Annotated in this window: 117 protein-coding genes and 1 pseudogene (2 of these 118 cut by a window edge); 52 read left to right on the forward strand and 66 right to left on the reverse strand. The window is 60.7% G+C overall.

Annotation, left to right across the window (positions count from 1 at the left end; translation table 11 throughout):
* The 3 genes from L6D82_RS14945 to L6D82_RS14955 all read right to left on the reverse strand — a co-directional run.
* Window positions 1-162, reverse strand: the start of a protein-coding gene (locus L6D82_RS14945; RefSeq protein ID WP_007950581.1) for a heavy metal response regulator transcription factor. Its footprint begins 510 nt before the window's first position; 162 of the gene's 672 nt are visible here — the first part of the coding sequence; it begins with the start codon at window positions 160-162; the stop codon falls past the left edge of the window.
* A 12-nt stretch (window positions 163-174) separates the two neighbouring features.
* Window positions 175-432 carry a DUF2790 domain-containing protein gene (locus L6D82_RS14950; protein WP_085610650.1) on the reverse strand — a complete coding sequence of 86 codons (258 nt, stop codon included), beginning with the start codon at window positions 430-432 and terminating at the stop codon, window positions 175-177.
* A 147-nt stretch (window positions 433-579) separates the two neighbouring features.
* Window positions 580-1293 carry a murein L,D-transpeptidase catalytic domain family protein gene (locus tag L6D82_RS14955; RefSeq protein ID WP_102717601.1) on the reverse strand — a complete coding sequence of 238 codons (714 nt, stop codon included), beginning with the start codon at window positions 1291-1293 and terminating at the stop codon, window positions 580-582.
* A gap of 151 nt (window positions 1294-1444) precedes the next feature.
* Here L6D82_RS14955 and L6D82_RS14960 point away from each other — a divergent pair, with 151 nt between their 5' ends.
* Window positions 1445-3058: a L,D-transpeptidase family protein gene (locus L6D82_RS14960; protein ID WP_102687034.1), complete on the forward strand. Its 1614-nt coding sequence runs from the start codon at window positions 1445-1447 to the stop codon at window positions 3056-3058.
* Between the two features lie 3 nt (window positions 3059-3061).
* Here the strand turns inward: L6D82_RS14960 and L6D82_RS14965 are convergent, their stop codons facing one another.
* Window positions 3062-3577 carry an HvfX family Cu-binding RiPP maturation protein gene (locus L6D82_RS14965; RefSeq protein WP_230731469.1) on the reverse strand — a complete coding sequence of 172 codons (516 nt, stop codon included), beginning with the start codon at window positions 3575-3577 and terminating at the stop codon, window positions 3062-3064.
* A 57-nt stretch (window positions 3578-3634) separates the two neighbouring features.
* Entirely contained in the window at window positions 3635-3838 is a 204-nt protein-coding gene (locus L6D82_RS14970) for an HvfA family oxazolone/thioamide-modified RiPP metallophore (protein ID WP_085746122.1), read from the reverse strand.
* A 241-nt stretch (window positions 3839-4079) separates the two neighbouring features.
* On the opposite strand from L6D82_RS14970, the gene glsB reads away from it, so the two are divergent.
* Window positions 4080-4988, forward strand: coding sequence for a glutaminase B (glsB, locus tag L6D82_RS14975; protein ID WP_064379522.1), 909 nt, complete (start codon window positions 4080-4082; stop codon window positions 4986-4988).
* 69 nt (window positions 4989-5057) lie between these two features.
* Window positions 5058-6560, forward strand: coding sequence for an aldehyde dehydrogenase family protein (locus L6D82_RS14980; protein ID WP_236190034.1), 1503 nt, complete (start codon window positions 5058-5060; stop codon window positions 6558-6560).
* A gap of 48 nt (window positions 6561-6608) precedes the next feature.
* Here the strand turns inward: L6D82_RS14980 and L6D82_RS14985 are convergent, their stop codons facing one another.
* The 3 genes from L6D82_RS14985 to cynS all read right to left on the reverse strand — a co-directional run bounded on the left by L6D82_RS14985 (window position 6609) and on the right by cynS (window position 8065).
* The gene (locus L6D82_RS14985) at window positions 6609-7268 is read right to left on the reverse strand and encodes a carbonic anhydrase (RefSeq protein ID WP_007950573.1); all 660 of its coding nucleotides are present in this window, start codon (window positions 7266-7268) and stop codon (window positions 6609-6611) included.
* Between the two features lie 11 nt (window positions 7269-7279).
* A complete protein-coding gene (locus L6D82_RS14990; protein WP_085746126.1) occupies window positions 7280-7516 on the reverse strand; it encodes a DUF2790 domain-containing protein in 237 nt (78 codons plus the stop codon).
* Between the two features lie 84 nt (window positions 7517-7600).
* Window positions 7601-8065 carry a cyanase gene (cynS, locus tag L6D82_RS14995; protein WP_102687038.1) on the reverse strand — a complete coding sequence of 155 codons (465 nt, stop codon included), beginning with the start codon at window positions 8063-8065 and terminating at the stop codon, window positions 7601-7603.
* A gap of 120 nt (window positions 8066-8185) precedes the next feature.
* On the opposite strand from cynS, the gene cynR reads away from it, so the two are divergent.
* Window positions 8186-9064, forward strand: a complete 879-nt coding sequence (cynR, locus tag L6D82_RS15000) for a transcriptional regulator CynR (RefSeq protein ID WP_102717598.1) — start codon at window positions 8186-8188, stop codon at window positions 9062-9064.
* Window positions 9065-9137: 73 nt separating this feature from the next.
* Here cynR and L6D82_RS15005 read toward each other — a convergent pair whose 3' ends face one another.
* Window positions 9138-9467: a hypothetical protein gene (locus L6D82_RS15005; RefSeq protein WP_047293552.1), complete on the reverse strand. Its 330-nt coding sequence runs from the start codon at window positions 9465-9467 to the stop codon at window positions 9138-9140.
* Window positions 9468-9594: 127 nt separating this feature from the next.
* Between L6D82_RS15005 and L6D82_RS15010 the strand changes: the two genes are divergently transcribed.
* Window positions 9595-9966 (forward strand): hypothetical protein, encoded by a 372-nt coding sequence (locus L6D82_RS15010; RefSeq protein ID WP_052026217.1) that lies wholly within the window; start codon window positions 9595-9597, stop codon window positions 9964-9966.
* Between the two features lie 12 nt (window positions 9967-9978).
* Here L6D82_RS15010 and L6D82_RS15015 read toward each other — a convergent pair whose 3' ends face one another.
* Window positions 9979-10482, reverse strand: coding sequence for a GNAT family N-acetyltransferase (locus tag L6D82_RS15015; protein ID WP_085746128.1), 504 nt, complete (start codon window positions 10480-10482; stop codon window positions 9979-9981).
* 47 nt (window positions 10483-10529) lie between these two features.
* The gene (locus L6D82_RS15020; protein ID WP_236190036.1) at window positions 10530-12473 is read right to left on the reverse strand and encodes a DNA topoisomerase III; all 1944 of its coding nucleotides are present in this window, start codon (window positions 12471-12473) and stop codon (window positions 10530-10532) included.
* Between the two features lie 278 nt (window positions 12474-12751).
* On the opposite strand from L6D82_RS15020, the gene L6D82_RS15025 reads away from it, so the two are divergent.
* Entirely contained in the window at window positions 12752-14158 is a 1407-nt protein-coding gene (locus L6D82_RS15025; RefSeq protein ID WP_236190045.1) for a serralysin family metalloprotease, read from the forward strand.
* 94 nt (window positions 14159-14252) lie between these two features.
* Here the strand turns inward: L6D82_RS15025 and L6D82_RS15030 are convergent, their stop codons facing one another.
* A complete protein-coding gene (locus L6D82_RS15030; protein WP_102717595.1) occupies window positions 14253-15467 on the reverse strand; it encodes an MFS transporter in 1215 nt (404 codons plus the stop codon).
* Window positions 15468-15638: 171 nt separating this feature from the next.
* Here L6D82_RS15030 and L6D82_RS15035 point away from each other — a divergent pair, with 171 nt between their 5' ends.
* Complete coding sequence (locus tag L6D82_RS15035; protein WP_102717594.1) at window positions 15639-16007, forward strand: DUF427 domain-containing protein; 369 nt, start codon at window positions 15639-15641, stop codon at window positions 16005-16007.
* Between the two features lie 38 nt (window positions 16008-16045).
* Here L6D82_RS15035 and L6D82_RS15040 read toward each other — a convergent pair whose 3' ends face one another.
* The 5 genes from L6D82_RS15040 to L6D82_RS15060 form a co-directional block, all read right to left on the reverse strand.
* The gene (locus L6D82_RS15040; RefSeq protein WP_158247901.1) at window positions 16046-17119 is read right to left on the reverse strand and encodes an SGNH/GDSL hydrolase family protein; all 1074 of its coding nucleotides are present in this window, start codon (window positions 17117-17119) and stop codon (window positions 16046-16048) included.
* Window positions 17120-17257: 138 nt separating this feature from the next.
* Window positions 17258-17677, reverse strand: a complete 420-nt coding sequence (locus L6D82_RS15045) for a hypothetical protein (RefSeq protein ID WP_236190047.1) — start codon at window positions 17675-17677, stop codon at window positions 17258-17260.
* A 16-nt stretch (window positions 17678-17693) separates the two neighbouring features.
* A complete protein-coding gene (locus tag L6D82_RS15050) occupies window positions 17694-19919 on the reverse strand; it encodes a C1 family peptidase (protein WP_102717591.1) in 2226 nt (741 codons plus the stop codon).
* A 196-nt stretch (window positions 19920-20115) separates the two neighbouring features.
* Complete coding sequence (locus L6D82_RS15055; protein WP_236190049.1) at window positions 20116-21738, reverse strand: MFS transporter; 1623 nt, start codon at window positions 21736-21738, stop codon at window positions 20116-20118.
* Window positions 21739-21819: 81 nt separating this feature from the next.
* A complete protein-coding gene (locus L6D82_RS15060) occupies window positions 21820-23469 on the reverse strand; it encodes a GMC family oxidoreductase (protein ID WP_236190051.1) in 1650 nt (549 codons plus the stop codon).
* A gap of 133 nt (window positions 23470-23602) precedes the next feature.
* Here L6D82_RS15060 and L6D82_RS15065 point away from each other — a divergent pair, with 133 nt between their 5' ends.
* Together L6D82_RS15065 and L6D82_RS15070 are read left to right on the forward strand one after the other, a co-directional pair.
* Entirely contained in the window at window positions 23603-24490 is an 888-nt protein-coding gene (locus L6D82_RS15065; protein WP_236190053.1) for a LysR family transcriptional regulator, read from the forward strand.
* A 97-nt stretch (window positions 24491-24587) separates the two neighbouring features.
* Window positions 24588-25850: an MFS transporter gene (locus L6D82_RS15070; RefSeq protein ID WP_236190055.1), complete on the forward strand. Its 1263-nt coding sequence runs from the start codon at window positions 24588-24590 to the stop codon at window positions 25848-25850.
* 21 nt (window positions 25851-25871) lie between these two features.
* Here the strand turns inward: L6D82_RS15070 and L6D82_RS15075 are convergent, their stop codons facing one another.
* Genes L6D82_RS15075 through L6D82_RS15105 form a run of 7 tightly spaced genes read right to left on the reverse strand, consistent with a single transcriptional unit; the run spans window position 25872 to window position 32166 of the window.
* Complete coding sequence (locus tag L6D82_RS15075; RefSeq protein WP_236190066.1) at window positions 25872-27239, reverse strand: ATP-binding protein; 1368 nt, start codon at window positions 27237-27239, stop codon at window positions 25872-25874.
* On the reverse strand, window positions 27236-27898 hold the full coding sequence (locus L6D82_RS15080) for a response regulator (RefSeq protein WP_085687674.1): 663 nt from the start codon (window positions 27896-27898) through the stop codon (window positions 27236-27238). The genes L6D82_RS15075 and L6D82_RS15080 overlap by 4 nt, the downstream gene beginning before the upstream one ends.
* 11 nt (window positions 27899-27909) lie before the next feature.
* Window positions 27910-28554 carry a tetratricopeptide repeat protein gene (locus tag L6D82_RS15085; protein WP_236190085.1) on the reverse strand — a complete coding sequence of 215 codons (645 nt, stop codon included), beginning with the start codon at window positions 28552-28554 and terminating at the stop codon, window positions 27910-27912.
* On the reverse strand, window positions 28551-29360 hold the full coding sequence (locus tag L6D82_RS15090) for an SDR family oxidoreductase (RefSeq protein ID WP_236190087.1): 810 nt from the start codon (window positions 29358-29360) through the stop codon (window positions 28551-28553). Before L6D82_RS15090 ends, L6D82_RS15085 begins: the two co-directional genes overlap by 4 nt.
* Window positions 29347-30021: an iron-containing redox enzyme family protein gene (locus L6D82_RS15095; RefSeq protein ID WP_039767068.1), complete on the reverse strand. Its 675-nt coding sequence runs from the start codon at window positions 30019-30021 to the stop codon at window positions 29347-29349. Before L6D82_RS15095 ends, L6D82_RS15090 begins: the two co-directional genes overlap by 14 nt.
* A complete protein-coding gene (locus L6D82_RS15100) occupies window positions 30018-31499 on the reverse strand; it encodes an AMP-binding protein (RefSeq protein WP_236190089.1) in 1482 nt (493 codons plus the stop codon). The genes L6D82_RS15095 and L6D82_RS15100 overlap by 4 nt, the downstream gene beginning before the upstream one ends.
* The gene (locus L6D82_RS15105) at window positions 31489-32166 is read right to left on the reverse strand and encodes a thermostable hemolysin (protein WP_102717584.1); all 678 of its coding nucleotides are present in this window, start codon (window positions 32164-32166) and stop codon (window positions 31489-31491) included. The genes L6D82_RS15100 and L6D82_RS15105 overlap by 11 nt, the downstream gene beginning before the upstream one ends.
* A gap of 205 nt (window positions 32167-32371) precedes the next feature.
* Here L6D82_RS15105 and L6D82_RS15110 point away from each other — a divergent pair, with 205 nt between their 5' ends.
* Window positions 32372-32923 carry a cytochrome b gene (locus L6D82_RS15110; protein ID WP_236190097.1) on the forward strand — a complete coding sequence of 184 codons (552 nt, stop codon included), beginning with the start codon at window positions 32372-32374 and terminating at the stop codon, window positions 32921-32923.
* Window positions 32924-32936: 13 nt separating this feature from the next.
* Here L6D82_RS15110 and L6D82_RS15115 read toward each other — a convergent pair whose 3' ends face one another.
* Window positions 32937-33863 (reverse strand): universal stress protein, encoded by a 927-nt coding sequence (locus L6D82_RS15115; protein ID WP_236190107.1) that lies wholly within the window; start codon window positions 33861-33863, stop codon window positions 32937-32939.
* Window positions 33864-34082: 219 nt separating this feature from the next.
* Between L6D82_RS15115 and L6D82_RS15120 the strand changes: the two genes are divergently transcribed.
* Window positions 34083-35156 carry an NAD(P)-dependent alcohol dehydrogenase gene (locus L6D82_RS15120; protein WP_102717581.1) on the forward strand — a complete coding sequence of 358 codons (1074 nt, stop codon included), beginning with the start codon at window positions 34083-34085 and terminating at the stop codon, window positions 35154-35156.
* An 18-nt stretch (window positions 35157-35174) separates the two neighbouring features.
* Here the strand turns inward: L6D82_RS15120 and L6D82_RS15125 are convergent, their stop codons facing one another.
* Window positions 35175-36158: a zinc-dependent alcohol dehydrogenase family protein gene (locus tag L6D82_RS15125; protein WP_085746145.1), complete on the reverse strand. Its 984-nt coding sequence runs from the start codon at window positions 36156-36158 to the stop codon at window positions 35175-35177.
* A gap of 22 nt (window positions 36159-36180) precedes the next feature.
* Window positions 36181-36924, reverse strand: coding sequence for a fumarate/nitrate reduction transcriptional regulator Fnr (fnr, locus tag L6D82_RS15130; protein WP_236190110.1), 744 nt, complete (start codon window positions 36922-36924; stop codon window positions 36181-36183).
* A 346-nt stretch (window positions 36925-37270) separates the two neighbouring features.
* Here fnr and L6D82_RS15135 point away from each other — a divergent pair, with 346 nt between their 5' ends.
* On the forward strand, window positions 37271-38191 hold the full coding sequence (locus tag L6D82_RS15135) for a universal stress protein (RefSeq protein WP_085746147.1): 921 nt from the start codon (window positions 37271-37273) through the stop codon (window positions 38189-38191).
* A gap of 98 nt (window positions 38192-38289) precedes the next feature.
* A complete protein-coding gene (locus tag L6D82_RS15140) occupies window positions 38290-39678 on the forward strand; it encodes an MBL fold metallo-hydrolase RNA specificity domain-containing protein (RefSeq protein WP_236190112.1) in 1389 nt (462 codons plus the stop codon).
* 42 nt (window positions 39679-39720) lie between these two features.
* Here the strand turns inward: L6D82_RS15140 and L6D82_RS15145 are convergent, their stop codons facing one another.
* Complete coding sequence (locus L6D82_RS15145) at window positions 39721-40263, reverse strand: Hsp20/alpha crystallin family protein (protein ID WP_102687057.1); 543 nt, start codon at window positions 40261-40263, stop codon at window positions 39721-39723.
* 88 nt (window positions 40264-40351) lie between these two features.
* The gene (locus L6D82_RS15150; RefSeq protein ID WP_236190115.1) at window positions 40352-41842 is read right to left on the reverse strand and encodes a basic amino acid/polyamine antiporter; all 1491 of its coding nucleotides are present in this window, start codon (window positions 41840-41842) and stop codon (window positions 40352-40354) included.
* A gap of 391 nt (window positions 41843-42233) precedes the next feature.
* On the opposite strand from L6D82_RS15150, the gene L6D82_RS15155 reads away from it, so the two are divergent.
* From L6D82_RS15155 to L6D82_RS15165, 3 genes are all read left to right on the forward strand, one after another.
* Window positions 42234-42446, forward strand: a complete 213-nt coding sequence (locus tag L6D82_RS15155) for a hypothetical protein (RefSeq protein ID WP_085746271.1) — start codon at window positions 42234-42236, stop codon at window positions 42444-42446.
* Window positions 42443-43693 (forward strand): MgtC/SapB family protein, encoded by a 1251-nt coding sequence (locus tag L6D82_RS15160; protein ID WP_236190117.1) that lies wholly within the window; start codon window positions 42443-42445, stop codon window positions 43691-43693. Before L6D82_RS15155 ends, L6D82_RS15160 begins: the two co-directional genes overlap by 4 nt.
* Window positions 43694-43781: 88 nt before the next feature.
* Window positions 43782-44699 (forward strand): universal stress protein, encoded by a 918-nt coding sequence (locus tag L6D82_RS15165; protein WP_236190128.1) that lies wholly within the window; start codon window positions 43782-43784, stop codon window positions 44697-44699.
* A gap of 49 nt (window positions 44700-44748) precedes the next feature.
* Here the strand turns inward: L6D82_RS15165 and L6D82_RS15170 are convergent, their stop codons facing one another.
* On the reverse strand, window positions 44749-45312 hold the full coding sequence (locus L6D82_RS15170; RefSeq protein WP_085746153.1) for a GNAT family N-acetyltransferase: 564 nt from the start codon (window positions 45310-45312) through the stop codon (window positions 44749-44751).
* 204 nt (window positions 45313-45516) lie between these two features.
* Between L6D82_RS15170 and L6D82_RS15175 the strand changes: the two are divergent.
* From L6D82_RS15175 to L6D82_RS15195, 5 genes and pseudogenes are all read left to right on the forward strand, one after another.
* Window positions 45517-46464 (forward strand): annotated as a pseudogene (locus L6D82_RS15175) (universal stress protein).
* On the forward strand, window positions 46461-47345 hold the full coding sequence (locus L6D82_RS15180; protein ID WP_236190138.1) for a universal stress protein: 885 nt from the start codon (window positions 46461-46463) through the stop codon (window positions 47343-47345). Before L6D82_RS15175 ends, L6D82_RS15180 begins: the two are co-directional and overlap by 4 nt.
* Before the next feature lie 89 nt (window positions 47346-47434).
* Window positions 47435-47737, forward strand: coding sequence for an ArsR/SmtB family transcription factor (locus tag L6D82_RS15185; RefSeq protein ID WP_007950555.1), 303 nt, complete (start codon window positions 47435-47437; stop codon window positions 47735-47737).
* 63 nt (window positions 47738-47800) lie between these two features.
* Entirely contained in the window at window positions 47801-48796 is a 996-nt protein-coding gene (locus L6D82_RS15190; RefSeq protein ID WP_236190140.1) for a zinc-dependent alcohol dehydrogenase family protein, read from the forward strand.
* Window positions 48793-49122 (forward strand): antibiotic biosynthesis monooxygenase family protein, encoded by a 330-nt coding sequence (locus L6D82_RS15195; protein ID WP_102687064.1) that lies wholly within the window; start codon window positions 48793-48795, stop codon window positions 49120-49122. Before L6D82_RS15190 ends, L6D82_RS15195 begins: the two co-directional genes overlap by 4 nt.
* Before the next feature lie 69 nt (window positions 49123-49191).
* Here the strand turns inward: L6D82_RS15195 and L6D82_RS15200 are convergent, their stop codons facing one another.
* Window positions 49192-49548 (reverse strand): hypothetical protein, encoded by a 357-nt coding sequence (locus L6D82_RS15200; RefSeq protein WP_102687103.1) that lies wholly within the window; start codon window positions 49546-49548, stop codon window positions 49192-49194.
* 172 nt (window positions 49549-49720) lie between these two features.
* On the opposite strand from L6D82_RS15200, the gene L6D82_RS15205 reads away from it, so the two are divergent.
* Window positions 49721-51262 carry a DUF2235 domain-containing protein gene (locus L6D82_RS15205; RefSeq protein WP_236190142.1) on the forward strand — a complete coding sequence of 514 codons (1542 nt, stop codon included), beginning with the start codon at window positions 49721-49723 and terminating at the stop codon, window positions 51260-51262.
* Window positions 51262-51918, forward strand: a complete 657-nt coding sequence (locus tag L6D82_RS15210) for a DUF2931 family protein (RefSeq protein ID WP_102687066.1) — start codon at window positions 51262-51264, stop codon at window positions 51916-51918. Before L6D82_RS15205 ends, L6D82_RS15210 begins: the two co-directional genes overlap by 1 nt.
* A gap of 95 nt (window positions 51919-52013) precedes the next feature.
* Here L6D82_RS15210 and L6D82_RS15215 read toward each other — a convergent pair whose 3' ends face one another.
* From L6D82_RS15215 to L6D82_RS15225, 3 genes are all read right to left on the reverse strand, one after another.
* Entirely contained in the window at window positions 52014-52631 is a 618-nt protein-coding gene (locus tag L6D82_RS15215; RefSeq protein WP_085746164.1) for a LysE family translocator, read from the reverse strand.
* A gap of 110 nt (window positions 52632-52741) precedes the next feature.
* Entirely contained in the window at window positions 52742-53845 is a 1104-nt protein-coding gene (locus L6D82_RS15220; protein ID WP_102687067.1) for a DNA alkylation repair protein, read from the reverse strand.
* Between the two features lie 2 nt (window positions 53846-53847).
* Window positions 53848-54453, reverse strand: a complete 606-nt coding sequence (locus L6D82_RS15225; protein ID WP_236190144.1) for a glutathione S-transferase — start codon at window positions 54451-54453, stop codon at window positions 53848-53850.
* Between the two features lie 409 nt (window positions 54454-54862).
* Here L6D82_RS15225 and L6D82_RS15230 point away from each other — a divergent pair, with 409 nt between their 5' ends.
* From L6D82_RS15230 to L6D82_RS15240, 3 genes are all read left to right on the forward strand, one after another.
* The gene (locus tag L6D82_RS15230; RefSeq protein ID WP_039767046.1) at window positions 54863-55267 is read left to right on the forward strand and encodes a TraR/DksA family transcriptional regulator; all 405 of its coding nucleotides are present in this window, start codon (window positions 54863-54865) and stop codon (window positions 55265-55267) included.
* A gap of 609 nt (window positions 55268-55876) precedes the next feature.
* On the forward strand, window positions 55877-57100 hold the full coding sequence (locus tag L6D82_RS15235; RefSeq protein ID WP_373870910.1) for a methyl-accepting chemotaxis protein: 1224 nt from the start codon (window positions 55877-55879) through the stop codon (window positions 57098-57100).
* Window positions 57101-57213: 113 nt separating this feature from the next.
* Window positions 57214-57417, forward strand: a complete 204-nt coding sequence (locus L6D82_RS15240; RefSeq protein ID WP_236190149.1) for a hypothetical protein — start codon at window positions 57214-57216, stop codon at window positions 57415-57417.
* Between the two features lie 6 nt (window positions 57418-57423).
* On the opposite strand, the gene L6D82_RS15245 is transcribed toward L6D82_RS15240, so the two are convergent.
* Both L6D82_RS15245 and L6D82_RS15250 read right to left on the reverse strand, forming a co-directional pair.
* On the reverse strand, window positions 57424-57660 hold the full coding sequence (locus L6D82_RS15245) for a DUF2789 family protein (RefSeq protein WP_039767041.1): 237 nt from the start codon (window positions 57658-57660) through the stop codon (window positions 57424-57426).
* Between the two features lie 39 nt (window positions 57661-57699).
* Window positions 57700-57963: a hypothetical protein gene (locus L6D82_RS15250; RefSeq protein WP_085746168.1), complete on the reverse strand. Its 264-nt coding sequence runs from the start codon at window positions 57961-57963 to the stop codon at window positions 57700-57702.
* A gap of 408 nt (window positions 57964-58371) precedes the next feature.
* Here L6D82_RS15250 and L6D82_RS15255 point away from each other — a divergent pair, with 408 nt between their 5' ends.
* The 3 genes from L6D82_RS15255 to L6D82_RS15265 all read left to right on the forward strand — a co-directional run bounded on the left by L6D82_RS15255 (window position 58372) and on the right by L6D82_RS15265 (window position 60181).
* Window positions 58372-58842, forward strand: a complete 471-nt coding sequence (locus L6D82_RS15255) for a hypothetical protein (RefSeq protein WP_236190151.1) — start codon at window positions 58372-58374, stop codon at window positions 58840-58842.
* The gene (locus L6D82_RS15260; RefSeq protein ID WP_236190154.1) at window positions 58839-59036 is read left to right on the forward strand and encodes a hypothetical protein; all 198 of its coding nucleotides are present in this window, start codon (window positions 58839-58841) and stop codon (window positions 59034-59036) included. The genes L6D82_RS15255 and L6D82_RS15260 overlap by 4 nt, the downstream gene beginning before the upstream one ends.
* A gap of 128 nt (window positions 59037-59164) precedes the next feature.
* Window positions 59165-60181, forward strand: a complete 1017-nt coding sequence (locus tag L6D82_RS15265; protein ID WP_102687071.1) for an ABC transporter substrate-binding protein — start codon at window positions 59165-59167, stop codon at window positions 60179-60181.
* 114 nt (window positions 60182-60295) lie between these two features.
* Here the strand turns inward: L6D82_RS15265 and L6D82_RS15270 are convergent, their stop codons facing one another.
* Complete coding sequence (locus tag L6D82_RS15270; protein ID WP_236190157.1) at window positions 60296-62428, reverse strand: TonB-dependent receptor; 2133 nt, start codon at window positions 62426-62428, stop codon at window positions 60296-60298.
* A gap of 93 nt (window positions 62429-62521) precedes the next feature.
* Window positions 62522-62908, reverse strand: coding sequence for a DUF2946 domain-containing protein (locus L6D82_RS15275; RefSeq protein WP_085602912.1), 387 nt, complete (start codon window positions 62906-62908; stop codon window positions 62522-62524).
* Window positions 62909-63002: 94 nt separating this feature from the next.
* On the opposite strand from L6D82_RS15275, the gene L6D82_RS15280 reads away from it, so the two are divergent.
* The gene (locus L6D82_RS15280; protein WP_007950535.1) at window positions 63003-63443 is read left to right on the forward strand and encodes a DUF3995 domain-containing protein; all 441 of its coding nucleotides are present in this window, start codon (window positions 63003-63005) and stop codon (window positions 63441-63443) included.
* On the opposite strand, the gene L6D82_RS15285 is transcribed toward L6D82_RS15280, so the two are convergent.
* From L6D82_RS15285 to L6D82_RS15315, 7 genes are all read right to left on the reverse strand, one after another.
* Window positions 63440-63802, reverse strand: coding sequence for a Na+/H+ antiporter subunit G (locus L6D82_RS15285; protein ID WP_007950534.1), 363 nt, complete (start codon window positions 63800-63802; stop codon window positions 63440-63442). The genes L6D82_RS15280 and L6D82_RS15285 overlap by 4 nt on opposite strands.
* A complete protein-coding gene (locus L6D82_RS15290; protein ID WP_011334688.1) occupies window positions 63799-64077 on the reverse strand; it encodes a K+/H+ antiporter subunit F in 279 nt (92 codons plus the stop codon). Before L6D82_RS15290 ends, L6D82_RS15285 begins: the two co-directional genes overlap by 4 nt.
* Window positions 64074-64562, reverse strand: coding sequence for a Na+/H+ antiporter subunit E (locus L6D82_RS15295; RefSeq protein WP_085602916.1), 489 nt, complete (start codon window positions 64560-64562; stop codon window positions 64074-64076). The genes L6D82_RS15290 and L6D82_RS15295 overlap by 4 nt, the downstream gene beginning before the upstream one ends.
* Window positions 64559-66238, reverse strand: coding sequence for a monovalent cation/H+ antiporter subunit D (locus L6D82_RS15300; protein ID WP_236190158.1), 1680 nt, complete (start codon window positions 66236-66238; stop codon window positions 64559-64561). The genes L6D82_RS15295 and L6D82_RS15300 overlap by 4 nt, the downstream gene beginning before the upstream one ends.
* Entirely contained in the window at window positions 66235-66579 is a 345-nt protein-coding gene (locus tag L6D82_RS15305) for a Na+/H+ antiporter subunit C (protein ID WP_003192163.1), read from the reverse strand. Before L6D82_RS15305 ends, L6D82_RS15300 begins: the two co-directional genes overlap by 4 nt.
* Entirely contained in the window at window positions 66579-69479 is a 2901-nt protein-coding gene (locus L6D82_RS15310) for a monovalent cation/H+ antiporter subunit A (RefSeq protein ID WP_236190161.1), read from the reverse strand. The genes L6D82_RS15305 and L6D82_RS15310 overlap by 1 nt, the downstream gene beginning before the upstream one ends.
* Window positions 69480-69585: 106 nt before the next feature.
* Window positions 69586-70524 (reverse strand): DMT family transporter, encoded by a 939-nt coding sequence (locus L6D82_RS15315; protein WP_236190162.1) that lies wholly within the window; start codon window positions 70522-70524, stop codon window positions 69586-69588.
* An 85-nt stretch (window positions 70525-70609) separates the two neighbouring features.
* On the opposite strand from L6D82_RS15315, the gene L6D82_RS15320 reads away from it, so the two are divergent.
* From L6D82_RS15320 to L6D82_RS15330, 3 genes are all read left to right on the forward strand, one after another.
* Window positions 70610-71173: a helix-turn-helix domain-containing protein gene (locus L6D82_RS15320; RefSeq protein ID WP_007950529.1), complete on the forward strand. Its 564-nt coding sequence runs from the start codon at window positions 70610-70612 to the stop codon at window positions 71171-71173.
* A 216-nt stretch (window positions 71174-71389) separates the two neighbouring features.
* Window positions 71390-72793 (forward strand): LLM class flavin-dependent oxidoreductase, encoded by a 1404-nt coding sequence (locus L6D82_RS15325; protein ID WP_102687076.1) that lies wholly within the window; start codon window positions 71390-71392, stop codon window positions 72791-72793.
* A gap of 59 nt (window positions 72794-72852) precedes the next feature.
* Entirely contained in the window at window positions 72853-74268 is a 1416-nt protein-coding gene (locus tag L6D82_RS15330) for an FAD/NAD(P)-binding protein (RefSeq protein ID WP_236190164.1), read from the forward strand.
* 64 nt (window positions 74269-74332) lie between these two features.
* On the opposite strand, the gene L6D82_RS15335 is transcribed toward L6D82_RS15330, so the two are convergent.
* The 5 genes from L6D82_RS15335 to ppnN all read right to left on the reverse strand — a co-directional run bounded on the left by L6D82_RS15335 (window position 74333) and on the right by ppnN (window position 78289).
* Window positions 74333-74584, reverse strand: a complete 252-nt coding sequence (locus L6D82_RS15335; RefSeq protein WP_236190166.1) for a hypothetical protein — start codon at window positions 74582-74584, stop codon at window positions 74333-74335.
* Between the two features lie 108 nt (window positions 74585-74692).
* Window positions 74693-75427 (reverse strand): substrate-binding periplasmic protein, encoded by a 735-nt coding sequence (locus L6D82_RS15340; protein WP_236190169.1) that lies wholly within the window; start codon window positions 75425-75427, stop codon window positions 74693-74695.
* Window positions 75428-75587: 160 nt separating this feature from the next.
* Window positions 75588-75965, reverse strand: a complete 378-nt coding sequence (locus L6D82_RS15345) for a hypothetical protein (protein WP_129973452.1) — start codon at window positions 75963-75965, stop codon at window positions 75588-75590.
* A gap of 151 nt (window positions 75966-76116) precedes the next feature.
* Window positions 76117-76854: a response regulator gene (locus L6D82_RS15350; protein WP_039766999.1), complete on the reverse strand. Its 738-nt coding sequence runs from the start codon at window positions 76852-76854 to the stop codon at window positions 76117-76119.
* A gap of 61 nt (window positions 76855-76915) precedes the next feature.
* Window positions 76916-78289, reverse strand: coding sequence for a nucleotide 5'-monophosphate nucleosidase PpnN (ppnN, locus tag L6D82_RS15355; protein WP_039766997.1), 1374 nt, complete (start codon window positions 78287-78289; stop codon window positions 76916-76918).
* 211 nt (window positions 78290-78500) lie between these two features.
* Between ppnN and L6D82_RS15360 the strand changes: the two genes are divergently transcribed.
* On the forward strand, window positions 78501-79022 hold the full coding sequence (locus L6D82_RS15360) for a DUF3087 domain-containing protein (protein ID WP_236190172.1): 522 nt from the start codon (window positions 78501-78503) through the stop codon (window positions 79020-79022).
* Here the strand turns inward: L6D82_RS15360 and L6D82_RS15365 are convergent.
* Window positions 79019-79405 (reverse strand): DUF2784 domain-containing protein, encoded by a 387-nt coding sequence (locus L6D82_RS15365; RefSeq protein WP_236190175.1) that lies wholly within the window; start codon window positions 79403-79405, stop codon window positions 79019-79021. The genes L6D82_RS15360 and L6D82_RS15365 overlap by 4 nt on opposite strands.
* Window positions 79406-79556: 151 nt before the next feature.
* Here L6D82_RS15365 and L6D82_RS15370 point away from each other — a divergent pair, with 151 nt between their 5' ends.
* The 3 genes from L6D82_RS15370 to L6D82_RS15380 are packed head-to-tail and all read left to right on the forward strand — an operon-like array spanning window position 79557 to window position 80753.
* On the forward strand, window positions 79557-80255 hold the full coding sequence (locus L6D82_RS15370; protein ID WP_236190178.1) for an AzlC family ABC transporter permease: 699 nt from the start codon (window positions 79557-79559) through the stop codon (window positions 80253-80255).
* Entirely contained in the window at window positions 80255-80566 is a 312-nt protein-coding gene (locus L6D82_RS15375) for an AzlD domain-containing protein (RefSeq protein ID WP_164872179.1), read from the forward strand. The genes L6D82_RS15370 and L6D82_RS15375 overlap by 1 nt, the downstream gene beginning before the upstream one ends.
* Before the next feature lie 40 nt (window positions 80567-80606).
* Window positions 80607-80753 (forward strand): hypothetical protein, encoded by a 147-nt coding sequence (locus tag L6D82_RS15380; RefSeq protein ID WP_165369550.1) that lies wholly within the window; start codon window positions 80607-80609, stop codon window positions 80751-80753.
* A 46-nt stretch (window positions 80754-80799) separates the two neighbouring features.
* On the opposite strand, the gene L6D82_RS15385 is transcribed toward L6D82_RS15380, so the two are convergent.
* The 4 genes from L6D82_RS15385 to L6D82_RS15400 form a co-directional block, all read right to left on the reverse strand.
* Window positions 80800-81072: a hypothetical protein gene (locus L6D82_RS15385; RefSeq protein ID WP_085605099.1), complete on the reverse strand. Its 273-nt coding sequence runs from the start codon at window positions 81070-81072 to the stop codon at window positions 80800-80802.
* 268 nt (window positions 81073-81340) lie between these two features.
* On the reverse strand, window positions 81341-82021 hold the full coding sequence (locus tag L6D82_RS15390) for an SOS response-associated peptidase (RefSeq protein ID WP_102687080.1): 681 nt from the start codon (window positions 82019-82021) through the stop codon (window positions 81341-81343).
* A 54-nt stretch (window positions 82022-82075) separates the two neighbouring features.
* Window positions 82076-82915, reverse strand: coding sequence for an ABC transporter permease (locus L6D82_RS15395; RefSeq protein ID WP_011334671.1), 840 nt, complete (start codon window positions 82913-82915; stop codon window positions 82076-82078).
* Between the two features lie 61 nt (window positions 82916-82976).
* Window positions 82977-83963 carry an aliphatic sulfonate ABC transporter substrate-binding protein gene (locus tag L6D82_RS15400; protein ID WP_102717559.1) on the reverse strand — a complete coding sequence of 329 codons (987 nt, stop codon included), beginning with the start codon at window positions 83961-83963 and terminating at the stop codon, window positions 82977-82979.
* Window positions 83964-84255: 292 nt separating this feature from the next.
* Here L6D82_RS15400 and L6D82_RS15405 point away from each other — a divergent pair, with 292 nt between their 5' ends.
* From L6D82_RS15405 to L6D82_RS15415, 3 genes are all read left to right on the forward strand, one after another.
* Window positions 84256-85203: an ABC transporter substrate-binding protein gene (locus tag L6D82_RS15405; protein ID WP_011334669.1), complete on the forward strand. Its 948-nt coding sequence runs from the start codon at window positions 84256-84258 to the stop codon at window positions 85201-85203.
* Window positions 85204-85337: 134 nt separating this feature from the next.
* Window positions 85338-86237 (forward strand): polysaccharide deacetylase family protein, encoded by a 900-nt coding sequence (locus tag L6D82_RS15410; protein ID WP_236190180.1) that lies wholly within the window; start codon window positions 85338-85340, stop codon window positions 86235-86237.
* Between the two features lie 122 nt (window positions 86238-86359).
* Window positions 86360-86602, forward strand: a complete 243-nt coding sequence (locus tag L6D82_RS15415; protein ID WP_007950507.1) for a DUF1652 domain-containing protein — start codon at window positions 86360-86362, stop codon at window positions 86600-86602.
* 3 nt (window positions 86603-86605) lie between these two features.
* On the opposite strand, the gene L6D82_RS15420 is transcribed toward L6D82_RS15415, so the two are convergent.
* A complete protein-coding gene (locus L6D82_RS15420; RefSeq protein ID WP_085602944.1) occupies window positions 86606-86968 on the reverse strand; it encodes an NUDIX hydrolase in 363 nt (120 codons plus the stop codon).
* 197 nt (window positions 86969-87165) lie between these two features.
* Here L6D82_RS15420 and L6D82_RS15425 point away from each other — a divergent pair, with 197 nt between their 5' ends.
* Complete coding sequence (locus L6D82_RS15425; protein ID WP_085602946.1) at window positions 87166-87354, forward strand: DUF2188 domain-containing protein; 189 nt, start codon at window positions 87166-87168, stop codon at window positions 87352-87354.
* 59 nt (window positions 87355-87413) lie between these two features.
* On the opposite strand, the gene L6D82_RS15430 is transcribed toward L6D82_RS15425, so the two are convergent.
* Complete coding sequence (locus L6D82_RS15430; protein WP_007950501.1) at window positions 87414-87653, reverse strand: hypothetical protein; 240 nt, start codon at window positions 87651-87653, stop codon at window positions 87414-87416.
* 176 nt (window positions 87654-87829) lie between these two features.
* Between L6D82_RS15430 and L6D82_RS15435 the strand changes: the two genes are divergently transcribed.
* On the forward strand, window positions 87830-88165 hold the full coding sequence (locus tag L6D82_RS15435; RefSeq protein ID WP_041475321.1) for a hypothetical protein: 336 nt from the start codon (window positions 87830-87832) through the stop codon (window positions 88163-88165).
* Between the two features lie 63 nt (window positions 88166-88228).
* Here L6D82_RS15435 and L6D82_RS15440 read toward each other — a convergent pair whose 3' ends face one another.
* Window positions 88229-88777, reverse strand: a complete 549-nt coding sequence (locus L6D82_RS15440; protein ID WP_007950499.1) for an RrF2 family transcriptional regulator — start codon at window positions 88775-88777, stop codon at window positions 88229-88231.
* A gap of 337 nt (window positions 88778-89114) precedes the next feature.
* On the opposite strand from L6D82_RS15440, the gene L6D82_RS15445 reads away from it, so the two are divergent.
* Window positions 89115-90320, forward strand: coding sequence for an NAD(P)/FAD-dependent oxidoreductase (locus L6D82_RS15445; protein WP_102717556.1), 1206 nt, complete (start codon window positions 89115-89117; stop codon window positions 90318-90320).
* A 55-nt stretch (window positions 90321-90375) separates the two neighbouring features.
* Here L6D82_RS15445 and L6D82_RS15450 read toward each other — a convergent pair whose 3' ends face one another.
* The 3 genes from L6D82_RS15450 to L6D82_RS15460 are packed head-to-tail and all read right to left on the reverse strand — an operon-like array spanning window position 90376 to window position 91656.
* The gene (locus L6D82_RS15450; protein WP_102717555.1) at window positions 90376-90654 is read right to left on the reverse strand and encodes a Rho-binding antiterminator; all 279 of its coding nucleotides are present in this window, start codon (window positions 90652-90654) and stop codon (window positions 90376-90378) included.
* A 4-nt stretch (window positions 90655-90658) separates the two neighbouring features.
* On the reverse strand, window positions 90659-90916 hold the full coding sequence (locus tag L6D82_RS15455) for a DUF2024 family protein (RefSeq protein WP_007950496.1): 258 nt from the start codon (window positions 90914-90916) through the stop codon (window positions 90659-90661).
* A complete protein-coding gene (locus L6D82_RS15460) occupies window positions 90916-91656 on the reverse strand; it encodes a hypothetical protein (RefSeq protein WP_102717554.1) in 741 nt (246 codons plus the stop codon). Before L6D82_RS15460 ends, L6D82_RS15455 begins: the two co-directional genes overlap by 1 nt.
* A gap of 116 nt (window positions 91657-91772) precedes the next feature.
* Between L6D82_RS15460 and L6D82_RS15465 the strand changes: the two genes are divergently transcribed.
* Complete coding sequence (locus tag L6D82_RS15465; protein WP_102717553.1) at window positions 91773-92339, forward strand: MarR family winged helix-turn-helix transcriptional regulator; 567 nt, start codon at window positions 91773-91775, stop codon at window positions 92337-92339.
* Window positions 92340-92522: 183 nt separating this feature from the next.
* Entirely contained in the window at window positions 92523-93128 is a 606-nt protein-coding gene (locus tag L6D82_RS15470) for a DUF6338 family protein (protein ID WP_236190190.1), read from the forward strand.
* Between the two features lie 142 nt (window positions 93129-93270).
* Here L6D82_RS15470 and L6D82_RS15475 read toward each other — a convergent pair whose 3' ends face one another.
* Window positions 93271-94170 (reverse strand): LysR family transcriptional regulator, encoded by a 900-nt coding sequence (locus L6D82_RS15475; protein WP_236190192.1) that lies wholly within the window; start codon window positions 94168-94170, stop codon window positions 93271-93273.
* Between the two features lie 121 nt (window positions 94171-94291).
* On the opposite strand from L6D82_RS15475, the gene L6D82_RS15480 reads away from it, so the two are divergent.
* Both L6D82_RS15480 and L6D82_RS15485 read left to right on the forward strand, forming a co-directional pair.
* On the forward strand, window positions 94292-95659 hold the full coding sequence (locus L6D82_RS15480; protein WP_236190194.1) for an MFS transporter: 1368 nt from the start codon (window positions 94292-94294) through the stop codon (window positions 95657-95659).
* A 24-nt stretch (window positions 95660-95683) separates the two neighbouring features.
* The gene (locus L6D82_RS15485; protein WP_236190196.1) at window positions 95684-96958 is read left to right on the forward strand and encodes a glucarate dehydratase family protein; all 1275 of its coding nucleotides are present in this window, start codon (window positions 95684-95686) and stop codon (window positions 96956-96958) included.
* Between the two features lie 42 nt (window positions 96959-97000).
* Here L6D82_RS15485 and L6D82_RS15490 read toward each other — a convergent pair whose 3' ends face one another.
* Complete coding sequence (locus tag L6D82_RS15490; RefSeq protein ID WP_236190199.1) at window positions 97001-97885, reverse strand: LysR substrate-binding domain-containing protein; 885 nt, start codon at window positions 97883-97885, stop codon at window positions 97001-97003.
* Between the two features lie 159 nt (window positions 97886-98044).
* Between L6D82_RS15490 and ydiJ the strand changes: the two genes are divergently transcribed.
* Together ydiJ and L6D82_RS15500 are read left to right on the forward strand one after the other, a co-directional pair.
* The gene (gene ydiJ, locus L6D82_RS15495; protein ID WP_236190201.1) at window positions 98045-101074 is read left to right on the forward strand and encodes a D-2-hydroxyglutarate dehydrogenase YdiJ; all 3030 of its coding nucleotides are present in this window, start codon (window positions 98045-98047) and stop codon (window positions 101072-101074) included.
* A 115-nt stretch (window positions 101075-101189) separates the two neighbouring features.
* A complete protein-coding gene (locus L6D82_RS15500) occupies window positions 101190-102359 on the forward strand; it encodes an acetyltransferase domain-containing protein (RefSeq protein ID WP_236190203.1) in 1170 nt (389 codons plus the stop codon).
* Window positions 102360-102365: 6 nt separating this feature from the next.
* Here L6D82_RS15500 and L6D82_RS15505 read toward each other — a convergent pair whose 3' ends face one another.
* A complete protein-coding gene (locus tag L6D82_RS15505) occupies window positions 102366-103271 on the reverse strand; it encodes a LysR family transcriptional regulator (RefSeq protein WP_236190205.1) in 906 nt (301 codons plus the stop codon).
* A gap of 130 nt (window positions 103272-103401) precedes the next feature.
* On the opposite strand from L6D82_RS15505, the gene L6D82_RS15510 reads away from it, so the two are divergent.
* Complete coding sequence (locus L6D82_RS15510; RefSeq protein WP_236190207.1) at window positions 103402-104232, forward strand: oxidoreductase; 831 nt, start codon at window positions 103402-103404, stop codon at window positions 104230-104232.
* Window positions 104233-104308: 76 nt separating this feature from the next.
* Window positions 104309-105841 (forward strand): MFS transporter, encoded by a 1533-nt coding sequence (locus L6D82_RS15515; RefSeq protein ID WP_236190209.1) that lies wholly within the window; start codon window positions 104309-104311, stop codon window positions 105839-105841.
* Between the two features lie 48 nt (window positions 105842-105889).
* On the opposite strand, the gene L6D82_RS15520 is transcribed toward L6D82_RS15515, so the two are convergent.
* The gene (locus L6D82_RS15520) at window positions 105890-107281 is read right to left on the reverse strand and encodes an aldehyde dehydrogenase family protein (RefSeq protein WP_102718670.1); all 1392 of its coding nucleotides are present in this window, start codon (window positions 107279-107281) and stop codon (window positions 105890-105892) included.
* Between the two features lie 103 nt (window positions 107282-107384).
* On the opposite strand from L6D82_RS15520, the gene ptrR reads away from it, so the two are divergent.
* A complete protein-coding gene (gene ptrR, locus L6D82_RS15525; protein ID WP_007950470.1) occupies window positions 107385-108266 on the forward strand; it encodes a putrescine utilization regulator PtrR in 882 nt (293 codons plus the stop codon).
* A gap of 87 nt (window positions 108267-108353) precedes the next feature.
* On the opposite strand, the gene L6D82_RS15530 is transcribed toward ptrR, so the two are convergent.
* A protein-coding gene (locus tag L6D82_RS15530) for an aldehyde dehydrogenase (NADP(+)) (RefSeq protein ID WP_236190212.1) crosses the window boundary here: on the reverse strand, window positions 108354-109886 show its 3' portion. 33 nt of this gene lie beyond the right edge of the window; only the last 1533 of its 1566 coding nucleotides appear in the window; its start codon lies off the right edge, out of view; its stop codon occupies window positions 108354-108356.

A 109886-nucleotide genomic window follows, 5' to 3' on the forward strand; every position in this document is an offset into this window, starting at 1 on the left:
CATCATCACGTCCAGCACGATCACGTCGAAGTCGAACTCCAGCGCCAGGTGCAGACCGTCGGCGCCGTCCCGGGCCAGACTCACGCTGTAGCCCAGTTCCTGCAAGCCGTTGAGCAAATAATTGCCGGCCTTGGGTTCGTCTTCGACAACAAGGATATTCATGGCTACTGCGCCTCAATGGTCGTTGGTGCAGCCGCTGCCTTGCACTTGATAGTCCAGCACATGTTCACGGCCCTGGTGGTCGAGGTAGTTGAGCTGCGCGGGGATCACGCCGCAGGCCTGGGAAATATCGGTGCTGGAGAGGACTTTGTCGACATCCAGGTGCACGAAGAAACCGGTTTTGTCATGAATGACGGCAGCGTCCGGTGCAGGGGCGGCGAACACGGAACCGGTGGCGAGGAGGGCGGTGAAGGCGAGGATCAGGGTTTTCATGATGGGTCACTCGAGTCGTTGAAGTTGATCGGCGTTTGGGCCGGGACAACTTCAAGCTACCGGGCGATCCGCTCGGCAAACCGACAACTCGATGACAAATCTGTAATAAACCGAACCTGTGGGAGCCAGCGCACTCCCACAGAGTATTCAGCTGGCGTGCGTGCTGAGAATGCTCGCGATCTGTTGTGGCTGGCAGTTGAGGTACGGCGAGGATTTCAGCCACTGCTGATCCGGGTACCAGGAGAACATGAATTGGCCATTCTTCAGACTGTCGATCACCCGTTTGGCAACTTGCGGTCGCACGGCCGGGCAACCCTGGCTGCGACCCAGACGGCCGGTACGTTTGCTCCAGAACGGGTTCACGTAGTCGGCGGCGTGGATCACGATGGCGCGGTCACGGGCCATGTCGTTGACGCCCGGTTCCAGACCGTCCATGCGCAGCGAGTAACCGTGGGTGCCCTGGTAACTTTCCTGGGTACGGAACAGGCCGAGGCTGGACTGAAAACTGCCTTCACGGTTGGAGAACCGGGTGGCGAAGTTTTCCCCGGAGTTCGAGCCGTGGGCGACCAGATCGCGCAGCACCAGTCTTTTCCGGGTCAGGTCGAAGATCCACAACCGGCGCTCGGTGGACGGCTGCGAATAGTCGATGATCGCCAGGTGACGGGACTGCTTCGCGCCGTTGTTGATCGCACATTGCATGGCGTTCAAGGCACCTTTCAGCGCCTGGGGATTGAGTTCCGGAGCGGCGTGCGCGAGGCTGGTGTACAGAACCGGCGAAGTGGTGCCGGCGGCAAAGGCTGGGCTGGTCAGCACGCCAAGGGCGGTGGCAGTCAGCAGAAGTCGGCGCAAAAACGTCAACATTTAAAGTGAGTCTCCACTTGCTACTTGTTTGGCACTTAGGCTCCTGACGTCCAGTCGTTCCCGGCAAGCCCGCGAATCGGGCCTGACTGTGCACCGCACCTGAGGTAAGGTTGACCGTCAATCAAGACGGCCATGGATTGGAGTAAAGCAGTTGTTCAAAAAGTACGCATGCTACTTGAGCATTTGTTTGCTCGCTGCGCCGTTTGTCGCTTGCGCCGAAGAGCCGTTGCCGGGACTCCCGACGCTGCCGCCCGTGCCGACGGAAATGCCCATCGAGCCACAGAGCCCGCTGCAGGCTGCGCTGATCAGCCTGCCCCAGGCGTGCCCGACGATCGGCACCAGCCTCAACGGCCCGGCGCTGGATCAATTGCGCGCATTCTACCAGCAGCAGGACTGGCTGCCGGTGTGGGCCGATGGCGGGCAATTGCCGGCCTTGCATGCGCAATTGCAGCTGTTGGCCGACGATGGCCTGAATCCGAAACGCTATCCGGTGGCGCTCACCGCCCCGCAGGACGGCGAACTGTGCGCCGACATCGAGATCAGCCGTTACTACCTGCAAGCCCTGCAGGATCTGCATTACGGCCGCCTGTTGCAATCGCACTTCGAACCGCTGTGGCATTCCGACGAAACGCCTCGCGACCGTCAGGCTGAATTGCTGGCGATCGCCGTGCCGGGCGTGCACAACGTTCCGGCTGCCTTCGATCTGGCCCGACCGCAGCTGGCGCAGTATCAGAATTTGCGCCATCTCTACGCAGCTCAACGCCTGAAAGCCTTGCCCCAATGGACGTCGGTGGGCAACGGCCCGTTGCTGCGTCCGGACATGGAAGACAAACGCGTGCCGGAACTGGCCCGCCGGCTCTACAGCGAAGGCTACCTGAGCAGTGTGGTCGGCACGCCGGACAACGCTTATCACGGCGTATTGGTGGAGGCGGTGAAGAGCTTTCAGGCCAACCATTCGTTGCAGGCCGACGGAGTGGTCGGGCCGGGAACGATTGCCGAGCTCAACATCAGTCCGCTGACCCGCCGCGAACAGTTGCGGGTCAACCTTGAACGTTTCCGCTGGATGGCCCAGGACATGGAGCCGGACGGTTTGCTGGTCAACGTCGCCGCTGCCGAACTGACGCTTTATCAGGGTGGCCTGCCGGTGTGGCAGACCCGCACCCAGGTCGGGCGCGCCGAACGCCAGACCCCGCTGCTCAAATCCCGGGTCACGCGTCTGACCCTGAACCCGACCTGGACCGTGCCGCCGACCATCTGGAAGGAGGACAAGCTGCCGGAAATCCGTAAGGATCAGACCTTCCTCAGCCGCCAGAACCTGCAAGTGCTCGACGCCAACGGCCAGCCGCTGGCCGCCGCCGACATCGACTGGGACAATCCCGGCAACATCCTTCTGCGTCAGGACGCCGGGCCGCGCAACCCGCTGGGGCAGATGGTCATTCGTTTCCCCAACCCGTTCTCGGTGTACCTGCACGACACGCCGAGCAAGGCGCTGTTCGACAAGGGGCCACGGGCGTTCAGTTCCGGCTGCGTGCGGGTCGAGCATCCGATGAAGCTGCGCGATTTCCTGCTCAGCCCGGCGGAGAAGGCGCGCACCGACACCTTGTTGGCCACCGGCACCACCCATGAATTCCGCCTGAGCAATCCGGTGCCGATCCTCATGACTTACTGGACGGCGCAGGTCGATGGCCAGGGCCGCGTGCTTTACGCGCCGGACATCTACAGCCGCGACAGCGCGTTGCTGGCGGGGCTGGACCGGGCGCATTGATCCTCAGCGGCTGGCGCGTTTCCAGAAAAACCGCGCCAGCCACGCATCCACGCTCAACTTGCCGGCCCCGGCAAATACGAGCGGCACCAGCGCAGCCAGGTAGATCGCCGGCAGTTTGAAGTTGCCGAAGCCCTTGTTGGTGATCGCGTAACCCTGGGCCAGTTCACTCAGCGATGACCAGTCCGCCGGCCAGTGCACGGCAGCGGTGGCGACGACGGTCACGACAATCAGCGAAATCGCCGAAATCCGCGTGCCGAATCCGATCAGGATCGCCAGCGCGCAGATCAGCTCTGCCCACATCGACAGCTCCCAGTTCAGCGTCGCCGGCAAGTGGTCGAAGGGAAACGGGAACCGCTCCTGAATGTCTTCGAACCAGTTCTGGCCGTTGAATTTCTCCAGCCCCGATTCGAAAAATTCCCAGGCGATGAACAGGCGCAAGGTCAGCGGCGCGAGCCACTGTCCGGCGCGGTCGAGGTTCAGGTGCAGGCCTTTGACGGCCGACGAGAGAGCTGTGGTCATGGGAAGGCTCCATTCATTCGAAAGAAAACGGGGCACCAACGTGCCCCGTGAAAAGGGTTACTCGCCGGCGCCGCACTTGCCTTCGCCGCATTTGCCTTCCGAGGTTTTTTCCGCCGAGTCGGCCTTGGCCTGGGACTGGCTGTAGCCGTGATCCAGTTGCTTGACGCTGAACGCTTCGGAAGCCGAAGCCGCGTTGGACAGGGCCAGGCCACCGGCAAGCAGCAGGCCGAGGGTCAGGGAGGTTTTCGAGCGCTTGGTCATGGTGAATCTCCGATGCGATGTTTGAGTTCAAAGGCTTGATCGGGGCTGCCGATCGACAGGTTCATTTGAACGCCGGGCTGTATCGCTGATGTGTCGCGAAGGGCCGGATTTGTGCGCGGGATGTGTCGGGCGTCGGGCCGTACACACTGCGATACAGAGCGCCGGTGTGATTCGATTGCCGGGCGCAGCGTCTAGCCACGGTGTCCCCGCAATCCCATGGGGCGAGACTTCGAGACCCGGCATGCAAGCGCTGTTGAACGAGATCCTTGACGCTGTCCGGCCCCTGATCGGGCAGGGCAAGGTGGCTGACTACATTCCCGCCCTCGGCACCGTGCCGGCCAATCAATTGGGCATCGCCGTATATGGCAATGACGGCGAGATGTATTGCGCCGGCGATGCCGAGACGCCGTTCTCGGTGCAAAGTATTTCCAAGGTGTTCAGCCTGGTGCAGGCCATCGAACATTCCGGCGAGGCGATCTGGGAACGTCTGGGCCACGAGCCATCCGGCCAGCCATTCAACTCGCTGGTGCAGTTGGAGTTCGAACGCGGCCGTCCGCGCAATCCGTTCATCAATGCCGGGGCGCTGGTGATCTGCGACATCAACCAGTCGCGCTTTGCGGCACCGGCGTTGTCGATGCGCGATTTCGTGCGGCGGCTGTCGGGCAACCCGCAGGTGATGGTCGACGGCAAGGTCGCCGACTCCGAGTATCAGCACCGCGCGCGCAACGCAGCGATGGCTTACCTGATGCAATCCTTCGGCAATTTTCACAACGACGTCGAAGCGGTGCTGCGCAGCTATTTCAGCCACTGCGCGTTGCGCATGAGCTGCATCGACCTGGCCCGAGCCTTCTGTTTCCTGGCCAACGACGGTTTCTGCAAACACAGCGGCGAACAGATCCTCAGCCGACGCCAGACCCAGCAAGTCAACTCGATCATGGCCACCAGCGGCCTCTACGACGAGGCTGGCAACTTCGCCTACCGTGTCGGCCTGCCGGGCAAGAGCGGCGTCGGTGGCGGTATCGTCGCGGTGGTGCCGGGGCAGTTCACGGTGTGCGTGTGGTCGCCTGAGTTGAACACGGCGGGCAACTCGCTGGCGGGGATGGCGGCGCTGGAAATGCTCAGTTCGCGGATTGGCTGGTCGGTGTTCTGAGCCTGTGTTGCGTTGAGGGAGGCCAACCTATACATTTTCCGGCCGCCCTCAATATGGTGAATCCGCTCCATGTCTCTCGCGCTCGAACGTCTCGTCGCTGGCACGCCTATCCCTTTCGCCGGTAACCGCGTCACCGTGGTCAGCCCCGAACTGGCCGAGCGTTTCCGACCCGGCGACCACCTGTTGGTGGAGCAGGTGAGCGGCGAGCTGTTGCTGATTCCGGTGGTGGATCAGCAGGCCGCGTCGGTGGCGATAGAGCGCGCAGCAGCGGCGTTTACCGCGTTGTCTGCGGTGCCGGATGAGGCCATCAGCCGCTTCTTTGATCTGTTCGCCCAACGCCTGGAAAACCCGGACGCCTGGGCACTGATCGAAACCGCCAACCTTGCCGACATCGAACGGGCCAAGGCGCGCGGTCGTTCCACTACCCGTTTGCTCGCCGACGAGCGCATGCGCCGCGACATGATCGCAGGTCTGCGCGCCTGGCGTGATGCGCCGGCCACCCGTGGCAAAGTGATCAGCAGCGTCGAGCATGACGGCTGGAAGGTCGAGCAGGTGGTGTCGCCATTGGGCATCGTCGCGTTCGTGTTCGAAGGCCGGCCAAATGTCTTCGCCGACGCCGCTGGCGTTCTGCGTACCGGCAACACCGCCGTGCTGCGCATCGGTAGCGATGCGCTGGGCACCGCGCAAGCCATCGTCACCCACGCCCTGAACCCGGCGCTGGCCGATGCCGGTCTGCCGGCGGGTGCGGTGTCGCTGGTGGAGAGCGTCAACCACGCCGCCGGTTGGGCGATGTTCGCCGACCGGCGTCTGTCGCTGGCGGTGGCCCGTGGTTCGGGCCGTGCGGTCAGCCAGTTGGGCAGCATCGCCCAGCAGGCCGGTACCGCCGTCAGCCTGCACGGCACCGGTGGCGCGTGGTTGATCGCCGATTGCGATGCCGACGCCAAGCGCTTTGCCGCTGTGGTGCGTAACTCGCTGGATCGCAAGGTTTGCAACACGCTGAACGTCTGCCTGATCCAGCGCGACCGTGCTGCCGAACTGGTGCCGCTGTTCCTCGATGCCTTGCAGCAGGCCGGTACCGCGCGCGGTCAGGGCTGCAAATTGCACATCGTCGAAGGCAGCGAAAGCTATCTGCCGAGCGACTGGCAGAACGCGACGGTCGAGGTCTATCGCGCCGAGGGTTACCAGACCGAAGCCCTGGCCGAGCCCTTGCCAGAAGCGCAATTGGGCCGCGAGTGGGAATGGGAAGAAACCCCGGAAACCAGCCTGATGATCGTCGACGATCTGGATCAGGCCATCGCGCTGTTCAATCGCTACAGCCCGCAGTTCACGGTGTCGCTGATCAGCGAAGACGCGGCGGTTCAGGAGCGTTTCTACAGCGCGGTCAACGCGCCGTTCGTGGGCAACGGGATTACCCGTTGGGTCGATGGCCAGTACGCGCTGAACAAGCCGGAGCTGGGGCTTTCGAATTGGGAAAGCGGCCGGTTGTTTGCCCGCAGCGCGATTCTCTCCGGTGACGGTGTGTTCACCGTACGCAGCCGCATGACGCAAATCGATCTGGGCGTAAAACGCTGAACAGAACAACGCCGCGCCCGTCGCAATGACGGGCGCGGCGTTGTGTTTTCAAGCAGCATCGACTGCCTGACCGTACACCGCGCACGTCGACGGTTGCTCGGCCAGCGAGACGAAGGTACGGCGGTCGGCACTCAGCGCGTCGATCGAGCCGGTCTCGATGTCGTAGACCCAGCCGTGCAGATTCAGCAGGCCTTTCTCCTGGGCCAGGCGCACGCTCGGGTGAGTCTGGATGTTCGCCAGTTGCGCGATCACGTTTTCCCGCACCATCGAACTCAGTTTGGCGGCGTCGTTGGCGTGCGGTCGCGATTCATTCACCACTTTCGCCGACTCGGCGTGTTGCAGCCAGCCGCTGACGGCGGGCAGGTGATCCATGCATTTGCACTGGGCGATGGCGGTCATCGCGCCGCAATCGGAGTGGCCGCAGATCACGATGTCGGTCACGCCGAGCACGGCGACCGCGTATTCCACCGTCGCCGAAACCCCGCCCGGATGCGGGCTGTAGGACGGCACGATATTGCCGGCGTTGCGGATCACGAACAGCTCGCCGGGTTCTTGCTGGGTCAGCAGTTCCGGGACGACGCGGCTGTCGGAGCAGGTGATGAACAAGGTGCCCGGCGTCTGGGTAGTCGCCAGGTGTTTGAACAGTTCAGTGCGTTGCGGAAACGCTTCGTTCTGGAACTTCAGGAAGCCTTCGATCAGGTTTTTCATGGTGTGTCCTCTCAGTTCGAACAGCCGGTGCCGAATTCGCTGTATTGAAGAATGTGTTTTGCGCCGTGACTGTCGAGGTAAGTCATCTCGACTGGCACTACGCCGCAGACGTCGGCGACCGGGGTGATGCTCACGACTTCAGCGATATCCAGCGACATGCCGTAGCGGTAAGCGACGGCTTCGTCATCGGCCTGGGCTTGAGTGCAAAGGCCGGCGAGCAGGGCAAGGGTCAGCAGAATTTTTTGCATGGGGCAGCCTCCAGACAGATGGGGTTACGATTTGGCAATTCAGGTTTGGAGGGGCCCGCACGCGGGGTGCGGGCCCGGGAGGGATCAGAACGGACGCAGCGGGAGGAACTTGCCGTCGAGGGTGACCACGGCGCGGGAACCGCCTTCAGGGTCTTCGACTTTCTTGATGTCGAGCTTGAAGTTGATCGCGCTGATGATGCCGTCGCCGAACTGCTCGTGAACCAGTGCTTTCAGGGTGGTGCCGTAGATCTGGATCATCTCGTGGAAGCGGTAGATGGTCGGGTCGGTCGGCACACCGTCGAGGCTGCCGCGCAGCGGGATGATTTGCAGGGCGGCGACGTCTTCAGCGCTCAGCTCAAGCTTGTCGCCGACCACTTCGGCAGCGGCTTTGGGCAGTGGATGCTGGCCGAGGAGGGCGGCGGTCACGTAGGCCAGGCTCAGGCCGGTGCCGTCGGCCAGGTCCTGCCACGACAGGTTTTTCTCAGCCTTGGCATCCAGGGCGCGGGTGGTCAGGGCGATGCGGCTGTCGTTGTAGGCTTGGGATTGCATGGTGCTTCTCCTTTCGGGGTTGGCTTGCTGTGTGGGATTCATCTTCTGCCGATTGATCCATAGCGTCCAAGACCGATATACAATGCAAGGCATAAGCACTGCCTATAGATGGAGCGTCCCATGCTGCTGCGACATTTGCGATACCTGCTGGCCGTGGCCGATCACGGCGGCTTCACCCGGGCGGCCGAGGCGCTGCACGTGTCGCAGCCGACCCTGTCGCAACAGATCCGCCAACTGGAAGAAAGCCTCGGGGTGGATCTGTTCGACCGCACCTCGCGCTCGGTGAAACCGACTGACGCCGGGCAGGCCTATATCGAATGCGCGCGACGGGTGCTGGTGGAGCTGGAGGCGGGCAAGCGCGCGTTGCATGACGTGAAGGATCTGACCCGAGGCTCGCTGCGCCTGGCCATGACGCCGACGTTCATGGCGTATCTGGTCGGGCCGTTGGTGCGCGATTACGTGGCGCGGTATCCGGGGATTCACCTGGAGATTTTCGAGTTGTCGATGGATGACATCGAGGCCGGGCTGGCGGATGACTCGCTGGATATTGCAATTGCCTTCACGCCAGTGCGCAATCCGGACATTGAATGCATTCCGGCATTTGTCGAGACTTTGGGGGTGATGGTCGGGCGCGAGCATCCGCTGTACGACAGCTCATCGGTGCTGACCCCGGATGACATTGCGCAGCTGGATTTCGCCTTGCTGGCGCCGGATTTCATCACACGGCTATCGATTGACGAGTATTTCCGTCAGCACGGCATCACGCCCAAGGTGCAGATCGAGGTGAACTCGGTGAGTACGTTGCTGGAAGTGATCCGGCATGCGCCGATTGCGACCATGTTGCCTGAGGCGATCGCGACCGAGGACCGGGCGTTGCGCCGGTTGCGTGTCGAAAGCGAGGCGCCGCAGCGGGGAGCGGCGTTGTTGCGGCGCCAGAATAATTATCACAGTGCGGCGGCTGAGGCGTTCATGAAGCTGGTGCTGGAAACTCGTTCATGAGCTTTTTTTGCGAGCAATAAAAAGGGCCTGCTTCGCTTTCGAAGCAGGCCCTTTTGTTTATTGAAGTTTTAACTTAGCAGAACCGATCAATCACCCGAACTTCGTTCTTGTTCTGCATAGAGTCCCACGCCTGTTTCAGCGTCTGCAGAACATTACCGATGAAGTCCTTGTCGGCCGCGGCTTTCTTGCCGACATAGCCGTGGCCGCGACGGTACATCTTCAGGCGGGCCAGCAGGTTCTGGTTGTTCCGGTCGAACTCTTCTTCACCAGCATGGGGCGACAGGCAGTCGATATGGACCTGACCCGACTTGCTGATCCACAGAATATGGCTGTCGTGGCTGTCTTTTTGCGCCGCGAACATACGAGCCAGTTCTTCGATAGTAGGTTGATTGTTCAGATTCATGATATTGCCCCTTGACCAGTCTGGTGATCTTTCAAAGTTGATTCGCTAATACAGGTAGCCCATCGGTTAGTTGATCCCTGGCACCGAAACCAGGACGTCAGCGGTCGCCCGTGTGAAGTACGGGGTCATGCGTCTGTTGCATGTAGTCGTGTTGAATAACTGCTACGCAATAGCGTCACAACGAGGAGAAGCAGCGAAAACCGGGAGGCTCCTTGACGACGTTTTCAGGGTCGACCACAAGCGTCTTGAGAATTTTCGCCAGCGCTTCTCGTCCTTGTACTGGACGTTCAGGCCAGGTCAGCTTCTTCAATCTGCCTTGTGGGCAGCGTGTATCCGGAAAAAACAGCTCGGCGGTCAGACGAGCTTGCTCAAGCGTGTTGCCAGTGCTCCCGATCGGGGAGACGTCTGCATCATGCAAAAGCAAAACGATGCCGTCAACGGTTTTGTAGTGATTATTTTTGGTCACTACATATTGTCGGACAAAGTCATTCTGGAATGAAAAAAGCGGCGGTCAGGCAGCGGGAGAGAGGCTGCGCAGGCAGTAGAACGTGCAGGGATAGCCGTCCACTGTTTTGGTCTGGCGGGTAAAGTCGCCGCCGCTCAGCTCAGGGATGAGCCGGGCCCAGAACCGCTGTGCAGGCAGGTTGGCGTCGACATGGAAAATCTGCCATCGACCGGGCAGGTGGCTCAAGAGGGCAGAGGCGACAAACTGCGCGACGCCTTGGCCACGCCAGCGTCGGCTGACGAAGAAATAGCCGATGTTGTAGTCGGCGCCTTCGATGAGGAGGTGGTCATCCACGGTCACGAATCCCGCCAGTTCACCGTCAACGTGGATCAGGAATGGCCGCGTCGCCGGCTGGCGCCAGTAATCGTCTTTCAACTGGATCGGGAAGAACCCATGCCCGCCGAGCTTCAGCGGCAGCCACTCGCTGAAGTCATAGGTGTAGAACTGCATCAGGTTTTCGAGGGTGTCCAGTTCGTCACGCCGGGCGACGCGCAGTTCGATGACAGACATGCGGCTGCCTCCTGACCATCACTGCAGAAACAGTAGCGTGCAGCGGGCTATTTGGCTGCCGGTTTTGCCGCACGCTTGCTGGTTCCGGTGGTTTTGCGCCGGGTGGTCTTGCGTTTGTTCTTCCATGGCGCAGCGGCCTTACCGGCAGGCGGCGGGCCGCTGATGGTCAGGCTCAGTCCGGCGCAGCGGGTCACTTGTTTGCTCATCCACGCGGCCTGCTTGGTGACGAACTCTTCCAGACTCATTTCGCCGCTCTGCACCATGTCCAGCGCCTGCTCCCAGATCGCCGTGGTGCCGGGGTCGGCAATCGCGCGCGGCACGGCGTCGATCAGGCTGAAGGCGGCGGGGGTGGCGGACAGCGCCTTGCCGTTCTTCACCAGATAACCACGATCCAGCAACCCTTGAATGATCGAGGCGCGGGTGGCTTCGGTGCCGATGCCGGTGGTGTCCTTGAGTTTCTGCTTGAGCAGCGGATCTTCCACCAGTTTGGCGACGTTCTTCATCGCCTTGATCAGGTCGCCTTCGGTGTAGGGCTTGAGCGGCTGTGTCCACAGGTCCTTGAGCTTCACGTCCGCCACGGCGCATTCGGCACCTTGGGTCAGCGTCGGTAGCGTTTGCGGCGCGGGGGCTTCTCGGCCCTTGGCCGGGGCCAGCGCTTCGGGCAACGCGCGTTTCCAGCCCGGCTCGATGATCTGCTTGCCAACCGCGCGCAAGGCTTCCCCGGCGCAATCGAAATCGGCCTGGGTGCGGTCGTATTCGTGATTGGGCAGGAACTGCGCCAGATACCGTGCGCGAATCAGCGTGTAGACCGCGCGGTGCTTGCCGGTCAGGCGCTCCATGTTTTTCGCAGCAGCGGTCGGGATGATGCCGTGGTGGGCGCTGACCTTGGCGTCGTTCCAGGCGCGAGAGCGGCGCTGTGGCTCCAGATGCTCACGCAGCGTTTCGAGGCTAGGGTCGGCCTGACGCAACGCCGCGAGAATCCCCGGCGCCTCGCTGTGCTGGCTCAGGGGCAGGTAGCCGCAATCGCTGCGCGGGTAGGTGATGACTTTGTAGGTTTCGTAGAGGGCCTGGGCGATGTCGAGGGTTTCCTGGGCGCCGAGACCGAGTTTCTTCGAACAGACTTCCTGCAAGGTGCCCAGATCGAAGGGCAGGGGCGCCACTTCGCGCATGCGTTCGGTGCGCAGCTTGATCACCCGGGCGCTGGCAGCGCTGCTGATTGCGGCGGCCGCTTGCTGGGCGAGGGCTTGATTGAGGCAGCGATCCTGATCGTCACAGGCATCGTTTGGCGCACGCCATTGCGCAGTGAATGGCGTGCCGTTGTGCAGTAGTTGCACGTCGATGGCCCAGTACGCGACCGGCACGAAATCGGCAATGCTGCGGTCGCGATCCACCACCAGTCGCAAGGTCGGCGTCTGTACCCGGCCCACCGGCAGCACGCCTTGATAGCCCGATTGCCGGCCGAGCAGGGTGAACAGCCGACTCATGTTCATCCCGATCAGCCAATCCGCCCGCGAGCGCCCGAGTGCCGAGTGATACAGGCTGAAGGTTTCAGCACCCGGTTTGAGCGACGCCAACGCCTTGCGAATCGACGCTTCGTCCAGCGCCGACAGCCACAAACGGCGGATGGGTCCGCGATAGCGGCAATGCTCGACCAGCTCCCGGGCGATCATCTCGCCCTCGCGGTCGGCGTCGGTGGCGATGATCAGTTCGCTGGCCTCGCCGAGCAGGCGCTTGACCGCCTTGTACTGGCTGGCGGTACGCGGCTTGACGGTCATTTTCCATTTGTCCGGGATGATCGGCAGGTCGGCCAGCACCCAGCGCTTGTATCTGGCGTCATAGGCGTCCGGCGGGGCGGTTTCCAGCAAGTGGCCGATGCACCAGGTCACCGTGACATCCGTTCCCAGCCAGCAGCCGTCGCCCCGACGCTTGGCGCCGAGTACGGCCGCAATATCCTTGGCCTGGGAGGGTTTTTCACAGAGGTACAGCCGCATAACCACCGTCGTCGATCATTGCCCGAAGAGGCGCACAGAATGGCCTGAGTCGGGCGTTCGGGCAACTTTTATCTGTATGGATATACAGATAAAAGGATTGCCGGTCATGACAGCGTGCGTCGGGGCAATCCGGGACGCTATCGAGAAATTGATTAGCGCCCCCGTTGGCGGCTGTGGCAGGTTCAATCTGCCTGACAAGGCGAGTGACAGGACGATCTCGCCAGAAGATCGCCGTTTTTCTGTCTGACACTGACTCTTCAGAAACAAGGACGTACACCATGTCTCAACCTTCCTCCCAGGCCAGCAGCGCCTTCACCGCCGTCGACACCTTCAGCCACCTGTACGATCGCGGCACCGGGACCGTCAACGGCAAACCGTCGTTCACCGCCGACCAGGCCGCCGACGAAATCCTGCGCAAGGGCATGTCGTGGCAGGACAAGAACGCCGACGGCAAGATTGATCTGACCTACACCTTCCTGACCGACAAACCGTCGAACTACAACCCGAAACTCGGCAACTTCAGCGAGTTCAGCGCCCAGCAGAAAGCCCAGGCCGTGCTGGCGATGCAGTCGTGGTCGGACGTGGCCAACGTGACCTTCACCGAGGGCAAGGGCGGGGACGGTCACATGACCTTCGGCAACTACGACGTCAGCACCGGCGGCGCAGCGTTCGCCTACCTGCCGCAGGGCAGCAGCTACGACGGCCAATCGTGGTACCTGATCAACGATCAGTACCAGGTCAACAAGACCCCGGACACCAACAACTACGGGCGTCAGACCCTGACCCACGAAATCGGCCACACCCTCGGCCTGTCGCACCCGGGCGCCTACAACGCCGGCAACGGCAACCCGACCTACGGCGACGCCAAATACGCCGAAGACACCCGTGGCTACAGCCTGATGAGCTACTGGAGCGAAGCCAACACCGACCAGAACTTCAGCAAGGACGGCAGTGGCGCCTACGCCTCGGCACCGTTGATGGACGACATCGTCGCGGTGCAGAAACTCTACGGCGCCAACTTCCAAACCCGTGCCGACAACACCGTGTACGGCTTCAACTCCAACGCCGATCGCGATTTCTACAGCGCCACGTCGAACACCTCCAAAGTGGTGTTCTCGGTGTGGGATGGCGGTGGTAACGACACCCTGGATTTCTCCGGCTTCAGCCAGAACCAGAAGATCAACCTCAACGAAGGTTCGTTCTCCGACGTCGGCGGTCTGGTGGGCAACGTGTCCATCGCCCACGGCGTGACCGTGGAAAACGCCATTGGCGGTTCGGGCAATGACCTGCTGATCGGCAACGCGGCGGCCAACGACCTGATCGGCGGTGCCGGCAACGACATCATTTACGGCGGTGGCGGCGGTGATTCGTTGTGGGGCGGTGAGGGCGCGGACACCTTCGTGTTCGGTGCGGCCAGCGACTCGACCATGACTGCGCCGGACTGGATCATGGATTTCACCAGCGGCCTGGACAAGATCGACCTGTCGGGCATCGCCGGGTTCGCCACCGGCGCAGCCACGCTGAACTTCGTCAGCGGCTTCACCGGGCACGCGGGCGATGCGATCCTTACGTACTTCGAACAGACCAACCAGACCAGCCTGATGATCGACCTTACAGGCCAGGGTTCGGTGGACTTCGCCGTGGGTGTGGTGGGGCAGGCCGTGGCGACCGATATCGTCGCCTGATCTGAAAACGGAAAATCTGAAACGAAAAAACCGCAGTCCTTCGCAGGCTGTGGTTTTTTTGTTTTTGGACATCGCTCTACGACAGTGAAATCCGTTACTGCTCGGTCTCGAGGATCGACGTGGCGTGGGCATTACGTACTCTGGCAAACCACCAGAGAGCCGCCACGCCCAGCAGCGTCGCCAGCACGGCCAGAATCAGAATCACACGTTGCGTCCCCAATGGCGCGGCGAGCAGTGCGACCAGCAGACCGGCCAGCGGTTGCGACAAGTTGTTGAGCAGGGTGATCACGCCCACGGTCTTGCCGAAGTCCTGCGGGGGAATGACTCGCTGGCGAATGCTGCGCATGTAAACGTTGAACATCTTGTCGAAACCGACGATCAGCAGGAAACCCAGCACATAACCCGCCAGGTTCGGGCTCAGGGCGCTGATGAAGGCGCCGGCGGCGAGCATCGAACAGGCAACGCCACCCAGTACGCGCAACGGCAATACCACCCGGGCGAGGAAAAACAGAATCACGATGGTGGTCACCGCGCCAGCCGCTTGCAGCACGGCGTAGTCGTCCTTGCCGGCGCTGTATTGACCGAGCACCATGGCCGCCGAAGTGGCCAGGGTGACCCCGACAATCAGGTTGACCCCGACTGCCAGGGTGATGATCTTTTTCAGCTCCGCCAGTTCGCGGATATGCCTGAAAGCGATGCGCAGAGGCTGCAGCCAGATGTCCTGATGCTGCTCGAACACCTCCAGAGTGATACGGCTGAAACGTTGCCACACCAGCATGCTGAGGTCGGCCAGCAGGAACAGTCCGGCCACCCACAGCACCACCCAGTGCCAAGCCGAAAACTCCAGCAGCAATGCCGCCACCAAGGGCCCCAGAACCAGTCCGGTCTGGTCGGCTATCTGCGAGTAGGAAAGGGTTTTGGTGTAGCTGTAGTGCTGGAAAATATGCGGCATCAGCACTTCGCGGGCCATGATGCCCTGAGTAGTCAGCACGCCGCATAGCGCCGACAGCACCACCAGCCATGCGATACCGCCGAAGACGGCATAAAGCCCTACTGCCAGCACGCAGAGCAGCGCCCGGTAGACCTGACTGATGTGCAGGATTCTGATGGGCGAGAACTTGTCGCACAGGGCCCCGCACAGCGGAAACGCGAGAAAGCGCGGCAGCGACTCGACGAAGAATGCAAGCCCCGCCCAGGACGCGCTGTTGGTGGTCTGGAATACCACCAACGGCACGATGAACAACAGGATCTGGTCCGCCAGCCGCGACAGGAACAGCGAGATGAAAAAAGCCAGGTAATCCTTGCGCATGATGACTCCTGTCGGTGGGCGTTTTGGGCGTGATATGAAACCAGAATCCGCCGCCTCCGCAAGCGGCGGTCATATCTGATCGGAGAAAAACCGTTCGGCTGCGAACCCGACGAGATTCCCCCGCATGGGTTATACCTGAACCGGTGCCTTCGCCGCAGTCAGGAGAAACCGATGAAAACTTCCGGTCCCAGTCCCGTCATCACCATCGCCGAGCAGCCAGGCTGCCTCCTTGTGAAATTCCACGGCATACAAGTCGCCGCCTCGGCTCGAGCGCTGGTGCTGCTCGAAGCCAATTACCCGCCGGTCTACTACATCCCGCGCGAGGATATCGACGAGAAATACTTCGCCCGCACCGACCACACCACCTACTGCCCGTACAAGGGCGATGCCAACTATTTCAGTCTGCAAGTGCCGGGGCATGAAGGAGCGAATGCGGTGTGGACGTACGAGCATCCGAAAATATCAGTCAGTCAAATCAAGGACTATGTTGCGTTCTACCCTGATCAGGTGAAATTCGAATTGCTGGATGCCGAGGTCTGAACGCAACCGGCCGCCCGCAGAGGGCGGCCGGTTGATGCTCACTTGCCTTTGCGCCGGGTCGTCGATTTGGCTTTCGCCGACTCCGCTTTGCGGCTTCGTGTGTGCTTGATGGCCGGTGGTGGCGCAGCTGCCGCACGATGAGCCTGGGCCGGCGCCCCCGGTTGGGTGCTCTCCAACGATTGTTCAAGCAACTGGAACGACGCCTGTGCGACCGCCTTGGCTTTCGTCTGGATGGCCGCCAGCTTCGGTGATAACAGTGCGTCCATTTTATTCTCGAACACCTGCGCTACACGTTTGTATGCGAGTGCATTCAGATGCAGTTCGTTGATCCAGTCATCGTCGTTGATCAAGTTTCTCAGGTCGAGGAAGTAGACGTCTTGATGGCTGTTGGCGACTGACTGGAGCATCACGTTGAGCTGATCGATAAAGTCCGCCACGATCTTGCGCTGCACCTGTGGGTCGAGAATGTTCTTGCGGGTCAGCGACGGACGGATCCACGGTCCGATGAAGCGATAGTTGCCGATGTTGACCACACCTTTACCGGTCGGAACGGCGCGGCCGTAGCCGTGGAAGATGATTCTGGTCTTGGGGCTGGCAGCCTTGACCTTCTTGATCATGTCTTCGTAACCACCTCGAAACACCCGGTCGATGATGTCGGTGACGTATGCGGTTCGCAGTAGAGAAGGAGGCGAACTGTCGGCATGGTTCAGAAACGATGCGAACTCGTCCCCGGCGATGTCGTTGCCACCGGCCGAAAACAGAAAGAACGCCGGTTTCGTGCGTTTGATTTCTGCCAGTACCTCGACGAATTCCGTCGGTTTCCGGGTCCATGATCCTTCTTTGATTTCAGTGCCGTACACCATATTTTCCAGGGTGTCGCCGCCCGTGGCGAAGTTCTTGATCTTGTAGCCGGATGTCAGCTTGAGCCATTTGATGATGTCCACCCCTGGCAAGTAGTCGAACCAGGAATCTCCCTGGGCAACTACATCCACACCATCGGAACCAAAGAAGAATCCCCCAGCGGCGCCCGGTGCCATTTTTTGTGCGGGCTGCTCATGTTGCCAGATGGCCAGGTTGATTTTTGCCAGTGCGTCTTCACTTTCGTAATTCATGTCGGCAGTCTCTTTTTGTCGGAAAAAACGCTCGGGAACCGGCGCGTTGCCGGCTCCATTCATTGAGTCCGAACGACGTCTTCAGGGTGCTGCTACGTCCAGACTGTTCAGCACTTCTGCATAGCGACAGGAAGGCACCTAAGTCCAGACCTGCAGGGTGATCGCGCCTGTGTTGTTGCGATACATCAACCGCACGTCGTTGGCGAAGCACCTGAGTTGTCCGCTGGCCGGTGCGACCCAACCGTTCGGCCAGCGGCTGCCATCACCGATGGGAAAAAAACTGTGCGAATCCTTGTCGATCGAACCGATCAGGGTGAACCATGTGGCACCTTGTGCCTTGCACCGGATGAGTGGCAGAAACAGTTTCAGCTTCGGGACGGCCGCGCCGTTGACGTTGTGTTCTTCGTGCCAGTCGAACCAGTTGCCGGTGGCGCGGAAGAAATAGCGTTGACCGACGGCAAGCATTACCGATGTCGGGCACCAGGGGTCATTGGCCTGAATCTGCACACTGTGCAGCAACGTCTGTGCGCCCGGTGGCGCGATGACTGAAGGAGCCATGAGCGCTCTCCGTAGCTCAATAATCCAGGTCAATGAAGGGTTGATCCAGCCTGGCGTCGGCGTCGAGCCCAAGGATGTTCTTGAGTGTGGTGGTCATCACGTTCAAGTCGTTATCGAACCCGCCATGCGAGGTGTCGGCCTTGGTGTGTGGCCCATAGGTCATTTTCGGGTCGTTATAGATGTGCAGGGTTGACGCCCGGGGGTGCGTGAGACCGCTACCGGTCGCGGCAAAGCCGGCAGGAACGTCGTTGTCCCAGAAAAAAGCGTTCCATTGAGTCGTCATGTCTTGCGCGGCGATGTTCCATTCGCTGAGTTTGGGATCGCTGAAATCCTGGTACGCGCCATCCAGACTCTTGGCCATGCCCAGCAGGGGCATGCGTTGCAATTCTTCATAGGAACGGGAGACGAGATAAAGCAGTGATTTGTGATAGACACCGATGACATTGTCATCCTGTTCGCGCTTGTCCGACATGATGTGCATGTGGAAATCATCGCGTTGCAGTCCGCCACCTTCGATGACACTGCGATAAGTCCGGTTGGCGAAATCGAGGGTGCACGCGGGAGCCATCAGGGTCGAGGTTGCAATTGGCAGGTGCCTGGCCCAGAGCAGGCGAATCAGATGTCCGTTGATCAGTGACCCCGCCGAATGCCCGATCAGGTGCAGTTCGACTTTATCGGCGCCCAGATCATTGACCAGCGCCTGCAGGTTCAGGGTCATTTCCACAAGACCACGGGGCGTGAAACCGCTGACCGCTGCGGCCTCGGCATTCTGTTTCATCTGGCTCCACTGGTCGCCACCGAGTTTTTTGGTGATCATTTCCACCGTGCGATCGAGGCCTTCGGCGGCCTTGTCCTTGACCACTTTGAAAATGTCACCGAAGCCGCCTGCCTCGGGGAACAAGCCGGGCAATGTGTCCTTGACGATGTCCATCAGCGTTTCCAGAACCCCGGTGCGCCAGGTGACGAATAACGGATAGATACCGTTTTCGAGAAAGTACGGGGCCATCGCACAAATGCGCTTGATCGAGTCGGCTTCGTTGTTCAGCCCGCCGTGGGAGAACACGGCGATACGCAATTTGTCGGGTCGGGTTGCATCAGGAAGATTGCCGTACCAGACCTTCGGAGCTTCCCGGACGATTCGGGCCACGCCTGCGCGCACATTCTCTACATCGGTGAGGCGCGGGCCGATGCTGCCGTTGTTCTCCATGACCACGGTCATTCCATAGGCTTGATCCGTGGTCAGAGCGGGCGGTCCCTTGCGGGTAACCATCGAAGAATCGAAGGAGAGCAGTGACATGCCCTCGCGCTTTGCGCTTGCGGAGGGCAGGGCCCCCAGAAATGCCGACTGAACAACGTTGCGGCTGTTCGAAGGTCTGGTGCTGCGTGTGATGGCGCCGTGCTTGATCGGCACACCGAGGGCAACGGTCCAGGCATCGGTGCCGTTGGCCAGCCAGTCCTCGTAGGTCAGGATCGCGAAGCCCGAAAAGCCCCAGTCTGTGGACCAGGAGTTCTGCACAATAAAACCTTCGTGGGTGTAGCCGATCAGAGCGAAGGCATGGCCGCCTTCGACTTTTGATTTCCACTTGATGACAGGCAGCTGGGAGGTGCTCTGGAACACCTTGGGACCCGGTTTGCCTGTGGCTGGCAGATCCCAGCCCTTGTGCACATTGGCCGAGACATACAGCGCATTGGTTTCATACAGCGCCGCCATCATTGCGGTGATGTCATCCTTTTCAACCCGATAGTAAACACCCAGGGGCCGCGTCACGGCATCCTCTGCCCAGTTGTCGGTGGGTGCCTCAAAGTCGGGTACCGAGCCGTTCGGTGCGACGGTGTAGGGCCAGAGACTTCTCTCGCAGACACCGTGTTTGTGCCAGCCTTTCAACGCACCACGGCAACTGGAGCCGGCATAGTCTTCACCCGGCCATTCGTCATAGAGCTTGGCCAGGTGATAGAGCTGGCGCGGGCTGGTCAGCACCGATTGACTGTCACGCCGCCACAACAGGTAGTTGATCACCGCCGAAAGTCCGAAACCGGTACACGCCCCTTCGTTGCCCTGATACAGCACCATGCCCCGGCCGAGGTAATCGGCCAGTTTGCCGGTAATGTCCTCGTCCGACGGAAAGGAGGCGGGGAGTGATTGCGCCCGTGGAGTGAAAAGGCGATCGCGCAGATCCAGGCGATCCGGACGGGCGTCGAGGGTGATCGAATTTTTGGCGAACGAAAACAGGCTGGCAGGCATGGGAGGATCCTCGGGTCCAGAGGCTCGTACCCCCACGCCACGAACGCTTTTCTGCGTCGTAGGGTCTATTGGTCTGATTTATCGTAGACGAGTTTTTGCCGAAGCAAATTGGGACCCGCGAGAAGTTCTACAGCGCCGACGAGTGGCCGCACGGTACGTCGCTGACGAGGAACTGCCCCGTCAGCGACAGCCTGCATCAGTTCTTGTCGAGGTCGATATTCTTGGTCTCCCGCAAACAGATCATGCCCACCACCAGGCTCACCCCGGTGATCAAAACCGGATACCACAGCCCATAGAAAATATCCCCGGTGTACACCACCAGCGCAAACGACACGGTCGGCAGGAAACCGCCGAACCAGCCGTTACCGATGTGGTACGGCAGGGACATCGAGGTGTAGCGGATGCGGGTCGGGAACAGTTCGACCATCAGCGCCGCGAGCGGGCCGTAGCACATGGCGGAGATGATGATCAGGCCGACGATCAGGGCCACGATCATCGGTTTGTTGATCTGCTGCATGTCAGCCTGTTGCGGATAACCGGCGAGGGTGATGGCGCCGCGTAAGGCTGCTTCGTCGAAGCCGTCGAGTTTCACATCGCCGACGCTCACCTGCACCGTGCTGCCCGCTGGGGCGGCGACGCTGGAGTAGGGCAGGCCTTGCTTGACCAGGAAGGTCTTGACCTTGTCGCACGGGCTGTCGAATTTGGCCTTGCCCACCGGATCGAACTGGAAGGTGCAGGTCGCCGGGTCAGCCACCACGGTGATCGGTGCCTGACGGCTGGCGTGGTCGATGGCCGGGTTGGCGTAGTGGGCCAGGGATTTGAAGATCGGGAAGTACAGCGCCGTGGCCAGCAGCAGGCCGAGCATCAGCACCGGTTTGCGCCCGACCTTGTCCGACAGCCAGCCGAAAATGATGAAGAACGGTGCACCGATCACCACGCTGATGATCAGCAGACTGTTGGCCACCGCCGGGTCCATTTTCAGGAACTGGGTGAGGAAGAACAGCACGTAGAACTGCGCCGCATAAAAGGTCACCGCCTGGCCGGCGTTGATGCTGAACAGTGCGATCAGCACGACCTTGAGGTTTTCCCATTTACCAAAGGATTCGCGGATCGGCGCCTTGCTGGTCTTGCCTTCCTCTTTCATCTTCAGATAGGCCGGCGACTCATGCAGGCTCAGGCGAATCCAGGTGGAAATGCCCAGCAGCACGATCGACAGCAGGAACGGAATGCGCCAGCCCCAGACTTCAAATTGATCGCCGGTGAAGTAGCGGCAACCGAGCACAACCAGCAGCGACAGCAGCAGACCGAGGGTCGCGGTGGATTGAATCCAGCTGGTGTGGAAACCGCGCTTGCCGATCGGCGCGTGCTCCGCCACGTAAGTCGCAGCGCCGCCGTATTCGCCGCCGAGGGCCAGGCCCTGCAGCATGCGCAGTATCACCAGAATGATCGGCGCGGCGATGCCGATGCTGGCGTAGGTAGGCAGAAGGCCCACGGCGAAGGTCGCCACGCCCATCAGGATGATGGTCGCGAGGAAGGTGTATTTGCGCCCGATCATGTCCCCCAATCGACCAAACACCAGCGCCCCGAACGGCCGCACGATGAAGCCTGCAGCAAACGCCATGAGCGCGAAGATGAACGCGGTGGTGTCGTTGACTCCGGCGAAGAACTGCTTGCTGATGACCGCCGCCAGGGCGCCGTAGAGAAAGAAGTCATACCACTCGAACACCGTCCCCAGGGACGAGGCGAAGATGACCTTTCGGGTATCGGGGCTGGCGTCCGTGCTGCGCACGGCGTCCAGCGGTTGAGCGTGTTCTGACATATCGGTATCCCTCACAGTGATTGTTTTTCTTGTTTCCACTGTCGGCGCCGACCTTGTGGGCGTGCGCCGCTGTTCCTTTGGTCAAGAGAGTGCGGTCAGTGCTTTTTCTTCGGCGGGAAAACTCCGGGCGGTTGGGGTGAGAATCAGCTGAGCCGCTTTTTCAGCAATCATCAGCGTAGGCGAACAAGTGTTGCCCGAGGTAATGCGCGGCATGATCGACGCATCGGCAATCCGCAGGCCCGGCACGCCATGCACCCGCAGTTGCGCATCGACCACCGCGTCCGCGTCATTACCCATGCGACAGGTGCCGACCGGGTGGAAAATCGTCGTGCCGATCTTCGCCGCCGCTTCGTGCAGTTGTTCTTCGGTTTGCAGGCTGGCGCCTGGCAGGTATTCCACCGGGTTGAAGGCTTGCAGGGCCGGGGCGCTGACGATGCGCCGGGTCAGGCGAATCGCATCGGCGGCCACGCGCAGGTCTTCGGGATGGCTGAGGTAATTGGGTTGAATCAGCGGGGCTTCTTGCGGATCGGCGGAACGGATCTCTATTCGGCCCCGGCTCTGCGGCCGCAAATCACACACCGACGCGGTGAACGCAGGGAAGCTGTGCAGCGGTTCGCCAAAACGCTCCAGCGACAGCGGCTGCACGTGATATTCGAGGTTGGCCGAGGTCTGTTCCGGCCCGGATCGGGCAAACGCGCCCAGCTGACTCGGCGCCATCGACAAAGGCCCGCTGCGGTCATACAGATAGCGCAGGCCCATGCCCATCTTGCCCCACACGCTGCCAGCGATCTGGTTGAGGGTGCGGGCGTTTTCCAGTTTGTAGATCAGCCGCAGTTGCAGGTGATCCTGCAGATTGCCGCCGACGCCCGGCAGCTCATGCACCACGCCGATCCCGAGCTTTTCGAGCAGCGGACGCGGGCCGATTCCGGAGCGTTGCAGAATGCTCGGCGAGCCCACGGAGCCGGCGCACAACACGATCTCCTTGCGCGCCTTGAAACTCTTTTGTTGACCTTGCCAACGGGCGCTGACTTTCGAGGCGCGGCCGTCTTCAAACAGAACGCGATCCACTTCGACTTCGGTCAATACCGTGAGATTGGCCCGATCGCGAATCGGCTTCAGAAACGCCTTCGCCGCATTCCAGCGCACCCCGGCCTTCTGATTGACCTGAAAGTAGCCGCAACCCTCGTTGTCGCCCTGGTTGAAGTCATCGATGCTGGCGATGCCGCTCTGTTCGGCAGCGCTGCGGAACGCATCGAGAATCGGCCACGACAGGCGCTGGCGTTCGACTCGCCACTCACCCTTGTCGCCATGAAAGTCCGCCGCGCCGGCAAAGTGATTTTCGCTCTGCTTGAACAGCGGCAGCACGTCATTCCAGGCCCAGCCCGGATTGCCCTCGGCGGCCCAGCCGTCATAGTCGTTGGCCTGGCCACGCATGTAGATCATGCCGTTGATTGACGAACAGCCGCCCAGCACCTTGCCGCGCGGATAACTCAGCGCGCGGCCGTTGAGGCCCGGTTGTTCTTCGGTCTTGAAGCACCAGTCGGTGCGCGGGTTGCCGATGCAGAACAGGTAACCCACGGGGATGTGAATCCACGGGTAGTTGTCGCGCCCGCCGGCCTCCAGCAACAGCACGCGCTGCTGTGGATCCGCCGACAGCCGATTGGCCAGCAAACACCCGGCCGGCCCGGCACCGACCACGATGTAATCGAATTCATCGAGGGAAGTCTGCATTCCCTGACCTCGCTTATTGTTTTTGTTGTCGGTCATCCTAGTTGTTAGCTTTCGTCAAAAGAATGTTAGTTTTTGCGCAGCCGCTGTGCGTTTTCAAACAGCGCTCCCTGACGATAGCCGACAAGGACAAGCCATGTTCGACTGGAACGACCTGCGGTTCTTTCTCGAGTTGCAGCGCAGCGGCCGCTTGCTCACTGCCGCCCGCCGCCTGAACACCACGCACGCCACCGTCGCCCGGCATATCGAGGCCATCGAAAAAAGCCTCGGCACCGCGCTGTTCGTCCAGCACGCCCAAGGCTACGAAATGACCCCGGCGGGGGAGGCGCTGCTCAAACATGCCGAAGCCATGGAAAACGTCGCGCTGCTGGCTCAGGAAGAAATCACCCAATCCACCGCACCGCTGGGCAAGATTCGCGTCGGCGTGACGGAGGGGCTGGGCATCATGTTTTTGGCCAGCCGCATGATCGGGTTGTTCGAGCGTTATCCGGGGCTGGAAGTGGAGCTGGTGGCGGTGCCGCGCTTCGTCAGCATTCTCAACCGCGAGGCGGAAATCAGCATTCACCTGGAGCGGCCGGCGGCGGACATGCTGGTCACCCGCAAACTGACTGATTACAAGCTCGCCCTCTATGCGAGCCAGAGCTATCTGGGCGGTGCGCCGCCGCTGCGCAGCCGCGAGGATCTTGGCCGGCATGCGTGGATCGGCTATGTCGATGATCTGCTGTTCAGTCAGGAGCTGATGTTTCTCAACAGCTTCTGCCGCAACCCACGGGTGGTGTTTCACAGCACCAGCGTGATCGCTCAGCAGCAGGCGGCGCGCTCAGGTCTCGGCATTGCCGTTCTTCCTTGTTACATGGCGGCGTCGGACCCGGATCTGGTGCCGCTGTTGCCCGATGAGAGCATCGAGCGCAGTTACTGGATCAGTACGCGGCGGGAGTTGCACAAGTCGGTGCGGTTGCGGGTGGTCTGGGATTACGTGGTGGGGTTGTGCGAAGGCGAGCGCGAATTGTTGATGGGCCAGTAAAGAAGCTGTTTCATGCAACTAAAACGCTTGGCAAAAGGTCATTCGATTTGCGGAGGTTGAGTCATCTCGCAGAACCTCGACAACGAAGACGTTACCCGTGGCCACTCACCTCGATCGCCGCAATAACCTGTCCCTCGACAGCCTGAATTTCTTCCTCGCCGACGTGCGTGACGGGCTCGGTCCTTATCTGGCGATTTACCTGCTGGCGGTTCATCACTGGGAGCCGGCGAGCATTGGTCTGGTGATGACGATTGCCGGGATCGCCGCGCTCATCACGCAGACCCCGGCAGGCGCGCTGGTCGACAGCACACGCTTCAAACGGTCGCTGATTGCGATTGCCGCGCTGGTGGTCACCGCAAGCTGTCTGCTGCTGCCGTTTGTGACGTCGTTCAGCCTGGTGGCGGTGACGCAAGCTATCAGTGCCGTCGCCGCTTCGATTTTCGCGCCGGCCATTTGCGCGATCACCCTCGGCATTACCGGGCCTCGTGCCTTCACGCGAAGAACCGGGCGCAACGAAACTTTCAATCACGCCGGCAACGCCTGCGCCGCGTTGTTGGCCGGTTTGTCCGCGTACCTGTTCGGCCCGGTCGCGGTGTTTTATTTGATGGCGGTCATGGCGCTGGCCAGTGTGATTGCCGTTTCCTTTGTGTCGGCAGACGCGATTGACCACGATCTCGCCCGAGGACTGGAGCCCAGCGAAACGGGGCAGGGCAAGCAGCCCTCGGGCTTTTCCGTGTTGCTCACCAACCGACCGTTGCTGATGTTTGCGATTTGCTGCGCGCTGTTTCATCTGGCGAACGCGGCGATGTTGCCGCTGGTGAGTCAGAAGCTGGCGCAGGCCAATCTGCAGATGGCCACGCCGCTCACGTCTGCCTGCATCGTCGCGGCGCAACTGGTGATGGTGCCGGTCGCGCTGCTGGTGGGGGCGAAGGCCGATCTGTGGGGGCGCAAGCCATTGCTGCTGGCGGGGTTTCTGATTTTGCCGTTGCGTGGCGTGTTGTATGTGCTGTCGAACGATCCGTGGTGGCTGGTTTCGGTGCAGTTGCTCGATGGCATCGGCGCGGGGATTTTCGGCGCGCTGTTTCCGGTGGTGGTGAAAGACCTGACGCAGGGGACCGGACATTTCAATGTTAGCCTCGGGGCGATTTCGACGGTGTTTGGACTGGGCGCAGCGTTGAGCAATAGCCTGGCGGGGATTGTGGTTCAGGAGGCGGGATACAGCGCTGCGTTCCTGACCTTGGCGGGGGTAGCGATGGCGGCGCTGGTGCTGCTTTGGGTGGCGGTGCCGGAGACGGCGCAGCGATCCGATGCCGACTCAATGGTCCTGCAAGGCAAGGCGCCGCCGATGGGTGCGCCATGACTCAACGGTCGCAAGACTTGTTCAACCGGCGGGAATCGACAGCGTCGCCCTCAGACCGCCCTCGACCCGGTTTTCCAGTGTGATTCGCCCGCCCAGACGCGTCGCGATGGTATTGACGATGGTCAGCCCCAGGCCCGCGCCCTCGGGATTGCCCCGGCTGTAGAACCGTTCGAACAATCGTGCCCGGTCCGCTTCATCGATACCCGGTCCCTGATCTTCAACGCTCAAATGGTAAAACCCGTCGGTCTGGGTCAATTGCACGCTGATCACGCCTTGCTCCGGAGAGAAGTTGGCGGCGTTGGTGATGAGGTTGTTCAGGGCAATGTCGATGGTGGCAGCATCGGCGAACGCTGGAAAAGGTTGTTCGCTGACGTCGAAGGCCAGTTCCAGATGCTTGCTCAGCAACCATGGCGTGAGTTGCACCAGACTGTTGCGCACGGTGTCGCCAAGGTCGATGCGTTGGTTGGCAGGCGCACTGGCCTTGGGTTCGAGGCGGGCCATGGTCAGCAACTGATTGACCAGTCGGCTGGTTCGATCCACGCCGGCAATCAGAAACTCGAGTGACTCGCGACGTTCCTGCTCGGTGCCGGATTCCAGCAGGTTTTGCGCGTGTACCCGCAGAACCGCCAGCGGCGTGCGCATTTCGTGGGCGGCGTCGGCGATGAACCGGCGTTCCCGACCGAGCACTTCCTGGATCTGCGCAAGCATGCGGTTGAGCGCGGCCTGCATCGGTTCCAGTTCGCTGGGCAGCGGCGTCAGTTGCAGCGGTTCTAGGGAGCCGCTGTGCCTGGCGCGTAGCGTCGCCGCCATATTGGCCAGGGGCTTGAGCCCCCAGCCGATGGCCAGCCAGATCATCGCCGCCAGGATCAGACTGCCGATCACGTTCGGCCACAGGGTATGGCGGACGATCCGGTCAACCAGATCCGCTCGCACGTCACCGCGTTCACCCACCCAGATGCGCAAACCGTTCTGTCGGTCTTCCAGGACAAACGCCCGCCAGTGGCGCTTGTTCAAATCCACCACATCACTGAAGCCTGGCTGGATCGGCGGCGTGCTGAAGGAGGGCGCGCTGGCGGTATGCACCAGGACCTCGCCCTTGGCATTCCAGACCTGAAAGGCGAGCTTTCTCTCGTAGGGATGGCCGTCACCCTTGGGCACGGCTTCAGCCAGGGCCGAGTTGAACGCCCGATAAAGATCCGCGTGCTCCTGCCCCGGCAACGGCATGCGCATCACGCCTTGCAGCAACCGTGCGTTCTGCGCCAGTTGCGCGTCGTAGACTTCGGCGATTTCGTGGTTGCTGTCGTGCAGATTGAACAGGCTGAGCACGGTCAGACCGGCGAGCATCAGGCCGATGATCAGGGTCAGGGTGCGGCGCCGGATCGAGGTCATCGGCGCTCCTCCACCAGATAACCCACACCACGGATGGTGCGGATCAGGTCGGTGGAGAATTTCTTGCGCAGGTGATGAATGTGCACTTCGAGAGTGTTGCTTTCGGCTTCTTCGTTCCAGCCGTAGAGCAGTTGTGTGAGGTGGTCGCGGGTCATGACCCGACCCGGCGGCGAGAGCAGTTCGTGCAACAACTGATATTCCTTGGGCGTGAGCACCACCGGCTGCCCCAGGTAGCTGACTTGCTGGGTGCCGGGGTTGAGGCTGATGCCGGCATGTTCGATCAGCATCTGCGCGCGTCCGGCACTGCGCCGCAGCAGGGCGCGCAGGCGGGCCTTGAGCTCGGCCAGGTCGAAGGGTTTGATCAGGTAGTCGTCGGCGCCGGCGTCCAGCCCCGCGATGCGGTCTTCGGTGGCATCACGGGCGGTGAGGATCAGCACCGGCAGGTTCGAGCCGCTGGCGCGCAGACGGCGCAGGACTTCGAGCCCATCCATGCGCGGCAGGCCGAGATCGAGCACCGCCAGATCAAAGGTTTCGCTGAGCAGGGCGTGCAGGGCGCTGCTGCCGTCCTTGAGCCAGTCGACGGTGTAACCCTCGCGCCCCAGCGCCTGATGAATGCCCTCGCCGAGGGCCACGTCATCCTCGATCAGTAATAAACGCACACGGACTCCTGTCAGTCGAGTTTCTTGTTCACGTCCACCAGCAACGCAGCGATCTCTTTGCGGCGCCCGGCATCGGCACTTTCCCGGCCTGGGCGAGGAGCGGCTTGCAGGGCCTTGAGCAGCGCTGCTTTGGCTTCAGCGTAGCGTTTTTGACGGTAAAGGTGATCGCCCCAGAAGTACAGACTGTCGATGCCGTCCGGGTTGAGTTGCAGGGCTTGTTTGAGCAGTTGTTCAGCCTTGTCGCTGTCGCCGAACCCGATCGGCCATCCCGGTACCCGATCGTACAGCGCGGCGAGGCTGGTGTAGGCCGAACCTTGCAATGCCTTGGGGTCGAGGTTCAGGGATTTTTCCAGATCGGCTTTGGCGTCCTTGGCTTTGCCCAGGGCCCCGAGCCCGCCCTCGGCACCGGCCCAACTGCTGGTGACGATGCCTTTCCATATCCAGGCCTCGGCGACGGCCGGACGTTCCGTGGCGAAGTGCGTTGCCTGGACGGCCAACTGTTCAAATGCAGCGGCGCGCTGTTTTTCCGGTGTTTCGTACTGGATGTGCGCCCAGCTCTGCTGGATGCTGTTGAGGCGTTGTTGATCGGCAGCGTCCAGCGCCCAGACACTTTGACTGAGGGCGCCCAGCAGCAAACAGGCGAGAATTTTTTTCATGGTTTCGGCGTCTCGTTTTCAGGTTTTTCACTCAGGCGACGGATCAATGGCAATTGCTTGCGCAAGCCGCGATCCACCAGATTGGGCAGCAGGCTGTTGAGGCGTACGAAGAAGCGCTCCGGCCAGCCCAGATAGAGGTCGCGGCGATCACCGGCAATCGCATGGATCACGGCGGCAGCGACGGCTCGCGGATCGTCGACGCTGGATTTGAGTGCGTCGTTCAATGCCTGGGCGGCGGGGCTGTTCATGGCGGTGCGTGTGGCGCGGGGCGCCACGTACAACACACCGACCCGGGTATCCGCCAACTCTCGGCGCAAGGCCTCGGAAAATCCGCGCAAGGCAAACTTGGTCGCGCAGTAACTGGCATAACCTGGATAACCGATCGAACCATAGGTCGAGCCGACGTTGACCACCATGGCACTGTCGGCCTGCTTGAGCAGCGGCAGCAACAGTTTGGTCAGGCAGATCGGCGCACTGATGTTCACCGCCAGCATGGCGTTGATGTCGCTGTCGTCGAGCTGTTCCAGCATTGCGAAATGATTGACCCCGGCGGCGTTGATCAGCAGGTTGATGCCGCCGATGGCCTCGGCGGCGGCCAGCACCTTGCGGCGGTCGCTGAGGAATGTCAGGTCGGCAGCGACCCAGCACAGGTTCTGTGGGTAAAGGTCAAGCAACGGGCGCAGCGATTCCTGATGCCGCGCGACCGCCAGGACCTGCGCACCGGCAGCGCACAAGGCACGCGTGATCGCCATCCCGATGCCGCCGCTGGCACCGGTCAACACCACACGGGCTTCATGCAGCTGCATGTTGAGCCTCCGCGTCACGGGGCAGGCCGCGGAACATGTCGGTGTAGAGCCGATAGACGACTTTCGAGGCATGGATCACCGCCGCCTGGTCGGCCGGATCTTCCAACTGATTCATCAGCCGGCGATAGGTTTGCATGTGCTCGATGTCCAGCGAGCCGTGGGAACTGAGGTAGCTGAACGCCGTTTCCGGCAGGGCCAGACGCTCGCGGATACTGCCCGCGGCGTGGGTGGCCAGGGCGATGCTGGTGCCCTCCAGCACGTTGACCATGCCAAACAGCCCGACCGGATTGCCTCGGGCGATCAGGTCGTAGAGAAAACTGACCATCAGCTCGATCGGCAGCGACGGCTGGCCATCACGCACGGCGTTACGGTCACCGCCACAGGCCTCGATGTCGTTGAGCACCCATTGCTCGTGGCCGTATTCGTCTTCGATGTATTCGCATACGGCTTTGCGCAGCCATTCCAGGTGCGTCGGCAGGCGTGCACCACAGGCCATCATCAGAGGTACGGTGTGACGCACGTGGTAGTAGGCCTGGGCGAGAAACGCGCGATAGCTTTCAAGGCTGACCTTGCCTTGCAGCGCATCGAGGATGATCGGCAGATTGAACAGCTCGTGGCGTTCCTGGTGCGTGGCTTCTTGCAGGGTGTCGAAAAAACTCATGGTGCGGATTCCTCGGAAAGGGCGGATTCGGTAAGCACGGCACGGTACTGCGCGACGATTGCCTCACGGCGCGGGCGACCGTTGGCGGTGAGCAGGCCGTTGGCGGCCGTGAAAGGTTGTTTGAGACGTGTCCAGTGATGCACCTGGGCGTAATCGGGCAAGGCCTCGTTGGCAGCGGCGACGGCGGCCGCCAACTGAGCATCGGTGCAGTCCGGACGGTGCGGCCAGAGCAGGGCGTGGTTGTGCGGCAAGGCCTCGCCGTAAACAAAGGCCTGGGCGATGTGATGGCGCTGGGTCAGTTCGGACTCGACCCATTCCGGGTTGACGTTGCGCCCGAAACTGGTGACGAACTGATGCTTCTTGCGGCCCTTGAGGTAGAGAAAACCTTCCGGGTCGAACTCGCCCAGATCGCCGCTGGGCCACCACTCATCGGTGTACGCCGGTTCGCCAAGGTAACCGAGCAGGGTCGAGCCTTTGATCAACACCTCACCGTCTTCGGCCACGCGCACGTCGACGTGGGGCAGGGGCCGCCCGACGCTGCCCGGACGTCGAGCCCCAGGCCGGTTGAGACAGACTACCGAGGCGCACTCGGACAGGCCGTAGCCTTCGTAGACCGGCAGGCCGACCCGTTGCGCGCGGTGCAGCAGATCCTCGGAAACCCGTGCGCCACCAACGGCGGCAAAGCGCAGCGATTGCGGATCGAAGGCTTTCTGTTCGGCAGCGCTGACCAGTAGCAACAGCAATTGCGGTACCAGAATCAGGCTCTCGGGTGCCCGGCTGGCCAGACAGCCCAGCAAGCGCGGCAGGTCGACGCCGCTGGCGCCCTGGATGCCCAGGGTTTTCTGGCTCGGCACGCTCAGCGTCGCGCCGGCGTACAGCGCGGCGTAACACCCGAGGTTCTCCAGCAGGATCGCCAGCGGCAGCAACGCCACGTGATGTTGAGGGGCTGTGGGTTTGCTGGCCTCTTCCAGCTCCCGAGCGACCCGCAGCAGACTGTCGGCGCTCAGGCACACGCCTTTCGGTGTGCCGGTGGTGCCGGAGGTAAACGTCAGTTTGGCGGTGCCGACTGGCAGGCGGTTCGGGCCTTCAAAGGCGCGGCACCAGAATTCACCGCGTTGTTCATAACCGGCGGCGAGCAATTCTGGCTCCAGCTCCGGTTCGGCGATCACTCTTTCGGCCTGGCTTTGTTCCAGACAATGGGCACGTTGTGCCGGACTGAAGAACGGCGGCAGGGGCACGCACGTCAAGCCTTCAAACAACGCCGCCAGATCCCAGAGTATGGCCTCGACACCGTTGTCCAGTGCCAGGGCAATGACCTTCACGTTTTCATCGCGCAAGCGTTGCTGGCGGTACATCACTTCGGCGTACAGCGTCGTGTAACTGACTTTCAGGGTGTCGCCCCATAACGCCAGCGCGTTGTCATTGCGCCCTGCATGGCTGCGCAGGGTTTCCTGGAATCGTTGACGTTCAAGCGACATGGCAGGCTCCTTCGACAGAAGTCGGCAATCCCAGCCGACTGAACAGACCGATGTTGCGCAGATGGATGAAACCGGAGCGGATATTGCCCACGTGCACCCAGGGTTTGCTTTCGTAGTAACTGCCCCAGTGGTGACGGTCATCGCCCAGACGCTCCGGGTCAGCGGCGCACAGCGTCACCGGCTTCAGACCCAGGCGATGGAAGCTGTTGACCAGCCCGATATTGCCGGTGAAGGTCACCCATTCCAGACCGCCCATGGCCAACAGATAAGTGATCGCAATGATGCTCAGGCGCGCGCTGCCGGTGTCGTTGGCGGCAAGGTTGCCGACTTCGACAATCGCGCTGCGCTCCACCGGATGGTCTGCCGCCGCGCTGATCAACGGCTCGATCGGTTCATCCAGGTAACGTTCGAGAAAAAGTGGTTCAAGGTGCGCACGACGTACTCCAGCGACCGCGCACAAGTCCCCGGAGTCGTTGTGCACACCAAACAGTTCAGGCATGAAATGGCGGATATCGGCGCCGTGGGCCTTGCGAAAACGTTGTTGAATAAACGCTTCGAACGCCGCCCGTTGAGCGTCGCCGGGTTGGGCGCTCGACAGCTGCATCTGCGTTGTTTCGCCTTGGCCAAAACGCAGGGGCAGGTGGATGTTCCAGTCAGAATCGGGCATGGGCTGAACGCCTCCCTCAATAGGTTTGAGTGGAGTATCCGGACCATTTCTTAACGAAGTCTGAAGGTGAAAAAAGGTTAACGAACGACGGATCTTCAGATTGTCTTAAGACTGTCACGGCAGTGTGACGCCGTCGGTTCGCCCGGCAACCGGATCGAGACAGCCGAACGAGTCGGCCGTCGCTTACAACAATCACGAGGCAACTATGACCCGCGACATGGCCGCACCCCGTTATGGAAAACTGTCGATAACCTTGCACTGGCTGATGCTGGCGCTGTTCGTGGGCGTGTATGCCTGCGTTGAAATCAAAGGCTTCATGCCCCGAGGCAGCGAAGCGCGGGGCCTGTTAATGGGCCTGCACGGAGTGTTCGGCGCGAGCATTTTCGTCCTGGTGTGGGTGCGCCTGTTTGGCCGCCTGACGCCGCGTCCGCCGATCACCCCCAAACCGCCTGCCTGGCAGACGGCAATCGCGCACCTGATGCACCTGGCGCTGTATGGGCTGATGATCGCCACCCCGGTGCTGGCCTGGCTGATGCTCGCGGCCGGCGACAAACCTTTTCCGTATTTCGGCTTTCATGTGCCGGCGCCGGTGGCGGTCGATCCGGACCTGGCCAAGCAGATCAAGTACTGGCACGAGCTGATCGGCAATGCCGGTTACTGGCTGATCGGCCTGCACGCCGCTGCCGGACTGTTCCATCATTACTGGGTTGGCGACGACACCCTGGACCGGATGCTGGGCGGGCGCAATCGCTCCTGAGGACCAGGCCTGCTCAGTCAGCCAGGTGTTCCGGCGACACCACCCATACGCTGCACGGAATCTTGTACAGCAGGTGTTCTACCGTGCTGCCGACCAGCCGGCCTGCGCCGCGATGGCCGACGCGGCCCATGACGATCATGTCGATGTCATACCCGCTCGCGTAGCTGAAGAGCACCTTGGCCGGGTTGCCCATGACCATGTGCTGACGCTCGTCCGCAATCCCGTTGCGCTCGGCCAGTTCGCGGAACGCCTCGGCCTGGGCATCGAACAGGGACCTGGCGGCGCTGGAGGAGAAGAACGCCGAGGCATTGTCGAAGCCGAATTCATTGGCGCTGATCGATGACAGATCATGGGCATACAGCACGTCGAGTTCGGCATTGCACAGGCTGGCCAGTTTGGCGGCCTCGCGCAGGATCCGGTCGTTGAAGCCGGCGTACTGCCCGTCACGGTGGAACGGGTCCACGGCGGCCAGGATCTTGCGCGGCAGGGCATGCCCGACATGGCTGACGAAATGCAGCGGCACCGGGCATTCGCGCAGCAGGTGAATATCCAGCGGGGTGAACATCAACCGTGACAGGAGCGATTCCGGCTCCAGCGCCTTGATCAACGCCGCCATGGGCTGTTCTCTGAGGTGAATGAGGATTTCCTGTAAGGGCCGTTCCACCCACACCACTTCCGTGGTGACGGTGACCCCGAGCTTGCGCATCGAATGCGCCCGCTCTTCGAGCCACTGACGATGACGCTCGATATAGCCGATTCGCATCTGTTCCAGTGCTTGCTCGTTGACCATGCTGGCGGTCGCCAGACCTTCCAGATAATCGAAAGCCACGATGTGCAGGGCCGCGCCCGCCGCCTTGGCCAGTGCCGCTGCACGGTCGAAGGCAGGGTTGTTTTCCATCAGGGGTGAGGCGACCAGCATGTAACGCGATTGCTCTGACATGACGACTCTCCTTTGGCAGGACACTTGAACCGATGGTTACAGGCTGCGCCAGGCGCGGGGTGGCCGTTTGATCTTTGTCAAACAACCGATAGTCGGCAGAACGCCGTCAGACGGGTGGTCAATCGAGGTGGATGTCGTCGATTGTTGATCATTATCAAACGCTGGCCAGACCGTGCGGCGCAGGCTGGGTTACGAGTCGAATCCCTCAGGAGAATGCTCATGGCCACCATGAAAGCCGCGATTTTCGTCGAGAACAATCGCATCGTGCTCGACGACAAGCCGATCCCCGAAGTTGGCCCGCAGGACGCTTTGATTCGAATAACCACCACGACTATATGCGGTACGGATGTGCATATCCTGCGCGGCGAATACCCGGTGGCGCAGGGTTTGACGGTCGGTCACGAGCCGGTGGGCTTCATCGAGCGTCTGGGATCACAGGTGCGCGGGTTTGTAGAGGGGCAACGCGTGATTGCCGGCGCCATCACTCCCAGTGGGCAAAGTTATGCTTGCCTGTGTGGCTGTGGTTCTCAGGACGGGCCGGACACTCGTCATGGTTTCCGGGCCATCGGCGGGTGGAAGTTCGGCAACACCATCGATGGCTGCCAGGCCGAATACGTCTTGGTGCCCGATGCCATGGCCAATCTGTGTCCAATACCGGACGGCCTCAGTGATGAACAAGTGCTGATGTGTCCTGACATCATGTCCACCGGTTTTTCCGGTGCCGAACGGGGCGAGGTGAGCATCGGCGACAGCGTCGCCGTATTCGCCCTCGGCCCCATTGGTCTGTGTGCAGTCGCCGGTGCCCGGCTCAAAGGCGCCAGCACGATCATCGGTGTCGATGCGGTGGCCGAACGCATGACGGTAGCGCGTCGATTGGGGACCACGCATGTCGTCAATTTTCGCGAGGGCGATGTGGTCGAGCAGATCATGGCCCTCACCGATGGGCGCGGTGTCGATGTCGCGATCGAGGCACTGGGCACACAAGGTACCTTTGAATCGGCGTTGCGCGTGCTGCGTCCGGGCGGCCGCTTGTCGAGCCTGGGTGTTTACTCGAGCAACCTGCACATACCCCTCGACGCCTTTGCGGCCGGGTTGGGCGATTACAGCATCGTCACCACCCTGTGCCCCGGCGGGAAAGAGCGTATGCGGCGTTTGATGGCGGTCGTGCAGAGCGGCATGGTTGACCTGTCACCGCTGGTGACTCACCGATTCAAACTGGATGACATCGAAGCAGCCTATGACTTGTTTGCGCACCAGCGTGACGGAGTGATGAAAGTGGCGATTACACCGTGAAGGTGCAGGTCCTGCCGCTCACGGGACGAGCACGATCGCGCCGTTGAATTGCCCGGCGCGCAATCGCTCCAGTGCCTGATTGGCTTCTTCGAGCGCAAACAGGGTGGTGTCGCAGTGCACCGGGGCGTGCTGCAGCTCCGCGAAAAAAGCCGTGCCATCTTCGCGGGTCAGGTTGGCCACCGAGCGGACGCTGCGCTCGCCCCACAGCAGCCGGTAGGGGAAGGCCGGAATGTCACTCATGTGAATTCCGGCGCAGACCACGCCCCCCCCTTTGGCCGTGACAGCCAGCGCCAACGGCACCAGGGCCCCGACCGGGGCGAAGATCAGACTGGCATCGAGCAGGTGTGGCGGTGGCTGATCCGAAGGCCCGGCCCATTCGGCGCCCAGCGATCGGGCGTAGCGCTGGCCTTCGCTGTCATCCGGTCGTGTAAAGGCATACACCTTCTGTTTGCGTGCGCGTGCGACCTGAATCGCCAGATGCGCCGCAGCCCCGAAACCGTAAAGCCCCAAATGGCGCGCCTCCCTGGCCATTTGCAATGCGCGAAAACCGATCAGCCCTGCGCACAGTAGCGGCGCAGCCTGGGTATCGGAAAGGGTTTCAGGAATGACCAGGCAGAAACGGGCGTCGGCCACGAGGTACTCGGCATAACCACCGTCGAGATGGCAACCGGTGAACTGGGCCTTGTCGCAAAGGTTTTCCCGGCCCGTGCGGCAAAACGAACACTGACCGCAGGTTCGGCCCAGCCAGGGAACGCCGACCCTTCGGCCGACCCATTCGGGCCCGACATCGCTACCGACGGCCGAGACGGCGCCGACCACCTCATGCCCCGGCACCCGTGGCAACCGTGCCTGAGGCAACTCACCGTCGACCAGATGCAGATCGGTACGGCACACCCCGCAGGCCAAAACCTTGATCAATAACTGGTGTGAGCCGGGCGTGGGAATGGGCCGCTCTTCAAGTATCAAAGGCTGGCCGGGGCGGTGCAGAACCATGGCGCGCATGACGTCGCTCCCGTCGGCAGGGTCACCGCAGGTGACGATGGCAGCCGACGATCAACTGCTTGAGCCCATCCATGTTCTGAATGGTGACGTCGCGGCCGGTGATTTCCACCAGCCCCATGTCGCGCAGGTGGGCGATGCCGCGACAGATGGTTTCGAGGCGCAGGCCAAGGTAAGAGCCGATCTCCTCCCGACGCATCTTCAACACAAAGCAGCGCGACGAATAACCACGAGAGTTCAAGCGTTGCGACATGTTCAACAGGAACGCTGCCAAGCGTTCATCCGAGCTCATGTTGCCCAGCATCATCAGCATGTCGTGATCGCGAACGATCTCCCGGCTGAGGATCTTGTTCAGGTTGTGCTGCAGTGATGGCAGCTCCCTGGCCAGTTTTTCCAGATGACCGAAATGGATGGGGCAGACTTCGCTGTCTTCCAGCGCGACTGCATCGCAGGTGTGCAGATCCGAACTGATGGCGTCCAGACCGAGCATTTCACCGGCAATCTGGAACCCGGTGACTTGCTCGCGACCGTCGATCGACAGCACGCTGGTCTTGAACGAGCCCAGCCGCACGGCATAAAGCGAGCGCAAGGGGTCGCCGGCACGGTGGAGCGCCACACCTTTTTTGACCTTCGATCTCTGCACGATCAGCGTGTCCAGACGCTCGATTTCCCCACCGGTCAAGCCGAGCGGCAGACAGAGCTCCAGCACGCTGCAACTGGAGCATGCGGTTTTGAGATGCTGGTCGTGGTACGCGCGAGTTTCTGCCACCAGGAAACCCTCCCCGTCACCTGTTGAGCATAGTTCTCAAGGCGCCTTGGACACGCAAAAAGTGTCGTGAGCCCAGCTGAAACGACGAACGGAGCCGTTGCTGTCGAATATCCAGGCGTATTGGAAATGAGTCATGCATCACTGCTGTGACGCAACGCCGACTCAATTGATAAAAATCAGTACTGCGCACGAACGCCGCCAGATACTTGAACGACAGCATTGCCTGTTGTGACCACGCTGGGGGACGTCATGCATCAAGCCTTTGTGCGTGCTTCGACGCCCGGGTTCCGGCACAGGAAATGAAGTTTGCAATCTTCCAGATACACGTTTCGGGGAGAGGCACGTGATGCTCAAACTCAAACGCATTCTATTGATAGCCCCGGGTGAAATGATCCTGACCCCGGCCTTTGAACGCGCCTATGCGCTGGGTGGTGCGAGCGGAGCGCTGTTGCACATCGTCGCGTTCGATTATGTCCCGGTGCTGGCAGCGGCCGGGCTGTTTGCACCGGAAGCAATGGCCCAGGCGCGGGAAGGGTATCTGCAAGTGCATCGGCACTGGCTGGAGCAGCAGGCCCGCTTCAAACGATGCATTGGCTTGAACGTGACCACTGAAGTGGTCTGGGCCAGATCGAACCTGGCGCACGTGCTTGAGTACGTGAATGACTTTCATCCGGACCTGGTCATCAAGGATACCCATTACGTCCCGGCACTCGACCGCGCCTTTCATCGCCCGCTGGACTGGCACTTGCTGCGCGAATGTCCGGCACACCTGCACCTGGTGACCCACGCCGGGCATGCCAGGCCAATGAAAATTCTTGCGGCGGTCGATCTGTCGCATCTGGAAGAACTGACGCAAGGGTTGAACGACCGGATACTCGACCTCGCTTCCACACTGGCGGCCGGCTGCGACGCGACGCTGCACCTGCTCAATGTCGGTTGCTGGGCGGTTATGGGTGATGGGGCCGCAAGTGTGCCGACAGGCAGCCTGGATGGCAGTCTGAAAGGTGCAATCGAGGACGCCCAGCAAGAAGCTTTCGAAGCACTCGCCGAACGCTATGGCATCCAGAGTTCATGCAGACACTTGCTGACCGGCATCCCGCAAAAGGTCATCGGCCTGTTTGCCCGGCAGCACGCTTTTGACATGGTGGTGCTGGGCACGCTGTATCCCGACGGCAAACACCGGTTCATCGGCAGTATCGTCGAGAGCGTGTTGAACCAGGCTCCCTGCAGTCTGATGATCGTCAAACCGCCGCAGCCCTCCGAGTGAAAGTCAGCGCTGTCAGGCCTGCAGTTGATAAAAATCAACGGCTCCCGAGCCAGAAGGAGCGCTCAATAGTGCTCCTCTGAGCGTTCAAGGAAACGGCCATGCGAATCACATTTCTGGGTGCTGCGGGCACGGTGACGGGCAGCAAGTATTTGCTGGAACATCATGATCAACATGTACTGATCGATTGCGGCCTGTTCCAGGGCTACAAGCAACTGCGATTGCACAACCGCGACCCGTTCCCGCTCCCTCTCGGCGGTCTTGACGCGATTGTACTGACCCATGCCCATCTTGATCACAGCGGCTATCTGCCGGTACTGGTACGCAATGGTTATCGCGGCCCGGTCTACGCCACGCCAGCGACCTGTGAACTGGTAAAGATCCTGTTGCTGGACAGTGGCCGATTGCAGGAAGAAGAGGCTGAGTTCGCCAATCGGCATGGCTTCTCGAAGCATAACCCGGCGCAGCCGCTTTACACCGAGCAAGATGCGGCACAAGCATTGAAACTGTTACGGCCGGTGGAGTTGCGTCACAAGGTTCAAATCATCCCCGGCATGATTATCGAACTACACTGCGCCGGGCATATCCTGGGCGCAGCGACGGTCACGGTGGTTGCCGACGGACGGTCCCTGGTGTTTTCAGGGGATCTTGGCCGACCGGATGATCCCTTGATGCTAGCCCCGGAAACGGTCGAGCAAGCAGACTTTCTGCTGGTGGAGTCAACGTACGGCGACCGCAGGCATCCAGCCGAATCACCGCATCAACAGTTGGCCGAGGTCATTAACCGTACTGCGTTGCGCCGAGGCATCACGCTGGTGCCATCGTTCGCAGTCGGACGTGCCCAATTGCTGATGTACCACCTGTATCAATTGAAACGCACAAAAGCGATTCCCGATCTTCCTGTCTACCTGAACAGCCCCATGGCTACTGATGTCACGGACCTGTATCAGCGATTTCGCAGCGAGCACAAATTGTCTGCGCAGGACTGCGACGGCATGTGCCATGTCGCGAAGTTTGTCCGGACGGTCCAGGACTCGAGAGAGCTTGATCAACTGCGCACGCCGGCAGTGATCATTGCTGCCAGCGGCATGGCGACGGGAGGGCGGGTCGTCCATCATCTCAAGGCGTTGGCTCCCAACCCGCTCAACACATTGTTGATGCCGGGCTTTCAGGCCGGTGGCACCCGTGGGGCGCAGATTGTCGCGGGCGCTCCCAGCGTACGCATCCATGGCAGGGACGTACCCATCAACGCTGAGGTGGTACCCATGCAAACCCTGTCGGCGCATGCTGACACCGATGAAATCATGCAGTGGTTGCGTGGATTCAAGCGGCCGCCGAAACACACCTTCGTGGTACACGGCGAACCCAATGCATCCGATACGTTGCGCCGCCGCATCAGCCTGGAACTGGGATGGTCGGTGTCGGTGCCGGAGTATCGTGACAGCGTGGATTTAGGCGAAACCGATGCCCCAGAGCATTCGCGACTCTGATGAAAAAGCCCCCGCCGTTATCGGGCGGAGGCTGTCAGGCGGTCAGTCGGCCTTGATCGGCACGACCTTGTCCGCCTTCATGGCTTCGGGCTTTTTCGGCAGGGAAATGTTCAGCACACCTTTGCTGAAGCTGGCTTCGATCTTCTCGGCATCAACACCCTTGGGCAGATTGAATACTCGCTCGAAGGAGCCGTAGTGACGCTCGCTGAGGTGATAGCCCTTCCTTTTTTCCTCCTTGTCCTCTTTCTTCTCCCCCTTGATGATCAGGTTGCCGTTGGACAGCTTGAGCTCGATGTTCTTTTGATCCATGCCGGGCAACTCGGCCGTGATCTCGAAACTCTTGTCCTTTTCGGTGATGTCCACGGCAGGCAGGCCGTGGCTGCTCAGTTCGCGCCGCCAGAAGGGTTCGACATCGAACAGTCCACGGCTGAACGGCGACAGCGCCGAACCGCGATTGAAATCTTCGAACAGGCGATCAACCTGTTGCCGGAGTTTTTCCAGAGGGCGCCACGGGTCTGATGGCAGGGGCAGCTGGCTCGATTTGTCCTCGGTATGGATCGGCATTTTTTTCACGGAATTGCTCATTTTGACGACTCCTCTCAGATGAAGGGCAGGCTGCAAATGTCCTGTACGCGAGTCCACCCTGGAAAAAAATACGGCGCGGGCACTGGCCTCAAAGCGTCAGTGCCCCGGTCCACAGCATCCAGCCGGCGAAGGCCGCCGCCGTCCAGATGATGATCAGCAGTCCCGTTTCGGGGCCGTTGAGCGGTTGTCCCTGGCGCGATTTCATGCTGGCCAGGTAAATCAATGAGCCTGGGGCATAGAGCAAAGCGCTGAGCAGCATGTATTTCGGCCCGGCGGCGTACAGCAGCCACACGCAGTACAGGGTGGCGATCAGGGCAATGGCCACGTCGCGTATTTGCAGGCCCAGATGTCCCTCGTAGGTCTGCCCTTGCCAGGCCAGCTTCAGCGCATAAAGGCCGCTGAATAGGTACGGCAGCAGAATCATCGATGTGGCCAGGGAAATCAGCGCCAGGTAGCTGGCGCTTGAATACAAAGTCAGCAACAGAAACAGTTGAATGCAGCCATTGGTGATCCACAGGGCGTGATTCGGCACGCCACGGCTGTTTTCCTCGGCCAGTGCGCCCGGCATGACGTTTTCCCTGGCTGGCGTGAATACCGATTCCGCCGCCAGCAGTGTCCAGGCGAGCAGGGCTCCGCCCACCGAGATGATCAAGCCGATGCTGATCAGAACGGCTCCCCAAGGTCCTGTCGCAGCTTCAAGCACACCGGCCATGGATGGATTTTTCAGGGCTGCCAGATCCGGTTGCCTGAGAATGCCCAGCGACAACAGAGACACAGCAATCAGCAGCAACAGGGTGATGACAAAACCAATAACCGTGGCGCGTCCGACATTGGCCCTTTCTGCCGCCCGGGCGGAAAACACGTTGGCGCCTTCGATGCCGATGAATACCCAGACCGTCACCAGCATTGTGCTTTTGACCTGGTCAAGGGTGCTGCCCAGCGCCGGCGAACCCCAGAAATCAACGCTGAATGTTTGCCGTTGAAAGGCCGCCATCACCAGACCGATAAACAGCAGCAGCGGCACAATTTTGGCCACGGTTGTCAGCGCGTTGGCCCGTACCGCCGTGCGCATCCCGCTGAGGATCATCCAGTGCAGCGACCACAACACCACAGACGCCCCGACAATCGCCGCTGTGTTGTTGCCTTCGCCGAACAGTGGAAAGAAGTAACTTAGCGCGGCAAACAGAATCACCAGGTAGCTGACGTTGCCGATCCATGCGCTGATCCAGTAGCCCCAGGCCGAATTGAACCCGAGGTATTCGCCGCCCAATGCCCGGGCGTAGGCAAATACGCCGTTATCCAGCGCCGGTTGACGGTTGGACAGTGTCTGGTAAACCAATGCCAGCGAGAGCATGCCGACACCGGTGATCAACCAGCCAATCAGAATCGCCCTGGCGCCCGCACTGGCCGCCATGTTCTGCGGCAGGCTGAAAATGCCGCTGCCGATCATCGAGCCGACCACCAGCGCAATCAGCAGGCTCAGGGACAGCCGTTTGCTCTCGACCTTTTGCAAACGGCCCGTCATCGGTTGACCGGTGGGAGGAACAGTTGAATGCGTGCCTTGCAGGTGCGTAGCCATGGGAGCCTCCGGGAAACGAGGTGGTATGCACTCACCGAATGCGTTGGCGTGAATGCTGACTCTAATTTCTGCGGGAACACTCAGACGCCGTTTGATCTAGATCAGAAAGAACAAACACCGTGTTTTTGCCTGGGCGCCGCCACGATGTGAGCGCTGACACAGGGATTACCCTGACCGTTTGCGGCGTGGATTGTTGATCATTATCAAGTGTCGGACACGTAGCCCGGCGCAGTCTGGTTCAGCGCCCACCCCGGTACATGACTGCAATGTTCAGCCTGACGCTGAGGCGCAATAGCATCGGCGACAGCCTATTCATGGCAGCTCACGACACTGCTTCGAAGGACGTAACGGTGACTGCATGACGGATTGCTTTCGGCGATTGGAGGTGATGATGAACATTGAAATCAGTGGACCGAGCGACGATCAATGGATCGTGCGAATGGATGCATTCGTGGTCAGGTTTGACAGCAAGGTCGCTGCGCAATCTTTTGTCGATCAGCTCAAGGCACGGATCGATGCGCCTCATGTGTGGCCAACGATTGTCGATACAGCGCCGGTTGCACGACCCAGGGTCACGCGCGCCGGTGACCCCGTCGCGCTATGAACGACGCACTGGGTCTGGCGGGGGCCGCCGCAGCGCTGGGTATCGGCATGCTGGTCGGTCTGGAGCGCGAGCGGCATAAAGGGCGCGGCGACAGCCGTGCCTGTGCCGGGTTGCGCACGTTCGCGATCACGGCGCTGCTGGGTTACGTCGCGATGCAAGTGGGCGGCGCACTGCTGTTGGGTATTGTGGGCGGCTGTCTGGCGCTGCTGATCAGCGTGGCTTACTGGCGCAGCCTGAGCACTGATCCGGGGCTGACCAGCGAAGTGGCCTTGCTCACGGTGCTGGTACTGGGCGCGCTATGCGGCACAGCGCCGGAACTGGCAATCGCCATTGGCGTGGTCATGGCGGGGCTGCTGGCTTACCGGCAGAAACTCCATCACTTCGCCCGCAGCCAGTTGAGCGAAGCGGAGATGCGCGATGGGTTGGTGCTGCTGATCGCAGCATTGGTGGTGTTGCCGCTGACGCCTGACCGGTTCATCGGTCCCTACTCGGCACTCAACCTGCGCACCCTTTGTACATTGACCGTGTTGCTGATGGGCGTCGGCGCCATCGGGCATATCGCCATGCGCACGCTGGGTGTGCGCTACGGCTACGCGGTCAGCGCCATCGCGTCCGGTTTCGCCTCCAGCACCATGACGATTGCGGCGATGGGGCATATCGCCCGCAAAGACCCGGAGCACCTCAAGGTACTGAGTGCGGCGGCCCTGCTGTCGAACCTGGCCACGGCGGCGCAGGTCGCGCTGATCGTCGGCGCGGTCGACACCGCGCTGTTGCCGTACCTGTGGGGGCCGTTGCTGGCCGGATTTGGCGTAACGCTGCTGTTCAGCCTGGGCCTGCTGTTCCCCAGGCCTGCGGTCGCTGCGAACCAACCGATCAAGGTCGGCGGGGCGTTCAATCTCAAGCTCGCGCTGGCGGTCACGTTGACCATGGCCGGCGTGACGTTTTTGTCTTCGTTGATGCTCGATCACTTTGGCGAGGCGGGCGTGATGCTGACTGCCGTGCTAAGCGGATTCGCCGATGCCCATTCTTCCACGGCTTCAATCGCCACCCTCGCCAAGGGTGGCCTGTTGGCTTACAGCGCCATTGCGCCACCCGTGTTGCTGGCGGTCAGCAGTAACGCGTTGAGCAAGTGCCTGGTGGCCTGGATCAGTGGCGGACGACGCTTCGCCGCGTATGTCATACCCGGTCAGATTCTGCTGACCGCCGCGATGTGGGCCGGTCTGCTGGTGGATCGAGCGACGATTTGACTGGACACTGACAAAAATCAAAGTGGTGGTCGGTAAAAGGGGCAGCCTGAGACTCATTCCCTGCCATCGCTCAATGCCGAGGTGCACCATGTCACAGGAACCCCGCCTGCTGCTGATCGCTCCGCCCACCATGCACCACACGCCGGCATTCGATCGTGCCTTGGCATTGGCGCAGGCGCTGCAAAGACCGCTGCATATCGTGGCATTCGATTATTTACAGGCGCTGGCAGTGGCCGGGCTGTTTGCCCCCGAACAGGTGGCCGTGGCCCGTGAAGCCTACCTGGAGAAGCATCGCCACTGGCTTGAAGAACAGGCGACCCGGATGTGTGGACACGGGATCGTTGTCACGAGCGAAGTGGTCTGGGTCCAGGACCCTTACGCGGAGATTCTGCAATTCATCAATGAGATACCGTTGGTGGTGATCATCAAGGATGCTCATGAAGAGTCGGCCTTGAAACGGGTGTTCTTTACTCCGCTGGACTGGCAACTGCTGCGCGATTGCCCGATCCCGGTACACCTCGTGACCAACGCCTTGAACCCTCGCCCCCGTCATGTTCTGGCGATCATCGACGTGCTGCGCAGCGAAGATCAGGATCTGGTGTTCAACGACCAGATTATCGATGCCGCATCGAAGCTGGCCGAGGTGTGCAATGCCCGGCTGCAGTTGTTGCACGTTTACGATTGGACCGCCGCCTATGCGCAAGACTTCGGGGTCGGCGCGTTGCCGCTGGCCACCGGTATCTACGAGGCACTGGGCACAGCACAGCATGAGGCGTTTGCCGCGATGGCCGAGCGTCATGGCGTGTCGAAGGAGTGTCGTCATTTCATCGAAGGTGCGCCGGTACCGGCCATTTGCCGATTCGTCGAAGAGCAAAATGTCGACATGATCGTGGCGGGTACGGTGCAGCACCTGGGTCTGACCAAACTGCTGGGCACCACCGCCGAACAACTCTTGCACCGGGCACCGTGCAGTGTGTTGGCGGTCAAGCCGGGCAGGGGACTCTAGCGTCGGAGCACCGGCGATCGCCCGTACGGACGTTCGCCGGCGGCAGAGGCTACAAGTACAGGCTGTGAATGACCTGGCGGGGATCGTCAGGGTCATTGTGCCGTTCAAACCCCAGCGTCCGGGCCAGGTCACGCATCGGGGCATTGCTGGCAGCATCGACCGAATACATCCGATGCATTCCATTCTTGCGTGCCGCCGAGATCAGGTGCTCCATCAACAGGGTCCCCAGTCCCAGGTGCGTCCATTCATCGGCGACGGTAACGGCGCATTCGCACTCGTGTTCACCCGTGGCGGCATAGCGGCTTACGCCGATCTCGATCAATTGGCCGTTGTCGTGCACCAGCGCCACGTAGGCCAGGCGCAGGCGATTATCGGTGTCCATCAATTGATCCAGCATCGTGCCCGACGGTTCGTTGATCTGCGCCAGAAAGCGCATGTGTCGCGACTCCGGAGACAAGCGTTTGATGAACGCATATTCGCGTTCCCGGTCCTTTTCCGAAAGTGGCCGGATCAGCACATGGCGACCGTCCCTGAGTGCTTCGATCCAGTGTTGTCCGGCGATCGAGGCATAGGCATTGGCGGCTCGTTCGTTGTGGTCTTTGACGGTGAGCATGAGGAGACCCTCCCTGCGGTTTTAAAGACGGGTGCGGGACACAGCGCCCCGCAGTCGCTTTCTTTCTACGCCGCTCAATGGGCAGGAATCTGATCTGGGTCAGAGACCGGCGATGTTGAATGGTCCGAAGTTGATGTAAATCAACTGCGCGCCAGTCGCGCAGGCTCAGTCTCAAAGCCTGCGGTTGTCTTGCGGAGGTGTGTGATGGGGCAATATCAACGTTTGCTGCTGGTCGCCGACCAGACCCTGCATCAGACGCCCGCCATGCTGCGCGCGGTGGCGCTGGCCAAGGCGAGCGGGGCGGCGCTGGACGTTCGGGTCTTCGCTGAACCGGCACCCGTGGTTCGCCTGTGGGAGGACAAAATCGATGAGGTCGGCTATCAGCGCTATCTGCGCCACCACCGTCGCTGGGTAGCCGATCAGCTTGAGCTACTCTCGGAACAGGGACTGAAGGTGACGGTGAACGTGGTGTTCACCACCCACGCGCTGCTGGATATCCTGCGGGCTGTCGCAGACCTCAAACCTGATTTGCTGATCAAGGATGTGATGCTCGAACCCCTCCTGAAGCGGGTTTTCATAACGCCGCTGGATTGCCATTTGCTGCGCGAATGTCCGGTGCCCGTGCATCTGGTCAACGAGGTCCGTTACAGCCTGCCGCATCGGATCGTGGCGGCCGTGGATCCGTTCGATCCCGAGATCCAGATCAGCGGTCTGAATGACACCATCATTCAGACTGCCAACGCGCTGGCCACGCAATGTGACGCGCCCATGCACCTGCTCTACGCCTATGACCTGTCACCGGCCTTCAATGGCGACGCGCCGCTGGTCGGTGCCTGATGGGGAGTGGATTTTGTCGAGGAGCTGCGGCAGTCCCTGCACCAGGCTTTCATCAACCTCGCCGATCGCTACGGGATCCCGCCCGAGCGACGCCATTTTGTGATGGGGTTGCCGGTGCCAGTCATCAGCGAGTTTGTCGAGCAATACCTGGCGGATGTGGTCGTGATGGGCACGGTGCACCGCGCAGGTATTGACCGGTTGATGGGTAGCAATACCGAGCGGGCGCTGTATTCGGTACCCGGCAGCATCCTGGCGGTAGGGCCGGTCGTTCGAACCGAAGTGCAAGGTCCTGGATCTGACGAGAGGTCTCTATGAGCCAGTATCAACGGTTGTTGCTGATCATCAATCCGCTCCTGCGCGAGTCCGCTGCGATCAACCATGCCGCGGCGCTGGCCAAGGCCAGTGGCGCGCGCTTGCACATATTGGCGCTGATTCCCTCGCTCGACGGTTTGTCGCTGCTGGAAACAGGCAACCGGTCACAGGCACGCGAAGCATTTCTTGAGGAACACCGGCAGACGCTGGAAGCCCGGGCGGTCAATCTGCGCGGCAGGCGGATCGAGGTGACCACCGAAGTGGACTGGGCCGCTGATGTGGAGCAGCGCATCCTTGATCACGTCAAAGCGTATGGGCCCGATCTGCTGATCAAGGAAATCGAACAGGTGTCGACCCTCAGGCGCGCGTTTTACACGCCGCTGGACTGGCAATTGCTGCGCGATTGTCCGGTACCTGTGTATCTGGTGGGCGGAAGCGGCTATGTATTGCCTCGTAAAGTGCTGGCGGCGGTCGAGGTATCGGATACCGAGTCCGCCGACAACTCGTTGAACGAGCAGATCATCCGGCAGGCCAGTGCCCTGGCCATTCAGTGCGACGCCGAGTTGCACTTGCTCTATGCCTGCGATATTTCCGCCGCGTACCTGGCGGACATGGGAGGATCGCCCTTGGCCGAGCTGACTCGGTCACTGCGCGAGGACCTGCAAAAATCGTTTCTTCGACTGGCCGGGCAGTTCGGTGTGGCCTCCAGTCAGCGCCACTTCGTTGAAGGCCGGCCAGTCACTGTGCTGAGCGAGTTCGCCGACGAGCAGCATGTCGATGTCATCGTGATGGGAAGAGTTCGCAACCGGGGCTTGAGCAAATGGTTGGGCAGTACCACCGAGCACATTCTTTACCAGGTACCTTGCTGCGTTCTGGCGGTTTGACGAGCGTTGCCGGGCTCTCGGCAGGCGAGATGCTTTCCGTTGGTCAATCAGCGTATTGACATATCGAACAATCTCGATATTCTCGCCGCATGGACCTGATCGAAGTATTCAAAGCACTCTCAAACCCGGTACGGCTTGAAATCCTGAAAGGCTTGAAAGACCCCGTAAAGAACTTCCCTCCGCAGGACGAGGGCGACGTTCACACGGTGGGCGTGTGTGTGAGCAGTATTCAAGAGGGCATCGGACTCTCGCAGTCAACGGTGTCCGGTTATCTTGCAACGCTGCAGCGTGTGGGCCTGGTTGAAGTCAGGCGCATCGGTCAGTGGACCTACTACAAGCGCAATGAAGCCAACATCAGCGCCTTGGCCGAGGTCATAGGGAAAGAGCTGTAAAAAAATTTACCGCATGATATCGAGATATCTCGATATCCCTTATTGTCGATACGAGGATTCAACATGAAAGCGATGCTGCTTGAATCATTTGGCAACCCGGAATCGTTCACACTTTGCGACGTACCCAAGCCCGTGCCGAAAGCGGGGCAAGTGCTGGTCCGGGTACACGCCACCTCGATCAATCCATTGGATTATCAAGTCCGACGCGGCGACTATCAGGATCTGGTGCAACTGCCAGCCATCACCGGACATGACGTCTCCGGCGTAGTCGAGGCGGTTGGCCCCGGCGTGACGGCTTTCGCGCCGGGCGACGAAGTCTGGTACACGCCGCAAATCTTCGACGGCCCCGGCAGCTATGCCGAGTATCACGTAGCATCCGCCAGCATCATCGGCAAAAAGCCTTCCTCGCTGAGCCACCTCGAAGCGGCCAGCTTGAGCCTGGTGGGCGGGACGGCGTGGGAAGCCCTGATCGTGCGGGCGGCGCTCAGAGTGGGGGAGAGCATCTTGATCCACGGTGGCGCAGGCGGCGTCGGACACGTCGCCATCCAGCTCGCCAAAGCGATGGGCGCCAAAGTGTTCACCACCGCGCGCGAAGCAAACGCCGAGTTCGTCCGCCGTATGGGCGCCGATGTGATCATCGACTACGAAAAGGGCAACTACGTCGACGCCATCCTGCGAGAAACCAATGGCCTCGGAGTGGACGTGGTATTCGACACCATCGGCGGCGACACCCTGTCGCGCAGCCCCGACGCCCTCGCACAACTTGGCCGCGTGGTCTCGATCGTCGACATCGCCCGGCCACAAAACCTCGTCCAAGCCTGGGGCAAGAACGCGAGCTATCACTTCGTGTTCACCCGCCAGAACCGCGGCAAGCTCGATGAATTGAGTGCCCTGGTGGAGCGCGGTCAACTGCGACCACATGTTGGCGCGGTGTATTCGCTTGCGGAGATTGCGCTGGCCCATGCTCGGTTGGAAAGTCCCAACAACGGTCTTCAAGGGAAAATCGCGATTGCGGTTGAGCCGTCGCTTCGGGCGGGTTCTGCGGGGGATGCGTCATGATTTATGAGATCGCTTTGTTGCCCGTTTATAAAGAACGTGTTGATGAGTTCAGAGGTGCATTTGCCGAGGTTGCGCCTTTGCTCCGCCGCGCGAATGGGTATGGCGGGCACATGCTTGCGCAGGGGATTGAAACGCCGGAGCGGTTCAATTTGATCGTGCGGTGGGAGTCGCTTGAGGCTCATACGGAGTTTGAGGCGGGGGAGGATCACAGGGTCTTTATGCTAGGGCTTGAGAGGTATTTTTCGGAGGAGCCGCAGGTTTATCACATTGAGGGGGCAGCTTTTAGTGCTGGTGAAGGTGATGGGGCGCTTTGGCCCGAAAACTGAAACAGGAGCCCTTCAGAAAAAGGGAGCAGATTCACTACCTGAATCTGCTCCCTTTTTTGTTCGTTAAGCTCAACCGTTGGCGTTTGCTCTCTTTTCCGCCGTCACGATGCAAGCCTTGTAGAAATTGGAATGGAAATCGCTGATCGCTTTCTGTTGCAAACTCTCGCTTGAGTATTGAGGAATCTCGTACGCCTCGCGAATCAACGACTTGAACACCTCACCCACATACTCGTTCTGCTTACCTGCCGCTTCGGCCAGTTCCATCACCGAAGCCATGGGCACGCCTTGCTGCCTGGTTTTCATGACCTGTTTGGCCGAGTTTTCTATTCGTTGGCACTCTTCTAGCTCTTCCTGCGGCACAGGAGAGGCAAGGGCGGAAAAACTGATGGCGAAGGTTACTGCTGCTGCCAGACATTGTTTGTGCACGAGGTGTCGTCCCTGGTTTTGAGGCTGAACCATATCATTCGTGGCTCGGCGCCACCATTGCAGGCAGGGAGAAAGAGCGCCAGGTGCTGGCACGCGGCCACGCCTTGCGCCCCCCGATTTCCGCTGTCACCCTTCGGCCCGTTCTTCAAGGATCAGAAGAAGGAATCAAGGATTGAGTGGCTACATTCCCAACCCGCCTAAAAACTATCGCAACAAAGGAACCGACCCCGTCGATATTCATGCCCAGCGTTGGGCTGAGTATGAGAAACACGGGAAGGAACCGGCATCGGCACGTGAAAAAATCGGCATAGCCCTGCGGATCGGAGTGTTCTTCGATGGTACGGGGAATAATGCCAATAATGCTGCGGCCGGGCTTCTGTGTGGTGCTCATCATCCGATTGCGGCTCAAGATATTGATGCCAGTTGTAAGCCGTTCATGAAAGATCCGGACAGCAGCTACGGTAACGACACCAGCAATGTGCAGAAACTGAGTGACTTGTATTACGCACCTCAGAAAGCCGAAGGAGACGGCTCGCAGAAGCAAGCCTTTCGCATGGTGTATGTCGAGGGGATCGGTACTCGCTCAGGCATGGAGGACAGCACGCTTGGGGCCGGCACTGGTCGAGGTGAGACGGGGGTTGCAGGTCGTGTTCAGCTTTCGTTTTCAGAGATCAAACTGCGTATTGAAGGGGTACTGGCTAGCCATCCTGAGAGCGAAATTACTTCTCTGACATTCGATACGTTCGGTTTCAGCCGTGGAGCTGCTGCCGCTCGGCATTTTGCCAATGAAATTGCACGCGGAAAGCAGGGCCCTCTTGGGGATGTGATGCGCAGTAGTGCGAGAGGATTTAGTTCTACTTTCAATGATCAATACAAAAGCAGCATCAACATGGGCTTCATTGGTCTGTTCGACACCGTACCCTCGATTGCCGGATGGTCAAATCTGGGCAATATCAAAAGCCCTGTTGCCACTGGCATCAGGTTGTACCTGGATCGTCGCTATTTCTCTGATGTCGTCCAGCTGACTGCCCGCGATGAATGCCGGGCGAATTTCGCTTTGAGTCGCGTCAAGCCCGATCATTTGGAAATCGTTTTACCGGGAGTTCATTCCGACCTTGGTGGTGGTTACCTCGAAGAAGCACAAGAGAATGTACTCGTCAGCCCCATGCAAAGCTTGGACGTGTCGCAGAATACTGATGTTGTGACAACCTCGATTTATCGTGATGCAGAGATAGTGAAGGGTCAGTTGCTTGCCAAAGGTTGGCCTGCGGAAATGCTGGAGATTGTCACGCCAGCTGCGTTGCCCTTGCCTAATGCGTTACAAGATCGGCTCAGTCCGCGCCTAAAACGGGTGTACGCCGCCGTCCAACTAAAACGTCCGGTGAGTGGCATGCTCTCCCGGGTGTACCTGCGCTTGATGCACCAGTTGGCGAAAGAGAAGGGCGTTCGCTTTAAAGACATTCCGGATACACCGGAATTGGCTGTTCCTTCAGAGCTTCAAGCGTTGTGTGATCGGTTCTTGGCGGGTGACTACAGCGTTACTCCGCAAGAAGAAAAGCTGTTGAAACTGAAGTACATTCACACGTCCGCAAACTGGAACCACCCCCTTGGCCGCAGAGATGGCAGCGGAATGAGCGCGGTCTATATCAATGCTCCTACCGCAGACTCAATTCGCGTACAACATCCTCACGTACCTGACTGGACGCTCTGGTAATGAAATTACTCGTCACTCTGTTTTGCGCGTTGTTCATGGCTGGCTGCCAGTCTGCTGACCCGCTATCAGGCAAAAACGACCCCAAATCCGAATGGTGGGAATTGGCATTCATCGAACCTGATTACATGCAGGTTTGGGTGGAGGACAGTTCTGTGCAGGACGTTACCGGCAAGGTCTACTTCAAGGCCAATGGTGGCTCCGCAGCCGGTGGCGAGCCAGAGGACGGCACCGAGTCGGCTCGCGGCTGGTCAATAGTGGACGGCAGCGGGAAGCGAGTAGTGGGTGCCGATCTTCCCGTTCGGATATATGTTCGATGGCAGTCAATCGTTGAAAAGAAAACCTGGCAAGCCTGGGTGGATATTCCAGAACATGCCAGGCAATTGATGTTGGAATCCACCAGCAAACGTTGCCCGCAAACACCTGAACGAGAGGCGCGGTTTATGGCGTCGGTTTACTTGGGGCTGGCGCCCGGCGGGGTGGTGCAGGCTTGGGTTAAAGACTCGTGTCATAAGGCGATCAAGGTCGCTCGGGCGAAAGCAGAGATTGAGCCGTTAGGGCCTAGTCAGGGTAAGAACCAAGGACGTTACGCCTATCCGGTCAGTGAAAAATCCAAGCGTTATATCGACAAATTCGGCATTCCGTATGGCAGTTGGTAATTCTTGGGAAACGGGGGCGAGTCGGAAAAGATAGGGCGGCTCTTTTGATAAATAGATGCGTCCCATTTTTAAATCTGCCCGCATTCCTCCCTGACTTATTGAACAAGCTGCCGGATCCCCAGAGACAAAATCAAACCACCGCATAATTGATCAATAGCTTTTTTCCTCCTTCGATACGCTGACGCGATGTCAGGTTGCGAAAGAGCGATTGCGACCATTCCATACCAAGTCATTGAAACCACCACTACGACTGCCAGCATCGACAAAAACGTGCTTGTTGACACGTGGGCGGGGGCTGCCGCTGAGAAAATAGCGGCGTAGAAGGCCATGGATTTTGGGTTGCCGATGTTCGTGATGACTCCTTGAATGAATGACTGCCGAAAGTTTCCGACGGCAGCATCATTATTGGGGGCAAGCGCGGTCTTTCCGGCATTTAGCAACAGTCGGAGTCCAAACCACATCAGATAGGCGGCCCCCAGAACTTTTACGATCAGCGCCGCCCAAGGAAACGCAGCAAATACAACGCCGATACCTGCTATTGCACAGGTGGCCCAGAGTAAGTTGACCAATACAATGCCTGCCACCAAGGCCAAGGCTTCTGGCCGCGACGCAGCGACCGCTTTGTGGACTACCGCAACGAAATTGGGTCCTGGAATAACGACACCGGCCAGGTAAACCAAAAAAACTGTCAAAACAGCGGGACCATCGATCATGTGCGTTCCTTTGCGAGCTCAGTAGTTGGAGAGGTTATCATTCGGTTCAAGATCCAACGTACCTGCTACTTTCGGTTGTCATCCGATGAGCAGACCATTTTTGACGCTTATTAAGTGATGATGTCAACGGCAGTACTCCCCAACCGCTCCCCATTAACTACCACATGCACCGTATGTACCCCTGCATAGTGCTTGCGCGTAGTGAAATCCTTGATCACCTGTCGCCGCGCCACAACCTCACTCCCATACCCCGCCAGCTCCAACGTCTTCAACTTGAAAACCTTCGCCGAAGTCCCGCCATTCGCCTTCACATAGTCAATCGCATAATCAATCACCAACCGCTGTTCAACTGGCACCAACGATCGAACGGTAAACGACAAAGTAATCGTCTCCCCAAGCCGCACAACCGCCGGTTCCACCTTCACATCCAGCAACTCAACCTCAGCCTTCGCCCCCGCACCGATAACCGTGAGCGCCCGAGAATTCCCCTGCTTGATCAAACTCCGCAACGCATGTTTGGCAATCCACGCCGTGTGCTTGTTCTCCAGCGACCACCCCTCAATCGTGTCCAGCACCCACTCCGGATGCTCTTTGGTCACGTCATTCAAATGATTCGCCACGGACTTGCGCACGTACAAACTTTCATCGGCTTTCAACCGGTCAAGAATTCCGGCGGCCAAGTGTGGATCAGCCTGCACCGGTTCCAGCCGAAACGACCACGGCAGGCGAGGGCGGCTGCCTTCGCTGGCGAGTCTTCGGACGTGGTGGTTTTCGTCTTGGGTCCAGTCGTGCATCAGTTCCAGCGAGCGTTCCAGGTCGCTGCGCAGGAAGTGGCGGATGGCGAATTCAGAGGAACCGAAGGTGGTGAAGTATTTCAGGGCCTCCATGGAAGCGTCGAACGCGTGCGCGCCGTAGCACGCGACGTAGTGCGGCAGGCACATGCTGACGAAGCCGCTGTTCAGTCGCGGGGCAAGTTCGCGCAGGACAGCGAGGGAATCTGCGTAATCCAGCGGTAGCACGTGATGCAGGCTTTCGCTGACGCGGGCCATGCGCTGCATGACGGAGAGGTCGGCGAGGCCGTCGTTGGCGTGCTTGAGAAACGCCTTGGCCTTGAACGCCGGGTACACGGCGCTCATTTCTGTGGCGATGTGTTGCAGGCGTTCGGCGTTGAAGATTTCTTTGAGGGCCGGGGCGGCGGTTTCGGTGGCGCTCATGGTCAGGTCATCGGGGTGTCGATGAACGCCCGGGTGCTTTCGGCGTACGCGGTGTATTGGGCGATGCGCGGGAAGTGATCGGCGTCGATCTGGTCGGGGACGACGAGGCCGGTGAAGCTCCAGGCGACGGCGAGAGTGATGCCGTCCTGCTGGAGAGGGCCGTCGGTGGGCAGTGGGTGTTTTTCGAGTTCATGTTCAAGGGCGGTGAAGGCGGCGGCGAGTTGGCCTTCGACGCGTTCGACCCACGGCTGGTATTGAATGTCGGCCGGGCGCAGGTTGCGTTCGTAGTAGAGCTGCACGGCTTTTTCGCAGGCGGCGAGGCCGAGACCGATCAGGCGCAAGGCTTTGGCGCGTTGCGGCAGGTCGGCGGGCAGCAGGGTTTTGCCGGACAGGGCTTCGAGATAGTCGAGGATCAGGGTCGAGTCGATCAGCACTTCGCCGTCATCAAGGATCAGGGTCGGCGCCTTGACCACCGGGTTGATCTGCTGGAAACGTTCGAAGTGGCGGAACACCGAGACCGGGTCGTGTTCCATTTCGACCCCTAGGCATTTGGCAGAGATCGCCACGCGGCGCACGTAAGGGGAGTCCAGCATGCCGATCAGTTTCATGACGCGTTCCTTCAAGTCGAACCGGGGAGGGCATAACGTAGCCGAGGTTGGGGGGATTTGTCAGTCTTTGCGAGGGGAGGGTTTTGCGGTCAGTGACCGTAACGAATTGCGACAAAGCGCCGCTCGTCCGACGTTTGTCTTCTATATACAGCCGCTCGACTGAATTTCTTGCTATAAACGCACTCCGATGAGCGCTGTGAAGCCTGTGTCAGAGCAGTTTCCGGGCCTTGTCGGACGAATTCCCGGTATTTACAGTTGCTGAGGCCTCAAACGGGCCTTAGACTGCCGCCCCTTCGTAAATTGAGTGCCGGGTGGCGTTTGCAATAAACGATGCCTTTCCGATGACCGCAGGCGGTTCGCCGGAACGCTCCCTAATTCGCCTTAATGCACGTTTTTTATAGAGATATCAATGACAAAGGACAAGTTGCTGGCCATGCCGGCAGATGACTACATGAATGCCGAGCAACACGCTTTCTTTCAAGAGCTGTTGCAGAACATGAAAGTCGAAACCCATGAGCGCATTGAGCAGAACCGTATTGCCATCGAAAGCCTGGACACCCCGGCTGACCCGGCGGACGCCGCATCGGTGGAAGAAGAGCGCACCTGGCTGGTAAACGCGATCGATCGCGACCAGCGCATGCTGCCGCAACTCGAGCAGGCCCTTGAGCGTATCAAGGAAGACAGCTTCGGCTGGTGCGACGACAGCGGCGAGCCGATCGGCCTGAAACGCCTGCTGATCAGCCCGACCACCAAGTACTGCATCGAAGCTCAAGAGCGTCACGAGCAGATCGACAAGCACCAGCGTCAGGCCTGATTCCTGAGGCGACCCCTTCAATGCGGGTCGTCGCGAAAAGATCGCAGCCTTTTGCAGCTCCTAAGGGAACTGCAAAAGGCTGCGATCTTTGCTTTTTCTCGTCTGCCGGAAAGTCCCCGCACCATTCCATTGACCTGCCACAGACCCACGACTAACGGACCATGGATAATGGCGTTGTAGTGGCGTTTAATGCAGTCACAACAATGAGAACAAGCGTGGGGTAACAAAATGACGAGAGATGGATCTCTGGTTGCGGCTCTGCCTGCACCAGTTGTTTTGCCGAAGAATCGCTGGCTGACGCCGACCCTGCAAAGCATCGCTCTGATGCTGTTGCTGGCCGGAATGAGCCTGGGCGAATGGCCGTTGTACGTCGGCATGCCGCTGGCGGTGCTGATCGTCTGGCTGCCGCGCCTGCGTTCCCGGGCGGTCCCCGATGCGCAACCGATCGATAGCAATAACGCGATGTCCGAGCTGACTCGCGACCTTTCCTACACAACCAGTCATAACGCGCTGTCAGCCGCCGGCGTTGCGTTTTCCGTCAAAGAGCTGGCCGGCAAGCTGCAATCGCAACTCGACGCCGCCGCGCAGATCGTCAACAACGCTGAAGTCATGATCGCCACTGAGCAAGCCACTTCGCAGCTCAGCCGTGAAGCCTTGGACGCTGCCAGCGAAGCCCATCACAGCAGCGCAGCAGGGCGCACCGAACTGGTGGACTCGATCACGCGCATGCATCAACTCAGCCAGCGCGCCAATGCCAGCCGCGAACTGATCGAAGCCTTGAGCCAGCGCAGTGATGACATCCAGCGCGTGACGCTGGTGATTCAGTCGATTGCCAGTCAGACCAATCTCCTGGCATTGAACGCCGCCATCGAAGCGGCCCGGGCCGGCGAGCACGGTCGCGGTTTTGCGGTGGTCGCGGACGAAGTACGCGGTCTGGCGGCCCGTACTGCGACGGCCACCGGCGAAGTGGGCGAGATGGTCGCCGACATCCAGCAACGCACGGCGCAGGTGGTGGAGCAGATCCGCCAGCTCTCCGACGATTTGCACACGGGCGTCGAGCAAGTCGAACACACCGGTCAGCACCTGGAAAACATCGCGCGACTGGCTGCCGGCGTAGAAACCCAAGTCGGCGAAATCGCCCGAGGCGCGGAAACCAATCGTGAACAGCTCGACAGCCTGTTCACTGCCATCGAACAGATGCGCAGTGATCTGGCGATCAGCGACCAACAGACCCGACGCTTGGCCGAGGCCGCCGTGCAGATGGAAGGGCAGGCAGAAACCATCAGCGAACGCCTGGCCGAAGTCGGGCTGGACGACTATCACCAGCGCATCTACGACCTCGCCCGCGAAGGGGCCAGCCAGATTGCCGCGCGGTTCGAGGCCGATGTCGAGCAGGGACGCATCAGTCTTGAGGACCTCTTCGACCGTCAGTATCAGCCGATTCCCGACACCCAGCCCGCCAAGTTCCAGACTCGTTTTGATCGCTACACCGATCAGGTGCTGCCGGCCATTCAGGAACCGTTGCTGCCGCGCCACGAAGGCCTGGTGTTCGCCATCGCCTGTACGCAGCAGGGTTACGTGCCGACCCACAATCAGGCATTCAGCCAGCCGCTGACCGGGGATGCACAGGTCGATACCGTGAACAACCGCACCAAACGCAAATTCGCCGACCGCACCGGCATCCGCTGCGGCAGCCATCAGCAACCCGTGCTGTTGCAGACCTACACCCGCGATACCGGCGAGTTGATGCATGATCTGTCGGTGCCGATCGTGGTCAAGGGCCGGCATTGGGGCGGGTTGCGTCTGGGCTATAAACCGGAGAAGCCGCGCTGAGCCATTGTTGCCGGAACTGCAATTAAGCTGTGCAGCGGCGTTGCTGTTTCCTCTTGATCCAAATCATTAACATGCCCATATAGTTAGGTTGCTAATGAAGTTGGGAGGTCAACATGCAATGCAGAGTCGATGTCGCGGTGATGATCGGCAGCGGTGTACCCGCCGGTCTGCGCGCGATGGGGCAAAGTGTCTGCTGGGTGGTGCTGCTCAATGGCGAACGCCGGGGCACTGCGTTTGCAAGTCGTAACGAGGCGGAAGATTGCAGGGCCGCATGGCTTGCGCAATTGAGCGCTGAAACCGGTGACAGCCTGCACTGATCAAGATTACTTGCCCCGGTGCAGGCGCACATTCAGCTCATCGACCATGATGGCTTCCTCGCCATCGGCCCGTAGCCACTCCTTGAGCATCTGCGCCTGCTGCGGGCTCCAGAAGTCGGCGTCGATCAGCTTGGTATCGGCGTCCAGCGGATGGGCTTCGATGAAGTCGTCGATCGCCGTTTCCTCCGAAGGCAGCCCTAATTGATCGAACAGGGTTGTCAGGTTGTAAGCAGGCAGTTCCATGGTGTACTCCTTGAAGGATGGCGGGGTCGGTCACTCTCTTTATCTGAGGTGCTCGTCGGCCAGGAGTTCGATCCGCGATTCCAGTGAACGGGCGAGGGCGCAGGCGGCGTTGTGATCCTCGCGGAAACCTCTGACAAGCCCCGTCGACTTTTCCCTGATATGGAAAAAGCCATTGCCCGCCGGGATCACCTGAAACAACGGTGCCTGACCGCAAGACTCGATTGTAGGAACAGTCTCAAAGCCTGGAGTGTTCAGGACAAAGGCAGGTTCGTGAGTCACGGCAAAATGCGTCATAGTGCACATATGAATTCCTTTTCATGGATTGACCCGCATTTACAGGGTGTTGCGGGTAGTCGTGAACAGCATCGCTGCTCTAGAATCGCCAACACCTGTTGACGGCATGGCACTATCTAAAGCAATTTTTTGCGTGCGATATGTCGGAAAAGTGATTTTCTTGGTGAGTTTTTTCCCTAAAGTTCGTAGTCAGTTTTCTCTGGCTGACCGTGACGCGTTTTCCTTCAACATTTGGAGAACGTCTTTGCAGGTTTCGTGAGTGGCATTCCAGTAGTCTTGTGGACCTCGCGTTGGATGAGCACTTCGCTCGCTCAGGCGTATATTCGAGTCATCGCGCAACACCTTCGGCCTGGCCGATTTTTTCTGCCGTGCGCGCTTTTCGCGTACGGCACTCTTTTCAAGTGTGGGGATGTTTCTTTGGCAGTCAGTAACCTCGATATGCATGCTTTGTTCGTGCTGGGTGATTTGCGGGCAAAGCTGGTCAAGCAGTTTCAATCGCGTTTTGTTTACATCACCGAGCAGAACGCCGAAGGCATTTACGTTGCCGAGATCGACACCGAAAGCGCATTGGTGGTCGATGACAAACCTGGCCTCAAGCTCAAGGTCGGCGATCATTTCAGCGCGTCGGTGCTGCCGAGCCGTGAAGGCGGCAAGATGGACATCCGCTTTCGCGAAATCAAAATGACGGTGTACGGTCTGGGCGACTATGCGTTCGTCACCATGGCCGACGGCCATGCCATCGTGTTCAAGGAAGGCCACAGCGCGGTCACCGTGTTCGCCGCCAATCAACAACTGCAGGAAGGCCTGACCAAGACCCTGAAAGCCGTCACCGCCAAGGCCGCCAAGTGGCGCAAGGGCGAACTGGTGACGTTCAAGGCCAGCGAGTGAGCCGCGCCGATTTCCATTTGCAGAACCTCGACAGCGCCCGTGAAGAAGCACGTCGATTGTTCACTGCAAAGGCCGAAATGAAGGCCGCCTGGCTGGGGTGGGTCGCCTCGCAGATCTACGCCTTGCAGCCTGCGGAATACGCCAGCATGGTCAGACGCGAGCTGAAGAGCCTGCAGGAAATGTCTGAAAAGTAGCCTCATCCGTGTCATGCCCCTGAAAAAGTAGGAACCTCGTCTACAGTCAGTTGACTGAGTATTCAGAGGCTTGCGGTCTTCTGTCAGGCCATCCTGCTATTGCTGTGAACAGCACGAGGTGCAAAAGCATGAACGGATTTCGACGGTTGCTGGCCGCTGGCCTGACCTCCTTCGGCTTGATGACGGCGGTGCCTGCGGTGAGCGCGGCACAGGCGCCGATCCACTTTGCCGACCTGAACTGGGAAAGCGGCAGCCTGATCACCGACGTCCTGCGGATCATCGTCGAGAAGGGTTACGGCCTGCCGACCGACACTTTGCCGGGCACCACCATCACTCTTGAGACCGCACTGGCCAACAACGACATTCAGGTCATCGGCGAAGAGTGGGCCGGGCGCAGTCCGGTGTGGGTCAAGGCCGAGGCCGAAGGCAAGGTCGTCAGCCTGGGCGACACGGTCAAAGGCGCCACCGAAGGCTGGTGGGTGCCGGAGTACGTGATCAAGGGCGATCCGGCCAAAGGCATCAAGCCATTGGCGCCGGAGCTGCGCAGTGTCAGCGATCTGAAGAAGTACAAGGATGTGTTCAAGGACCCGGAATCCCCGAGCAAGGGACGGTTCCTCAACAGCCCGATCGGCTGGACATCGGAGGTGGTCAACAAGCAGAAGCTCACGGCTTATGGCTTGCAGGATGATTTCGTCAATTTCCGCAGCGGCTCCGGTGCGGCACTGGATGCGGAAATCAGCTCATCGATCCGTCGGGGCAAACCGGTGCTGTTCTATTACTGGTCGCCGACCCCTCTGCTCGGTAAGTTCAAGCTGATTCAGCTGGAAGAGCCGCCTTTTGATGCCGAGGCCTGGAAGACCCTGACCGACGCCGATAATCCCAATCCGAAACCGACCCGTTCACTGGCCTCTAAGCTGTCGATCGGGGTGTCCACGCCGTTCCAGAAGCAGTATCCGCAGATTGCCGAGTTTTTCAGCAAGGTCGATTTTCCGATTGATGACCTGAACAAGGCGCTGGCCGAAATGAGCGAGAAACACACGGCGCCCCGGGATGCGGCGGTGGCGTTCATGAAGGCGCATCCGGATGTGTGGCAGGCTTGGTTACCGAAGGATGTGGCAGATAAGGTTTCAGCTGATTTGAAATAGAGGCCGTAACGATGGGCCTTATCGCGGGCAAGCCCGCTCCCACAGGTTTTTCGGTGTGCTCTGAGCTTTGAAAACACATCGATTCCTGTGGGGGCGGGCTTGCCCGCGAAGCTTTTAGAAGCGGGTTTGCACAGCCAGCTCAAAGGTGCGCGGTGAGCCGAGGTAATACGCCGGCGACACATGGGCGAACTCGGCATACACCTCATTCGTCAGGTTGCGCACCCGCCCGGTCACGGTGGTGTGCGAGTCCACCTTGTAGCTGAGAAAGCTGCCAAACAGCGTGTATGACGGCACGGTCATGGTGTTGGCCGTGTCGGCGAACACCGATGCCACGTACCGCGCATCGACTCCGCCTTGCCATTGCGGCGAGAAATCGTAGGTCAGCCACAGATTGCCGACCCGGTCCGGCACGTTGGTCGGTGTATTGCCCTTGCGCGAAACCACTACGCCGGCGGCGTTCTTCTCGTTGAACTCGTCGTATTGCGCATCGACCCAGGCGAAGTTGCCTTCGGCCAGCAGCTTGTTGGTGATCCGCAGCGAGCTGGCAATCTCGATGCCCTTCGAAGTCTGCTGGCCGACCGGAATGCTGCTGGTCGGGTCCAGTGGATCCGTCACCGCGAAGTCCTTGCGCTCGATGGTGTAGGCGGCCACTGTCGCCGAGCCGCGCCCGTTCAGGTAGTCGAACTTGCTGCCGATTTCCCATTGCTTGCCGGTCGAGACATCGAAGTCCTGGGTGCCATTGGGTTGCTCGGCGGCGGTGCTGTATTGCACGTACACATTGGCTGACGGAATGAACTGGTATGTCAGGCCGACGCGCCCGGTGACCGGTTCCCAGCTACGTTTGAGATGGCGCGGGTTACTCGCGGTCACCGTGCGATGGTTGGTCACGTCGAGGTCGATGTCGTCATAGCGCAGACCGGTGAGCAGCGAGAGCTTGTCGGTCAGTGCCAAGCGGTTTTCGGCAAACAGCGCTTTGGTCGTGACTTCGTTGGTCTTGTCGCTGACAAAACCCGGCATCGTTCCGGGGATGTCATAGAAATGCCCCGGTCGGTAGTTGTTCGGGTTCACCGTGCTGGCGCCTTTGACGTTCAGCGGCGAGTTGGTGGTCTGGTTGACCTTGTACTCGAATCCGCCGGACCAGGTGGTGTCGAGGCCGAACAGGCTGTTGTCGTGGCGCAGTTCGAACTGGTTGCCGTTCTGCTCGCCCTGGTGTCGCACCTGATACGCAGTGGAGCGGTTCACCGCGCTGTTGTCGGCGTTGTATTGATAGGTTTCCAGGTTGCGGTAATCGCGCTGGCTGTCGAGGTGATAGAGGGTGTTGCGCAGGGTGGTGCTGTCGTTGATCCGGTAGTCGATGATCGAGCGCACCCAGATTGTCCGCTGCTCGTAGCGCCCATCCTCGACGTTGTAGTTATTGAAGCGATTGTGCTTGTCGATCTTCAGTTCGCCGGCCTTGGGGTTGAGCACCGGCGTGCCCCAATACGGGCTGTCTTCGTGTTCATCCTGATATTCCAGGGCCAGGGTGTGCGACAGGTTCGGCGTCAGGTCGCTGAGCAACGAGAACGCCACGCTCCAGGCATCGCGCTCCTGGCGGTCGATGTAGCCGTTGCTGGTGTTGTGGCTGACGTCGAGACGCGCGTAATGCTGCACCTCGGCGCCGGGTTCGGTCAGCGCGTGGTTGAGGCCGAATGCGGTTTCGGTAGTGTCGTAGGTGCCGTAGCTGATCCGACCTTCGATGGCTTGCTCGTCGCGGGTGGCCAGTTTGGTCACGTAGTTCAGCGAGCCACCGACCGAGCCGGCGCCGTTGATCAGTGACGACGGACCGCCCACCAGTTCCACCCGGTCATAAATCCACGAATCCACGGGCCGTGCCAGTCCGCCGGAAACGTTGACGCCGTTGAACATCTGGGTGATCTGGCTGCTGGTAAAACCGCGATAGGAGACGAACCCGCCAAAGCCCGGCGGCGCACTGGCGTTCACCCCCGGCAAGGTGTTGGCCGCGTCCTGAAAGTTTTGTGAACCGTGACGCTCGATGTCAGTGCGGTTGGCGATCGCCACCGAGGCCGGAGTGTCGCGTACGCTCAAACCAAGGCGCGAGGCCATGCCGCTGGACTGGTCGAGGCTCAGGCCCGGTTCGACGCCGGACTCGCCGTCAATGGTGATCGGCGCCAGATCCACGGTGGATTGCGCCCAGACGTTGACGGACAGGCAGCCGCAAAGGCTCGCCAGCAAGGTAAGTTGTTTCATCGATTGAATCCTGAATACTTGTCTAGGAGTCAGCGCACAGGCGAACGCCGCGCGTTGGCGCAGTAGGCTGACAAATCAAAAAGGCAAGGACACTCAGGCGAGGGGCGGGGCGCGAGGGTTGGCCGAAGGCCAGATGAAGCGGGCAGGGAGGTCGGCGCTGACGATGACCGGCAGCGGCGGGCTGTGTTGTTCAGGCAGGATCGCGAGGGTCAGGCTGGAGTTGAACGCCGGGCCCATGCCTCCGGTGGAGCACAGCGGACAACCGAAGGCCTTGGCCAGGGTCGGCAGTTTTTCTTCAGCGGGATTCGAGGCGAGCGGCGCCTGGGTGCTCGGGTCGACGGCGCAGAACTGGCCGCCGATACCGTTGAGCTGCATGCCGACCATTTGTCCGTGACCGATGCTGCAGGCGAACACGTTGAACAGGACGCAGCAATAGAGCATCCAGGCCAGCAGTGAGCGATCGGTACGGGTGAATTTCATGGGGCGGCACTTTACCGCACCGCCGACCGGTCGTGCACATGGAAAAATGCCGACTAGGATGTTTTGTTCAAATCCCTTTAAAGGATTCTCGACCATGACCTTTGTGTTGGCTCAATGGCTGGTGACGATATTTGCGGTGATCAGCCTGATGCATGTGTATTGGGCGATGGGTGGGCAGTGGGCGGCCGTGGCGGTGGTGCCGCAGGTTCCGGTGGACAACGGCGGACTGACGCTCAGGCCGGCGTTCAAGCCGTCAGGCTGGATCACGCTGGTGGTGGCGGCAGCCCTGCTACTGATTGCCGCACTGGTGTGCATGCGAGTGGGGTGGTGGCTGCCCGCCGTGCATCACTGGGCGCTGCAATGGGTGATCAGCGCGATTGCGCTGCTGATGTTTGCACGGGCAATCGGCGATTCGGAGCTGGTGGGGTTTTTCAAGGAAGTGAAGGGGTCGCGGTTCGCCCGGCTCGACACTTGGGTTTACTCGCCGCTGTGTCTGATATTGGGAGCCGGGCTGTTGGCTGTTGCCTGGATTTAACTGCCGGTTTCAGTGCGCCGGCTGCTGACCTCGGCCGGCACGTCATCTCCGGCCATACGCTTGCGGAACAACGCCGCTCGCGCCAGCAACAGGGTAGTCACCGGTACGGTGATCGACAGCAGAATCGGGATCAGCCATGCATGGAGCACCGGCCCGGACTTGAGCGCCGAAAAACAGATGATCGACGCCAGCGCCACGCACCACGCGCCCAACGTCGAGGCCAGCGCCGGCGGGTGCATGCGCTGGAAGTAATCTTTCATCCGCAGCAGGCCGGTCGCGCCGATCAGGGCGAACACGCCGCTGAGGACCAGCAGGATCGCCACCGGGATTTCCACCCAGAGAGACAGTTCAGCGTTCATTCGATCACCTCGCCACGCAGGAGGAACTTCGCCAAAGCAAACGAGCCGACGAAGCCGAACAGCGCGATCAGCAGCGCCGCTTCGAAGTAGGTGTCACTGGCATAACGAATCCCCAGGGTCAGCATCATCAGCATGGCGACGATGTACAGGTAATCCAGCGCCAGTACCCGGTCTTGCGCCGACGGGCCTTTGAACAGGCGCACCAGCGTGAGGACCATGGCCAGGGAAAACAGGAACAGCGTCAGCAGAATCGCGTTCGACAGCAGCGGGCTCATTCGAAAATCTCCATCAACGGCCGCTCGTAAGTGACCTTGAAGTGCTGGATGAACTGCGCCTCGTCATCCAGATCCCAGACGTGCAGCAACAGAATGCTGCGATCCAGCGCCAGCTCCGACCACACCGTGCCAGGCACGACCGTACAGATCATCGACAACGCCGCCAGACCGTTGGCGTCGCGTAGGTCCAGCGGCACCTTGATGAAGCGTGAACGAAGCGGCCGACGACCGGCGTTGAGTACACCCCAGGCCACCTGCAGGTTCGAGACGATCACATCGCGCCCGACCAGCAGAAACAATCGCAGGATCGTGCCCGGGCGGCGGATGTGAATTTGTTGCGGGCGCAGTTTGCGCATCATCAGCGGGGCACAGAAACCGAGTACGGCACCCAGCAGCAGGTTGCCCGGGCTGACCGACAGGTTCAGCACCAGCCAGAGCAACCACAGCGCAAGCGACAGCCACGGCGCAGGGAACAGACGCTTCATGGTTGCACCTCCAGCAGCGCAGCCTTGGCTTCCGGGCTCGGCACGGCGCGGGTGCCGAGCACCGCCATTACGTATTGCTGCGGATTGTTCAGCGCATCGGCTGCTGCCTGGGTGTAACGCAGCAGCGGTTCAGCCTTGAAGGTCAGGGCGATGCTCAGCCCGAGCAGCAGGAAAATCGGCGCGCATTCCAGTTTGCGCAGCAGGGGCGACGGGCGCTCTTCGGGCGACCAGAAGCGCTGGATGCCCAGGCGCGAGAACGCCATCAGCGAGCCGAGTCCGGTGAGGATCAGCAGGGCCAGCAACGCCCATGCGGCATTCGAGATCGGTTCGCCGGCGCCGAGGCCCAGCGGGTTGAGCAGGGCGCCGATCAGGCTCAGCTTGCCGATGAAACCGGACAGCGGCGGCATACCGATAATCAGCAGCGCGCAGGCAATGAAGCTCAGGCCGAGGAAGGCCATGGTCCACGGGATCACCTGACCGACCACGGCTTTCTGATCGTCGTCGAGGTTGATGCCCTTGACCGGACGCTGCCATTCCTGCGGACGCGGCAGCAGTTCGTTTTCGTCTTCCAGCGGCACTTCGATGGCGGTGCGCGAACGTTCGATCAACTCGGCCAGCAGGAACAGCGCGCTCAGCGCCAGGGTCGAGCTGACCAGATAGAACAGCGCGGCGCCAATCAGGTTCGGCTGGGCAAAACCCACGGCCGACAGCAGGATCCCCGCCGACACCAGAATGCTCAGGCTGGCCATGCGTTCCAGGCGTTGCGCGGCAATGATTGCCACGCCCGCACCGGCCATGGTCGCCATGCCGCCGTAGATCAGCCAGTCACCGCCGAAGTAAGCCGAAGCGCCCGCTTGGCTCGAGAACAGCAGCGTCCACAGACGCAGCAAGGTGTAGACGCCGACCTTGGTCATGATCGCGAACATCGCCGCCACCGGTGCGCTGGCTGACGAGTAGGCCGGCACCAGCCAGAAGTTCAGTGGCCACATGCCGGCCTTGGCCAGGAAGGCCACGGCGAGGATCCCCGCGCCGGCGTGCAACAGGCCACGGTCGGCTTCCGGCACCAGCGGGATCTTCAGGGCCAGATCCGCCATGTTCAGCGTGCCGGTCACACCGTAGATCAACGCAGCGCCGATCAGGAACAGCGACGAGGCCAGCAGGTTGATCGAAATGTAATGCAGCCCCGACGACACCCGCGCCCGGCCCGAGCCGTGGAGCAGTAAACCGTAGGACGCGGCGAGCAGCACCTCGAAGAATACGAACAGGTTGAACAGGTCCGCCGTCAGGAATGCGCCGTAAAGTCCCATCAACTGAATCTGGAACAAGGCGTGGAAGCTCGACCCCGCGCCGTCCCAGCGGGCCATGGCGAAGAGCAGGGCGCTGACGCCAATGATTCCGGTCAGCACCAGCATCAATGCCGACAGACGATCGACCACCAGCACGATGCCGAACGGCACCTGCCAGTTGCCCGGCAGATAAACCCCAATCGAACCGGGAACGCCGGTGGTCTGGGTCCATTGCAGCAACATCACTGAAATGCCGAGGCCGAGGAGGCTGGAGAACAGGTTGATTTTCGCCTTCAGTGGTCGGTGCTTCTCGCCGAGCATCAGCATGATGGCGGCGGTCAGCAGCGGCAGCAGGATCGGTGCGGCGATCAGGTGAGTCATCGCCGTCATTCCTTGGGCTCCCTTCCGTCAACGTGGTCGGTGCCGGTCAGGCCCCGTGAGGCCAGCAGCACCACCAGAAACAAAGCGGTCATGGCGAAGCTGATGACGATGGCCGTCAGCACCAGCGCCTGGGGCAGCGGGTCGGTGTAATTGAGCAGATCCTGCGGCACGCCGTCCTTGATGATCGGCTCCTTGCCGATGAACAGGCTGCCCATGCTGAAGATGAACAGGTTGACGCCGTAAGAGAGCAGGCACAGGCCCATCACCACCTGGAATGTCCTTGGCCGCAGGATCAGCCAGACCCCGGACGCGGCGAGCACGCCGATGGCGATTGCGATGACTTCTTCCATCAGACGGCTCCTTTGGCGGCAGCGGTTTTGTGGCCCCGGACCGATTGGTGGGCGAGGGCGGTGAGGATCAGCAAGGTCGAGCCGACCACCACGGCGTAGACGCCGATATCGAAGAACAGCGCGCTGGCGATATGGATGTCACCCAGCAGCGGCAGGCTGAAATGCCAGGTGTGGGTGGTGAGGAACGGATAACCCACCACCATCGCCCCGAGGCCGGTGACGGTGGCGAACAGCAGGCCGGTGCCCATCCAGCGCAGTGGGCGCAGGCTCATTTGCGCCTCGACCCACTGGGTGCCGGCGACCATGTATTGCAGGATGAACGCCACCGACATCACCAGACCGGCGACAAAGCCGCCACCCGGCTGGTTGTGCCCGCGCATGAACAGGTAGAACGACACCACCAGCGCAATCGGCAGCAACAGACGCACCAGCACCGCCGGCACCATCATGAAACCGAGCGCGGTGTCGCTGGCCGAGCGCGGGTTGACCAGATCGGTGACCACGTCGGGGGCGAGCAAGCGCTGCTGGGCCGGCAGTTGCAGGCTTTCTTTCGGCGGGCGGAAACGACGCAGCAGGGCGAACACGGTCAGTGCCACGGCGGCCAGCACCGTGATTTCGCCAAGGGTGTCGAAACCACGGAAATCCACCAGCATCACGTTGACCACGTTGCTGCCGCCGCCCTCGGGCAGGGCGCGGCTCAGGTAGAACGAAGAAATGTCGTTCGGCGTCTGGCGGGTCAGCATCGCGTAGGACAGCAGCGCCATGCCGCCACCGACGGCAATCGACAGCAGCAAGTCGCGCAGACGCCGTACCCGCGCCTTGCGCAGGCTGCTTGGCAGTGGCGAAACCTCTTCGATCCGCCGTGGCAGCCAGCGCAGGCCGAGCAGGATCAGCACCGTGGTCACCACTTCGACCACCAGTTGCGTCAGGGCCAGATCCGGCGCCGAGAACCAGACGAAGGTCACACACGTCATTAGCCCGCAGACGCTGACCATGGTCAGGGCCGCGAGACGGTGATACTTGGCCTGCCACGCGGCGCCGAGGGCGCAGGCGATTGCCAGCAGCCACAGGGTCACGAACACGATCGAGCCAGGGATCTTCGGCCGGTCGCCCCAGCTCAGGCTGCTGTGCAGCATTGGGATCAGGCCGGCCAGCACTGCCGCCAACACCATCAGGAACAGCTGGGTTTGCAGACGCTTGGTGCCGATGCGCCGCTCCAGCCGCCGGGCCAGGCGCATCATCGCCACCAGACTGCGCTCGAACATTCGCTTGCCGTTGAGGCGGCCCGCCAGCGGCGGATACTTGAAGCGGCCGCGCTTGAGCTGGTTGCGCAGTAGCAGATAGACCACGATACCGCCGGACATGGCGATCAGGCTCATGATCATCGGTGCATTGAGGCCGTGCCAGATCGCCAGGCTGTATTCCGGCAGCACGCCACCCACCACCGGCAAGGCGGCAGTGGCCAGCAACGGGCCTACAACTTGTGCCGGGAAAATCCCTACCAGCAAACAGGTGAACACCAGCAACTCAACTGGCGCGCGCATCCAGCGTGGCGGTTCGTGCGGGGTGTGCGGCAGGTCGGTGGCGGTCGGGCCGAAGAACACATCAACAGTAAAGCGCAGTGAATAGGCCACGCTGAACGTGCCGGCAATCGTCGCGACGATAGGCAACGCGGCTTCGACCCACGCCGTGGCGTTGATGAACACGGTTTCGGCGAAGAACATTTCTTTCGACAGGAAACCGTTGAGCAGCGGCACGCCGGCCATGGATGCACTGGCCACCATCGCCAGGGTGGCGGTGAACGGAATCAGTTTGAACAGGCCGTTGAGTTTGCGGATGTCGCGGGTGCCGCTTTCGTGGTCGATGATCCCCGCGGCCATGAACAGCGAAGCCTTGAAGGTCGCGTGGTTGAGAATGTGGAACACCGCCGCCACGGCGGCCAGCGGGCTGTTCAGGCCGAGCAGCAGCGTGATCAGGCCGAGATGGCTGATGGTCGAGTAGGCCAGCAGTCCCTTGAGGTCGTTCTGGAACATCGCGCAGTACGCGCCAAGCAGCAGGGTGGCGGCCCCGGCGCCGCTGACGATGTAGAACCATTCTTCGCTGCCGGACAGCGACGGCCACAGGCGGGCCAGCAGGAAAACCCCGGCCTTGACCATGGTCGCCGAGTGCAGGTACGCCGAAACCGGTGTGGGCGCCGCCATCGCGTGGGGCAGCCAGAAGTGGAAGGGGAACTGGGCGCTTTTGCTGAGGGCGCCGATAAGAATGAGGGGAAGCAGGATGGGGTAGAGGGCATGTGCGCGAATCAGATCGCCGGCGGCCAGGACCTTGTCCAGGTCATAGCTGCCGACGACATGGCCGAGGATCATGACCCCCGCCAGCAGACATAATCCGCCCGCACCGGTGACCATCAACGCCATGTACGCACCACGGCGCGCGTCGTGGCGGTGGTGCCAGTAGCCGATCAACAGGAACGAGAAAAGGCTGGTCAGCTCCCAGAAGAACACGATTTGAATCAGGTTGCCGGAGATCACCAGCCCGAGCATGGCGCCCATGAACGCCAGAAAGAACGCGAAGAAACGCGGCACCGGATCGTCCGGCGACATGTAATAACGGGCATATAAGGAAACGAGGGTGCCGATGCCCAGCACCAGCATCGAGAACAGCCAGGCGAAGCCGTCCATGCGCAAGACGAAGTTCAAGCCCAGGCTGGGCAGCCACGTGAATTCTTCGCGAATCACGCCGCCGTGGGCGATCTGCGGGTATAGCAGCGCGACCGAGACAGTGCCGATCAGTGCGACCAGACCTGCCAGCAGGGATTCGGCGTTACGTGCGTTGTGCGGCAGCACGGCTGCCAGACAGCTGCCCAGAAAAGGCAGAAGCAGTAGAACTATCAGGGACATAGGCTTCTAATCTGCGGAAGTTTGTGAAGCATCATACGTGCCAGCTCCCGGATCGCCAAACGCGAGGATGTCTCTGAATCCTACAAAGTAGCCGTAAAACCCCCGTTTAGCCTTCGGTCTCGTGCTCCAATTCTTCCGTGACCGTTTGTGTCTCTTTGCCTTTGGTCTTCAATTCACTGACGATCACTGCCGCCACGATCAGCCACGCACCCACCAATGCGATGGCCGGAAGGCGCTCACCCGCAATACGACCGACGATCCCGGCCCACACCGGTTCACCGGCGTAGATCAAGGTCGCTCGGGTCGGCGAAACACTTTTCTGCGCCCAGTTCATCGCCACCTGAATCGCCGCACTCATCGCGCCCAGGCCCAGAGCCGTACTCAGCAACAGCCACGAGAAGTCCGGAATCGCCTCGCCGGTCGGTACCACCATCAAAAACGACAGCACCGAAGTCGTCGCCAGTTGCACAACGGTTACGCGACGCACATCGACCTGCCCGGCATAGTTGCTGATCAGGATGATTTCGGCTGCTATCGCGATGGCGCTGATCAGCGTGGCGATTTCACCGGGGCTGAAATTCAGCGAAGCACCGGACGGCCCGGAAAGCAGCATCAGCCCGGTAAACGCCAGCATGATGCCAATGCTCGGCATCAAACCCGGGCGCCGGCCGAGAACCAGCCATTGCAGCAGAGGCACGAACGGCACGTACAGCGCGGTGATGAACGCCGACTGGCTGCTTGGAATGCTCTGCAAACCGACAGTCTGCAAACCGTAACCGAGCAGGATCGCCACGCCGATAAAGGCACCGGCCTTGAGTTCGAACAGGGTCAGCTCACGCAGGTGCTTCCAGGAGAACAGCGCAACGATGCCCGCGGCGGCAGCAAAGCGCAGGCCGACGAAAAACATCGGACCGCTGACGGTCATCGCGTGCTGCACCAACAGAAAGGTGCCGCCCCAAAGCATGGTGATCAGCACCAGCACGCACTCGGCTTTGCTGAATCGGGAAAACCGCAGGGAAGATTGGGAGGGATTGGCTGACGTCATGACCTTGCGCACTTTTAAGGAGGAGACGCACAATGCGCCAAATGTTGCGCAGTATACTGCCCAACTCCAGCCAGTGAGCAATATAGTGCACAAAGATTCCGTTCAGCGGGCTTCGGTCCTGCAACACGTCAGCCAGAACGTCCGGCGCCTGCGCCACGCCGCCGACATGAGCCAGACGGCCCTCGCGGAAAAGTCCGGGGTCAGCCGGCGGATGCTGGTGGCCATCGAGGCCGGCGAGAAGAATGTCAGCCTGACCACCCTCGACCGCGTCGCCGAAGCCCTCGAAGTGGCCTTCAGTGATCTGATCCAGGCCCCGGACAATCGCGATCCCGGCCGGATCAACGAACTGGCCTGGGCCGGCAGCATCCCCGGCAGCAAAGCCGTTTTGCTATCCAAGGCCAATGCCACCCGCGCGGTGGAGCAGTGGGAATGGTGCCTGCAACCGGGTGAGGTCTATCCCTCGCAACCGGACGCCGAAGGCTGGAGCGAGCAGATTTTCGTGTTCGAAGGCTGCCTGACGCTGATGCTCGGCGATCAACCCCAGCGCATCGCCGCCGGGGAGTTTTTCATGTTCGCCAGCAACCAGCCGCACACCTATCGCAATGACGGGGAAGTGGCGGCGCGCTTCGTGCGCAATGTGGTGATCTGACTGTTGCAGGGCCGACAGCGGATAAACAGTTTGCTCCATCCTGCGTGCAGACTGCTTTAGGTTGTTATCTCAATCTATTGATAAATAAAGAAAATGTATTCAGGCATGACTCCTGCTATGGGTTCTGGATCCTCATCCGGAAACCACGGAGTCGCCTCACATGATCGCTTCAAATCAAACCGCTAAACGCCTCCTGAACATCGGGAGTAACGTCTGATGCCCCGCGAAATCCGTCTCAACGCCTTCGACATGAACTGCGTCGGTCATCAGTCGCCGGGCCTGTGGGCTCACCCTCGGGATCGCTCCTGGCAGTACAAGGATCTGGAGTACTGGACCGATCTGGCGAAAATCCTCGAGCGCGGCAAGTTCGACGGTTTGTTTATCGCCGATGTGCTGGGCATCTACGACGTGTACAACGGCAATGGCGAAGCGGCGATCCGGCAGGCGGCGCAGGTGCCGGTCAACGATCCGTTGCAATTAATTCCGCCGATGGCGCTGGTCACCGAGCACCTGGGTTTCGGTCTGACCGCTTCGTTGTCCTTCGAGCATCCGTATCCATTCGCACGGCGCCTGTCGACCCTCGATCACCTGACCAAGGGCCGTGCCGGCTGGAACATCGTCACCTCTTATCTGGAGAGCGGCGCGAAGAACATCGGCCAGCAAGCCCAGACTGAACACGATGCGCGCTACGACTTCGCCGAGGAATACCTGGAGGTCTGCTACAAACTCTGGGAAGGCAGTTGGGAAGAGGGCGCGATTCTGCGCGATCGCGAACGGCGGATCTTCAGTGACCCGAGCAAGATTCACGAGATCCGCCACCACGGGAAACACTTTCAGGTGCCGGGCATTCACCTTTGCGAACCGTCGCCGCAGCGCACGCCGGTTCTCTATCAGGCGGGTGCTTCCAGCCGGGGCAAGCAGTTTGCCGCCGAGCATGCCGAATGCGTTTTTGTCGCTGCCCCGTCGAAAGTGCTGCTGAAGAAAACCGTGGCCGACATCCGCCGCCGCGCCGCCGAGGCCGGGCGTGATCCGTCGAAGATCCTGATTTTCAACCTGCAAACCGTGATCCTCGGCGAAACCGACGCCAAGGCCAAAGCCAAATTCGAAGAATACAAATCCTGGGTCAGCTACGAAGGCGCGATGGCGCTGATTTCCGGCTGGACCGGCATCGACTTCAGCCGCTTCAAACCGGACGAACCGCTCAAGCATGTGCACACCAACGCGATTCAATCGGCGGTCGAGGCGTTTTCCACGGCGGATCCGAACAAGGTCTGGACCCCCAACGAACTGGCTGACTGGGTCGGCATCGGCGGCTTCGGCCCGTTGTTCGTCGGCAGCCCGGAAACGGTGGCGGACCTGTTGCAGGAATGGGTCGACGAAACCGACGTCGACGGCTTCAACCTGGCCTACGCGCTGACCCACGAAACCTTCATCGACGCCGTGGAACTGCTGGTGCCGGAGTTGCAGAAGCGCGGGGTCTACAAGACCGAGTACGCGCCGGGGACCTTGCGCGAGAAGCTGTTTGGCGAAGGGCCGAGACTGCCGGAGGTTCATCCGGGCAGCGTCTATCGAAACCTCGGCGAGCTGCATCGGCAGGAGAAAAAAGTCGCGTCCGTCTAGACGCCTTCGCAGCGTCTGAATGACACTGCCTTGAGCAAACCCTCTGCAGCGAGAACGGCATGACTCAAACCGATACGACCGCACTGCGTCACGCCGACATCCTGATTGTCGGCGGCGGCCTCAGCGGCACGATGCTGGCGGTGCAATTGCTGCGTTTGCCGGGGCGCAGAAAGATTCTGGTGATCGAGCCCCGGGCCGAGCTGGGCCGGGGCGAAGCGTACAGTGCGGTGGAACTGGGCCACACGCTTAACGGCAACGCGGCGCGGATGAGCGTCGATCCGGACAATACCGATGACCTGACCCAGTGGCTGACCGCTCACATCGCCGGTGGCGGCTGGCCGGAGTCGGATCAGCAACATGTGCCGGTCAGCGAACTGTTTCCACCTCGGGGGCTGTTTGGCGTGTATGTGCAACAGCGTCTCGCCGAAGCGCAGCAGGTTGGCGCGCAACACGGTTCTACGGTCGAGCATGTGCGCGCCGAAGTGGTCGATGTTCAGGCCTCCAGTGATTCCGTGCAGCTCACCTTGAGTAACGGTCAGCAATTGCTCGGGGCTTTTGCCGTGTTGGCGACCGGGATGTTCCCGGCTGCCCGCACCCCGCAAAAAGAATCCAGTGGTCTCAACGCGGCGGCACTCGATCCGTGGGATGTCGCGGCAATGCGCCAGCTCGATCCGCAATCGACGGTGCTGATCATCGGTTCCGGCCTGACCATGGTCGATGCCGTGGTGTCGCTGGAGCAGGCCGGGCATCGCGGGCCGATCGAGGTGTTTTCCCGGCACGGGTTGTTGCCCCATGTGCGTCGGCAACCGCCCGCGTGGGTGGACTTCCTCGCCGAGGATCACAGCATTCGCACACCACGCCAGTTACTGCGCGAATTGCGCCGGCATTGCCGCGACGCCATCGCACAGGGCATCGACTGGCAGGCGCCGCTCGACACCGTGCGTGCGCACATCGGCCGGTTATGGAGTCAGGCCAGCGATGTGCAGCGCCGGCAATTCGTGCGGCATGTGCGGCCGTGGTGGGAAAGTCATCACCATCGTTCGCCGCCGCTGAGTGCGGAACTGGTCGAGCGTCTGCACCGGGAAGGGCGATTGCGCATTCATGCGGCGTCTTACAAGGGTCTTGAGCCTGCATCGGGCGACGGCGTGAGTATCCTCATTCGCCCTCGCGGCGAGGCCGAAACCCGCGTGCTGCAGGGCGCGGCGTTGATCAATTCCAGCGGCATCGAATACGACTGGCGCCGGGTCGCGCGACCTTTGCCGCAGCAGTTGCTGGCGCGCGGTCTGGTTCGTCCAGGGCCGCTGGCACTGGGGATCGCGGCAGAGGTGGACGGTGCGGTGCTGGATGTCGAGGGCCGGGTCTCGAACCGCCTGTTTGCCATGGGCCCGCCGTTGCGTGGCATGTGGTGGGAAAGCACCGCCGTCACCGATGTGGCGTTGCAGGCCAAGGCACTGGCCGCGCGACTGGTTCGCTGATGCCCAAATGCAAGAAACCCCGCTTCGGCGGGGTTTCCTGTTTCTGGCAGCTCAAACCGATCACTCAGTAGCGCTGATATTTGGAACCGAATTCCGGGCGGTTTTCTGCGACGTACAGTTTGGTCTGTTCGGCGTTCTGTTGCAGGTTGAGGCTGCCTTTGTGTTCGGCATCGATGCTGACGGTGTCGACGTTCAGGGTGCCGGACTGGCCAATGGTCGCCGCTGCGACAACCGGGGTGCTGGCGTGTGGGGCAGCGATGGCGGAGGTGGCGCCGATCAGGGAAACGATGAAGCCGAGTGCGATGATGTCTTTCATGATGTTGCTCCAGAGAGTGGGGAGAAGATGGGGCCCACTGTAGTGCTGGAGGGTTTTGATGTGAAAACACCCTTGCGCATAGTTGTTATCGAAGGTGTTGATGCGCGATCAGCGCGGTAGGGTATTGCTCAGCCAGCGCTGGCGCAGCTTCTCCAGACGGCCGTCGGCCCGCAATGTATCCAGCGCCTGCTGCCAGCGTGCGACCTGTTTCGGATCGGTCTGCGGCGAAAACGCAATGTAGGTGTTCTGCTTCATCAACGGGATCTGGTACTGCAAGCGTCCCGGTTCCATGCCTTGTTCGCGGGCGAGGGCGGCTTTGGACCAGGTATCGGAGACCACGAAATCGGTACGCCCCAGGCTGAACAGTCGCATCATCTGCTCCGGGGTTTCCACGCCGTAGAGGTTGTTCAGGTCTTGCCCTTGCAGATAGCTGTAGACCAGCCATTTGCGCGGTACGGTGATCCGGCCCAGGTGATCGGCTTCACGCAGGCTGTGCACGGGAGGCTGGAGATTGTCGCGGGCGTATAGCGCGGTTTCGACTTCGATCAGCGGCCCGACCCATTGATAGCGATCGTCGCGCGCATCGGTACGCAGCACGGTGAATACGCCGGTGTCGGGCGTGTCGCTGGCCATGCGCAGGGCGCGCAGCAGCGGGACTTGTTGCAGATGGATGCGGTCGCCGGTCTGGGTCGCCAGAGCCTGCACCACGTCCACACCGAATCCTGCGAGCTGATTGCCTTGCATGAAATGCAGGGGCGGGTGGTTGTCGGTGAGCAGTTGCAGATCCGCCGCGGTGGCCGTCAGGGCCAGCATGGACAGCAGACAGGCGGCAAATCGTTTCATGGATCGTCCCTGAACAAATCAATCGCGCAGCTTAGTACGAGCCATGGCGGCTGTCGTGGGGAAACAGCGGGCTTTTGTGTCAGAGAACAAGGCTTATCGGTAGTGAACGCTGCGGGGGCAGAGCGCCCCCGGCAGGAATCGACAACGGCGGTACAAACGATCAGTAACGCTGGTACTTGGAGCCGAACTCGGGACGGTTCTCGGCGACCAGTACGCTGCGGGCCGAACGTTCGCGCAGTTCCTGTAAGCGATCGGCACCCCCTTCGGCGACACGTTCGCGCAGCTCTTGCAAGCGGTCCGCACCGCCCTCGGCGACGCGCTCACGCAGTTCCTGCAAACGATCCGCGCCGCCTTCAGCCACGCGTTCGCGCAGTTCCTGCAAGCGATCCGCGCCACCTTCGGCTACGCGATCCTTCTGCAGGTTTTCCGAGCCGTATTCGGCAACCAGCGGCTGGGAGCTGGCGGACGCCAGGTCGGCCAGGGCCAAACCGCTGAACAGGCTGATTGCGAGTACCAGGGATTTCGAGGACTTGAACATGGTGCTTCTCCTTGCGTTTGAGATGAGTGAACCAGTGCTTTCTGGTGGGTTCATTCAAACGCGAGGGTGTATCGCTGATATGTGGTGTTGCGGCCCGAAAACGCGGATTACGTATCTGCGCGGCGAATTTATACAGAGCGATACAAATCCGTCAGGATTCGGCGAGCATCTCCACGGCGAAGGAGAAAACATAACCCTCGTTGCGCACGGTCTTGATGTAGGTCGGCTCGCGGGAGTCGTCCAGCAGACGCTGGCGCAGGCGGCTGACCAGCAAATCGATGGAGCGGTCGAACAGGTCCGCGTCGCGACCCTGGGTCAAATTCAACAACTGATCGCGGCTGAGCACCCGTTGCGGATGATCGAGAAACACCCGGAGCAGGCGATATTCGGCGCCGCTTAGGGCGACCATGGTGTCGTCTTCATCGAGCAGGTGGCGGGCGGTGGTGTCCAGGCGCCAGCGGCCGAACGCGAGCAGGCGTCCGGTTTCGGTGATCAGCAGATTGGGCGGCAGCATTCGCGTGCGGCGCAGCACGGCGTTGATCCGCGCCAGCAATTCGCGGGCAGCGAAGGGTTTGGTGAGGTAATCGTCGGCACCCATTTCCAGGCCGAGGATGCGGTCGGTCTGGTCGTCGCGGGCGGTGAGCATCAGGATCGGGATCGCCTTGTGCTTGCCGGCGCGCAGTTCGCGGCACAGCACCAGCCCGTCATCGCCGGGGAGCATGATGTCGAGCACGATCAGGTCGACCGTGTTGGCTTCCAGAAAGCTGCGCATCTGCCGGCCATCGGCGACCACGGTGCTGCGCAGGCCGTTCTTGGTCAGGTAATTGCCGACCAGCTCGCGGATCTCGCGGTCATCGTCGACGATCAGGATGTGGTTGATGTGATCCATGGTTCGCTCTTTTTATAAGGAGTGCCCGAAGCGTTGCGCTTCGGGCACTGGTCGCTTCTAGTCAGGACACCACGCGATAGCACGGCACATACGCCGCGCCGCCCGGCAGTTTCATCCGGTGCTGGGCGACGAAGGCTTTGAGCAGCAGATCGAGGGGCTGCATGATCGCGGCGTCGCCACGGATCTGATACGGCCCGTGTTCCTCGATCAGGCGGATGCCCTTGTCCTTGACGTTGCCGGCGACGATCCCGGAGAACGCGCGGCGCAGGTTGGCCGCCAGTTCATGGGGCGGCTGATCGCGGTGCAGCTTGAGGTTGGCCATGTTTTCGTGGGTCGGATCGAACGGGCGCTGGAAGCCTTCGTCGATCTTCAGCAGCCAGTTGAAGTGGAACGCGTCGGCGCGTTCGCGGCGGAACTGCTTCACGGCCTTGAGCCCCGCCGTCATCTGCCGCGCCACTTCGGCCGGGTTGTCGATGATGATTTCGTAGTGCTTCTTCGCCGCTTCGCCGAGGGTGGCGGTGACGAAGGCGTCCAGTTGTTCCAGGTACGGCGCGGCGTGTTTCGGCCCGGTCAAAATCACCGGGAACGGCAGGCCGGCGTTGTCCGGGTGCATCAGGATGCCCAGCAGGTACAGGAACTCTTCGGCGGTGCCGGCGCCGCCCGGGAAGATGATGATGCCGTGGCCGACGCGGACGAAGGCTTCCAGGCGTTTTTCGATGTCCGGCAGGATCACCAGTTCGTTGACGATCGGGTTCGGCGCTTCGGCAGCGATGATGCCCGGCTCGGTCAGGCCGAGGTAACGGCCACCGTGAATCCGCTGCTTGGCGTGGGCGATGGTCGCGCCTTTCATCGGGCCTTTCATCACGCCCGGGCCGCAGCCGGTGCAGATGTCGAGGCTGCGCAGGCCCAGTTCGTGGCCGACTTTCTTGGTGTATTTGTATTCTTCGGTGTTGATCGAGTGGCCGCCCCAGCACACGACGATTTTCGGCTCGACGCCCGGACGCAGGGTGCGCGCGTTGCGCAGCAGGTGGAAGACGTAGTCGCTGATGCCTTGGGAGGTGCTGAGGTCGATGCTCAGGGCATCGAGTTCGTTTTCGGTGTAGACGATATCGCGCAGGGCGCTGAACAGCATTTCCCGAGTGCTGGCGATCATTTCGCCGTCGACGAAGGCGTCGGCCGGGGCGTTCAACAGCTCCAGGCGCACACCGCGATCCTGCTGGTGGATGCGGATTTCGAAGTCCTTGTAGGCTTCAAGAATGGTTTTTGCGTTGTCGACATGGGCGCCAGTATTGAGGATGGCCAGGGCGCACTGGCGAAAGAGGGTGTAGGTGCTGCCGGTTCCGGCCTGGCTCAGTTGCTGAACTTCACGTTGGGAAAGGGTTTCGAGGCTGCCTTTTGGGCTGACCGAGGCATTGATTACGTGTCGTTGGGTCATGCAGTGATCCTTAAAACGATGTCATTGCCGGCATGGCCAATGGCATCCGAATAGTGTGTATCCATGAATGAAGATGGCACGATCTGCGTGGTATCGCCATGTCCCCGTTGGACTTTGAAAAGATGAAAAGGAGCTCCAGCATAGCTAAATCCGCCTCAGAGGCGATAATGCGCCGGCCTCTTTTTATTTCAAGCCATGGAAGCCTGTCGCGATGTTCGAGATTCAACCGATCAATGCCATCACTTATCGCCAGCAGACCCGGCGCAGCACGCTGATCATCGCGGTGCTGTTTCTGGTGCTGGCGATGGCGTTTTCGACGGCGGCGGTGGCGCTGTTCGGCGAACCGGGCGGGGATAACCTGCGGTTCAATGTCGGCGGGGTATTTGGCGCATTTCTGCTGACAGCGGCGTTGCTGCGCGGGCGTTTCTGGAACCAGACCTGGATGGCCCCGGCGGTGTACGGCTGGCGGCTCAAGCGCAGCCTGATGAGCGTCACCAATGTGATGCATCAGGTGACGGCGGCGGTGGAGAAGGGTGATCCGGTGGCGATGAAGGTGCTGCGTTTCTATCACCTGGGGCTGACCCAGATGCATGAACTGGACGGTAACTCCAGCGATCACGCGCAATTGCACCGGGAAGTCGAAACACACAAGACGCGGATGGAGGCGCTCGGTCTGGATACCGATCAGACGCGCCTCGATCCGGCCTGGCTGGAAACCTTGAAAGCGCGTTAAAACGGAATGCGCGCGCCGCGCCGCAGTTTCCAGCGGCGAATCAGGCGCCCGTACACCAGCAGGTTGACCACCAGCACCACGCTGCCCAGCACCAACTGAATCTGCGGGGTCAGCCCCGCCGGGTAGATGATCGGCCAGATGTAATGTTCGATGAATCCGCCGGCGTATTCGGTCTGCCCGGCGGCGTGGCGCATCAGGTTTTCCCAATAGGTCAGCGGACAGGTCAGGTGCAACACCTCGACCGCCACGCCCCAGGCCGCCGCCGGTAAATGCAGCCACATCAGCCGCGGCCACTTGAGCACCAGCAGCCCGCCGAACAGCACGAACAGAATGAACAGCAAATGAAACAGCACCAGCCCGTCGGCGGCTATTCGATACAGCATGTCGTCTCCCTGACGCGTGTGTGAATGGTTGCCATGTTACGCCGGTAAATGACTGACGGAAGGATTTGCGCCAACTGCGCAAGATTGTTCAAGCCATGAACGGGCGTTTGCTGGCAGAGTCCGGGGCCTTGTCTCACGGTTGAAGCGTGTTATGTCTGACTCATTAATGCCGCGCAGTGCCTTCCTTCGCGGAGCCGCGGCGATCATACCGTTATCGCTGGCGACCGCGCCGTGGGGGCTGCTGGCCGGCTCCATGGCGATCGAAGCCAACCTCACACCGCTGCAAGGGCAGGGCCTGTCGAGCATCGTGTTCGCCGGCGCTGCGCAATTGGTGGCGATCGGCATGCTCAAGGGCGGCGCGGGGATTTTCTCGATTCTGCTGACCACGCTGCTGCTGACTTCGCAGCATCTGCTTTATGGAATGAGCATGCGCCACGTGATTTCGCCGTTGCCGGGGCGCTGGCGTATCGGTCTGGGCTTTTTGCTCACTGATGAACTGTTCGCTCTGACCAGTCAGCATGATCGTCAGCAGTTCAACCGCTGGTACGCCTTGGGCGTGGGTCTGACGTTTTACATCGCCTGGAACCTCTTCACCCTGGCCGGCATCGTGCTCGGCAGCAGCATTCCGGGGCTTGAGCATCTGGGGCTGGACTTCTCGATTGCCGCGACCTTCATTGCCCTGATCACCCCGGTGGTGCGCAATGTGCCGACGGTGGTCTGCGTGGCGGTGTCGCTGTTCTGCTCGGTGCTGTTCAGCTACTGGCAATGGGGTTCGGCGCTGGTGCTGTCGGGCCTGGCCGGCATGACCGCCGGGTTTATCTGCAACAAGCTGTATCGGGAGCGCACATGATGGTCTGGGCAGTGATTTTCGGCATGGGGATTCTGGTGTTCCTCAACCGTTACGTGTTTCTCGAACCGCGCCTGCCGGTGCGTTTGAGCAGTAACGCGCGGCAGTTTCTCGGGTTTGCCGTGCCGGGCATGTTGACCGCGATTTGCGGGCCGATTGTATTCATGCCGGACAAACAACTGAATCTGCAGTGGGATAACCCTTATCTGCTGAGCTCACTAGTGGCAATCGGTCTGGTGATCTACACGCGTAATACATTGCTTAGCATGCTATTGAGCATGGCGTTCTTCTTTCTATTGCGCTGGTGGCTTTAAGTTCTACGCTTAATGGATGAATTCCATTAGCGAGGTGAACATGGCAACCGAGCAGAAACGTCCCGAAAAAGATGACGAGCCGAGCGAAGAAGAGATCGAGCGGGAGAAACACAAGGAGCAGACCTGGAAGCATGACGACAGCCGCGAGTTGTCCGACCGTGATCAGGAACGCCCGCTGAAACCCTGAACGCCACAACGAAAAAGCCCCGCGATTGCGGGGCTTTTTCGTTTCATCAAAGATCGTCCAGCTGCGTGAAATCGGGGTGGGAGGCCCGATAACCCAAGGTCTTGTCGATCCAGGCATTCAGCTCGTTGACCATCACCGGCGGGTGGCAGGGATAGTTTTCGAGTGTGGCGCGCAGGATGCGGTCGATATCGGGTACGTCACGCAGGTTTCGAGTCTTTATGTAGTGGCCGATAAAACAGTCGAGTTGAAAGCGTTCTGTCGTGGACAGATGAATACACTCCAGGCCTGTGACCTGTTTGATTGCAAAATCGTCGCGCAACTTAGTTCTCTGCAAGGCTTGTTAAGTTTGTGGGGTATTCCTGGTTTTGCTGACTCTTTGGTCAACTGGTATGCCAAAAGGAAATGCGGCGCGCATGCTATCCGTAGTGTTTGTAAATGTATGTATGACGGTTGAAATGTCAGACAGGCGGTTAGTTCAATCAAACGACTGTTTATGTTGAATGTTTCGCGTTTGAAACACCGGGTGTAACGCGCAGGATTCAATTCGTGAATTCCTGCTCTTGATAACGCACCGCATCGGCATTTATTTACGTCACCGCTTCAATCAATTCAGACCCCTGATTGCGGGAGTTGCCCACCGCTTTGCCGACTTTGTGCCATTGGAACGCTTCGCTGGGTTCGGCTTCAAACAGCAGCATCTGCTCGGCGCGCTCGGTGGGCGTGGCGGGATCGAGCCATTCCTGTACCCGATCGGCGTGCAGCACAATCGGGCGACGGTCATGCACATCGAGCAAGCCACCTTCGCTGTCGGCGGTGATGATGACGAAGCCGTCGTCTTCCCGTGGAGGTTCGCCGGGTATCGGAAACTGGCCGATGGCGGCGCAGAACACCGGTTGATGGTCGGCGCGACGAATCAGCCACGGCTGTCGGCTCTTGTCGGGTGCATCGACCCACTCGAACCAGTTGTCGACCGGCACGATCAGTCGATGGCGCCAGATCGCTCGAAAGAACGGCCCGTGGGCGACTTTTTCCACCCGCGCGTTGATTGGCGCAGCGCGATCCTTGGCCCAGTGCGGGCGCCAGCCCCAGCGCAGATTGTCGGCGTATAGCCGTTGTCGGTGCTGATGGAGGATCGCCAGTGACGTGGTGGGCGCAGCGTTGTAATGCGCCAGCGGTGCGTCGCCGACGTGATTGATCAGCGCATCGGGAATGCTCAGCACCGCGACGAAATCGTGGATGCCACGGTATTGCGACAGTCTTCCGCACATCGGCCGATCCTCCGGCGAACCAGCTGCCTGAAGGCTTCAGTTTAGTTGCACGGTTCAATCCTTGCTGCCCTGGCCGGTGAAGGCGTCGCGCCAGACCAGCCAGCGGCGTTCCAATATGGCCAGCAGGCCATCGCTGAGTTTGCCGAGCAGTGCCAGGACGATGATCGCGGCCAGCACGATGTCCGGTCGCGAAGTCTCGCGACCGTCACTGAGCAGGTAACCCAGCCCTTTGGTCGCCGCGATCAGTTCGGCCGCCACCAGAAACATCCACGACAGGCTCATGCCGCTGCGCAATCCGGTAAACAGACCGGGCAGGGCAGCTGGCAACAGAATCCGTCGCACCAGTTGCAGCGGACTGAAACCGTAGATATGCCCGACCTCCACCAGTTTGCGGTCGATGTTGCGAATCGCCGCGACCACGTTGACGTAAACCGGGAAGAACGCGCCGATGGCGATCAGGACGATTTTCGAGGTCTCGTCGATCCCCAGCCACAGCAACAACAGCGGCACCCAGGCCAGGCTGGGAATCGAACGCAGCGCGGCGAAGGTCGGTTCCAGATAGGCCTCGGCTTCGCGGCTGAGGCCGACCCATGCGGCGAACACCAGCGCCAGACTCGCGCCGATGGCAAACCCCAGCAGCACGCGAATCAGACTGGCGCCGATGTGTTTCCACAAGGCACCTTCGGCCAGATCTGTAAGGGTCAGGGCAATCTCGCTCGGCGCCGGCATCTGGTAGGACGGCAGCCAGCCGATGCGTACGATAAATTCCAAGGCGATCACGATCAGCAATGGCAGGGCCAGGCCCTTAAGGCGCCGGCGCCAGAGCGGATTCAGCAGTGGGAGTTTTCGCCGTGGTGCCGACAAGGCGAGGCGGGCGGGCAAGTCGTTGCTCATGGACGGTTCTCCGCTCACGACAAATCCGCGACGGGCGCGGACTTGTCATGAGCCTGATCGGTTACTGGGCGGCGGCGACTTGCTGGAAACCGGTGTCGATCAACTGATCGATGACCTGGTCGACATTCACTCCACGGCGCACCAGTTCTTCGGAGACCAGAATCGGCGCGGCGGCTTTCGAGGCCAGCACGTCCCTGGTGGTCAGTTGCGGGCTGCTCAGGTCGGTGCGCGACAGTTGCAGTTTGGCCACGTCCAGCGGCAGGCCGGATTCGCTGGCGAGCAACTTGGCCAATTCTTCGGGGTTCTTCACCGACCACTCGCGGGCCTGCTCATAGGCCTTGATCACGGTGTCGATGGTTTGCGGGTGTTGCTTGGCGTATTGCTCGGTAACGCTGACCACGCCGTAGCTGTTGAAGTCGCGATTGCGGTACAGCAGGCGCGAACCGGCCTGCACCTGGCTGGCGGCCATGTGCGGATCGAGGCCGGCCCAGGCGTCGACATCGCCTTTCTCCAGCGCGGTGCGGCCGTCCGGGTGTTGCAGGTGCACCAGTTCCACATCGTCCTTTTTCAGCCCGGCCTGTTGCAGGGTGCGCAAGGTGAACAGGTACGGATCGGTGCCTTTGGTAGCGGCGATTTTCTTGCCCTTGAGGTCGGCGACGGACTGGATCGGCGAGTCCTTGCGCACCACCAGCGCGGTCCATTCGGCGCGGCTGTAGACGTAGACCGATTTGATCGGGCTGCCATTGGCGCGGCTGAGCACGGCAGCGAGGCTGGCCGACGAGGCGAAATCCACGCCGCCGCTGTTGAGGTACTCCAGCGAGCGGTTGCTGCCCTGGCTCAGCACCCAGCTGACTTTGCTCTGGGGCAAGGCTTTTTCCAGGTAGCCCAGATGTTTGAGCGCCAGGCTGACCGGCGAGTAATAGGCGTAATCCAGATGCACTTCGGCCGGCGGCGCTTCGGCAGCGTGGGCGAAAGGGTGCAGGCTCAGGGCGACTGCGCAGGCCGCGAGCAGCGTTTTGACGCGGGAAAACGGTAAGAGGGATTTCATGGGCACGCTCCGGCAAGGCAACAGATTCTTATGTCCAAAAAGATATTTTTATCGAATGCTTCCTGCATGAATGGAATATTGCAGGCTCTGTGCCATGTGCGCGTTGTCCCGTATTTACGGGGTTTGACGCCGGTTTTTCAGGTCGGAAGTGTTGCAGGGAAAACACTGTGCCGAGCCACTGTTGCTCGGCCAACAGTGCGGCGGGAAGGTGCTGAGCTTATGCGGAAATCGAATTTAAAATCTGATTTGTAAGAGCGTTATGGTCTATAAAAATCCCTCTGCAGGACTCGCCATGAAGCTCTCACGTTTCCTACGCGCCGCGTTGACCAGCGCACTGTTTGCCACGCCATTGACCTACGCTGCCGAACCCTTGGTCCTGCACGTCGGCGACCAGAATTACTACAACATCCGCGCGTCCATAGAGGCGTCCGGCGTGTTGAAGGACGCGCCTTACACGGTCGACTGGAAACACTTCCAGGCTGCCGCGCCATTGGCCGAGGCGTTGCAGACCGGATCCCTGGATCTGGGTTTCCTGGGGGATTCGGGGTTTCTGTTTCTGGCTGCCAAACAGGCGCCGGTGAAACTGATCGGGGTGTCGCGACAGAACCCGGACACCATCGCCCTGTTGGTGCCCAAGGATTCTCCGGTGAAAACCATCGAGGACCTGAAGGGCAAAAAAGTCGCCTACTGGCCGGGTGCCTGGAGTCAGCAATTGACCTTGCGGGCACTGGAGCAGGGCGGTTTGCCGGAGAACTACGTCGACTTCGTCAAGCTGATGCCGATCGATGCAGCGGCGGCGCTACCGCAAGGCAGCATCGATGCGTTCCCGGTCTGGGAACCCTACATTTCCCAGCAGATCGTGTTCTCCGGTGCGCGGCCGATTCTCACCGCGAAAAACCTGATGCCGGGTTTGAGCGCGATTGCGGCGTCGGCGCCATCCATCGACAGCAAACGCGAAGCGATCGCCGATTTCCTCGGGCGCCTGAAGCAGGCCCGGGCCTGGGTCGACAGCCACACCGACGAATACGCCGACCTGTGGGCGAAGAAAGCCAACCTCGATCAGCAGGTTTCGCGGCACTGGTTGCGCCAGGCGCACATGACGGTCGGCCCGGTGGATCAGCAGGCCGCCGCCGATCTGCAAAGCACCGCCGACTTCCTGTTCAAGGTCAAGGCGCTGCCGGCTCCGCTGGCCACGGCGGGGATCATCGACAGCTCGTTTCAACAGGCACTGGCACGCTGAGCGAGCGCCGGAACCAAACCCTGTGTATCTTTATCCAACCTCGGCCCATCTCAATGGGTCGCAGGGAGGCAGCAGCGGCGAAGGAGTTTTGCCAATCGACAACATGACCGCAACGGTCGGGCTCAAGGCAAAACATGACACAGTGGTTCAAGCTTTTCTGCGCGATGGCGGTGGCCGTCGGGCTGGCCGGGTGCATCGCCGCTCCCATTGAAATGACCGCGCAGACAGAAGCCCGGCTCAAAGAGCAGGCGCCTGTGCGCTTTCTGTTGACCTTCGATGACGGGCCCAGCGCTTCCAGTTTTTTCAATCCCACCGACACCGTGCTCGACAGCCTCAAGGACAACCCGCTGCAACCGGGGATCAAAGCGGTGTTTTTCGTCCAGACCCGCGCGCCGCGAGCGGGCAACAGTGAGATCGGCCGGCAGGTGATGCGCCGCGAGCACGCTGAAGGGCACATTCTGGGCTTTCACACTGCGACCCATTGGCACACCAATCATCGATTGCTCGACCCGGATGAGCTCGAAACCACGTTGACCAACGGCTCGGCGGACATCGCGGCGATCACCGGCGCGCCGCCAACATTGCTGCGTCCGCCGTTCTGGAACTACGACAAACGCACCTTCGCCGCCTATCAGCAGCACCACATGCAGGTTTTGCTGACTGACCTGAGCGCCAACGACGGCAAGATCTGGGGCTTCAACGCCAGCCCCCGGCGGCGGGCGAACATGCTGCGTCAGCTGTCGGAAGTCCGGGAACGGATTGCCCTCGGTGAATTGCCAACGGTGGACGGGGTGATTCCGGTGGTGGTGACCTTCCACGATCTCAACCGCTACACCGCCCGCCATACCCGCGAGTACTTGCAGATTCTGCTCGACAGCGCCGCCGCCACCGGCGTGCGACTGGCGGACAAACCGTTCTATGAGGATCGCGCAGCACTGGAAAAAGCCGCGCTGGCGCGCACGGTGGGCGAGTCGTCGAAACCGGTGAATCTGCCGGGGATCTGGAACTGGATTTGGGACCATGACGCCCATTGAGAGCGGCGACTTGAAGATGTGAAGCGGTTGGCAAATTTTGCGGGTGTCGGTGAGAGCAAGGCGACAAAAGCTCATCTATGCTCATCGGGTTGCCCGAGCCAACGCCTGTGAGGCGTGCCCCCATGATTGCCATTACCGACATTTGCCGCATCGTCGAATCCGGCTTCTCGCCGCTGTATTGCGATTGCACCGAAACGGCGCAGGGACTCTTGCAGATCAAGGTTTACGAACCCGACAGCGGGCGGGTCAACCTGTTGCTCAACGGGGTGTCCCCGGAGCATCTGGTCACCATTCGTGACATCTCCAATTTCATCGGTGAACTGCGCACGGAAATGAGCGCCGGTCGCCGGGCGTTCGCCGGCTGAGGGTCAAAGGCGTCGCTGAAAGGCGCGGACGATGCTCAGCGTGGCGTCACTGACGTTCAGATTCTGCACCGCATCCAGCGGGTGCCAGAGACAGTCGACGATTTCATTCAGCGGGCGAACCTGATCGATGTTCAGCACCGATGCCTCGTAGACGTGGTGGCGGGTGCTGCCGTTCTGCAATTCCATCAGATAAAGCATGTCATCGCTGTCCAGCCCGGTTTCCTCCTTGAGTTCTCGGACGGCGGCTTGCGCGCGGGTTTCTCCCGGTTCGACGGTGCCCCCCGGAAGCGTCCAGCGGCACCTGGGTTTGCGCACCAGGAGAATGTGTCGATCCTGTTCGCAGATGACGGTTGCTCGTACTTTCATGTTTTACCCGATTGCCGGTTGTCATAAATTTGTCATGAATTAGCAATATTTGGGCCGCTACCGGTTTAGAGCTTCTGAGTGCCTGGAAGCGGCAAAAGTGCCGGAGACTTGACGCGGCCGCGGTGCGACGTTCGGTCGGCACGGCGGTGCATTGCGGGTGTAAGGTGAAAAAGTTCGTTACCAGACAGGAGGTGCCTATGAGCATGGCGATGCTGAACAAAATGCACATGAATGGCTACGACGTACTCAGTGTGAACAACGGCCCGTGGCGGGTCTGCACGCAGGGTGACCGGCTCGCTTCGTTTGCCAGTCGCGAGGAAGCGCTGGCGTACGCCGCAGCGCTGCCGGGATACAAAAGCCGCGCACGCGGCCGCAAGACAGACTGAAGGTCTGTGAAGAAAAAGCCCCGGATGTCCGGGGCTTTTTGTTGTGGACCGGGTGGGTTTCAGTGGACTTTGGTTCGGCTGATGGCGCGGGCTTTCACTTCCCGGGCATACAGTTGCAGGCGTTCTTCATCGCTTTGCAGCACTTCGCAGGATCGCAGTACCGCCTGGGCGTCCGCCTCGTTGCCCGACTGACGCAGTTGCTCGGCGATGCGCTTGAGGTCCACCGCCGACCATCTCAGGTCCGATGCCACGCTTTGCAGGTCACGCTGAAGTTCGTGTTCGTATTCATTGAGCCGCATGATCACCTCCGGAACATTCTCGGTAAAACAGAGTAGCCGCATTTTTCCGGTGTGGGGCAAGGTCTTCTGTCGGTGAGCTGAATGGCCCGGTTTTCGGGGAGTACTGGCAGAGCGCTACGATGGATGTCCGAACAGTTACAGGGTACATTTGCGTTTTTTCAGATGAAGGAATCACTATGCGGATGTTGATCGGAGGGATGCTGATGGCGGCATTGGCCGGTTGTTCGTTGCCTGCGTCACTGGTGCCGGGCGAGCCGAATGTCAGCAAGACCAGCGACAAGACTCCCAAGGACTACGCCGCATGTGTATTGCCGCTATGGCAGCAGGACGTTGCCAAGACGTCCCAGACAGCGATTTCAAATGGCTACCGGATCACCGCGCCGAGCATCGTCACCGCCGACGAGATTCTCGATGTGGTCAAGTACAAGGACGGCAGCCGCGTTTCCCTGTACCAGGGGCCGCCGTGGGCGAAGTCCGGGTCGTTGCGCAAAGCGGTGCGCGACTGCCTGTAATGGCGAAATAAAAAAGCAGAAACCGGAGATCGGTTTCTGCTTTTTTTTGCCTGCTGATCGGGCTCAGTCCGAGATGTCGGTGAGCGGAATGCCCGCGCCACCGGTTTTCTTTTCCCGGCGATCCTGCATCCAGTCTTCCACTTGGCTATTGAAGCCCGCCGGCGCCTTGCGCCCGACCTTTCTGGCGATGTCGAGGATGGTCTGCTGGGCGAGGGCTTCTTCCATGCGCTTTTGCGCGGTCATCATCGCGGCGTGAATCGAGCAGGTGCCGTCCAGCGCCCAGTCCGGCGGGGAGCCGTCGAACAGCGCGCAGCGTCCGCGAATGTCCCGGCATTCGAAAATGTTCTTGGGACCATCGATGGCATTGACGATGTCGAGCAGGGTGATTTCGTCCGCCGGACGCGCCAGAGTGAAGCCGCCGCGCACACCGCCGGTGGATTCCACCAGTTTGCCTTTGGCCAGTTTGGTGAAGATCTTCGCCAGGTAATCCAGCGGCACCCCTTGCAGCTCTGCCAGGTCACGCACGCTGGCTTCACGACTGTCACCGCCGCTGCCCACCAGAAAGGCCAGGCAGTGAATGCCGTACTCGACCCCCGCACTGTAAAGCGACATAACTATCTCCGACTGTATTTGTCGCCGATGTTATCAGGGTTGTTCGTGGCAAACAATTCGGGAACGCTTTGGTTTTTTGGCTATGAGGATCCCGTTTTTCTTGGTTTTCAGCTAAATCAACGAGTTAAAGAGGGTGGCTCAGTTCAATCTGAGCTATCGAAGTTTTCGATGCTAATCATCACAAAATCTGACTTGTTGGATCTAAAGGCGACCAATAGAGTCGCCGTTATCCGGTGAGCAGCCTTCCGCGTTCTTGAAAAATACAGCCGAGTCCGCTCCCGATGATGTGAATCCTTCAACCTCATTCAGTGACTTGGCTTCGTGCCTGGAGAGAACAATGAAACAGCACATTCTGGTAATCGGCGCAGGTTTCGGTGGCATGTGGACGGCGTTGAGCGCCACGCGTCTGGTCGACATTCACAATCGGGACAACATCGACGTGACCGTGTTGGCGCCGCAGGCCGAGCTGCGCGTTCGTCCGCGTTTCTACGAGCCGAATGCCCACACACTGGCAGCACCGCTGGGCGATCTGTTCGACGCGGTCGGCGTCAACTTCATCAAGGGCGCGGCGAACACCATCGACGTACAGACGAAAACCGTGGGCTACACCGACGCAGCCGGTGCGCAGCAGGTGTTCAACTACGACAAACTGGTACTGGCCTCCGGCAGCGGCCTGGCCCTGCCGGACACCCCGGGCGTGGCGCAATACGCGTTTGACGTCGACCAGATCGAAGCCGCCATTCGCCTGGAAAACCACCTCGATTCCCTGATCGGTCAGCCTGAAAGCCAGGCACGCAACACCGTGGTCGTCGCTGGCGGTGGTTTCACCGGTATTGAAACCGCCACTGAAATGCCGGCGCGTCTGCGGGCTGTGCTGGGCGCTGATGCCAAGGTTCAAGTGATCATCGTTGACCGTGGGCAGAAAGTCGGCGCTTCCATGGGCGAAGCCATCAGCGTGTCGATTGCTGAAGCTAGCGAAGAGTTGGGCGTGGAGTGGCGACTGGGTGTGTCGGTGCTGTCGGTCGATGAAAACGGCGTGACCCTGTCGGACGGCCAGCGCATCGAGGCAAAAACCGTGGTCTGGACCACCGGTGTGCGCGCCAGCTCCCTGACCGAACAGATTCCTGCCGAGCGTGATCGCCAGGGCCGTCTGCACGTTGATGCCAACCTGAAAGTCATCGGCCAGGACGACATCTTCGCCACCGGCGACGTGGCTTACGCGGCCACCGACGATGTCGGCAACTTCGCCCTGATGACCTGCCAGCACGCGATTTCCCTCGGTCGTCACGCCGGCAACAACGTCGCGGCGCAGATTCTGGGTGTCGACCCGACGCCGTACAGCCAACCGAAGTACGTGACCTGCCTCGACCTCGGCGCCTGGGGCGCGGTGTACACCGAAGGCTGGGATCGTCAGGTGAAACTGGTCAAGGAAGAGGGCAAGTCGCTCAAGACCCAGATCAACACCCAGTGGATCTACCCGCCGGCGGCTGACCGCGCGAGCGCGCTGGCGGCTGCGGATCCGATGATTCCCGTGGTCGCGTAAAACGACGTGTCGCAGACAATCCCGCCCGGTTGACGCTGGGCGGGATTTTTTTCGTTCAGATTCCGCAGACCTCTCCGGTAAGTACCACCCGACCGAACTCGGCGTTGGTCTCCTGAGGTGTGATGGCGAGCAACTGGTCGAGGCGAATTTCCTGTTGCGCGCCCAGTTGTTCGATCACCAGAAATTCTTCTTTGTCACTGCTGGTTCGCGTGGTCACGGCCCGGGCCATCAGCCGCTGACCGTCGATCAGCTCGATGTCCAGCTGATAGCCGCGCAGGCAGGCGATTTCCAGGTAGTCGTGCAGATCACAGTTCAACGGCTGATAACGGGTCATGGCGTTACTCCTCGAAACCTTGCAGGGTGATGATGAAATAGCCGTCTTCGGCGATGGCCTTGGCGACCTGCGGATTGGCCGGCTCGCTGTGGCAGAACAGACACTGGCTCTGGGAAATGTCTTCGTCCTGCAAGCCGTTGTCCATCAGGAACTGCCGAGCGTAGGCTTTCGCTGCTTCGGCTTCGCGATCGGTCAGCACGTCGAAATGAAGATAGCGGCCATCTTTGGTGCGCACGTGGGTATCGAATACTTTGACGAACATTATTGGCTCTCCTGCATTTTCCAGGTGCCGGGCAGCGAGAGGTTGCCCGAGGCGATGTCGTAGACGCTGCTGACACACAGCAGCGGGTTGTGCAGGTCGGCATTGACCTTCAGCGCTGCGGTGACGCCGTCATAGTTGAAGCTTTGCGGGAAACCGACGGCAGCCAGCGGCACGCGGATCTGCGCGGCGTTCTGTTTCACACTCAGGTCGTAGCCGGGGGAGTCGATGTAAATCGGCGCGCCGGGCCAGGTCGCGGGCAGTTTCGGTTTGGCGTCCTTGGGGATGTCGCGCACTTTCAGGCCACCGGGGCCGCAGCTTTCATCCTTGCTCAGAACCACCCAGTGCGAGTGCCAGAGGCCACCATCGTTGTCCTTCTTGCCATCCTTGTTTTCATCCAACTGCGGGGTGTCATCGAAGTCCGGATGCGAGGTCAGAGCGAGGGCGAGAATGCCTGAGTTCGCTTCAAAACCGACGGCGCCGCTGTCGAGGCTGGTGGGCCAGACGTAGCTGTAGACCTCGGCGCCGGCGAATGAACCCTTGGCGGTCGGCACGCGGCTGCCGGCCTTGCCATCGACCAATTGTTCGAAGACCAGGGTGTTGCCGTCCTTGAAAACACGGGTGTGGACCAGATCGAACGCGGCGTCGGTTTTACCGGGTTCGCTGTGAATGCCTTCAGGTCCGTGGGCCCAGGCTTGTGTTGCCAGAAGCGTGCTGATGGTCAATGCCAATGCGCTTTTCATGGAATGCCTCGATGTGCGTTTAAGTTTCGAATCGACACCGCAATCCTAAGGTGGCACTGTTTTTTGTCAATAAGGTTTTTAAACGATACTATTTATCGATCCCATTGAAACAGGCGATGACCGTGTTGTTTGACCTGCTGGAAAGATTGTCGAGCCTGACCCGGGTGTGGTTTCGCGAGCACCCGCTGCTGGCCGAACTGCAACCGATTCAACTCAGCGCGCTGCTGTACCTGGCGCGGTGCAACCGCTATTCGAATACGCCGCTGGCGGTTACCGATTATCTGGGCCTGACCAAGGGCACCGTGTCGCAGTCGCTCAAGGCGCTGGAGACCCATGGTTTTCTGACCAAGGTTCCGGACGCCCGAGACAAGCGCAGCGTGCATCTGGAACTGACGACCACTGCGCGCGAACTGATCGACGCAGTGATGCCGCCGGAATTCCTGAGCAATGCCGCGCAACGCATGGGCGCGCGTGCCGGCGATCTGGAAGGCTTGTTGCTGGAGTTGCTGCGCAACATTCAACGCAGCGAAAACGTACCCAGTTACGGGCTTTGCCGGACTTGTCGCTTCCACCAGACATCGACTGCCGGCGCCGTCTGCGGATTGACCGGCGAAGCGTTGGCCCCGCCGGAAATCGAACTGATCTGTCGCGAGCATCGGTTACCTGAAGAAATCCCTGTTTGATCTTCTTTGTGCCACGGCTGTGACTAATCCTCACGGCTCCCTGTTTTCTCTACGATGCGTAATGCCCCGTGACACTTGATCGCAAGCGTCTTTCCAGCGTGCACTAGGCTTTGAATGCCGGCCCATTACGGGCCGGCATTGCTGTTTCTGGAGGATTGTTTTTGATTCAAGGAGCGACCGATCATGGATGATCTGGTGAAAGAAGTGATTCCGCTGTTGCAGTACCTGATCCCGGGGTTTGTCTCGGCCTGGATTTTCTACACCCTGACGGCGTTCAAACGGCCGGATACGTTCGGGCAGATTGTGCAGGCGTTGATTTTCACGTTTGTGATTCACGGGATGGTGTTGGGGGTTGGAGCGGTTTGTGTGTGGGTGGGGGAGAAGGGGTTTTCTGTAGGGAAGTGGGATGCGAAGGCTGAAGCGTTGTGGGCATTTTTTGCATCGCTGGTACTCGGGTTGTTGGCCTGTTGCCTGTCAGCGAATGGCAAGTTACATGGTTGGTTGCGCAGCAGAAACGTCACGAAACAATCTTCCTACCCCGGTCAATGGTTCAGCGCATTTGCGAAATATGATCGCGTTATCACCCTGCATTTGGATGATGAAAGGCGCGTTCTAGGGTGGCCGGTTGACTGGCCACCCGAGTCAACCAGCGGGCAGTTTGTGATGCAGTATCCCTGCTGGATCAACGAGGATGGAACGGAGGTGCCTATTAGTGCGGAATTTTTGTTGATAGATTCCACAAGGGTTAAATGGGTTGAATTCAGCCCTGTATCAGAGGGTTCATCATGACCGCCAGGGCATCACAACCAATACCGCCACATATAAAGCGTCTTTTTGTAGGGCCGGACGGAAAGCGGCTGGAGAAACCATTGATCGAGGCATCAAAGGCACCTCCTCCGCCGAAGTACCCTCCATATCCTCATACCCATTCCTAGCCCCATCCATCCTTCACCGCCCGGCGAATGCCCTCCAGCAACATCGCAAACGCCGGGTTGTCGTTGTTCTCCCGCCAGATCAGATGCAGCTCGCTCTCAACCCCTTCGCCCAGATCGATCTCGCGAAACACCACACTCCTGAACACCACACTGGTCGCGCAACGCGGCACCAGCGCCAGGCCCATGCCCGCATTGACCAGCGCCAGAATCGTCAGCGAAGACCCCAGCCATTGCACGTAATCCGGAGCGACCCGGGCGGAGCGCAGCATGCCGGTGAGCAATTCGTTGAACGGCGGATAGGCCGCGTGGGAATACATCAGGAAGGGTTGCCCATCCAGATCCTTCACTGAAACGTCGTCTGCCTCCGCCAGTCGATGGCCGCTCGGCACCGCCAGCACAAACGGCTCGCGCACCAGGCATTCGGTGGCGTAACCCGGCTCGAGCAACGGCGCGCGGACGATGCCCAGGTCGATGCGACGGGCACGCAGAGCTTCGTGTTGCTGATAGGTGTTCATTTCAGTCAGGTCGATCTTCACCTGCGGCTGCTTGAGGCGCGCCTCGGCGATGACCTTGGGCAGAAATTCGTACACCGCGCTGCCGACAAAACTGATGTTCACCGAACCGATATCGCCCTCGGCAAAGCGCCGGGCGGTGACGGCAGCCTGTTGCGCGCGTTCGAGCAGATTCTGCGCTTCGATGAAAAACGCCCGGCCGGCGGCGGTGAGCGCGACACTGCGCGTGCTGCGGGTAAACAGTTCGACGCCCAGATGATGTTCCAGTAACTGGATCTGCCGGCTGAGTGGCGGCTGGGTCATGTTCAACCGCTCGGCGGCGCGGCGGAAGTTGAGTTCGGTGGCGACGGTGGTGAAGCAGCGCAGTTGGGTCAATTCGAACATTGATCTAATCCAGGTATCAATCGAATGCCAGGTTAGATTAGACGGGATCAATTGCCCCGTCCATGATCGCTCTACGCCTGAACAGGCCTTCCCTACAAAAACAAAGATCGGGAGTCGCCCCTTGAAAACCCTCCAGAGTCCGCCAGACATCACGGTACTCGCCCGCGCCACCGCCAAGGTCAAGCGCCATGTGCTGCCGTTGTTCGTGGTGATGTTCATCGTCAACTACATCGACCGGGTCAACATCGGTTTTGTGCGCAGTCATCTGGAAACCGATCTGGGTATCGGTGCTGCCGCCTATGGCCTTGGCGCCGGTCTGTTTTTCATCGGTTACGCCTTGTTTGAAGTGCCGTCCAACATGCTTCTGCAACGCTACGGCGCCCGCGTCTGGCTGACGCGGATCATGTTCACCTGGGGCGCAGCGGCGATGGCCATGGCGTTCGTCAAAGGCGAAACCAGTTTCTACGTGCTGCGCTTCATCCTGGGCGCTGCCGAAGCCGGGTTCTTCCCTGGAATCATCTATTACTTCACCCAATGGCTGCCGGCCTCGGAGCGCGGCAAGACCATGGCGGTGTTTCTCAGCGGTTCGGCGATTGCTTCGGTGATATCCGGCCCGGTGTCCGGCGCGCTGTTGCATATCAGCGGTCTGGGCCTGCACGGCTGGCAATGGATGTTCCTGATCGAAGGCGCCGCGTCGGTGGTGCTCTGCGGGTTTGTCTGGTTCTGGCTGCAATCCCATCCGCGCCAGGCCAAGTGGCTGAGCGAGGAGGAGCGTGAAGCGTTGGTGGCAGCAATCGCCGAAGAACAACGTGCCCGTGAAGCAACTCACGTCGCCAAACCATCGATGTTCAAATTGCTGGCGGACCGGCAGATCGCGCTGTTCTGCTTCATCTACTTTTCCATCGCCCTGACCATTTACGGCGCCACCTTCTGGCTGCCGAGCATGATCAAGAAAATGGGCAACCTCGGCGATTTCCAGGTCGGACTTCTCAACTCGGTGCCGTGGATCATTTCCATCGTCGCGATGTACGGCTTTGCGGCGCTGGCCGGCAAGTGGAAATTCCAGCAGGCCTGGGTCGCGCTGACCCTGGTGATCGCTGCGTTCGGCATGTTCATGTCCACCACTGGCGGGCCGATTTTCGCCTTCGTCGCGATCTGTTTTGCGGCCATCGGTTTCAAGGCGGCTTCGGCGCTGTTCTGGCCGATTCCGCAAAGCTATCTGGATGCGCGCATCGCGGCGGCGGTGATCGCGCTGATCAACTCCATCGGCAATCTGGGTGGCTTCGTTGCGCCGACCGCGTTCGGTTTTCTGGAGCAGACCACCGGCTCCATCGAGGGCGGCCTGTATGGTCTGGCCGCAACTTCGCTGGTGGCAGCAGTGGTGATTTTCTTCGCCCGCATGGCGCCCGGCACCAAAGGCAAAACCCCGGCAAAGCCTGAACCCGAGACCGCCGTTGCGCCGACGGCCAATCCGGTGGCGAGCCACTGATTCCGACTCAACAGGAGCGTCATTTTGAAAATTACTCGTGTCACCGTCACTCCGATCGCTTTCCGTGATCCGCCGCTGCTCAACGCCAGTGGCATCCACGAACCGTTTGCCCTGCGCTCGATCATCGAGATCGAGAGCGACAACGGTTACATCGGCCTCGGCGAAAGCTATGGCGATGCCCCGGCGCTGGCGATCCAGCAACAGTTGCAATCGCAGTTGATCGGCCTCGATCCGTTCAACCTCAGTCAGCTGCGTCGCATCGTTCAGGCCACGGTCGCTGCCAACAAACCAACCAGTCTGGCGGGTGCCGAACTGGCGCCCGGTTCCCACGCCAGCAAGGCCGTCAGTAACGCGTATTCGGCATTCGAAGTGGCGTTTCTCGACTTGCAGGCGCGCTATTTGAATGTGCCGTTGGTGGACCTGCTGGGCGGGGCGGTGCGTGATGAAGTGCCGTTCAGCGCCTACCTGTTTTTCAAGTATGCGCAGCACGTTGATTCACCGTACAAACCGGACAACTGGGGCGAGGCGCTGAACGAACAGCAGATCGTCGCCCAGGCCGCGCGAATGATCGAGGCTTATGGCTTCAAGAGCATCAAGCTCAAGGCCGGCACGCTGCCGCCGGAGCACGAAGTGGCGTGCATCAAGGCGCTGAAAAAGGCCTTTCCCGGTTATCCGCTGCGCATCGATCCCAACGGCAACTGGTCGCTGGAAACCTCGATCCGCATGGCCGAGTTGCTGGGTGATGACCTGCAGTATTACGAAGACCCGACCCCGGGCCTCGAAGGGATGGCCGAACTGCACAAACGCACCGGGCTGCCGCTGGCGACCAACATGGTGGTCACCGATTTCGACGAATTCCGCCGTAGCGTCGCGTTGAACAGCGTGCAGATTGTCCTCGCCGATCACCATTACTGGGGCGGCCTGCGCGACACCCAAACGCTGGCGAAAATGTGCGACACCTTCGGTCTCGGCGTGTCGATGCATTCCAACTCACATCTGGGCATCAGCCTGATGGCGATGGCTCACGTGGCGGCCGCCGTGCCGAATCTGGATTACGCGTGCGACACCCATTACCCGTGGCAGGAACCGGATGAAGAAGTGATCAAGGGCGGCAAGCTGCCGATCGTCGATGGCTGCGTGAAGATCACGCGTGCACCGGGCCTGGGGCTGGAACTGGATCACGATCAACTGGGCAAGCTGCATGACCAGTACCTGACCTGCGGCATTCGCCAGCGCGATGATGTGCGGCAGATGCAGCGCTACAAACCTGACTGGAAAGCGCTGAAGCCGCGGTTCTGATCGAGCAAAACCAGAGGGCGCCAAACGGCGCCCTCTGTTGTTTCAGAGCGTGCGTATCAACCAGTCGCGAAACGCCTTCAGCGACGCCAGCGACTCATTACGCGCCGGGTACACCAGGTAATAGCTGCGCCGGCTGCTGATCGGTTCACCCAGTTGCAAGAGCTCGCCGTTGTGCAATTCATCTTCCACCAGAATCCTCGGCACCAGCCCGATCCCGATATTGGCGCGCACGGCCTGGATCAAGTGCGAGGTCATCTCGAAACTCGGCCCGATGCGCATGCTGCGATGGGGCAGGGCGTGATGACTGAACCACTCGGACCAGGCCTGAGCGTTGCTGCTGACGTTGAGCAGCAGTTGCCCGGCGATATCCTCGTCGGCAGTGAGACGTTCGGCATCGGACAGCTGCGCGCTGGCGATCACCACCAGTTCTTCGGTGTGCAGGCGGTGGGCGGTCAGCCCCGGCCAGTCTCCGCCACCGACACAAATCGCCGCGTCGATTTCGCTGGTGTCGAAGTCGATGGTTTCGATGCGTGAATGCAGGTGCACCGTCATGCCAGGGTGCGCGGTGTAGAAGTCCTTCAAGCGCGGCAGCAGCCATTTCGAGCCGAAAGTCGGCAGGGTCGCCAGGCGCAAACTGTGAATGCCCGAGCCAAACGCCATGGCCTTCAACGTCGCGCTGCGAATCTGGCCGAGGGCTTCGGACAGTTCGCGTTGGTACATGCGCCCGACGTCGGTAAGGATCACCCGCCGGCCTTCGCGGCTGAACAGGCGCATCCCGAGCATCTTTTCCAGTATCTGCACCTGACGGCTGACCGCACTCTGAGTCAGCGACAGTTCGTGAGCGGCGCGGGTGTAGCTTTCATGGCGTGCGGCGGCTTCAAACGCCAGCAGCAACGACATCGAGGGAGTGAGGGTTCGCGGATTCATTCGTTTTAGTCATGGATTGCGGGTCGATTTTACGGTTGTCCCGGCGTCGCTCTGCAATGAACATAAGGCCTATGAGATGGCGGGAGCGTGACGCAATCATTCATTGCGCACAACTGTTCACCGCCACACGGCCCGTTTTTGACCGAGATTGCCCTCCCGATGATTGCCCAGCTGTCGCCTTCCACCGCGCTGAACACCGATTACCAACAGTTTCTCAAAGCCCTTGAAACCGGCGGTTTTCGCGGCGAAATCAGTGCCGACTACGCCAGCCGCGTGGTGCTGGCCACTGACAACTCGATCTACCAGCGCTTGCCGCAAGCGGCGGTATTCCCGCGTGACGCCGACGACGTGGCGCTGCTGGCGCGCCTGATCGCCGAACCGGCGTACCAGAAAGTGGTGATCACGCCTCGCGGCGGCGGCACCGGTACCAACGGCCAGTCGTTGACCGATGGCATCGTCGTCGACTTGTCGCGGCACATGAACCGCATCCTCGAAATCAACGTTGAACAGCGTTGGGTGCGGGTGCAGGCCGGTGTGGTGAAGGACCAACTGAACGCCGCCCTGAAATCCGCCGGGCTGTTTTTCGCCCCGGAACTGTCGACCTCCAACCGCGCTACGGTCGGCGGCATGATCAACACCGACGCCAGCGGCCAGGGCAGTTGCACCTACGGCAAGACCCGCGACCACGTGCTGGAACTGCACATGGTCCTGCGGGGTGGCGAGCGCTTGCACGGTCGCCCGCTGGAAGAAAGCGAGCTGACAGCGGAGTGTGCTCGCGAGGGCCGGGCCGGTGAGGTGTATCGCTGTGCGCGGCAGATCATTGATGAGCAGGGCGAGCTGATCCGGGAAACCTTCCCCGATCTCAATCGCTGCCTGACCGGCTACGACCTGGCGCACCTGCGCGAGGCCGACAACCGTTTCAACCTCAACAGCGTGCTGTGCGGCGCCGAGGGTTCGCTGGGGTTTGTGGTCGAGGCCAAACTCAACGTATTGCCGATCCCCAAGCACACGATGCTGGTGAACATTCGCTACGCCGGCTTCATGGATGCCTTGCGCGATGCCCGGGCGCTGATGGCGCTCAAGCCGCTGTCGATTGAAACCGTCGACTCCAAAGTGCTGTTGCTGGCGATGCAGGACATCGTCTGGCATGGCGTCGCCGAGTACTTTCCGGAAAGCGCCGAGCGGCCGACGCTGGGGATCAACCTGGTGGAGTTCTGCGGTGACGATCCCGAGGAGCTGCAAGGTCGGGTCGAGGCCTTCGTCCGGCACCTGGGCACTGACGCCACAGTCGAGCGCCTGGGCCATACGCTGGCTGTCGGTCATGCAGCGGTGAATCGCGTTTATGGCATGCGCAAACGCGCAGTGGGTCTGCTCGGCAACGTCGCCGGTGAAGCGCGGCCACAGCCGTTTGTCGAAGACACCGCCGTGCCACCGCAACACCTGGCCGAGTACATCGCCGAACTGCGCGACCTGCTCGACAGCCATAAGCTGCAATACGGCATGTTTGGCCACGTCGATGCCGGCGTGCTGCACGTACGGCCGATTCTCGACATGAAAGACCCACAACAAGCCGCACTGGTGCGCCCGGTGTCGGACGGCGTCGCCGCGTTGACCCAGCGTTACGGCGGCCTGCTGTGGGGTGAGCACGGCAAGGGCCTGCGTTCGGAATATGCGCCGGCGTTCTTCGGTGAGTTGTACCCGGCGTTGCAAGCCTTGAAGGCGGCGTTCGATCCGTTCAACCAGTTCAACCCCGGCAAGATCGCCACGCCGAACATTCCCGGCGCGGCATTGCTGAAGATCGACGAAGTGACCCTGCGCGGCGAACTCGATCGGCAGATCGACGAGAAAGTCTGGCAGGACTACGGCGCGGCCATGCACTGCAACGGCAACGGCGCCTGCTACAACTTTGATCCCGACGACGCCATGTGCCCGTCGTGGAAAGCCACCCGCCAGCGCGCGCAATCGCCCAAGGGCCGCGCTTCGCTGATTCGCGAATGGCTGCGTTTGCAGGGCGAGGCGGGTGTTGATGTGTTGGCCGATGCCAGTCGCCGTCCGCCGTTTTTCAGCACGTTGCTGCAGCGCTGGCGCAACAGCCGTGCACAGGAACAGGACTTTTCCCACGAGGTGTACGACGCCATGGCCGGGTGCCTGGCGTGCAAGTCCTGCGCGGGGCAGTGCCCGGTGAAAGTGAACGTGCCGGACTTCCGTTCACGGTTTCTGGAGCTGTACCACACCCGTTATCTGCGGCCGGCGCGGGATTATCTGATTGCCTCGCTGGAGTACACGATTCCGTACATGGCGCGGATTCCGTTGCTCTACAACGGCTTGATGGGCGCCTCGTTCAGCCGGCGCTTGATCGAGCGCCTTGGCGGCATGGTCGATGTGCCGTTGCTCAGCCGTTTCGATTTCCACGCGGCGATGCGTCGCTGGCAGGTTCAGCCGGCGTCGGTCGAGGTGTTGTCGGCGCTGACCCAGGCGCAACGTGAACGCAGCGTGGTGCTGGTGCAGGACGCGTTCACGCGGTATTTCGAGGCGCCGCTGCTGGCGGATCTGATCGAGCTGATTTCGCGTCTCGGTTATCAGGTTTATCTGGCGCCGTTCAGTGCCAACGGCAAGCCGCTGCACGTGCAGGGTTTCCTGTCGGCGTTCAATCGCGCGGCGTTGCGCAATGCCGGGCAGTTGCGCGCGCTGGCCGAGATCGGGGTGCCGTTGGTGGGGCTCGATCCGGCGATGACTCTGGTCTATCGCCAGGAATATCTGAAAGTCCCTGGGATGGAGCAATGCCCGGAGGTGGCGCTGGTGCAGGAGTGGTTGCTCAAGGTCATGCCGGAGCAAGTCGGAACGCGCCGCGACGAAACCTTCCGCCTGCTGGCGCACTGCACCGAAAAAACCAACGCCCCGGCCGCCACCCGGCAATGGGAGCAGGTGTTCGAGCGCGTCGGCCTGAAGCTGGCGACCCAGGCCATCGGGTGCTGTGGGATGTCCGGTACTTACGGACACGAAGCGCGCAATCGCGAGACCTCGGCAGTGATCTACGAGCAATCCTGGGCGAAGCAGATCGAGGCGCCGGTGGAGAAGGGCGAGGCGCTGGCCACCGGGTATTCCTGCCGTAGTCAGGTCAAGCGCCAAGCCGATCGACAGTTACGCCATCCGTTGCAGGTCGTGCTGGAAACCCTGCGTACCGCGTGATCGCTGCTTGAGAACCACTGGCGATTGGATCGGTTTTTCATGTTATAAGGTAACGCAAATTATGCGGCCGCTTTCGGGCGGCTGCATCGATCAACCTTTCGATTGCGATACTTCCATGACGATTGCGGTTACCCGTTCTGCCCCCTCGGCCACTGGCCGGTTGCTGTCCATTGATGCGCTGCGTGGCCTGGTGATTCTGTTCATGTTGCTGGACCACGTGCGCGAAACCTTTCTGCTGCATCGACAGGTCAGCGACCCGATGGACATCGCCAGCACGGAACCGGCGCTGTTCTTCAGCCGCACCCTGGCACATCTGTGCGCGCCGGTGTTCGTGCTGCTGACCGGGTTGTCGGCGTGGCTGTTCGGCGAGAAGTACGACGGCAAGGCTGACGTCAGTGCCTTCCTGTTCAAGCGCGGTTTGTTTCTGGTGGCGCTCGAATTCACCCTGGTGAATTTCGCCTGGACGTTCCAGCTGCCGCCGACCGTGATCTACCTGCAAGTGATCTGGGCGATCGGCCTGAGCATGATCGCGCTGTCGCTGCTGGTCTGGCTGCCACGCTGGCTGCTGCTGACGTTGAGCGTTGCGATCGTCGCCGGGCACAACCTGCTCGACGGACTGCACTTCGCAACGGAGTCGGCACTGCACGTGCCATGGGCAATCCTGCATGACCGCGGTTGGATCGAGGCCGGCGAGACTTTGCGTCTGCGCACCTCGTACCCGTTGTTGCCGTGGATCGGCGTGATCGGGCTGGGTTACGCGCTGGGGCCGTGGTTCGCTCGCGCAGCCGATGCCGGCGTGCGCCAGCGCCGTTTGTTGATCGGTGGTGTCGCCGGGTTGCTGGGCTTTGTCGGACTACGACTGGTCAACGGTTACGGCGAGAAACCCTGGGCCTTCGGTGACAGCGGTCTGCAAACCCTGATGAGCTTCTTCAACATTACCAAATACCCGCCGTCGCTGTTGTTCATCACGTTAACGGTAAGTGTCGGGCTACTGCTGTTGCTGGTGTTCGAACGCGCGCAGGATCGACGCTGGATTCGCTGGCTGACGGTGTTCGGCTCGGCGCCGATGTTTTTCTACCTGCTGCACCTGTATGCGCTGAAGGTGTTGTACCTGATTGGCGTGGCGCTGTTCGGGCTCAATCAGGGCACCTATTTCGGTTTCTCGTCGGTTACGGCGGTGTGGCTGTCGGCGATGGTGCTGGCGGTCGCTTTGTTCCCGGCCGTGCGCTGGTTTTCGGCACTGAAGGCCCGACGCCGTGACATCGCCTGGTTGAAGTATCTGTAGAACGGCTCAGCTCGTTTTGCCCTCGCGGGCATTGCGGGCGAAGTCGATAAACGCCTTGAGCGGCGCCGGTACATGGCGTCGGCTCGGGTAGTACAGGTGCAGGCCGGGATAGTACGGACACCAGTCCGCCAGCACCTGCACCAGCCGTCCGCTCGCCAAGTGCTCGCGAGCCATGTCCTCGAACACATACGCCAGTCCCAAGCCCTGCAACGCCGGGCCGATCATCAGGCTGACATCGCCCAGGGTCAGGGGGCCGTTGACCTCGATTTCCTGTTCAATGCCACCGCGTTCGAATTCCCAGCGGTACATCGAACCGCTCGGGAACCGATGTCGGATGCAGGGAAGGGCATGCAAATCTTCAGGTTTCTGTGGCGCGGGATGTCGTTCGAAAAAGCCGGGTGAGCCGACCACCACTGAACGCAGATTCGGTCCGATGGGCATCGACACCATGTCAGCTTCCAGCCGGTTGCCGAAGCGTACACCTGCATCGAATCCGGAGGCGACGATATCCAGCAGCGCATCGCTCTCGACTACTTCCAGACGAATATCCGGGTAAATCTTCAGAAACTCGCTGGCTATAGGCAGCAGCACCAGCTCGCACGCCTGGCGCCCGGAGGTAATGCGCAGATTGCCCGAGGGCTTGTCGCGAAAGTGATTGAGGTCTTCAAGCGCATCTTCGATATCGCGAAACGCCGGTTTCAGCCGCGCATACAACCGTTCGCCCGCCTCGGTCAGAGCCACGCTGCGGGTGGTGCGATTGAACAGGCGCACGCCGAGGCGATTTTCCAGCGCTCGCAATGAATGGCTCAGCGCCGACGGCGTCAGGCCCAGATCCACCGCCGCACGGCTGAAATTCAGGTGCTGGGCAATGCAGAGAAAGATCGGCAGATCCGTCGTGGACGGGTTTTTCATTTGTGAGCGCCTTTCACAAAGTCATGCAAATTTGTTGGGATTATCACATCAGTAGCACGGCTTTAAAGTCGACTCAACTCATCAAGAAGGCCCGGCAATCTCGCCAGGGTCACCGACAGGAGGAGTTGATATGCGTACCTGGCTGATTACCGGAGCTTCCCGTGGTTTTGGCACCCTTATCGCTGAACAGGCCCTGCGTGCCGGTGACGCGGTGATTGCCACCGCCCGCAACCCGCAAGACATCACCGACCGCCTCGGCGAACACCCGAACCTGCTGGCCGTGCGGCTGGACGTCACCCGCGAAGAGGAAGCCCACCAAGCGGTGGCAGCAGGCATCAAGCGCTTCGGTCGCATCGACGTGCTGATCAACAATGCCGGCTTCGGCGTGTTGGGCGCCGTTGAAGAAACCAGCGCCAGCGAAACCGAGCGCCTGTTCGCCACCAACGTGTTCGGCCTGCTCAACGTCACCCGCGCCGTCCTGCCACACATGCGCGCCCAGCGCAGCGGACGGGTCATCAACATCTCGTCGATTGGCGGTTATCAGGCCTACGTGGGCTGGGGTGTCTATGGCTCGACCAAGTTCGCAGTGGAAGGCATCAGCGAAGCGCTGCATCAGGAGCTGGCGCCGCTGGGCATTCATGCCACGGTGGTCGAACCGGGCTTCTTCCGCACCGACTTCCTCGACGAGCAATCGCTGATCAAGACCGCACTGGTGCTGCCGGACTACGACGAAACCGTCGGCAAGATGCGCACCTTTGCCGAAGCGGCCAACCATGCACAACCGGGCGATCCTGTGAAGTTTGCCGAAGCGATGCTGGCACTGGTCAACGCACCGAACCCGCCGCAGCGGCTGGCGTTGGGCAGCGACACGATTGCGCGGATCGAAGCGAAGAACCGTTTGGTGGCGCAGGAACTGGCCGAGTGGAATGAGCTGGCGTTGTCCACGGATTTCAAGGACTGACCTAGCCCCTCGTTGAAGCTATCGCAGGCTGCGCTCTATTGATCGCAGCCTGATTTTCTTTTCATTGGATGAAATCATGACAAACGTCTCCCAACACCAAGGCACGCGCGACAAGCTGCTGATCCTCGCGGCCATTTGCCTGTCGGCGCTGGTCCTTCCGTTAAGTTTTACCGGTGGCGCGGTGGCGACGCCGGCCATCGGCCGTGACCTGGGCGGCAGCCCTGTGGCGCTGACCTGGATCACCAATGCGTTCATGTTGTCGTTCGGCAGTCTGCTGATGGCGGCGGGGGCGTTGGCCGATGTCTATGGACGCAAGCGCCTGTTCACCGCCGGCATGCTGTTGTTCACCGCAGCGTCGATTGCCCAGAGCCTGGCGCCTTCGGTGTTCTGGCTGGATGTGTTGCGGGCGATTCAGGGCGTGGCCGGTGCTGCGGCGCTGGCCAGCGGTTCGGCGGCGTTGGCGCAGGAGTTCGAAGGTCATGCGCGCACCCGTGCGTACAGCATGCTCGGCACCACGTTTGGTATCGGTCTCGCGTTCGGCCCGTTGGTGGCCGGAGCGTTGATCGAGGCGTTCAACTGGCGCGCGATCTTTGTGTTCACCGCGCTGATTGGTGTGATCGCGATGGTCTTCGGCCTGCCGCGCATGCGTGAAACCCGCGACCCCGACGCCAGCGGTCTCGACTGGGCGGGTACCGTGACGTTCAGCTCGGTGCTTGCGCTGTTCACGTTCGGAGTGATCCAGGCGCCCGAAAGCGGTTGGAGCAGTCCGTTAGTGGTCGGTCTGTTGGGTGCTTCCGCGTTGTTGCTGGCGCTGTTCGTCTTCATCGAAATGCGCGTCAAACGCCCGATGCTCGATCTGACGCTGTTCCGCTTTCCGCGCTTCGTCGGCGTGCAGATGCTGCCGATCGGCACCTGCTATTGCTACATCGTGCTGGTGGTCATGCTGCCGCTGCGCTTTATCGGCGTCGAAGGCTTGAGTGAAATCGATGCCGGTCTGCTGTTGCTGGCGCTGTCGGCACCGATGCTGGTGGTGCCGATGCTTGCGGCGTCCATGACACGTTTTGTTTCGGCGGGAGTCTTGTCGGGCGTGGGTTTTTTGATTGCCGCCGTGGGGCTGCACTGGCTGAGCCTGTACAACGTCGACGAGCCGAAATTTGCGCTGGTGGTGCCGATGGTATTGATCGGAATCGGCGCGGGTCTGCCGTGGGGCTTGATGGATGGACTGTCGGTCAGCGTGGTGCCGAAAGAGCGCGCCGGTATGGCGGCCGGGATATTCAACACGGTGCGGGTGGCGGGTGAGGGGATTGCGTTGGCCAGCGTCGCGGCGATTCTTGCTTCGCTGCTACACACGGATCTACAAGCAGTGGCCGGCGGTGCAGACGCAGAGCTGATTGCCGAGACTGCGCACCGGGTGACTACTGGCGACATGGCCCATGCGATCAACACAGTTCCGGGGTTGGCTAACGAACGGCTGGTGCAGGGTTACGCCTCGGCGTTCCAGTATCTGCTGCACATCCTGACGATCATCACCCTGGTGTCGGCGGCTGTGGTGCTGGGGCTATTAAGCAGAGATCGGACGGTGTCGGAACCCCAACAGGCTGCGGCATAAATGAAAAAGCCCGGAAGCGCAAAATGCTTTCGGGCTTTTTTCATTGGATCAACGGCGATCCAGCCACACCGTCTGCGCATTGCAGAACTCGCGCACGCCGAAGTGCGACAGCTCACGGCCGAAACCGCTTTTCTTCACGCCGCCGAAGGTCACGCGCGGGTCGCTGGCGGAGTAGCCGTTGATGAACACGCCGCCGGTTTCCAGTTCGCTGGTCAGTTGCTGGGCCAGGGCGACGTTGGCGGTGTAGATCGTGGCGGTCAGGCCGAACTCGCTGTCGTTGGCCAGGGCCACGGCGTGGGCGCAATCGCGGGCGGTGATGATCGAGGCCACCGGGCCGAACAGTTCCTGCTTGAACGAGGTCATGCGGTCGGTGACGTCGGCCAGTACGGTCGGCTCGTAGTAGTTGCCCGGTCCTTGGACTTTGCCGCCGCCGAGCAGCAGGGTGGCGCCTTCTTCCAGGGTGTCGCGCACTTGTTGATCCAGTTCGTCGCGCAGGTCGAAACGAGCCATCGGGCCGATGTAGTTGTCGGCGGACAACGGATCGCCCATCTTCAACTGGCGCGTGGCTTCGACGAATTTGCGGGTGAATTCTTCGACTACGCCTTCTTCGATGATCAGACGTTTGGCGGCGGCGCAGACCTGGCCGGAGTTCTGATAACGACCGATCACTGCTGCTTGCACGGCTTCGTCGATATCGGCGTCGTTGAGCACGATGAACGGATCGGAACCGCCGAGTTCCAGCACGCATTTCTTCAGCGCGGCACCGGCCTGTGCGCCGATGGCCATGCCGGCGCGGACGCTGCCGGTCAGGGTCACGGCAGCAATGCGCGGATCAGCAATGGCGGTGGAAACGCCTTCCGGGGTGACGTTGATCACTTCAAACACGCCATCGGCGAAACCGGCGCGGGTGAAGGCGTCGCGCAACAGATAGGCGCTGCCCATCACGTTCGGTGCATGCTTGAGTACGTAGGTGTTGCCGGCGATCAGCGCCGGGACGGCGCCGCGCAGCACTTGCCAGATCGGAAAGTTCCACGGCATCACGGCGAGGATCGGGCCGAGCGGACGGTATTCGATGCGCGCCTTGCCGCCTTCGACCAGCGTCGCTTCGGCGTTGAGCATGGCCGGGCCGTGTTCGGCATACCACTCGCAGAGCTTGGCGCATTTCTCGATTTCACCACGGGCCTGGGCGATCGGTTTGCCCATTTCCTGGGTGATCATGGTCGCCATGGCTTCGCTGCTGTCACGCAGCGCGCCGGCCAGCGCAGTCAGGGCGCGGGAGCGATCCTGCAGCGGTTTGCGTTTCCACTTGTTGAAGCCGAAGGCGGCGCGGGTCAGCGCAGCGTCGAGGGCTTCGGCGGATTCGAAAGCGTAATGACCGATCTGCTCGCCGGTGGCGGGATTGATCGAGATAGCGTGGGTCTGGCTGGAAATCGGGCTCATGGCATCGTCCTGCGAGGTCAGTGGATGCGCTCAGAGTAGGGTGGCGTTTGGTTTCTGGAAACTGAATAATAAAGATCGTTTCTTTCACGATTGGAGAATGACTGTGGATCTGGTGCAACTGGAAATTTTCAAGGCTGTTGCCGAGCACGGCAGCATCAGCGCGGCGGCGGCGCAGATCCATCGCGTGCCGTCGAACCTGACGACCCGCATCAAACAGTTGGAGGAAGATCTGGGCGTCGACCTGTTCATCCGTGAGAAAAGCCGCTTGCGCCTGTCGCCGGCCGGCTGGAGTTTTCTCGAGTACGCACGGCGCATCCTTGACCTGGTCCAGGAAGCCCGCGCCACGGTGGCCGGCGAGGAACCGCAAGGCGCGTTCCCGCTGGGCTCCCTGGAAAGCACGGCGGCGGTGCGGATTCCCGGTTTGCTGGCAACCTATAACCAGCAACACCCGAAGGTCGATCTGGACCTGTCGACCGGGCCGTCCGGGACGATGATCGACGGTGTGCTTTCCGGGCGACTGGCGGCCGCGTTCGTCGACGGCCCGGTCCTGCATCCGGCGCTGGAGGGCATCCCGGCGTTCGAAGAAGAAATGGTCATCATCTCGCCACTGCATCACGGGCCGATCCAGCGCGCGGCGGACGTGAACGGCGAGAACATCTATGCGTTCCGCTCGAACTGCTCCTATCGCCATCACTTCGAAAAATGGTTCAGCACCGATGCTGCCGTGCCCGGCAAGATTTTTGAAATGGAGTCTTATCACGGCATGCTTGCCTGCGTCAGCGCGGGCGCCGGTCTGGCTTTGATGCCGCGCAGCATGCTGCAGAGCATGCCCGGTTGCGCGACGGTGAGTGTCTGGCCGCTGGCGTCGGATTTCCGCTATCTGACGACGTGGCTGGTATGGCGGCGGGGTACGGTTTCGCGCAGTCTGAGCATGTTTGTGCGCTTGCTGGAAGAGCGCGGTGTGGTGCGCGCAGAAGAGAATTGACCCTATGGGTTCGGGTCTCTCCATGAAGACCTGCTCATTTGATTGAAAAGCGTGCCCGGTTCGGTGATCCGCCGAACCGGGCATTTTTCATTGGCCGTCGATGCTGCGGGGCAAGTCGAGTGGATTGCCGTCGCGCAACACCTCCGGCAGCAACGCATTCGGAAAGCCCTGATACGCCACCGGCCGCAAAAAGCGCTCGATCGAGGTCATGCCGACCGAGGTGAAGCGGCTGTCCGACGTGGCCGGGAATGGCCCGCCGTGTACGGTGGCGAAGGTCACTTCCTGCGGATGGGCGAAGGCGTTGACCACGATGCGTCCGGTGCGGCGTTCGAGGATCGGCAGCAGACGCCGGGCCAGATCCAGATCGCGGTCTTCAAGGTGAATGGCTGCGCTCAGTTGGCCCTTGAACGACCGCGCGACCGCCAGCAATTCTTCCTCATCGTTGACCGTTACCAGCAACGCGGCCGGACCGAACACTTCATGGGCCAGCGCCGGTTCGCCGAGCAGGCGTTGACCGTCAACTTCCAGCAGCGCCGAGCGGCCTTCAAATTGGCCATCCGCTGGTGCGCCGACTGCCACCAGCTTCGCCCCCACGCTTTCCATCGCCACCAGGCCGTTAACGTATGACCCGTGAATCCCCGGCGTCAGCATCGTACGCGCTGGCGCTTCGCTGATCCGTTTGATCATCGCATTGCGCAGCGCTTGCAGACCTTCGCCTTCAATCGCGATCAGAATCGACGGACACAGACAGGCCTGCCCGACATTCACCAGCATCCGCTCGATAAAGCCATCGCCGATTTCGCCGCCACGCGCGGACAGCGCTGCGGGCAAAATGAACGTCGGGTTGACGCTGGTCATTTCGGTGAAAACCGGAATCGGATCAGGCCGCAACTGCGCGCGACGATAAAGCGCCATGCCGCCCACCTCTGAACCGGTGAACGTCACCGCTTTAATCAAAGGATGATCGACCAGCGCCTCACCGATGGCATTGCCGCCACCGCGCACCATCGAAAAAACACCCTCGTGCAAGCCATGCTTCTGCACCGCTTTACGGATGGCGCTAGCCTGGATTTCCGAGGCTCCAGGATGCGCGTTATGCGCCTTGAGAATCACCGTCGCACCGGCTGCAAGTGCCGACGCGGTGTCGCCGCCGGCCACCGAATAGGAGATCGGAAAATTGCTCGCACCGAAGATCGCCACCGGGCCGATGGCAACTTTCTGCAGGCGATGATCCATCCGTGGTCGCGGCTGGCGATCAGGTTGCGCCGGGTCTATCGCCAGTTGCAGAAAGCGCCCCCTGCGCACCACCTCGGCGAACTGACGGAACTGGGTCGCAGCTTTGGCGGCTTCGCCTTCCAGTTGTGCATGGGGTAGGCCGGTTTCCAGCGCGGCCCGGGCAGCCATTTCTTCGCGCACGGCGTCGAGGTTGTCGGCGATGCTTTCCAGAAACGCCGCACGTTCGGTCAGCGAGGTGTGGCTATAGCTATCGAATGCCGCGTCGGCGAGGGTTGCAGCCTGATCGACTTGCGCCGCGCCGCCGAAGGCAAAATCCGGCTCGATCAGCGTGTTGGTCGCTGGATTCAGCGCCTTCATCGTGCCCTCGGTGGCGGCGACGTCAGT

Origin of the sequence: Pseudomonas paraglycinae (assembly GCF_021601625.1) — a bacterium.
In the GTDB taxonomy this organism is placed as follows: domain Bacteria; phylum Pseudomonadota; class Gammaproteobacteria; order Pseudomonadales; family Pseudomonadaceae; genus Aquipseudomonas; species Aquipseudomonas paraglycinae.

Coding starts and splice junctions, on each gene's coding strand:
- L6D82_RS14950 (WP_085610650.1), bottom strand. CDS start 432: ATGAAAACCCTGATCCTCGCCTTCACCGCCCTCCTCGCCACCGGTTCC.
- L6D82_RS14955 (WP_102717601.1), bottom strand. CDS start 1,293: ATGTTGACGTTTTTGCGCCGACTTCTGCTGACTGCCACCGCCCTTGGC.
- L6D82_RS14965 (WP_230731469.1), bottom strand. CDS start 3,577: ATGACCACAGCTCTCTCGTCGGCCGTCAAAGGCCTGCACCTGAACCTC.
- L6D82_RS14970 (WP_085746122.1), bottom strand. CDS start 3,838: ATGACCAAGCGCTCGAAAACCTCCCTGACCCTCGGCCTGCTGCTTGCC.
- glsB (WP_064379522.1), top strand. CDS start 4,080: ATGCAAGCGCTGTTGAACGAGATCCTTGACGCTGTCCGGCCCCTGATC.
- L6D82_RS14980 (WP_236190034.1), top strand. CDS start 5,058: ATGTCTCTCGCGCTCGAACGTCTCGTCGCTGGCACGCCTATCCCTTTC.
- L6D82_RS14985 (WP_007950573.1), bottom strand. CDS start 7,268: ATGAAAAACCTGATCGAAGGCTTCCTGAAGTTCCAGAACGAAGCGTTT.
- L6D82_RS14990 (WP_085746126.1), bottom strand. CDS start 7,516: ATGCAAAAAATTCTGCTGACCCTTGCCCTGCTCGCCGGCCTTTGCACT.
- cynS (WP_102687038.1), bottom strand. CDS start 8,065: ATGCAATCCCAAGCCTACAACGACAGCCGCATCGCCCTGACCACCCGC.
- cynR (WP_102717598.1), top strand. CDS start 8,186: ATGCTGCTGCGACATTTGCGATACCTGCTGGCCGTGGCCGATCACGGC.
- L6D82_RS15005 (WP_047293552.1), bottom strand. CDS start 9,467: ATGAATCTGAACAATCAACCTACTATCGAAGAACTGGCTCGTATGTTC.
- L6D82_RS15010 (WP_052026217.1), top strand. CDS start 9,595: ATGCGTCTGTTGCATGTAGTCGTGTTGAATAACTGCTACGCAATAGCG.
- L6D82_RS15015 (WP_085746128.1), bottom strand. CDS start 10,482: ATGTCTGTCATCGAACTGCGCGTCGCCCGGCGTGACGAACTGGACACC.
- L6D82_RS15020 (WP_236190036.1), bottom strand. CDS start 12,473: ATGCGGCTGTACCTCTGTGAAAAACCCTCCCAGGCCAAGGATATTGCG.
- L6D82_RS15025 (WP_236190045.1), top strand. CDS start 12,752: ATGTCTCAACCTTCCTCCCAGGCCAGCAGCGCCTTCACCGCCGTCGAC.
- L6D82_RS15030 (WP_102717595.1), bottom strand. CDS start 15,467: ATGCGCAAGGATTACCTGGCTTTTTTCATCTCGCTGTTCCTGTCGCGG.
- L6D82_RS15035 (WP_102717594.1), top strand. CDS start 15,639: ATGAAAACTTCCGGTCCCAGTCCCGTCATCACCATCGCCGAGCAGCCA.
- L6D82_RS15040 (WP_158247901.1), bottom strand. CDS start 17,119: ATGAATTACGAAAGTGAAGACGCACTGGCAAAAATCAACCTGGCCATC.
- L6D82_RS15045 (WP_236190047.1), bottom strand. CDS start 17,677: ATGGCTCCTTCAGTCATCGCGCCACCGGGCGCACAGACGTTGCTGCAC.
- L6D82_RS15050 (WP_102717591.1), bottom strand. CDS start 19,919: ATGCCTGCCAGCCTGTTTTCGTTCGCCAAAAATTCGATCACCCTCGAC.
- L6D82_RS15055 (WP_236190049.1), bottom strand. CDS start 21,738: ATGTCAGAACACGCTCAACCGCTGGACGCCGTGCGCAGCACGGACGCC.
- L6D82_RS15060 (WP_236190051.1), bottom strand. CDS start 23,469: ATGCAGACTTCCCTCGATGAATTCGATTACATCGTGGTCGGTGCCGGG.
- L6D82_RS15065 (WP_236190053.1), top strand. CDS start 23,603: ATGTTCGACTGGAACGACCTGCGGTTCTTTCTCGAGTTGCAGCGCAGC.
- L6D82_RS15075 (WP_236190066.1), bottom strand. CDS start 27,239: ATGACCTCGATCCGGCGCCGCACCCTGACCCTGATCATCGGCCTGATG.
- L6D82_RS15085 (WP_236190085.1), bottom strand. CDS start 28,554: ATGAAAAAAATTCTCGCCTGTTTGCTGCTGGGCGCCCTCAGTCAAAGT.
- L6D82_RS15090 (WP_236190087.1), bottom strand. CDS start 29,360: ATGCAGCTGCATGAAGCCCGTGTGGTGTTGACCGGTGCCAGCGGCGGC.
- L6D82_RS15095 (WP_039767068.1), bottom strand. CDS start 30,021: ATGAGTTTTTTCGACACCCTGCAAGAAGCCACGCACCAGGAACGCCAC.
- L6D82_RS15100 (WP_236190089.1), bottom strand. CDS start 31,499: ATGTCGCTTGAACGTCAACGATTCCAGGAAACCCTGCGCAGCCATGCA.
- L6D82_RS15105 (WP_102717584.1), bottom strand. CDS start 32,166: ATGCCCGATTCTGACTGGAACATCCACCTGCCCCTGCGTTTTGGCCAA.
- L6D82_RS15110 (WP_236190097.1), top strand. CDS start 32,372: ATGACCCGCGACATGGCCGCACCCCGTTATGGAAAACTGTCGATAACC.
- L6D82_RS15115 (WP_236190107.1), bottom strand. CDS start 33,863: ATGTCAGAGCAATCGCGTTACATGCTGGTCGCCTCACCCCTGATGGAA.
- L6D82_RS15120 (WP_102717581.1), top strand. CDS start 34,083: ATGGCCACCATGAAAGCCGCGATTTTCGTCGAGAACAATCGCATCGTG.
- L6D82_RS15125 (WP_085746145.1), bottom strand. CDS start 36,158: ATGCGCGCCATGGTTCTGCACCGCCCCGGCCAGCCTTTGATACTTGAA.
- L6D82_RS15135 (WP_085746147.1), top strand. CDS start 37,271: ATGCTCAAACTCAAACGCATTCTATTGATAGCCCCGGGTGAAATGATC.
- L6D82_RS15140 (WP_236190112.1), top strand. CDS start 38,290: ATGCGAATCACATTTCTGGGTGCTGCGGGCACGGTGACGGGCAGCAAG.
- L6D82_RS15145 (WP_102687057.1), bottom strand. CDS start 40,263: ATGAGCAATTCCGTGAAAAAAATGCCGATCCATACCGAGGACAAATCG.
- L6D82_RS15150 (WP_236190115.1), bottom strand. CDS start 41,842: ATGGCTACGCACCTGCAAGGCACGCATTCAACTGTTCCTCCCACCGGT.
- L6D82_RS15155 (WP_085746271.1), top strand. CDS start 42,234: ATGAACATTGAAATCAGTGGACCGAGCGACGATCAATGGATCGTGCGA.
- L6D82_RS15160 (WP_236190117.1), top strand. CDS start 42,443: ATGAACGACGCACTGGGTCTGGCGGGGGCCGCCGCAGCGCTGGGTATC.
- L6D82_RS15165 (WP_236190128.1), top strand. CDS start 43,782: ATGTCACAGGAACCCCGCCTGCTGCTGATCGCTCCGCCCACCATGCAC.
- L6D82_RS15170 (WP_085746153.1), bottom strand. CDS start 45,312: ATGCTCACCGTCAAAGACCACAACGAACGAGCCGCCAATGCCTATGCC.
- L6D82_RS15180 (WP_236190138.1), top strand. CDS start 46,461: ATGAGCCAGTATCAACGGTTGTTGCTGATCATCAATCCGCTCCTGCGC.
- L6D82_RS15185 (WP_007950555.1), top strand. CDS start 47,435: ATGGACCTGATCGAAGTATTCAAAGCACTCTCAAACCCGGTACGGCTT.
- L6D82_RS15190 (WP_236190140.1), top strand. CDS start 47,801: ATGAAAGCGATGCTGCTTGAATCATTTGGCAACCCGGAATCGTTCACA.
- L6D82_RS15195 (WP_102687064.1), top strand. CDS start 48,793: ATGATTTATGAGATCGCTTTGTTGCCCGTTTATAAAGAACGTGTTGAT.
- L6D82_RS15210 (WP_102687066.1), top strand. CDS start 51,262: ATGAAATTACTCGTCACTCTGTTTTGCGCGTTGTTCATGGCTGGCTGC.
- L6D82_RS15215 (WP_085746164.1), bottom strand. CDS start 52,631: ATGATCGATGGTCCCGCTGTTTTGACAGTTTTTTTGGTTTACCTGGCC.
- L6D82_RS15220 (WP_102687067.1), bottom strand. CDS start 53,845: ATGAGCGCCACCGAAACCGCCGCCCCGGCCCTCAAAGAAATCTTCAAC.
- L6D82_RS15225 (WP_236190144.1), bottom strand. CDS start 54,453: ATGAAACTGATCGGCATGCTGGACTCCCCTTACGTGCGCCGCGTGGCG.
- L6D82_RS15230 (WP_039767046.1), top strand. CDS start 54,863: ATGACAAAGGACAAGTTGCTGGCCATGCCGGCAGATGACTACATGAAT.
- L6D82_RS15235 (WP_373870910.1), top strand. CDS start 55,877: ATGATCGCCACTGAGCAAGCCACTTCGCAGCTCAGCCGTGAAGCCTTG.
- L6D82_RS15240 (WP_236190149.1), top strand. CDS start 57,214: ATGCAATGCAGAGTCGATGTCGCGGTGATGATCGGCAGCGGTGTACCC.
- L6D82_RS15245 (WP_039767041.1), bottom strand. CDS start 57,660: ATGGAACTGCCTGCTTACAACCTGACAACCCTGTTCGATCAATTAGGG.
- L6D82_RS15250 (WP_085746168.1), bottom strand. CDS start 57,963: ATGTGCACTATGACGCATTTTGCCGTGACTCACGAACCTGCCTTTGTC.
- L6D82_RS15265 (WP_102687071.1), top strand. CDS start 59,165: ATGAACGGATTTCGACGGTTGCTGGCCGCTGGCCTGACCTCCTTCGGC.
- L6D82_RS15270 (WP_236190157.1), bottom strand. CDS start 62,428: ATGAAACAACTTACCTTGCTGGCGAGCCTTTGCGGCTGCCTGTCCGTC.
- L6D82_RS15275 (WP_085602912.1), bottom strand. CDS start 62,908: ATGAAATTCACCCGTACCGATCGCTCACTGCTGGCCTGGATGCTCTAT.
- L6D82_RS15280 (WP_007950535.1), top strand. CDS start 63,003: ATGACCTTTGTGTTGGCTCAATGGCTGGTGACGATATTTGCGGTGATC.
- L6D82_RS15285 (WP_007950534.1), bottom strand. CDS start 63,802: ATGAACGCTGAACTGTCTCTCTGGGTGGAAATCCCGGTGGCGATCCTG.
- L6D82_RS15290 (WP_011334688.1), bottom strand. CDS start 64,077: ATGAGCCCGCTGCTGTCGAACGCGATTCTGCTGACGCTGTTCCTGTTT.
- L6D82_RS15295 (WP_085602916.1), bottom strand. CDS start 64,562: ATGAAGCGTCTGTTCCCTGCGCCGTGGCTGTCGCTTGCGCTGTGGTTG.
- L6D82_RS15300 (WP_236190158.1), bottom strand. CDS start 66,238: ATGACGGCGATGACTCACCTGATCGCCGCACCGATCCTGCTGCCGCTG.
- L6D82_RS15305 (WP_003192163.1), bottom strand. CDS start 66,579: ATGGAAGAAGTCATCGCAATCGCCATCGGCGTGCTCGCCGCGTCCGGG.
- L6D82_RS15310 (WP_236190161.1), bottom strand. CDS start 69,479: ATGTCCCTGATAGTTCTACTGCTTCTGCCTTTTCTGGGCAGCTGTCTG.
- L6D82_RS15315 (WP_236190162.1), bottom strand. CDS start 70,524: ATGACGTCAGCCAATCCCTCCCAATCTTCCCTGCGGTTTTCCCGATTC.
- L6D82_RS15325 (WP_102687076.1), top strand. CDS start 71,390: ATGCCCCGCGAAATCCGTCTCAACGCCTTCGACATGAACTGCGTCGGT.
- L6D82_RS15330 (WP_236190164.1), top strand. CDS start 72,853: ATGACTCAAACCGATACGACCGCACTGCGTCACGCCGACATCCTGATT.
- L6D82_RS15335 (WP_236190166.1), bottom strand. CDS start 74,584: ATGAAAGACATCATCGCACTCGGCTTCATCGTTTCCCTGATCGGCGCC.
- L6D82_RS15340 (WP_236190169.1), bottom strand. CDS start 75,427: ATGAAACGATTTGCCGCCTGTCTGCTGTCCATGCTGGCCCTGACGGCC.
- L6D82_RS15345 (WP_129973452.1), bottom strand. CDS start 75,965: ATGTTCAAGTCCTCGAAATCCCTGGTACTCGCAATCAGCCTGTTCAGC.
- L6D82_RS15350 (WP_039766999.1), bottom strand. CDS start 76,854: ATGGATCACATCAACCACATCCTGATCGTCGACGATGACCGCGAGATC.
- ppnN (WP_039766997.1), bottom strand. CDS start 78,289: ATGACCCAACGACACGTAATCAATGCCTCGGTCAGCCCAAAAGGCAGC.
- L6D82_RS15360 (WP_236190172.1), top strand. CDS start 78,501: ATGTTCGAGATTCAACCGATCAATGCCATCACTTATCGCCAGCAGACC.
- L6D82_RS15365 (WP_236190175.1), bottom strand. CDS start 79,405: ATGCTGTATCGAATAGCCGCCGACGGGCTGGTGCTGTTTCATTTGCTG.
- L6D82_RS15370 (WP_236190178.1), top strand. CDS start 79,557: ATGTCTGACTCATTAATGCCGCGCAGTGCCTTCCTTCGCGGAGCCGCG.
- L6D82_RS15375 (WP_164872179.1), top strand. CDS start 80,255: ATGGTCTGGGCAGTGATTTTCGGCATGGGGATTCTGGTGTTCCTCAAC.
- L6D82_RS15380 (WP_165369550.1), top strand. CDS start 80,607: ATGGCAACCGAGCAGAAACGTCCCGAAAAAGATGACGAGCCGAGCGAA.
- L6D82_RS15390 (WP_102687080.1), bottom strand. CDS start 82,021: ATGTGCGGAAGACTGTCGCAATACCGTGGCATCCACGATTTCGTCGCG.
- L6D82_RS15395 (WP_011334671.1), bottom strand. CDS start 82,915: ATGAGCAACGACTTGCCCGCCCGCCTCGCCTTGTCGGCACCACGGCGA.
- L6D82_RS15400 (WP_102717559.1), bottom strand. CDS start 83,963: ATGAAATCCCTCTTACCGTTTTCCCGCGTCAAAACGCTGCTCGCGGCC.
- L6D82_RS15405 (WP_011334669.1), top strand. CDS start 84,256: ATGAAGCTCTCACGTTTCCTACGCGCCGCGTTGACCAGCGCACTGTTT.
- L6D82_RS15410 (WP_236190180.1), top strand. CDS start 85,338: ATGACACAGTGGTTCAAGCTTTTCTGCGCGATGGCGGTGGCCGTCGGG.
- L6D82_RS15415 (WP_007950507.1), top strand. CDS start 86,360: ATGATTGCCATTACCGACATTTGCCGCATCGTCGAATCCGGCTTCTCG.
- L6D82_RS15420 (WP_085602944.1), bottom strand. CDS start 86,968: ATGAAAGTACGAGCAACCGTCATCTGCGAACAGGATCGACACATTCTC.
- L6D82_RS15425 (WP_085602946.1), top strand. CDS start 87,166: ATGAGCATGGCGATGCTGAACAAAATGCACATGAATGGCTACGACGTA.
- L6D82_RS15430 (WP_007950501.1), bottom strand. CDS start 87,653: ATGCGGCTCAATGAATACGAACACGAACTTCAGCGTGACCTGCAAAGC.
- L6D82_RS15435 (WP_041475321.1), top strand. CDS start 87,830: ATGCGGATGTTGATCGGAGGGATGCTGATGGCGGCATTGGCCGGTTGT.
- L6D82_RS15440 (WP_007950499.1), bottom strand. CDS start 88,777: ATGTCGCTTTACAGTGCGGGGGTCGAGTACGGCATTCACTGCCTGGCC.
- L6D82_RS15445 (WP_102717556.1), top strand. CDS start 89,115: ATGAAACAGCACATTCTGGTAATCGGCGCAGGTTTCGGTGGCATGTGG.
- L6D82_RS15450 (WP_102717555.1), bottom strand. CDS start 90,654: ATGACCCGTTATCAGCCGTTGAACTGTGATCTGCACGACTACCTGGAA.
- L6D82_RS15455 (WP_007950496.1), bottom strand. CDS start 90,916: ATGTTCGTCAAAGTATTCGATACCCACGTGCGCACCAAAGATGGCCGC.
- L6D82_RS15460 (WP_102717554.1), bottom strand. CDS start 91,656: ATGAAAAGCGCATTGGCATTGACCATCAGCACGCTTCTGGCAACACAA.
- L6D82_RS15465 (WP_102717553.1), top strand. CDS start 91,773: ATGACCGTGTTGTTTGACCTGCTGGAAAGATTGTCGAGCCTGACCCGG.
- L6D82_RS15470 (WP_236190190.1), top strand. CDS start 92,523: ATGGATGATCTGGTGAAAGAAGTGATTCCGCTGTTGCAGTACCTGATC.
- L6D82_RS15475 (WP_236190192.1), bottom strand. CDS start 94,170: ATGTTCGAATTGACCCAACTGCGCTGCTTCACCACCGTCGCCACCGAA.
- L6D82_RS15490 (WP_236190199.1), bottom strand. CDS start 97,885: ATGAATCCGCGAACCCTCACTCCCTCGATGTCGTTGCTGCTGGCGTTT.
- ydiJ (WP_236190201.1), top strand. CDS start 98,045: ATGATTGCCCAGCTGTCGCCTTCCACCGCGCTGAACACCGATTACCAA.
- L6D82_RS15500 (WP_236190203.1), top strand. CDS start 101,190: ATGACGATTGCGGTTACCCGTTCTGCCCCCTCGGCCACTGGCCGGTTG.
- L6D82_RS15505 (WP_236190205.1), bottom strand. CDS start 103,271: ATGAAAAACCCGTCCACGACGGATCTGCCGATCTTTCTCTGCATTGCC.
- L6D82_RS15510 (WP_236190207.1), top strand. CDS start 103,402: ATGCGTACCTGGCTGATTACCGGAGCTTCCCGTGGTTTTGGCACCCTT.
- L6D82_RS15515 (WP_236190209.1), top strand. CDS start 104,309: ATGACAAACGTCTCCCAACACCAAGGCACGCGCGACAAGCTGCTGATC.
- L6D82_RS15520 (WP_102718670.1), bottom strand. CDS start 107,281: ATGAGCCCGATTTCCAGCCAGACCCACGCTATCTCGATCAATCCCGCC.